92 protein-coding genes and 1 tRNA gene are annotated in these 107,196 nt (G+C 68.9%); 27 read left to right on the forward strand and 66 right to left on the reverse strand.

The genetic code is table 11. From position 1 onward, the window contains the following. Nucleotides 1-97: 97 nt before the first annotated feature. Nucleotides 98-784 carry an HAD family hydrolase gene (locus tag ACTIL2_RS01535; RefSeq protein WP_442335685.1) on the reverse strand — a complete coding sequence of 229 codons (687 nt, stop codon included), beginning with the start codon at nt 782-784 and terminating at the stop codon, nt 98-100. Between the two features lie 28 nt (nt 785-812). Here ACTIL2_RS01535 and ACTIL2_RS01540 point away from each other — a divergent pair, with 28 nt between their 5' ends. Continuing rightward, nucleotides 813-1,616 carry a thioesterase family protein gene (locus tag ACTIL2_RS01540; protein WP_442335686.1) on the forward strand — a complete coding sequence of 268 codons (804 nt, stop codon included), beginning with the start codon at nt 813-815 and terminating at the stop codon, nt 1,614-1,616. On the opposite strand, the gene ACTIL2_RS01545 is transcribed toward ACTIL2_RS01540, so the two are convergent. The 3 genes from ACTIL2_RS01545 to ACTIL2_RS01555 are packed head-to-tail and all read right to left on the reverse strand — an operon-like array spanning nt 1,613 to nt 4,179. Continuing rightward, nucleotides 1,613-2,011 (reverse strand): hypothetical protein, encoded by a 399-nt coding sequence (locus tag ACTIL2_RS01545; protein WP_442335687.1) that lies wholly within the window; start codon nt 2,009-2,011, stop codon nt 1,613-1,615. The genes ACTIL2_RS01540 and ACTIL2_RS01545 overlap by 4 nt on opposite strands. Continuing rightward, a complete protein-coding gene (mshC, locus tag ACTIL2_RS01550; protein WP_442335688.1) occupies nt 2,008-3,291 on the reverse strand; it encodes a cysteine--1-D-myo-inosityl 2-amino-2-deoxy-alpha-D-glucopyranoside ligase in 1,284 nt (427 codons plus the stop codon). Before mshC ends, ACTIL2_RS01545 begins: the two co-directional genes overlap by 4 nt. A gap of 60 nt (nt 3,292-3,351) precedes the next feature. Continuing rightward, nucleotides 3,352-4,179, reverse strand: a complete 828-nt coding sequence (locus tag ACTIL2_RS01555; protein ID WP_442335773.1) for an undecaprenyl-diphosphate phosphatase — start codon at nt 4,177-4,179, stop codon at nt 3,352-3,354. A 148-nt stretch (nt 4,180-4,327) separates the two neighbouring features. On the opposite strand from ACTIL2_RS01555, the gene ACTIL2_RS01560 reads away from it, so the two are divergent. Continuing rightward, complete coding sequence (locus ACTIL2_RS01560; RefSeq protein ID WP_442335689.1) at nt 4,328-5,464, forward strand: hypothetical protein; 1,137 nt, start codon at nt 4,328-4,330, stop codon at nt 5,462-5,464. 7 nt (nt 5,465-5,471) lie between these two features. Further along, nucleotides 5,472-6,584 carry a quinone-dependent dihydroorotate dehydrogenase gene (locus tag ACTIL2_RS01565; protein WP_442335690.1) on the forward strand — a complete coding sequence of 371 codons (1,113 nt, stop codon included), beginning with the start codon at nt 5,472-5,474 and terminating at the stop codon, nt 6,582-6,584. Nucleotides 6,585-6,610: 26 nt separating this feature from the next. Here the strand turns inward: ACTIL2_RS01565 and ACTIL2_RS01570 are convergent, their stop codons facing one another. After that, nucleotides 6,611-7,168 (reverse strand): YbhB/YbcL family Raf kinase inhibitor-like protein, encoded by a 558-nt coding sequence (locus ACTIL2_RS01570; RefSeq protein ID WP_442335691.1) that lies wholly within the window; start codon nt 7,166-7,168, stop codon nt 6,611-6,613. A gap of 217 nt (nt 7,169-7,385) precedes the next feature. Between ACTIL2_RS01570 and ACTIL2_RS01575 the strand changes: the two genes are divergently transcribed. The 3 genes from ACTIL2_RS01575 (at nt 7,386) to ACTIL2_RS01585 (ending at nt 8,899) form a co-directional block, all read left to right on the forward strand. Beyond that, a tRNA-Leu gene (locus tag ACTIL2_RS01575) sits at nt 7,386-7,471 on the forward strand. 54 nt (nt 7,472-7,525) lie between these two features. Beyond that, nucleotides 7,526-8,218 (forward strand): TVP38/TMEM64 family protein, encoded by a 693-nt coding sequence (locus ACTIL2_RS01580; RefSeq protein ID WP_442335692.1) that lies wholly within the window; start codon nt 7,526-7,528, stop codon nt 8,216-8,218. A gap of 24 nt (nt 8,219-8,242) precedes the next feature. Then, nucleotides 8,243-8,899 carry a DNA-binding protein gene (locus tag ACTIL2_RS01585; protein ID WP_442335693.1) on the forward strand — a complete coding sequence of 219 codons (657 nt, stop codon included), beginning with the start codon at nt 8,243-8,245 and terminating at the stop codon, nt 8,897-8,899. Here the strand turns inward: ACTIL2_RS01585 and ACTIL2_RS01590 are convergent. Genes ACTIL2_RS01590 through ACTIL2_RS01600 form a run of 3 tightly spaced genes read right to left on the reverse strand, consistent with a single transcriptional unit; the run spans nt 8,784 to nt 11,385 of the window. Further along, the gene (locus tag ACTIL2_RS01590) at nt 8,784-10,079 is read right to left on the reverse strand and encodes an SPFH domain-containing protein (RefSeq protein WP_442335694.1); all 1,296 of its coding nucleotides are present in this window, start codon (nt 10,077-10,079) and stop codon (nt 8,784-8,786) included. The genes ACTIL2_RS01585 and ACTIL2_RS01590 overlap by 116 nt on opposite strands. A 3-nt stretch (nt 10,080-10,082) precedes the next feature. Beyond that, nucleotides 10,083-10,520, reverse strand: a complete 438-nt coding sequence (locus ACTIL2_RS01595) for an NfeD family protein (protein ID WP_442335695.1) — start codon at nt 10,518-10,520, stop codon at nt 10,083-10,085. Between the two features lie 13 nt (nt 10,521-10,533). Next, on the reverse strand, nt 10,534-11,385 hold the full coding sequence (locus ACTIL2_RS01600; protein ID WP_442335696.1) for a DUF3097 domain-containing protein: 852 nt from the start codon (nt 11,383-11,385) through the stop codon (nt 10,534-10,536). 25 nt (nt 11,386-11,410) lie between these two features. Between ACTIL2_RS01600 and ACTIL2_RS01605 the strand changes: the two genes are divergently transcribed. Then, complete coding sequence (locus tag ACTIL2_RS01605) at nt 11,411-12,280, forward strand: hypothetical protein (RefSeq protein WP_442335697.1); 870 nt, start codon at nt 11,411-11,413, stop codon at nt 12,278-12,280. Nucleotides 12,281-12,284: 4 nt separating this feature from the next. Here ACTIL2_RS01605 and ACTIL2_RS01610 read toward each other — a convergent pair whose 3' ends face one another. Together ACTIL2_RS01610 and ACTIL2_RS01615 are read right to left on the reverse strand one after the other, a co-directional pair. After that, nucleotides 12,285-14,219 carry a DIP1281 family NlpC/P60 protein gene (locus ACTIL2_RS01610; protein ID WP_442335698.1) on the reverse strand — a complete coding sequence of 645 codons (1,935 nt, stop codon included), beginning with the start codon at nt 14,217-14,219 and terminating at the stop codon, nt 12,285-12,287. An 827-nt stretch (nt 14,220-15,046) separates the two neighbouring features. Then, on the reverse strand, nt 15,047-15,532 hold the full coding sequence (locus ACTIL2_RS01615; RefSeq protein ID WP_442335699.1) for an Rv1476 family membrane protein: 486 nt from the start codon (nt 15,530-15,532) through the stop codon (nt 15,047-15,049). A 349-nt stretch (nt 15,533-15,881) separates the two neighbouring features. Here ACTIL2_RS01615 and acnA point away from each other — a divergent pair, with 349 nt between their 5' ends. The 5 genes from acnA (at nt 15,882) to ACTIL2_RS01640 (ending at nt 21,879) form a co-directional block, all read left to right on the forward strand. Next, nucleotides 15,882-18,686 carry an aconitate hydratase AcnA gene (gene acnA / locus ACTIL2_RS01620; RefSeq protein ID WP_442335700.1) on the forward strand — a complete coding sequence of 935 codons (2,805 nt, stop codon included), beginning with the start codon at nt 15,882-15,884 and terminating at the stop codon, nt 18,684-18,686. A gap of 90 nt (nt 18,687-18,776) precedes the next feature. After that, entirely contained in the window at nt 18,777-19,349 is a 573-nt protein-coding gene (locus tag ACTIL2_RS01625) for a helix-turn-helix domain-containing protein (protein WP_442335701.1), read from the forward strand. A 95-nt stretch (nt 19,350-19,444) separates the two neighbouring features. Further along, nucleotides 19,445-19,711, forward strand: coding sequence for an ACT domain-containing protein (locus tag ACTIL2_RS01630; protein WP_442335702.1), 267 nt, complete (start codon nt 19,445-19,447; stop codon nt 19,709-19,711). Nucleotides 19,712-19,724: 13 nt separating this feature from the next. Next, nucleotides 19,725-21,095 (forward strand): PFL family protein, encoded by a 1,371-nt coding sequence (locus ACTIL2_RS01635; protein ID WP_442335703.1) that lies wholly within the window; start codon nt 19,725-19,727, stop codon nt 21,093-21,095. Between the two features lie 16 nt (nt 21,096-21,111). Beyond that, the gene (locus ACTIL2_RS01640) at nt 21,112-21,879 is read left to right on the forward strand and encodes a hypothetical protein (RefSeq protein WP_442335704.1); all 768 of its coding nucleotides are present in this window, start codon (nt 21,112-21,114) and stop codon (nt 21,877-21,879) included. On the opposite strand, the gene ACTIL2_RS01645 is transcribed toward ACTIL2_RS01640, so the two are convergent. Both ACTIL2_RS01645 and ACTIL2_RS01650 read right to left on the reverse strand, forming a co-directional pair. Then, nucleotides 21,839-23,140 carry an alpha-hydroxy-acid oxidizing protein gene (locus ACTIL2_RS01645; protein ID WP_442335705.1) on the reverse strand — a complete coding sequence of 434 codons (1,302 nt, stop codon included), beginning with the start codon at nt 23,138-23,140 and terminating at the stop codon, nt 21,839-21,841. The two genes, ACTIL2_RS01640 and ACTIL2_RS01645, sit on opposite strands and share 41 nt — an antisense overlap. Nucleotides 23,141-23,172: 32 nt before the next feature. Further along, nucleotides 23,173-24,801, reverse strand: coding sequence for an ABC-F family ATP-binding cassette domain-containing protein (locus ACTIL2_RS01650; RefSeq protein ID WP_442335706.1), 1,629 nt, complete (start codon nt 24,799-24,801; stop codon nt 23,173-23,175). A gap of 485 nt (nt 24,802-25,286) precedes the next feature. On the opposite strand from ACTIL2_RS01650, the gene ACTIL2_RS01655 reads away from it, so the two are divergent. Continuing rightward, entirely contained in the window at nt 25,287-26,411 is a 1,125-nt protein-coding gene (locus ACTIL2_RS01655) for a lycopene cyclase family protein (protein ID WP_442335707.1), read from the forward strand. On the opposite strand, the gene ACTIL2_RS01660 is transcribed toward ACTIL2_RS01655, so the two are convergent. Genes ACTIL2_RS01660 through ACTIL2_RS01690 form a run of 7 tightly spaced genes read right to left on the reverse strand, consistent with a single transcriptional unit; the run spans nt 26,401 to nt 32,836 of the window. Further along, nucleotides 26,401-26,847, reverse strand: coding sequence for a metal-sulfur cluster assembly factor (locus ACTIL2_RS01660; protein ID WP_442335708.1), 447 nt, complete (start codon nt 26,845-26,847; stop codon nt 26,401-26,403). The genes ACTIL2_RS01655 and ACTIL2_RS01660 overlap by 11 nt on opposite strands. 7 nt (nt 26,848-26,854) lie before the next feature. Beyond that, a complete protein-coding gene (sufU, locus tag ACTIL2_RS01665) occupies nt 26,855-27,331 on the reverse strand; it encodes a Fe-S cluster assembly sulfur transfer protein SufU (RefSeq protein WP_442335709.1) in 477 nt (158 codons plus the stop codon). Then, nucleotides 27,328-28,614 carry a cysteine desulfurase gene (locus ACTIL2_RS01670; protein ID WP_442335710.1) on the reverse strand — a complete coding sequence of 429 codons (1,287 nt, stop codon included), beginning with the start codon at nt 28,612-28,614 and terminating at the stop codon, nt 27,328-27,330. Before ACTIL2_RS01670 ends, sufU begins: the two co-directional genes overlap by 4 nt. A gap of 6 nt (nt 28,615-28,620) precedes the next feature. Further along, entirely contained in the window at nt 28,621-29,385 is a 765-nt protein-coding gene (gene sufC, locus ACTIL2_RS01675) for a Fe-S cluster assembly ATPase SufC (protein WP_442335711.1), read from the reverse strand. A 33-nt stretch (nt 29,386-29,418) separates the two neighbouring features. Continuing rightward, a complete protein-coding gene (gene sufD, locus ACTIL2_RS01680) occupies nt 29,419-30,648 on the reverse strand; it encodes a Fe-S cluster assembly protein SufD (protein ID WP_442335712.1) in 1,230 nt (409 codons plus the stop codon). A gap of 3 nt (nt 30,649-30,651) precedes the next feature. Next, a complete protein-coding gene (sufB, locus tag ACTIL2_RS01685) occupies nt 30,652-32,109 on the reverse strand; it encodes a Fe-S cluster assembly protein SufB (protein WP_442335713.1) in 1,458 nt (485 codons plus the stop codon). Between the two features lies 1 nt (nt 32,110). Next, entirely contained in the window at nt 32,111-32,836 is a 726-nt protein-coding gene (locus tag ACTIL2_RS01690) for a helix-turn-helix transcriptional regulator (protein ID WP_442335714.1), read from the reverse strand. A 217-nt stretch (nt 32,837-33,053) separates the two neighbouring features. Here ACTIL2_RS01690 and mptB point away from each other — a divergent pair, with 217 nt between their 5' ends. The 4 genes from mptB to ACTIL2_RS01710 all read left to right on the forward strand — a co-directional run bounded on the left by mptB (nt 33,054) and on the right by ACTIL2_RS01710 (nt 37,665). Continuing rightward, nucleotides 33,054-34,691 (forward strand): polyprenol phosphomannose-dependent alpha 1,6 mannosyltransferase MptB, encoded by a 1,638-nt coding sequence (gene mptB, locus ACTIL2_RS01695; RefSeq protein WP_442335715.1) that lies wholly within the window; start codon nt 33,054-33,056, stop codon nt 34,689-34,691. Nucleotides 34,692-34,693: 2 nt separating this feature from the next. Continuing rightward, on the forward strand, nt 34,694-35,638 hold the full coding sequence (locus ACTIL2_RS01700; RefSeq protein WP_442335716.1) for an ABC transporter ATP-binding protein: 945 nt from the start codon (nt 34,694-34,696) through the stop codon (nt 35,636-35,638). Continuing rightward, complete coding sequence (locus ACTIL2_RS01705) at nt 35,635-36,435, forward strand: ABC transporter permease (RefSeq protein ID WP_442335717.1); 801 nt, start codon at nt 35,635-35,637, stop codon at nt 36,433-36,435. The genes ACTIL2_RS01700 and ACTIL2_RS01705 overlap by 4 nt, the downstream gene beginning before the upstream one ends. A gap of 174 nt (nt 36,436-36,609) precedes the next feature. Beyond that, on the forward strand, nt 36,610-37,665 hold the full coding sequence (locus ACTIL2_RS01710; RefSeq protein WP_442335774.1) for a COX15/CtaA family protein: 1,056 nt from the start codon (nt 36,610-36,612) through the stop codon (nt 37,663-37,665). A gap of 288 nt (nt 37,666-37,953) precedes the next feature. On the opposite strand, the gene ACTIL2_RS01715 is transcribed toward ACTIL2_RS01710, so the two are convergent. Then, on the reverse strand, nt 37,954-38,880 hold the full coding sequence (locus tag ACTIL2_RS01715) for a heme o synthase (RefSeq protein ID WP_442335718.1): 927 nt from the start codon (nt 38,878-38,880) through the stop codon (nt 37,954-37,956). 280 nt (nt 38,881-39,160) lie between these two features. Here ACTIL2_RS01715 and tkt point away from each other — a divergent pair, with 280 nt between their 5' ends. From tkt to pgl, 5 genes are read left to right on the forward strand one after another with little or no spacing between them, the layout of a single operon-like run. Beyond that, nucleotides 39,161-41,242 (forward strand): transketolase, encoded by a 2,082-nt coding sequence (gene tkt / locus ACTIL2_RS01720; RefSeq protein WP_442335719.1) that lies wholly within the window; start codon nt 39,161-39,163, stop codon nt 41,240-41,242. Between the two features lie 47 nt (nt 41,243-41,289). Beyond that, the gene (gene tal, locus ACTIL2_RS01725; protein WP_442335720.1) at nt 41,290-42,384 is read left to right on the forward strand and encodes a transaldolase; all 1,095 of its coding nucleotides are present in this window, start codon (nt 41,290-41,292) and stop codon (nt 42,382-42,384) included. Beyond that, the gene (gene zwf / locus ACTIL2_RS01730) at nt 42,381-43,952 is read left to right on the forward strand and encodes a glucose-6-phosphate dehydrogenase (protein ID WP_442335721.1); all 1,572 of its coding nucleotides are present in this window, start codon (nt 42,381-42,383) and stop codon (nt 43,950-43,952) included. The genes tal and zwf overlap by 4 nt, the downstream gene beginning before the upstream one ends. Then, entirely contained in the window at nt 43,952-45,004 is a 1,053-nt protein-coding gene (locus ACTIL2_RS01735; RefSeq protein ID WP_442335722.1) for a glucose-6-phosphate dehydrogenase assembly protein OpcA, read from the forward strand. Before zwf ends, ACTIL2_RS01735 begins: the two co-directional genes overlap by 1 nt. Continuing rightward, a complete protein-coding gene (gene pgl, locus ACTIL2_RS01740; RefSeq protein ID WP_442335723.1) occupies nt 45,001-45,801 on the forward strand; it encodes a 6-phosphogluconolactonase in 801 nt (266 codons plus the stop codon). The genes ACTIL2_RS01735 and pgl overlap by 4 nt, the downstream gene beginning before the upstream one ends. A gap of 10 nt (nt 45,802-45,811) precedes the next feature. Here the strand turns inward: pgl and secG are convergent, their stop codons facing one another. From secG to rpe, 15 genes are all read right to left on the reverse strand, one after another. Beyond that, nucleotides 45,812-46,051, reverse strand: a complete 240-nt coding sequence (gene secG / locus ACTIL2_RS01745) for a preprotein translocase subunit SecG (RefSeq protein WP_442335724.1) — start codon at nt 46,049-46,051, stop codon at nt 45,812-45,814. Nucleotides 46,052-46,138: 87 nt separating this feature from the next. Next, on the reverse strand, nt 46,139-48,904 hold the full coding sequence (gene ppc, locus ACTIL2_RS01750) for a phosphoenolpyruvate carboxylase (RefSeq protein WP_442335775.1): 2,766 nt from the start codon (nt 48,902-48,904) through the stop codon (nt 46,139-46,141). A gap of 111 nt (nt 48,905-49,015) precedes the next feature. Next, nucleotides 49,016-49,798: a triose-phosphate isomerase gene (gene tpiA, locus ACTIL2_RS01755; protein WP_442335725.1), complete on the reverse strand. Its 783-nt coding sequence runs from the start codon at nt 49,796-49,798 to the stop codon at nt 49,016-49,018. A 25-nt stretch (nt 49,799-49,823) separates the two neighbouring features. Continuing rightward, nucleotides 49,824-51,035, reverse strand: coding sequence for a phosphoglycerate kinase (locus ACTIL2_RS01760; RefSeq protein WP_442335726.1), 1,212 nt, complete (start codon nt 51,033-51,035; stop codon nt 49,824-49,826). 114 nt (nt 51,036-51,149) lie between these two features. Further along, entirely contained in the window at nt 51,150-52,157 is a 1,008-nt protein-coding gene (gene gap / locus ACTIL2_RS01765; protein WP_442335727.1) for a type I glyceraldehyde-3-phosphate dehydrogenase, read from the reverse strand. A gap of 100 nt (nt 52,158-52,257) precedes the next feature. Further along, nucleotides 52,258-53,247 (reverse strand): DNA-binding protein WhiA, encoded by a 990-nt coding sequence (gene whiA, locus ACTIL2_RS01770; protein ID WP_442335728.1) that lies wholly within the window; start codon nt 53,245-53,247, stop codon nt 52,258-52,260. 44 nt (nt 53,248-53,291) lie between these two features. Further along, entirely contained in the window at nt 53,292-54,296 is a 1,005-nt protein-coding gene (locus ACTIL2_RS01775; RefSeq protein ID WP_442335729.1) for a gluconeogenesis factor YvcK family protein, read from the reverse strand. Then, nucleotides 54,293-55,213, reverse strand: a complete 921-nt coding sequence (gene rapZ / locus ACTIL2_RS01780) for an RNase adapter RapZ (protein WP_442335730.1) — start codon at nt 55,211-55,213, stop codon at nt 54,293-54,295. Before rapZ ends, ACTIL2_RS01775 begins: the two co-directional genes overlap by 4 nt. Before the next feature lie 9 nt (nt 55,214-55,222). Then, nucleotides 55,223-57,274, reverse strand: coding sequence for an excinuclease ABC subunit UvrC (gene uvrC / locus ACTIL2_RS01785; protein WP_442335731.1), 2,052 nt, complete (start codon nt 57,272-57,274; stop codon nt 55,223-55,225). A gap of 12 nt (nt 57,275-57,286) precedes the next feature. Next, nucleotides 57,287-57,802 carry a PH domain-containing protein gene (locus tag ACTIL2_RS01790; protein ID WP_442335732.1) on the reverse strand — a complete coding sequence of 172 codons (516 nt, stop codon included), beginning with the start codon at nt 57,800-57,802 and terminating at the stop codon, nt 57,287-57,289. Between the two features lie 48 nt (nt 57,803-57,850). Next, complete coding sequence (gene ribH / locus ACTIL2_RS01795; protein WP_442335733.1) at nt 57,851-58,333, reverse strand: 6,7-dimethyl-8-ribityllumazine synthase; 483 nt, start codon at nt 58,331-58,333, stop codon at nt 57,851-57,853. A gap of 19 nt (nt 58,334-58,352) precedes the next feature. Then, a complete protein-coding gene (locus ACTIL2_RS01800) occupies nt 58,353-59,606 on the reverse strand; it encodes a bifunctional 3,4-dihydroxy-2-butanone-4-phosphate synthase/GTP cyclohydrolase II (RefSeq protein ID WP_442335734.1) in 1,254 nt (417 codons plus the stop codon). Next, nucleotides 59,603-60,235: a riboflavin synthase gene (locus ACTIL2_RS01805; protein WP_442335735.1), complete on the reverse strand. Its 633-nt coding sequence runs from the start codon at nt 60,233-60,235 to the stop codon at nt 59,603-59,605. The genes ACTIL2_RS01800 and ACTIL2_RS01805 overlap by 4 nt, the downstream gene beginning before the upstream one ends. 88 nt (nt 60,236-60,323) lie before the next feature. Beyond that, nucleotides 60,324-61,346, reverse strand: coding sequence for a bifunctional diaminohydroxyphosphoribosylaminopyrimidine deaminase/5-amino-6-(5-phosphoribosylamino)uracil reductase RibD (gene ribD / locus ACTIL2_RS01810; protein WP_442335736.1), 1,023 nt, complete (start codon nt 61,344-61,346; stop codon nt 60,324-60,326). Next, nucleotides 61,346-62,017: a ribulose-phosphate 3-epimerase gene (gene rpe, locus ACTIL2_RS01815; RefSeq protein ID WP_442335737.1), complete on the reverse strand. Its 672-nt coding sequence runs from the start codon at nt 62,015-62,017 to the stop codon at nt 61,346-61,348. Before rpe ends, ribD begins: the two co-directional genes overlap by 1 nt. A 223-nt stretch (nt 62,018-62,240) precedes the next feature. On the opposite strand from rpe, the gene ACTIL2_RS01820 reads away from it, so the two are divergent. Continuing rightward, nucleotides 62,241-67,805: a glutamate synthase-related protein gene (locus ACTIL2_RS01820; protein ID WP_442335738.1), complete on the forward strand. Its 5,565-nt coding sequence runs from the start codon at nt 62,241-62,243 to the stop codon at nt 67,803-67,805. Beyond that, nucleotides 67,802-69,571 (forward strand): diflavin oxidoreductase, encoded by a 1,770-nt coding sequence (locus ACTIL2_RS01825; RefSeq protein ID WP_442335739.1) that lies wholly within the window; start codon nt 67,802-67,804, stop codon nt 69,569-69,571. Before ACTIL2_RS01820 ends, ACTIL2_RS01825 begins: the two co-directional genes overlap by 4 nt. A 76-nt stretch (nt 69,572-69,647) precedes the next feature. Here ACTIL2_RS01825 and ACTIL2_RS01830 read toward each other — a convergent pair whose 3' ends face one another. The 16 genes from ACTIL2_RS01830 to pyrR all read right to left on the reverse strand — a co-directional run bounded on the left by ACTIL2_RS01830 (nt 69,648) and on the right by pyrR (nt 88,901). Continuing rightward, nucleotides 69,648-70,934: an HNH endonuclease signature motif containing protein gene (locus ACTIL2_RS01830; RefSeq protein WP_442335740.1), complete on the reverse strand. Its 1,287-nt coding sequence runs from the start codon at nt 70,932-70,934 to the stop codon at nt 69,648-69,650. 192 nt (nt 70,935-71,126) lie between these two features. After that, on the reverse strand, nt 71,127-72,656 hold the full coding sequence (locus tag ACTIL2_RS01835; protein WP_442335741.1) for an RsmB/NOP family class I SAM-dependent RNA methyltransferase: 1,530 nt from the start codon (nt 72,654-72,656) through the stop codon (nt 71,127-71,129). After that, a complete protein-coding gene (gene fmt / locus ACTIL2_RS01840) occupies nt 72,656-73,636 on the reverse strand; it encodes a methionyl-tRNA formyltransferase (RefSeq protein ID WP_442335742.1) in 981 nt (326 codons plus the stop codon). The genes ACTIL2_RS01835 and fmt overlap by 1 nt, the downstream gene beginning before the upstream one ends. After that, nucleotides 73,633-74,136, reverse strand: a complete 504-nt coding sequence (def, locus tag ACTIL2_RS01845; protein WP_442335743.1) for a peptide deformylase — start codon at nt 74,134-74,136, stop codon at nt 73,633-73,635. Before def ends, fmt begins: the two co-directional genes overlap by 4 nt. Nucleotides 74,137-74,317: 181 nt before the next feature. After that, nucleotides 74,318-76,387 (reverse strand): primosomal protein N', encoded by a 2,070-nt coding sequence (locus ACTIL2_RS01850; RefSeq protein ID WP_442335744.1) that lies wholly within the window; start codon nt 76,385-76,387, stop codon nt 74,318-74,320. A gap of 13 nt (nt 76,388-76,400) precedes the next feature. Further along, complete coding sequence (metK, locus tag ACTIL2_RS01855; protein ID WP_442335745.1) at nt 76,401-77,651, reverse strand: methionine adenosyltransferase; 1,251 nt, start codon at nt 77,649-77,651, stop codon at nt 76,401-76,403. Nucleotides 77,652-77,738: 87 nt separating this feature from the next. Continuing rightward, nucleotides 77,739-78,986: a bifunctional phosphopantothenoylcysteine decarboxylase/phosphopantothenate--cysteine ligase CoaBC gene (coaBC, locus tag ACTIL2_RS01860; protein ID WP_442335746.1), complete on the reverse strand. Its 1,248-nt coding sequence runs from the start codon at nt 78,984-78,986 to the stop codon at nt 77,739-77,741. Nucleotides 78,987-79,130: 144 nt separating this feature from the next. Continuing rightward, complete coding sequence (rpoZ, locus tag ACTIL2_RS01865) at nt 79,131-79,403, reverse strand: DNA-directed RNA polymerase subunit omega (RefSeq protein ID WP_442335747.1); 273 nt, start codon at nt 79,401-79,403, stop codon at nt 79,131-79,133. A 25-nt stretch (nt 79,404-79,428) separates the two neighbouring features. Continuing rightward, the gene (gene gmk, locus ACTIL2_RS01870) at nt 79,429-80,007 is read right to left on the reverse strand and encodes a guanylate kinase (protein WP_442335748.1); all 579 of its coding nucleotides are present in this window, start codon (nt 80,005-80,007) and stop codon (nt 79,429-79,431) included. A gap of 5 nt (nt 80,008-80,012) precedes the next feature. Continuing rightward, nucleotides 80,013-80,333 carry an integration host factor MihF gene (mihF, locus tag ACTIL2_RS01875; RefSeq protein WP_442335749.1) on the reverse strand — a complete coding sequence of 107 codons (321 nt, stop codon included), beginning with the start codon at nt 80,331-80,333 and terminating at the stop codon, nt 80,013-80,015. A 293-nt stretch (nt 80,334-80,626) separates the two neighbouring features. Further along, a complete protein-coding gene (gene pyrF, locus ACTIL2_RS01880) occupies nt 80,627-81,463 on the reverse strand; it encodes an orotidine-5'-phosphate decarboxylase (RefSeq protein ID WP_442335750.1) in 837 nt (278 codons plus the stop codon). Then, a complete protein-coding gene (gene carB, locus ACTIL2_RS01885) occupies nt 81,453-84,800 on the reverse strand; it encodes a carbamoyl-phosphate synthase large subunit (RefSeq protein WP_442335751.1) in 3,348 nt (1,115 codons plus the stop codon). The genes pyrF and carB overlap by 11 nt, the downstream gene beginning before the upstream one ends. Further along, nucleotides 84,801-85,976, reverse strand: a complete 1,176-nt coding sequence (carA, locus tag ACTIL2_RS01890) for a glutamine-hydrolyzing carbamoyl-phosphate synthase small subunit (protein ID WP_442335752.1) — start codon at nt 85,974-85,976, stop codon at nt 84,801-84,803. It abuts the gene before it with no gap. Nucleotides 85,977-85,978: 2 nt separating this feature from the next. Continuing rightward, nucleotides 85,979-87,361, reverse strand: coding sequence for a dihydroorotase (locus ACTIL2_RS01895; RefSeq protein ID WP_442335753.1), 1,383 nt, complete (start codon nt 87,359-87,361; stop codon nt 85,979-85,981). Then, on the reverse strand, nt 87,358-88,335 hold the full coding sequence (locus ACTIL2_RS01900) for an aspartate carbamoyltransferase catalytic subunit (protein ID WP_442335754.1): 978 nt from the start codon (nt 88,333-88,335) through the stop codon (nt 87,358-87,360). Before ACTIL2_RS01900 ends, ACTIL2_RS01895 begins: the two co-directional genes overlap by 4 nt. Then, nucleotides 88,332-88,901 carry a bifunctional pyr operon transcriptional regulator/uracil phosphoribosyltransferase PyrR gene (gene pyrR, locus ACTIL2_RS01905; protein ID WP_442335755.1) on the reverse strand — a complete coding sequence of 190 codons (570 nt, stop codon included), beginning with the start codon at nt 88,899-88,901 and terminating at the stop codon, nt 88,332-88,334. Before pyrR ends, ACTIL2_RS01900 begins: the two co-directional genes overlap by 4 nt. A 135-nt stretch (nt 88,902-89,036) precedes the next feature. On the opposite strand from pyrR, the gene ACTIL2_RS01910 reads away from it, so the two are divergent. Continuing rightward, a complete protein-coding gene (locus ACTIL2_RS01910) occupies nt 89,037-90,389 on the forward strand; it encodes a CoA transferase (RefSeq protein ID WP_442335756.1) in 1,353 nt (450 codons plus the stop codon). Nucleotides 90,390-90,458: 69 nt separating this feature from the next. Here the strand turns inward: ACTIL2_RS01910 and nusB are convergent, their stop codons facing one another. The 15 genes from nusB to aspS form a co-directional block, all read right to left on the reverse strand. Then, nucleotides 90,459-91,052, reverse strand: a complete 594-nt coding sequence (gene nusB / locus ACTIL2_RS01915) for a transcription antitermination factor NusB (RefSeq protein ID WP_442335757.1) — start codon at nt 91,050-91,052, stop codon at nt 90,459-90,461. A gap of 4 nt (nt 91,053-91,056) precedes the next feature. Further along, nucleotides 91,057-91,620: an elongation factor P gene (efp, locus tag ACTIL2_RS01920; RefSeq protein ID WP_442335758.1), complete on the reverse strand. Its 564-nt coding sequence runs from the start codon at nt 91,618-91,620 to the stop codon at nt 91,057-91,059. A gap of 71 nt (nt 91,621-91,691) precedes the next feature. After that, a complete protein-coding gene (locus ACTIL2_RS01925) occupies nt 91,692-92,759 on the reverse strand; it encodes a M24 family metallopeptidase (RefSeq protein WP_442335759.1) in 1,068 nt (355 codons plus the stop codon). An 11-nt stretch (nt 92,760-92,770) separates the two neighbouring features. After that, nucleotides 92,771-93,199, reverse strand: coding sequence for a type II 3-dehydroquinate dehydratase (gene aroQ, locus ACTIL2_RS01930; RefSeq protein WP_442335760.1), 429 nt, complete (start codon nt 93,197-93,199; stop codon nt 92,771-92,773). 13 nt (nt 93,200-93,212) lie between these two features. Beyond that, the gene (gene aroB, locus ACTIL2_RS01935; protein ID WP_442335761.1) at nt 93,213-94,295 is read right to left on the reverse strand and encodes a 3-dehydroquinate synthase; all 1,083 of its coding nucleotides are present in this window, start codon (nt 94,293-94,295) and stop codon (nt 93,213-93,215) included. Beyond that, nucleotides 94,292-94,852: a shikimate kinase gene (locus tag ACTIL2_RS01940; protein ID WP_442335762.1), complete on the reverse strand. Its 561-nt coding sequence runs from the start codon at nt 94,850-94,852 to the stop codon at nt 94,292-94,294. Before ACTIL2_RS01940 ends, aroB begins: the two co-directional genes overlap by 4 nt. Beyond that, nucleotides 94,853-96,079, reverse strand: coding sequence for a chorismate synthase (aroC, locus tag ACTIL2_RS01945; protein ID WP_442335763.1), 1,227 nt, complete (start codon nt 96,077-96,079; stop codon nt 94,853-94,855). Between the two features lie 32 nt (nt 96,080-96,111). Further along, entirely contained in the window at nt 96,112-96,543 is a 432-nt protein-coding gene (locus ACTIL2_RS01950; protein ID WP_442335764.1) for a prepilin peptidase, read from the reverse strand. Between the two features lie 20 nt (nt 96,544-96,563). Next, complete coding sequence (locus ACTIL2_RS01955; protein WP_442335765.1) at nt 96,564-97,475, reverse strand: shikimate dehydrogenase; 912 nt, start codon at nt 97,473-97,475, stop codon at nt 96,564-96,566. Nucleotide 97,476: 1 nt separating this feature from the next. Further along, a complete protein-coding gene (gene mltG / locus ACTIL2_RS01960; protein WP_442335766.1) occupies nt 97,477-98,673 on the reverse strand; it encodes an endolytic transglycosylase MltG in 1,197 nt (398 codons plus the stop codon). Between the two features lie 69 nt (nt 98,674-98,742). Continuing rightward, on the reverse strand, nt 98,743-99,240 hold the full coding sequence (gene ruvX / locus ACTIL2_RS01965) for a Holliday junction resolvase RuvX (RefSeq protein ID WP_442335767.1): 498 nt from the start codon (nt 99,238-99,240) through the stop codon (nt 98,743-98,745). Further along, complete coding sequence (gene alaS, locus ACTIL2_RS01970) at nt 99,240-101,918, reverse strand: alanine--tRNA ligase (RefSeq protein WP_442335768.1); 2,679 nt, start codon at nt 101,916-101,918, stop codon at nt 99,240-99,242. Before alaS ends, ruvX begins: the two co-directional genes overlap by 1 nt. A gap of 57 nt (nt 101,919-101,975) precedes the next feature. Beyond that, nucleotides 101,976-103,349: a replication-associated recombination protein A gene (locus ACTIL2_RS01975; protein ID WP_442335769.1), complete on the reverse strand. Its 1,374-nt coding sequence runs from the start codon at nt 103,347-103,349 to the stop codon at nt 101,976-101,978. A gap of 7 nt (nt 103,350-103,356) precedes the next feature. Then, a complete protein-coding gene (locus tag ACTIL2_RS01980; protein ID WP_442335770.1) occupies nt 103,357-104,550 on the reverse strand; it encodes a phosphotransferase in 1,194 nt (397 codons plus the stop codon). Nucleotides 104,551-104,582: 32 nt separating this feature from the next. After that, on the reverse strand, nt 104,583-106,367 hold the full coding sequence (gene aspS, locus ACTIL2_RS01985) for an aspartate--tRNA ligase (protein WP_442335776.1): 1,785 nt from the start codon (nt 106,365-106,367) through the stop codon (nt 104,583-104,585). 161 nt (nt 106,368-106,528) lie between these two features. On the opposite strand from aspS, the gene ACTIL2_RS01990 reads away from it, so the two are divergent. Together ACTIL2_RS01990 and ACTIL2_RS01995 are read left to right on the forward strand one after the other, a co-directional pair. Beyond that, a complete protein-coding gene (locus tag ACTIL2_RS01990; protein WP_442335771.1) occupies nt 106,529-106,867 on the forward strand; it encodes a hypothetical protein in 339 nt (112 codons plus the stop codon). Between the two features lie 85 nt (nt 106,868-106,952). Beyond that, nucleotides 106,953-107,090, forward strand: coding sequence for a hypothetical protein (locus ACTIL2_RS01995; RefSeq protein ID WP_442335772.1), 138 nt, complete (start codon nt 106,953-106,955; stop codon nt 107,088-107,090). Nucleotides 107,091-107,196 lie beyond the last annotated feature (106 nt).

The raw sequence follows: 107,196 nt of genomic DNA on the forward strand, positions 1-107,196 counted from the left end.
CGCTGGGACAGTTCCTCAAACAGGGAGTCGAAGTTCTTCACGGCACTCATTCTGTCACATCGTGGATTCCGTGGGGTGACCTGGTGCACCTCCGCCGCTACCCCAGGACCGACCAGAAACCACGGAGGTCGTCCAGCCGGAGTCCCCCGAGGTCTGCCTGCCCGCCACGCAGCACCGACACCGGTACCGCCCCCTCGGGCACCACGGTGCCGCCGGCGGGCAGGCCCACCGTCCGGCACCCCGCGGCGACCGCCGCCGACATCCCGTTGGCCGAGTCCTCCAGGACCAGGCAGTCGTCCGGTTCCATGCCCAGGCGCTGCACCGCGGTCAGGTACGGTGTGGGATCAGGTTTGCCGACGATGACCTCGTCGCCGCACACCGAACTGACGAAGAACTCCTCCCCGATGGTCTCCAGTGCCTGGTCCGTCAGGGTGCGGAAGGTGTTGGTGACCACCATCATCGGCACCCCGGCGTCCTGCCCCTCACGCAGGAGTCCGGCGACGCCGGGGCGCAGGTCGAGGCCCTCGGCGAAGAGTGCGGACACCGTGGTGTACAGCCAGGTGATCCACTGTGCGACGTCCTCGTCGCTGACCTCCAGCCCTGCCCATCCCGCCACCAGCCGGACGGTCCCGTCCGCTGTGCCGCCGATGGTCCGCTCCCGGATCTCCGGGGTCAGGTCGCGTCCCATGGCCGTCGCCATCGCGTAGGTGGCCTCGCCCCACCGGTGTTCGGTGTCGACGAGCGTGCCGTCCATGTCCCAGAGAATTGCCTTCACCGGCTCCATGATGCCTGCAGCGATACACTCGCACACTATGACCCCCATCACAGACGCCTATTTCCTCCCCGGACCCGAGCACACCGACGACACCGGACAGCTCTGGTCGACGTTCACCGCGACCGGACACACCGAGAGCCCCTGGGGGCCGGGATTCCAGCACGGGTCTCCCCCGGCCGCCCTGGTCGCCCACGCCCTGGAGCGGGCGGTGCCGGACGGTGGCCGCCTGGTGCGCGTCACCACGGAACTGCTCGGGGCCGTCCCGATCGAGGACCTGACCGTGGCCGCCAGGGTCGTCCGGCCCGGCCGGCGGATATCCCTGTACGAGGTGGTGGTCACCGGCACGTCGGGGCGTGAGGTCGTGCGCGGCAGTGGGTGGTGGGTCCGTTCCGGTGACAGCGCGGCGATCGAGAACCCGGACGTCCCCAGTGCGTCCGTCATGGTGCCGCTCCGGGACGCCGGTTCGCGCTCCTTCTCCGAGATGTGGGGCGGCGGGTACATCGACTCCCTGGAGACGCGTGCCGCCGCAGGACAACTGTGGCTGCGCAGCACGGTGCCCGTGGTCGCCGGTGTTCCGGACACCCCCTGGACCCGGATCATGGGCGTCGCGGACGTCGCCAACGGGACCAACCCTGCCGTGGATCCGGGGGAATGGGGGTTCATGAACACCGACCTGACGGTGTACCTGCACCGGCTGCCCCGCGGTGAATGGACCGGGATCGTCGCCGAGGCCAACTACGGTCCCGACGGCATCGGGCTCACCGTCGGACGACTCCACGACCAGGACGGGCCGGTGGGGACGACCAACCAGGCCCTGATGCTGGAGCAGGTGGGGCGTTAGTCCTCCGTGATCCGGTCCAGGTCCTCGAGGACCTGGACGGCGTCGGCGCCGACCTCCTCGCACAGGACGGTGACCAGGGTGCGGAAGTCCTGGAACTCCTCGTCCTCGTACACGGCGCCGCCGTGCCGGTCACTCAGCGCCTCGAGGGCGTCGTGGGCGGCCATGACCTGCAGGACGACCTCCCCGGTCGGGTCGGCCCGCACCCCGGACACCAGCCGGTGCAGGATCTCGGAGGCCTCGTCGACGGCGCTGGCCGGGAACGGTGGCTCCCAGAACTCCCGGTCCTCCTCCCGCAGGTAGCTCCCGGTGGCCATCGCGGTCAGGTTGTCGGTGAACTCGTGCCGGGCGGCGTCGGTTTCCGCGGCGAAATCGCCGGAATCGCTCGGGTCGGTCACAGTGCCACCCCCAGCAGCGAAGCGCACAGCGTGCGCAGGACGGTGCCGGCGGACGCGGTGGGGTCCGTGGATCCGTCGGCTTCAGTGGGCCGTCCCGCGACCACGTCGCGGCACCAGTCGTCGATGAGACGCAGGACGCGCGGGGTGTCCAGATCATCGGCCAGAGCGGCCCTGACGGCGGCCACCACCGGGTCGGCTGATGACGCCGGCAGTGCACCGGCGGCTCCGGCGGCGTCCCGCCACCGGATCAGGCGCTCCTCACCGCGCGCCAGGACCTCACCGGACCAGTCGCGGTCGTCGCGGTAGTGGCTCTCGTAGAGCCCCAGCCGGATTGCCGCCGGATCGTGGCCGTCCGCCGTCAGCCGGGACACGAAGACCAGGTTGCCCAGCGACTTGCTCATCTTCGTCCCGTCCAGGCCGATCATGCCGGTGTGGACGTAGTGCCCGGCCATCCGGTCGCAGCCGTGGGCGGCCTCGGCGTGGGCGGCGGAGAACTCGTGGTGCGGGAACCGCAGGTCGCTGCCTCCGCCCTGGATCGCGAAGGACGCGCCCAGTCGGTTCGTGGCGATCGCCGAGCATTCCACGTGCCAGCCGGGGCGTCCCGCACCGAAGGGTGATTCCCAGGACGGTTCGCCGTCCCGGTGGGCGCGCCACACCAGCGCGTCCATCGGGTGCCGCTTGCCGGGACGGTCCGGATCGCCGCCACGCTCGGCGAAGAACTCCGCCATGGTGGCACCGTCGTAGCGGGACTCGTAACCGAACTGCTCGGTGAAGGTGTAGTCCACGTAGATGTCGGGGTGGGTGTCGTCGATGCGGTAGGCGGCGCCGACCTCGAGGAGCCGTTCCACCATCCCGATGACCTCGTCGATGGACTCGACGGCGCCGATGTAGTCGCGCGGGGGGATGACCGAGAGGGCCTCCATGTCGCCGCGGAACAGGTCGATCTGGCCGGAGCCCAGGTCACGCCAGTCCACTCCGTCGCGTTCGGCCCGCTCGAACAGCGGATCGTCGACGTCGGTGATGTTCTGGACGTAGTGCACGCCCAATCCGTTGTCGTGCAGCTGGCGCACCACCAGGTCGAAGGTGACGTAGGTGGCGGCGTGGCCGAGGTGGGTGGAGTCGTACGGGGTGATGCCGCAGACGTAGACCCCCACCTCCCCCGAACCGGTCAGGATGTCGGTGCGGACCGGGAGGACACGGTCGGCAGCGGTGTCGTGGAGGGAGAGGGGGACCCCGTCGCCGGGAAGGGCGGGGACCTCAGGGGTGGGCCATGAACGCATGATGCAAGATTCTAGCGTCCCGGCGCCGGACGCATGGCAGGCGGCCCGTCAGGACACCCGTCAGGCGTTGATGGTGCCGGTGGCCAGCAGGATCATCACGATCACACCGACCGGGATACGCCAGGCGGCGAACCAGGCGAAGGAGTGGTTGGCGACGAACTTCAGCAGCCACGCGATGGAGACGTAACCGAGGACGAAGGCGATGGCCGCGCCCACGAACAGTTGGCCGCCGCTCGCGGCCTGACCCGAGGCGGGGTCGAAGGCGTCCGGCAGGCTGAACAGGCCGGACGCCAGTACCGCCGGAATGGCCAGCAGGAAGGAGAACCGCGTGGCGACCTCTCGGTCCAGGTTCAGGAACAGGCCCGCGGAGACCGTCGCCCCCGAACGGGAGACACCCGGGATCAGGGACAGGCACTGCGCGAGACCCATGAGGATCGCGTCCTTCATCGTCAGCCTGTCGTAGTCGCGCTTGTGGGTGCCGACCTTCTCCGCCCAGATGAACACGAAGGAGAACAGGATCAGCACCGCCGCCGTGATCCACAGGTTGCGGAGGTTGTCGCGGATGATGTCCTGGAAGAAGAACCCCACGATTCCCACCGGGATCGTGCCGGCGATGACCATCCACCCCATGCGGTAGTCGAGGTTGTCCCGCTTGCTCCTGTCGAAAACCCCGGCGAACCACGCCGTGAGGATCATCCAGATGTCCTTGGCGAAGAACACCAGGACGGCGAGCTCGGTGCCCAACTGGATCACGGCGGTGAAGGACGCACCTGCGTCCTCTCCCCAGACCAGCTGGGAGACGATGCGCATGTGCCCGGAGGAGGAGACCGGGAGGAACTCGGTGAGTCCCTGGACGATGGAGAGGATGATCGTCTGCATCCAGCCCATGTCCGTCGTGGTTACGATGTCCGCCGAGTCTGCGGCGGCATTTACGGAGAGTCCCATGGATGCAGAGGGTACCTCCCCCGGGGGGACAATGCGCAGCGGTGGCCCTCGGCGTGTGGCCGGGGGCGCGCCGTGTAGTAGCGTGATGGCCGTGAGTAGCCTGCTGACAGCCGTAACGACAAGCCCGGGCGTCCGGAAGGTGGCCCTCGCCACTGTCGCCCTTCCGACGGTGGCGTTCCTGGCACTCGCCGGGTGCGCCGAGGACGTCTACTCCCCGGAGGACGGCGACGACGGCGAGGAGGTCGTGGGGGTGGCCGCGGAGCCGTCGGCGTCCCCCGGCGCCGGGGAGGCCACCGGAAACGTGGCCGGAGGAGAACAGGTGCTCGGCCTGGTGCGCGCGGGTCTGGGCAGCGGGGACGGGGACAGTGACGACTCCCCTGTCCCGGTCGCCGCCCTGGAGCAGGGTCGGCTGAGCATCGGCCCACTGGAGGACGTCGCCTCGGGGGACGCACGCAGCGTGGAGGTCGACGATGACTGCACCACCGTCACCGGCGCCGTCGACGGTGTGGTGCTCGGCTGCGGTGACACCGTGCGCGTCATGGACGCATCGGGTGGGGAGGTCAGGACCGTCGACGCCCCCGGTGAGGTGACCTCCGCCGCCATGTCGCCGGAGGGTGACATCGCGTTGACCGTGGCCGACTCGGACAAGGTCCACTGGTTCGACAGCGAGGGCAGCGAGCAGTCGTCCGAGAGCATGACCGCGACAGCCAGCGGGATGCACCTGGTCGGCAACACCCGCAACGCCGACGGGGACGGCGACCCGCAGTGGCGGGCCGCCCTGGTCGACGCCGAGCAGTCGAGCCTGACCGACATCGACATCACCGACCAGAGCCGTGTGGCCGCACTGCGGGCCGGACAGGGTGTGGGCACGGTGTCCGCGGGGATGGAACCGGACTCCGTGCTGGTCGCCTCCGACACCAGACAGGACCAGGCGCTGGTCTACACCGTCACCGACGTTATCCGGCACACCCAGGCGGTGCCCACGGGCCCCGGCCCATGGGCGGTGCTGTGGGATTCGTCACGCGAGGTGATGTGGGTGTCCACCACCGGGGACAACCGGCTCACCGGGTACGACCTGTCCTCCGGTACGCCCGAGGCCATCGGGGACGTTCCCACGGCCGCGGATGTCCGCCACGTCATCGACGACGGTTCAGGGGACCTCCTGCTGGTCACCGAGGACGGCTCCCGGGAACTGATCACCTCAGACGACCTGCCGAGAAAGGGCTAGAGAACCCATGACCGAGTCAGCCTTCCGTTCCCTGCGGGGCCGCGTGTACGACGCCTCCGTCAAGGTCATGTTCCGGCTGCGGCCGGAGCGCATCCACGGACTGATGTCCTCGGCCCTGGTGGCTGCGGCGGGTTCGGCGACCGCACGGTCGGCCCTCCGCCGGACTCTGGTGGTTGATGACCGGGTCCTCTCGCAGACGGTGGGGGGCCTGACGTTCCCCCGGCCACTGGGACTCGCTGCCGGTTTCGACAAGAACGCCACCGAGGTCGACATCTGGGGGCCCCTGGGGTTCGGCTACTCCGAGGTCGGGACGGTGACCGCCGTCCGCCAGCCCGGTAACCCCACCCCACGGTTGTTCCGGCTCCCCGCCGACAAGGCCCTGCTGAACCGGATGGGGTTCAACAACGACGGTGCGCAGGCCGCGGCGCAGCGGCTCGCCGACCGCACCGGGTCCGAGCCGGTGGGGGTGAACCTCGGCAAGACCAAGAGGACTGTGCCGGAGCGTGCGGCGGCGGACTACTTCGAGTCCGCGCGGGCGGTGGACGGGGTCGCCGACTACCTGGTGATCAACGTCTCCTCCCCCAACACACCCGGGCTCCGGGACCTGCAGGCGGTCGAGAGCCTGCGTCCGATCGTGGAGGCCGTCCGGTCGGCGAGCGACCGTCCGTTGTTCGTGAAGATCGCCCCGGACCTGTCGGACGCTGACGTTGACGCGGTCACGGACCTGGCCATCGGGCTGGGGCTGACCGGTCTCATCGCGACGAACACGACGGTCAGCCGGGCGGATCTCGAAACCCCGGCGGACGTGGTCCGCGACCTTGGGGCCGGAGGCGTATCAGGCGCCCCCGTGGCGGGGCGTTCCCTGGAGGTCCTGCGGCGGATCCGGGGCCGTGCCGGTGAGCAGCTGGTGCTCATCGGCGTCGGCGGGATCACCACCCCGCAGCAGGCGTGGGAGCGCATCGGTGCCGGTGCCACCCTGCTGCAGGGCTACACCGGTCTCATCTACGGCGGCCCGGACTGGATCCGGGACATCCACCTGGGGCTGGCGGCACAGGTGCGGCGCCACGGTCTGGACTCGCTGTCCGCGGCCGTGGGTGCGAAACTGCCCTGGCTGGGCTGATCGCTCCCCTCTCCCCGGTGTGCCGTCTAGTTCTCCGCCCACCCCCAGAGAAGTGCCCGGGCGGAGGCCCGGAAGTTGAGGTTGAACCCGAGGATGGTGGGGGTGGAGCGGTCGTCGATGTCCAGCATCTCCGGAACCGCGTGGACGGCGAAGATGTAACGGTGTGGACCGTGGCCCGCGGGTGGCTCGGCCCCGCGGTACCCGCGGCTCCCGGAGTCCCCGCGCAGGGCCACCGCGCCCTCCGGCAGCCCGGCGAGTTCCGCGTCCCCGATCCCGGCGTCGAGTGAGGTCACCGACGCCGGGATGTTGAACACCGCCCAGTGCCAGTAGCCGGACGTGGTCGGGGCGTCCGGGTCGTAGCAGGAGACGGTGAAGGACTCCGTGCCCTCCGGGGCGCCGGACCACGACAGCTGCGGGGAGGTGTCGGACCCTCCCAGCTGTGCCGCCGGGAGGCGGTCCCCGTCGGAGAAGTCCTCGCTGGTCAGACTGAAGGCGGGGAGATCCGTCAGCGGGGCGTACGGGTCGGGTCCGGGGAACCGGTCGTCGATGTACGTGGGCTGATGGAGGCGGTTGGATTCACTCATGGCACCAGTATGCCGAAGGCGTCGTGTCCCTGCAGAAACAAACTATGTATGTATATCGATAGCCTCCGGCTGCCGGACGGCGGTGCCGGGCGGTGCGGTGAAAAGGGTGCCCGTCCTGCGCATTTGTCTCAGTGGAACCGGCACGTTACAGTTACCGTCAGTGCAACGGACACCGGCCTGTTCAATGGGTCGAACCGTGTTCGTTTACCGCATCCATGTCCGGGTGGCGGAATGGCAGACGCGCTAGCTTGAGGTGCTAGTGTCCTATTAACGGACGTGGGGGTTCAAGTCCCCCTCCGGACACAATACGGAGACCCACTGACGGTGGGTCTCCTTTTCTATGTCAGGAGGCCACCGGTGGGCACCAGGTCCGGGCACGGGGCACGGTCGCTGGTCGCCTCACTGCTCTACCTGCTCGGGCTCGCTGCGTTGGTGGTCGCGATCATCGCTGCAGTGGTGGTGCTGCCCACCCCGGAGCTGGCGACGATCAGGGACAGCATCGAGGACGCCGGGGCGTGGGCACCCGTCGCGTATCTCGTGCTGATGGTCACCACCACCCTGCTCCCCTTCCCCCGCACCGTGTGGACGGTGGCCGCCGGAGTGATCTTCGGCCCGGTCCTGGGGTCGGTGCTGGCCCTGGCGGGCATGGCGCTGTCCGCACTGCTGTCGATGGTGCTGGTCCGCTGGATCGGTGGTCCGGCCGTGCGGCGGGCGGAGCGCAATCCCAGGGTCCGTGGGGTCCAGGAGCTTCTGGAGCAGCGTGGATGGGTGTGCGTGCTGGCCCTGCGCATGATCCCGGTCATTCCCTTCGCCCCGTTGAACTACGCGTGCGGGCTCAGCCGGGTTCCGTTCCTCCCCTGCCTCCTGGCCTCCGTCGCCGGCTCCGCCCCACTCACCGTGGTCGCCGTCCTCGCCGCCGACGCCGTGGTCTCCGATTCGGACCCCATCGTCCTGGTCATCGGCGTCGTGGTCGCGGGAGCAGGTCTCCTCCTTGTGGCGCGGGAGGCGGTCCACGTCCGCGCCATCCTCCGGGTCAAGCCCTCACCGTAGACGGAGGCGCGTATGCTGGATGGCATGTACGCCGTCCACGCCACTTACCGCGGAAACTCCCGACGACGGGCCGACTACGTCCGTCAGGTCGCCGACGCACTGGGGTCGGCCCCCGACGTCGTCGCCGTCCGGGTACTGGGGGCCGAGGACTTCACCGCCCTCGCCCGGGACGCGGACAGTGCCACCGGAGTCGTCCTGAACCTCATCCAGGCGGGGGACTTCGCCGTGGGCATCGGCGCCCTGGCCGGCGGCGTCGAGGACACCGGGACCAGCGCGGACACCGGGGAATCAGCGGTGGTCGAGCAGCTCATCGGCGCCGCGGGCCGGGCGGCCGAGGGCAACCGTCGGGCGGGCCAGGTCCAGGCCAGGGTGGAACTCCCGGGACCGGGCGGCGTCCAGTCGCCGGGACACGGGGCGGACGTCTCCGCGGACATCGCCGCCGCCTTCACCCTGGTGGCCCATGTGCTCAACCGGCGTACCGCCGAAGGGCGGGAAGCAACGGCGCTGATGCGGCAGGGCCACCTGCAGAGTGAGGCGGCGGAGATGGTGGGGATATCGAAGCAGGCTATGTCTCAGCGTCTGGCTGCTGCGGGTTGGCAGGCTGAGCAGGCGGGTTGGCAGCTGACTGTCCATATGCTGGCCAGGACGGAGTCTCTTCCTCCGACTCTGAACCATCGGTGACCTCCGCGGTCGCCGCCGATGACCCGGTGGCTGCCGACGAGTCCGTGGGGGTCTGGGGGGTCAGGGGCGCATCATCCGGCTGCTCGTCGACCGATTTGTTCGCCACGGCGTTGGCCTCGGCGACGGCTTTGGCGATCTCCGGGGCGGACTCGGTGCTGAACCAGTCCTCCGACGTGGTCTCGTTGGCGAGGTCACGGAAGGAGTCGTCGGCCGGGGTGGGCTCGTAACGGAACGTGCCGTCGTCGTCCTTGTTGGCGAAGGCCTTCGCGAACTGCTCCAGGGAATCGCCGAACTGCATCGGCAGCATCCACACCTTGTTCGCGTCGCCCTGCGCCATCTCCGGGAGCTTCTCGAGGTACTGGTAGGACAGCACCTCGGGGGTGACCTCGGAGGACTTGATCGCGGCAGTGACCTTCTGGATGGCCTTCGCCTGGCCCTGGGCCTCCAGGTAGGTGGCGGCCCGATCACCTTCGGCCCGCAGCATGCGGGCCTGCCGGTCGGCTTCGGCCGAGAGGATCTGGGCGTGCTTGTCACCCTCGGCGCCGAGGATACGGGCCTGCTTCTCACCTTCGGCGGTCTTGATGTCGGACTCCCGCTGGCCCTCGGCAGTGAGGATCATCGCCCGCTTCTCGCGGTCGGCCTTCATCTGCATCTCCATGGACTGCTGGATCGAGGGCGGCGGATCGATCGCCTTGAGCTCGACACGGCTTATCCGCAAACCCCACTTGCTCGTCGCCGCGTCCAACTCACCACGGAGACGGCGGTTGATCACGTCGCGGGAGGTCAGAGTCTCCTCCAGGGTCATACCGCCGACCACGTCACGCAGGGTGGCCACGGAGATCTGCTCCACGCCGATGATGTAGTCCATGACGCCGTAGATCGCCCGGGCGGCGTCGTTGACCTGGAAGGTCACCACGATGTCGATGGCCACGGTCAGGTTGTCCTTGGTGATGACCGCCTGGGGAGGGAAGGACACCACCTGTTCACGGGTGTCCACCCGGTCGCGGACCCGGTCGACGAACGGGATCATGATGGTCAATCCTCCCGACACCGTCCTGGTGTACCGGCCCAGCCGTTCGATCACGGCCGCCTCGCCCTGCGGGATCAGCGCCACCGCCTTGAAGAGGGCGACGGCGATCAGCACGAGGACGACTATGAGCAGAATACTCACTGCCTCCATGGGTCAGAGTCCTTTCCACACCACAGCGGTGGTGCCGTCGATGGAGACGACCTGCACACGGTCTCCTTCGTTGAATGATGTCCCGGGGTGCGCCGCCCGGGCGGACCAGATGTCCCCGTCGATGGAGACCTGTCCGGTGGCGTCGTCCGAGGAGACGGGCGAGATGACGTCTGCGCCGCGCCCCTCGAGCTCCTTGGGGGTGAACTCGCGGACCTCGCCCTGCACGATGAAACGGCGCCGCAGTACCGGACGAACCAGCAGCAGCGTGGCGACCGAGGACACACCGAACACGCCCACTTCGGCCCAGACCGGGATATCCGCGAGGGACACCCCGGCGGTGACGAGTGCGGCGCCACCGAGCATGAGCAGGGTGAAGTCCATGACGAGGAATTCACCCACCGCGAGAACAGCCGCGGCAATCAGCCAGATAATCGCACCCATGTGCGCAAGGGTATCAGTTGAGGCCAGGCTCCGTTACGAAGTCGACCAGCCGCTCAACCGCCCCGATCAGCGTGGAATCCAGGTCACGGAAGGTTTTCACCCGGGAGTAGACGTGACGCCATCCGTCCGTGGGGCTGCCCCAGCCGAGCCGCTGGCAGACCCCCGTCTTCCAGTCCTCCCCGTAGGGGACGGTGGGCCATTCACGGATCCCCACGGTGGCCGGCTTCACCGCCTCCCAGATGTCGATGTAGGGGTGCCCGGTGACCATGACGTGCGGACCGAGACCCTGTGTCAGACGGGTCTCCTTCGACCCCTCCACCAGGTGGTCCGCCAGCACCCCGACCCGTTTCCCCGGACCGGGGCGGAACTCGGCGAGCATGTCGGGGAGGTTGTCGAGGCCCTCGATGAACTCGACCACCACTCCCTCGACGCGCAGGTCGTGTCCCCAGACCTGTTCGACGATCGCCGCGTCGTGCAGTCCCTCCACCCAGATCCTGGAGGGGGCGGCGACCTTGGCGCGGACATCGGCGACGCGGCGGGAACCGGAGTTCGACCGCTGCTGCTGCGGCGATGCGGACGGGGCAACGTACCTGGTCAGTGTGACGGAACGTCCGTCAATGAGGAAACCCCCGGGACGGAGTTTGAAGAGCCGGTCGCGGCCGTGCCTGTCCTCGAGCCGCACGAAGTCGCCGTCGTAGGTGCGTTCGAACCCGGTGACCGACCCCACCCAGCCGTCGTCGGCGACCTCGACGACGGTGCCGGGTTCCGCAGGCACCTCCGGCGCCGCAGGACGTGCCGTCGCATTCCGTGCGCTGCGTCCCGAACCCCCGAGAATGTCCTTGCCGTACCTGTCGTTGAAGCCCATGGCCGTCAACTCTAGGCTAGGACGGATGACACCCCGAAACCCCGCCGACGCCGCCGGCACCACCGGTGCCGTCCGTGGAACCCCCCTGCGCGAACAGCTGTGGTCACCGGTCCAGAACACGACGGTATGGCTCGGGTGGTGGCTGCACGGGCTGATGTCCACCGACGACGTGATCGACGCCTTCCACGATGTCCAGGGCCCCGCGCACGGGCTGGTGGTCGATGAGCGGTCGGGTGACCCCTTCGGTGGCCGGTTCACCGGTCGTCACACCTCACTGGTCGACGTCCTGCACGCTGTCCGGGACATCACGCGGGACGCGCCGGTGGGCCTGGCCGAGCGGCCACTGGTGAGCCTGGTCCTGGCCGGCCCGGGTGATCCCCCGGCACTGCCCGCCGGCACCCGGGGCGCCGCGGCGGTGACGACGGCCGGCGCGGGAATCGCCGTGGCCGACGCAGACCCCGGGGTGTGCCACGTCCTGGTCCCCCACCTCGTGGACACCTCCCTGGTCCAGTGGGTGTGGTACCGGTGCGAAGGGCGTCCCCCCGCCGGTGTCTTCTACGGAACCGGCGACGCAGACACCCGGTTACGTGAGGCGACCGAGGACGCCGCGGGGATCATCGACAGTGCCCCGGGACGCAGCGTCCGGCACGCCGGGCCGCGTCTGGCGGTCGGGACCCTCGCGGACTACTTCGGGCTCCCCGGTCTACCGGTCGGGGTGTCCCCCAGGTCCGTGAAACTGATGGCCCGGGCGGACGTCGTCTCGTCGATCATCGAGGTGACGCGGGAGTCGGAGGTCGGGGCGGGGCTCGACCCGCAGCTCCTCCCCCTGTCCTCGGCGGTGCGTACCGCCAGAATCACCGCAGTCGATCACGCGATGCGTGAACTCCTGCGGTGAACGGTCACTCGATCATTCGGACGGCCATCGGCTCGATGCCGTCCCACCGGACCTCGGAGACCTTCACGACGTCGCCGGAGTTCGGGGCCTCGAGCATGGTGCCGTCGCCGAGGTAGAGGGCGACGTGCTGACTGCCGCCGGGACCCCAGAAGAGCATGTCTCCGCGCTCGGCGTCGCCGACCGGGACCTGGGTTCCGGAGGTGTACTGGTAGCCCGAGTACTTCTCCAGCTCGACACCGACCGCGGCGAAGGCGTAGACCATCAGGCCCGAGCAGTCGAACCCTTCCTTGGCGTAGTCGCCGTGGGTGTCGGCGACGCCGCCGTCCCGGACGCCCAGCGTCGGCCCGTCCGCGTTGCCGCCACCCCAGGCGTAGGTCACGCCGAGCTGCTCCATGCCTCGGTCGATGACCCGTTCAATCTGTTCCTCGCGGGAACCCGAGGAGTCCGGGGCCGCCGGGGAGCTGCCGCCGGGCGCCGAGGGCACCGAGCCGCCCTCGGAGGAGGGATCCGGCGCCTCCGGCGTATCCGGATTCTCCGCGGTCTCCTCCGGCAGGTTGCCGTAGGCCCCGGACGCCGACTCGCGGGCGGCGTTGACGGCTGCTTCGCCGGCACCGTCGGGGTTTCCCTCGATGTGTGAGTTGATGCCCGCGAACGCGGCCGCGCCGGCGGCGCCGACGAGACCGTCGATCGCGGCCTGGCGGCGCGCGTCGCCCTCGCTGCTTCCGTCGAAGCTGGACGGGACCTCGGAGAGCTCGGCGCTGCCGTCAGCGGACGGTTCCTCCGGGAGCGCTTCGTCGCCCTCCGGCTGAGCCTCGCCCTCCGGCTGAACCTCTCCCTCGGCGGCGGTTTCGCCTTCGACGGGAGCCTCGCCCTCGGTGGCGGCTTCGCTTTCGGCGGGAACCTCTGCCTCGGTGGTGGTTTCGCCTTCGGCGGGAACCTCTGCCTCGGTGGTGGCTTCGCCTTCGGCGGGACCCTCGGCAGTCTCCTGGGGGGCCTCCGAGAGATCCTGAGCCACGGGTGCCTCGGCCGGCGCCTCCTCAGTCGGTGCGTCGGTCTCCGGTGCTTCGGCTTCCGGGGTCTCGGGCCCGAGGTCCTCGGTCTTGAACTCGGCACGGTCGGCTGCGGCCTCTGCTGCCCGGCGCTTGTCGAACGAACTGGCACCCGCATTCGAGGACACGGTGTCGACCGCACGCTTGGCGGCGGCCAGCCGTGCTTCGGAGGTGGAGAGTTCGTCGCGGAGACCCTCGAGCTCGCCGGACTTCTCCGAGATGGCACTCTGGGCGTCCGTGTACGCCTGTTCCGCTGCAGTATGGGCATCCCGTGCGGCCGTGACGAGGCCGTCGGCCTCGTCCCTGGACTCGCGCAGCGAGGACTCCTCGTTGGCTGTCTGTGTGCGGATCAGGTCCAGACGGTCGATCTCGGACTGCTGCTTCTCGCTCGCCATCCTGATGTAGGTGGAACGGTCGAGGGTGTCGGCGGCGATGTCGTCGCCCGCCGCCAGGGCGATGGGCGCGGCGTCGCCGCCCTGGGTGTAGGCGGATCGGGCGATTTCGTCGAGTTCGCCCTGGGCGTCCTCGACGTCTGTCTGCGACGTATCCAGGCGGCCCCGCGCGTCGGTGACGCTGTCCTGGGCCTCCTGGGCCTCGCGCTGGCTCCTGTCGACGTCCACACGTGCCTTGTTGACGGACTCGCGGAGTCCGCCGAGTTCGTTCTCCATGGACGCGACGGCGCCTTCGGCGGAGGACACCTCGCCGATGAGGTCGGCGAGGAATGCCTCGGCGGTCTCGTCGGAGGAGTCCGGGGACGGGCGGTCAGGGTCGGCGACGGCGGTGGTGGCGTGGACGGCCAGTCCAGCGGCCACCGCAAAAGACAGCAGTGCCCGAGTGGACCGGACGGTCGACCTGCGGGTCGTCCCACGGGCTTTCAGTCGAAGTGCCACGGTTGGTCTCTCCTCGTGGATGGCGTACCGGGGTCATCTTGGTCAAGTCGTCAACCATGACCCTCCGGGGTACGGCTCCTGTTCACCACGCTTCCCCGCGTGGTGGTCCAGGGCCCGGACCCGGCGTCCGACGGGCCGGTTGTTCACCGCCGGAGTGTCACGGTCTGGTCTCGAACCGGGGATGTCATTGCGTCTGCGGTGCTGTCACTGCAGTCACTTTGATACCGGATCGTTACCAATTGACGACATGTGAACCGTAAGCCACTCACACCGCATGCGAAACCTGCATCTCTCTAATCACATAAGAAACACCAGGAACATCAGTCACGCTGTTTGCCTTGACCTGCAATTCTCCGCGCGCACACCCTAAGTGTGAGGTTCATCACACCTGGTGGCAGATCGGCGTGTCAGTTTGCACGTACCCGCCCGGCCGTACTCAAAGTTTTAACCTTGACTTGAGGTGAGGAAAGGTTCAAGGCTTGACGATTGCCGGACGGACAATTGGAAACGAGTGGTGCGTGCTGGCGCGTGTCAGCACGGACGCTCGTCGCCGTCGCGCGCTATCGGGGGCGGTCAAGGGCGGGAGCCATCACGTTTCGGACGAAACGCTGGCAGCGAAAAGCGGAATCCGTGACGGAACCCGCCCCCGCCCCTGGTCCCGTGTCCCTGGGGTGCCGTGGTCCGGGTGTCAGTCCCGGGTGAGCGGGCACGCTGGCGGCTGGGGTGAACCGTGGCAAGGCCGTGCCGTTGATACGGCGGCAGTTGTGCCGGGACAGTTGGCTCCGTGCTGGGCCCGTGAGAACGGGAATGTGCAGTCAGTACCGCCGTCAGCGGCGCCGGTGCGTCACCACGGCGAAGCCGGCGGCGACGACGACCGTGAGCAGAACCCCCACCAGGATCAGGACGTTGAGGATCCCGAAGTCCGGTTCCGCCGCGGACGAGCTGTCGAGGAAGGTGCTGATGTCCCCTGGGGCGGTCGACCCGTGGAGCTCGGTCTGGCTCGACTCGATCTGGTAGCGCGACAGGCTGTCGCTGACGACCTGGGTGTTGTGGGGCGCGCGGACGATCACTGTCTCGGCCCCGCTGTCGTCCTTCACGGTCTGCGCCAGGTTGCGCAGACCGGTGCCCTCGGCCGCGTCCCCGCCGAGGATGACGATGTTCAGTGTCTCGTCGGTCCCCGACCCCGTCCCCACCAGATCCCGGTAGTCGGCGACATCGTCCTGGCTCAGGCGCGAGCCGGCCTGCGACACCGACAGTCCGGAGGTGTCGATCTCGTTCAGTACGGCCCCGATATCGAGGTTCTCGAAATCCACACGCTCCCCGTTCCGGTGTCTCAACGGCCGCGTCCGCTGCCGTTTTGGTTATCTGACTGTATAGATTTCTACCATCCCCACCGTGCGAACGGGGGTGTTGACACGCCATCCGCAGCGTACCGGCCCCGGGTTCTCCTGCGGTTATGTAGCATTACGGTCGTACTGTTATAGTGTTGATGACGGAATCCGCGACGGCTGCTGCAACAATGGTGACAGCCCGCAACGGTGCCAATCTTTTCAGGTGCCGGGACCAGGTCCCGACGAGGCCCGAGGTCCACGTGGCGGGATGACGTCGGACGAACGTCACACAACTGACGATGATAACGAGAAGAGATTCAGGAGCACTGACGTGACTGAAAGCAATAACTCCTTCGGAGCCAAGGGGACTCTCGAGGTCGGTGACCGGTCCTACACGATGTACCGCCTCAGCGCAGTCCCGGGCATGGAGAAGCTGCCCTACTCGCTGAAGGTCCTGGGTGAGAACCTCCTCCGCAACGAGGACGGCGCCAACATCACCCCGGAGCACATCGAGGCCGTCGCCAACTGGGACCCCTCAGCTGACCCGAGCATCGAGATCCAGTTCACGCCCGCCCGCGTGGTCATGCAGGACTTCACGGGTGTGGCCTGTGTGGTCGACCTCGCCACCATCCGCGACGCTGTCGTGGCCATGGGCGGCGAGGCTGACGACGTCAACCCGCTGAACCCCGCCGAGCTGGTCATCGACCACTCGGTCATCATCGAGGCGTTCGGTGACGCCAGTGCCCTCGAGAAGAACGTCGAGATCGAGTACCAGCGCAACGAGGAGCGTTACAAGCTCCTGCGCTGGGCCACCGGCGCCTTCGACAACTTCCGCGTGGTTCCCCCCGGAACCGGCATTGTCCACCAGGTCAACATCGAGTACCTGGCGCGCTCCGTCTTCGACAAGGACGGCATCGCCTACCCCGACACCTGTGTCGGCACCGACTCCCACACCACGATGGAGAACGGCCTGGGCATCCTGGGCTGGGGCGTCGGCGGCATCGAGGCCGAGGCCGCGATGCTCGGCCAGCCGATCTCCATGCTGATCCCCCGCGTCGTCGGCTTCAAGCTCGGCGGTGAGATCCCGGTGGGCGTGACCGCCACCGACGTGGTGCTCACCATCACCGACATCCTGCGCCAGCACGGCGTGGTCGGCAAGTTCGTCGAGTTCTACGGCCAGGGTGTCGCCGAGCTCCCGCTCGCCAACCGCGCCACCATCGGCAACATGTCCCCCGAGTTCGGCTCCACCGCCGCGATGTTCCCCATCGACCAGGAGACCGTCAACTACCTGCGTCTGACCGGCCGCGACGAGGAGACCCTCGCGCGCGTCGAGTCCTACGCCAAGGAGCAGGGCATGTGGCTCGACGAGAACACCGTCGAGCCGGTGTACTCCGAGTACCTCGAGCTGGACCTGTCCACCGTGGTCCCCTCGATCGCGGGCCCGAAGCGTCCCCAGGACCGCATCGAGCTGTCCGACTCCAAGAACCAGTTCCGCAAGGACCTGCACAACTACGCCGACAGCAACTCCGGCAGCTCGCAGGCCCAGGACTTCGTCGCCGAGGGCGGCAACGTCGGGGGCCACACCGGCAACCCGGCCACCGCCGCGGACGCCAAGGGCAACCTGCCGTCGGCGGCCGCGGGCAACGACGGTCGCCCGTCCAACCCGATCGAGATCAACTACAAGGGCCAGGACATGGTCCTCGACCACGGCATGGTCGGCATCGCGTCGATCACCTCCTGCACCAACACCTCGAACCCCTCCGTCATGGTCGGCGCCGGCCTGCTGGCCCGCAAGGCTGCGGAGCTGGGTCTGCATTCCGCACCGTGGGTCAAGACCTCCATCGCCCCCGGCTCCCAGGTCGTCACCGGCTACTTCGAGAAGGCCGACCTGTGGAAGGACCTCGAGGCCATGGGCTTCTACCTCGTGGGTTACGGCTGCACCACCTGCATCGGTAACTCCGGTCCGCTGCCGGAGGAGATCTCCCAGGGCATCAACGACGCCGACCTGGCCGCCACCGCGGTCCTGTCCGGCAACCGTAACTTCGAGGGCCGCATCTCCCCCGACATCAAGATGAACTACCTGGCGTCCCCGATCCTGGTCATCGCCTACGCGATCGCCGGAACCATGGACTTCGACTTCGAGACCCAGCCGCTCGGCCAGGACAAGGACGGCAACGACGTCTTCCTCAAGGACGTCTGGCCCTCCACCGAGGAGATCCAGTCGGTCATCGACTCCTCCATCACCCGTGAGCTGTACTCCGACGACTACGCGGACGTCTTCAAGGGTGACGAGCGCTGGCAGTCCCTGCCCGTGCCCGAGGGCAAGACCTTCGACTGGGACGACAACTCGTCCTACATCCGCAAGGCCCCGTACTTCGACGGCATGGACACCGTTCCCGGCCCGGTGGGTGACGTCAGCGGCGCCCGCGTTCTGGCGCTGCTGGGGGACTCGGTCACCACCGACCACATCTCCCCCGCGTCCTCCATCAAGCCCGGCACCCCCGCCGCCCAGTACCTGGATTCCAAGGGCGTCGAGCGCAAGGACTACAACTCCCTGGGCGCCCGCCGCGGCAACCACGAGGTCATGGTCCGCGGAACGTTCGCGAACATCCGCCTGCAGAACCAGCTGCTCGACGGCGTGACCGGCGGCTACACCCGCGACTTCACCCAGGAGGGTGGACCGCAGTCCTTCATCTACGACGCCTCGGTCAACTACGAGAAGGAAGGTACCCCCCTCGTCGTGCTCGGCGGCAAGGAGTACGGCACCGGTTCCTCCCGTGACTGGGCGGCGAAGGGCACCCTGCTGCTCGGAGTGAAGGCCGTCATCGCGGAGAGCTTCGAGCGCATCCACCGTTCCAACCTGGTTGGCATGGGTGTTGTCCCGCTGCAGTACCCGGACGGCGAGTCCTGGCAGTCCCTGGGCCTCGACGGCACCGAGACCTTCGACCTGGCCGGCATCGAGGCGCTGAACGACGGCACCACCCCGGAGACGGTGCACGTCACCGCCACCAAGGAGGACGGTTCGGTCATCGAGTTCGACGCGGTCACCCGCATCGACACCCCCGGTGAGGCCGAGTACTACCGCAACGGCGGCATCCTGCCGTTCGTCCTGCGCAGCATGATGAAGAACTCCTAGTCGCGACAGCGACGTCCGGAGTTTTCCTCCCCCGCCCGCCCGCGGTCCCCGTTGGGCGGGCGGACCCGTACACGGAAAGGGGCAGTCGCCATGCCGAAGGTCAGTGAGACCGACCTTTCCGAGCGGCGGACCGACATCCTCCAGGGTGCCCGCGGGTGTTTCGTGACCCACGGCTACGACGGTGCCACCGTCTCCCGGCTGGAACGCGAGACCGGCAAGTCCAGGGGCGCGATCTTCCACCACTTCCGCAACAAGGAGACGCTCTTCCGGGAGGTCGCCCACCGTGACATGCTCCGGATGACCCAGCTCGCCGGTGAGCAGGGGATGATCGGTCTGATCCGGTACCTGCTGGAGGACCCCGAGCTGGCGGAGTGGTGGGGGCTGCGGGTGGAGATATCCCGCAGGATCCGTCACGACGCGCAGCTGCGCGAGACCTGGGATCTCGACCAGCAGACCCTCCGCAAGGCGGTCACCGCACGCCTGGAGGAACAGCGGGATTCCGGGCGCCTGCGCACCGACATCTCCACGGAGACCACGCTGCAACTGCTGGAGCTCGTCCTGGAGGGTGTGATGGCGCATCTGGCGTCCGACCGCGACGACGCCCTGCTCCCCGAGGCGCTCGATCTCGTCGAGCAGTCGCTGCGGCGTCCCGACGGGGCGTGACCCCGCCGCCCGGCACGACCGGCACCCACCGTCCCCTCCCGATGCGGAAGGGCCGGTGGGTGCCGGCGATTGTGCAGGACGATAGCATTGGGCACATGATCGCGATCATGACCGTCACCGGACGGGACCACACCGGAATCATCGCCGCGGTATCCACCGCGTGCGCTGACCTGGACATCAACATCCGCAATGTCTCCCAGACCATCATGGACGACTGGTTCACCATGATCCTGCACGTCGAACTGCCGGATGACCTGTCGGTGACCGACGTCAACGCCCGGATGGCGGACGTCGAGGAGCGGGAGAAGCTCGTCATCACCATCCAGTCGCAGGCGATCTTCGACGCCATGCACGAGATCTGAGGCGGGCTTCCACGTGACTGCTTTCCTCCCCTCGGCATCCATCCTCGAGACCATCGAGATGATCCAGCGCTACCGCCTGGACATCCGCACGGTCACCATGGGTATCAACCTGCTCCCCTGCGTCCGTGCCACCCCCGAGGCCACCTGCGCGGCCATCTACGACCTGGTGACCGCACGTGCGGAGCACCTCGTCCCGGTCTGCGCCGGTATCGAGGAGGAGCTGGGTATCCCGATCGTCAACAAGCGGATCTCGGTGACCCCGGTGTCGCTGGTGTCCTCCGCGGTCCCGGGCTGTGATCCGGTGGACATCGCACGCGCCCTGGACAGGGCCGCCTCGGCCGTCGGGGTGAACTTCATCGGCGGGTACTCCGCCCTGGTGGAGAAGGGCGGCAGCGAGGGGGACAAACGGCTGATCCGCTCGATCCCCGAGGCACTGAGCGAGACCGACGTGGTCTGCTCCTCGGTGAACATCGCGTCCTCACGTGCCGGGATCAACATGAACGCCGTCCGGGAGATGGGCCAGGTCGTCAAGGACTGTGCCGCGGCCACCGGCGACCGCGGCTCGATCGCCTGCGCGAAGCTGGTCGTCTTCGCCAACTCCGTCGGCGACAACCCGTTCATGGCGGGTGCGTTCCACGGTGTCGAGGAACCGGACTGTGTGATCAGCGTCGGTGTCTCCGGGCCCGGCGTGGTCGACCGTGCCGTCGCCGCACTGGGTGATGACGCATCACTCAACGAGATCGCCGAGGAGATAAAACGCGCCGCCTTCAAGGTCACACGCACCGGGCAGCTGGTCGGCACGATGGCCGCCGAGCGCCTGGGCGTCCCCTTCGGGATCGTCGACCTGTCGCTGGCGCCGACCGCCGAGATCGGTGACTCGGTCGCGGACATCCTGGAGCACATGGGCCTGGAGCAGGTCGGTGCGCACGGGACGACCGCCGCATTGGCACTGCTCAACGACGCGGTGAAGAAGGGTGGGATGATGGCGTGCTCGCGCGTCGGCGGGTTGTCCGGCTCCTTCATCCCGGTGTCCGAGGACGCGGGGATGATCGCCGCGGTCCGGGCGGGGAACCTGACCCTGGAGAAGCTCGAGGCGATGACGGCGATCTGCTCGGTCGGCCTGGACATGGTCGCCATCCCCGGCGATACCCCGGCCGCCTCCATCGCGGGGATGATCGCCGACGAGGCCGCGATCGGGGTGATGAACCACAAGACCACCGCGGTGCGGGTGATCCCCGCCGTCGGCTGCGGTGTCGGCGACGACGTGGACTTCGGGGGTCTGCTCGGGCACGCCCCGGTCATGCCGGTGAGCGCGGTCGGCAGCACCGGGTTCATCAGCCGCGGCGGTTACATCCCCGCCCCTGTCCACGGGTTCCGCAACTAGGGCCGGCGGGACGACCATGATCTTCACCCACGCGCGCAGCTCGCTGACCATCGACGACCCCGCCGGCCTGGTCGAGTCCGGCTACCGCGGGGGCCGCTTCGCCTCCCCGTGCGAGCTTCCGCGGGACGATGCGGACGTGACCGGCGCCCTGGAGGCCCACGGAACGGTCCCGGTGTCGGGCGTCCGGTGGCTCGGACTCGCCACCCCGCAGCTGGTGCTGGCGGGCGTTGCGGCGGTGCTCGTGGTCGGTGGACTGATCCTCACCGGAATCAGCGACACACCGGGCCTGGTCGCCGGGGTGGTCCTGACGGTCATCGGGGCGGCGATCGTGGCGCTCACGGTCACCTCCGCGCGGGGCCGGCGCAGACGGATGATCGCCCTCGCGGCCGCCTGGCGCAATGGCTGGCTGAGGTTCGCCCCGGCCGAGGTCGGCGCGGTGTGGATCGACAGGGTGGTCAAGCACGGGCGCAAGGACTCCCGCGGGGCGAACCAGGACAGCCGGTACTGGTACCGGGCCGAGGTCCGGGTCCACCCCACGGACGGGACGCCGGAGTTCACGTTCACGAGCCGCGCGTTCCAGGCTCTCTCGGACGATGACGGCGTGCCCCGCGACCTGCGGACCTCCCCGAACCCGGTGGACGCCTTCGAACCGGAGTACGCTAACGGATGGACCATCGTGCGCTACGTCGCCGGTGAGCAGGAGGACACGGCCACGGTGACCACCAACCTGTCGGAGGGCCAGATCAGGGCCGCTCTTGCAGCTGCAGGTCACGCAGCCCCCTGATGTCGGCGACCCCGGTCAGCGCCATGGTGAGCTCCAGTTCCCCCCGGATGTTGGAGATCACGTCCTCCACACCCCGCTGACCGTCCACGGCGAGACCGTACATGTGCGGACGCCCGATGAGCACGCCGTCCGCCCCGAGGGCGATCGCGACGGCGACGTCGCGTCCCGTCCGGACACCAGAGTCCAGCAGGACGGTGGCGTCGGGCCCGACCCGGTCGCGGATGGACACCAGGGCGTCCAGGGAGGCGATCGAGCCGTCGACCTGGCGGCCGCCGTGGTTGGAGACGACGATGGCGTCCGCCCCCACGGCGAAGGCCCTCTCCGCATCATCGGGGTGCAGGATGCCCTTGAGGACGACCGGCAGGCTGGTCCTGTCCTTCAGGGTGGCGAGCATGTCCCAGTCCAGTCCCGGGTTGGAGTAGATGTCGAGGAAGGTCTCGACCGCGGCCCGTGGCTCCGGGCTCACGAGGTTGCGCAGGGCTCGGCCGGGGTGGTTCCGGACGATCGAGAGCAGGGACGCGACCGCGGCCGGGGTGATGCGCACATCACCTGTGCCTCCGGCGGTGCCGCCGCTGATCCGTTCGCGGACGATGTCGAGGAAGCGTGGGTCGGAGGTGTACTGGGCGATCCCCTGCCCACGGGAGAACGGCAGTGACCCGAGGTTGAGGTCCTGCGGGCGCCAGCCCAGCACCGTGGTGTCCAGGGTGACGACCAGGGCCCCTGCCCCGCTGGCTTCGGCACGGGCGATCAGGCTGTCCACGAGCTGTTCATCGGTTGACCAGTACAACTGGAACCAGTGTCCAGCATTATCACTTGACTTTCGGACCTCGCCGGCGATGTCCTCGAGTGGTGAACTCCCCTGGTTGCTGATCACGTACGGGGTGCCGGTCCGGCCTGCGGCGCGGCCGATGAGAAGGTCACTGCCGGGGTGGACCAGGGCACCCGCGCCGACGGGGGCGAGAAGAAGCGGCGATGGGAGGTCCTGGCCGAACAGGGTTGTCGTCAGGTCGCGGTCCTTGATTCCGTGCGCCATGCGCGGAACGATCCGGTAGCGGTCGAAGGCCTCGCGGTTGTTGTCGGTGGTGCGCCCCTCCCCTGCGCCGCCGGCGATGTAGGCCCGGGCCTTGCGCGACATCGAGCGTTTCGCCGCCTTCTCGAGACCCGCGGCATCCGTCGGTACCCGGGGCCTGATGCCGGCCACCCCCGCCCGGTAGATGATGTTCTGCCGGGCGCGCCCGGCTCCGCTCGTCGGAGTATCCATACGGCAGAAGTGTATCGGGGTGCGCCGGCCGGTTACGCCAGTTCCACGATCTCCATGTACTCGTCGCCCCACATGTCCTCGTCGCCGTCGGGCAGGACGATGACCCGCTCCGGCTCCAGGGCTCTGACGGCGCCCGGGTCGTGCGTGACCAGGACGACGGCGCCGGTGTAGGTGCGCAGGGCGTTGAGCACCTGCTCGCGGGACTGCGGGTCGAGGTTGTTCGTCGGCTCGTCCAGCAGCAGCACATTCGCCCGCGAACTCACCAGCGTGGCCAGGGCCAGGCGGGTCTTCTCACCGCCGGACAGTGTGCCGGCCGGCTGGTCCAGCTGATCACCGGAGAACATGAAGGCACCGAGCAGGCCACGCAGGTCCTGCTCGCCTGCCTCGGGGCAGGCCTGGATCGCATTGGTCCACACCGACGCGTCCGGGTCGATGGTGTCGTGCTCCTGGGCGAAGTAGCCGATCTTCAGGCCGTACCCGGAGACGATGCCGCCCTCGCCGTCGGTGCGTTCGACCCCGGCCAACAGCTTCAGCAGCGTGGTCTTACCGGCGCCGTTGTAGCCCAGTACGACCACCCGGGAGCCCTTGTCGATGGCCAGGTCCACCCCGGCGAAGACCTCCAGTGACCCGTACATCTTGGTCAGGCCCGTGGCGTTGAGCGGCGTTTTGCCGCAGGCGGCCGGCTCGGGGAAGGAGATGTGGGCGTACTTGTCCTCCTGGCGCACCTCGTCGAGGTTGTCGACCATCCGGTCTGCGCGGGCCAGCATCTGCTTGGCTGCAGCGGCCTTGTTCGCTTTCGCACCGAACTTGGCGGCCTGCTCACGCAGCGCACCGGCCTTCTTCTCGGCGTTGGCCTTCTCGCGGCGGCGGCGGGCCTCGTCATTGGAACGGGCGTCGAGGTACTTCTTCCACGTCATGTTGTAGACGTCCGCCTCGCCGCGTACGGCGTCGAGGAACCAGACCTTGTTGACGACGTCGGCGAGCAGCTCGACATCGTGGGAGATCATGACCAGGCCGCCCTCGTGGCGCTGCAGGAAGCCGCGCAGCCAGTTGATCGAGTCGGCGTCCAGGTGGTTCGTCGGCTCGTCCAGGAGCAACGTCGTCGCGGAACGTCCGGAGCCGGCGGTGGCGGCGAACAGGATCTGCGCCAGTTCCACACGGCGTCGCTGGCCACCGGAGAGTGTCCTGAGTTGCTGGTCGAGGATGCGCTGCGGCAGGCCGAGTCCGTCACAGATGCGGGCGGCCTCGGAGTCCGCCTCGTAGCCGCCGAGGGCACTGTAGCGCTCCTCCAGGCGGCTGTACTTGATGATGGCGGCGTCCCGCTGGGCGTCGTTGCCGACCTCCATCAGTTCCTGCTGGCGGTCCATCGAGGAACGCAGCTGGTCGAGGCCACGGGCGGAGAGGACGCGGTCACGGGCGGTCTGCTCGATGTCCCCCTCCTTGGAGTCCTGGGGAAGGTAGCCGATCTCCCCCGCGGTGGTCACGCTGCCGCCGTAGGGCTCGCCCTCCCCGGCGAGGACCCGCATCGTGGTGGTCTTGCCCGCACCATTGCGGCCGACCAGTCCGATGCGGTCGCCGGGCTGGACGCGCAAGTGCTGGCCGGGGGCGTTGAGGAGGGTACGGGCCCCCACGCGCACCTCGAGATCCTGGGTAACAATCACAACGGATCACCTTAACACCGATGCCCCCGATCCCGGACACCGCGGTAGTGCAGCCGGGCCGAACAGTCGTGGGGGTGGGCGTCGCGCTCTCCTTCTCCCCCCGAGGGGAGAGAGCCGCGTCGGTCCTCAAGCGAGGTCCGGGGACGTCCCACCCGCCACTTCCGCCCGGCACCGGAGCGTGATTTCTCCCCCGACTCCGAGATGTGTCCGGTCGGCACTGCCTGCTGGACGAGTATGAATATATCCGCCCCGACCTCCCCGAGGAGGGTGTTTGTTGAACACTGGTCACCGCCGGGACGGTAGTGGGGGTGGTTTCGGCGGCAATGCTAACCATCACCGTGGCCCTGCACGCGGAAGACGGGCACGTCACCCCTGCGTAATGGGCAACAGTCAGTGGAGTCTGCCGCGATGGCTCCCGGGGGTAGACCGGGAACCCCGGTGGTGCCGGGTAGCGTAGGACGCGAACAGTCGACCGGAGGAGGACCATGCACATCGCGGTCGTCGGGCTCGGACCCGCGGGAGCCGTGCTGGCCCACCGGGCGGTCCGCAGGGGGTGGACCGTGGACGGCTACGATCCGGCGTGCGCCGATGACGGAGCCGAACTGCCGCACTGGCGCAGCACCTACGGCGTGCGGCTCGCGGACCTCCCCGGATGGGCCCGGGAGGCGATGAGCTTCACGGAGGTCTCCCCCGACCTCTCCGTGCACACCCCGCACCACCGGACGCTGGACAACTGGGATTACGCGATGATCGACCGTGACCGGACCAGGCACACCCTGGCCCGGGGCATCAGCCTGCACCGCACGAGGGTGGACGACCTGTCCCCCGTCCCCCTCGGCGCGGACGTCGTCGTGGACTGCCGCGGGGTGGTCGACCGGCCCGGGGTCATCAGGCAGGTGGCCTACGGTGTCGTCGTGCCCCGCGACGCCGCGGCGTCGGCGGGCGTCGGCGGGCCGGAGTTCATGGACTGGCGCCCGTCCCCGGACGCGGTCCCGGGGCCGCCGAGCTTCCTGTACGTCCAACCCGTCGACGGGGGTCTGCTGCTGGAGGAGACGGTGCTGGCGACGCGGGAACCGACCCGCGGGCTTCTCGGTGTGCTGGAGGCGCGTCTCCACGCCCGCTTCCCGCACACCGATCTGCGGTCGGTGGCGACCGACACCGAGACCGTCCATTTCCCGGTCGACCGGCGACGCCGCGGCTGGTACGCCGGGGTGTCGGACGGGGTGGCCGTTTTCGGGGCGACGGGCGGGCTCACCCACCCGGCCACCGGGTACTCGGTCGCGGCAGCTGCGGCGTCCGCCGACAGGATGCTCGACCTGCTGGAGCACGGGCCCCTCCCCCGTGCCGAGCGGCTCTCCGCCGCGGCGGCATTCCACCTGCGCCGGTTCGGCGCGGAATTGATCGTGCAGGCGGACCAGGGCGTCCTGGTCCGTTTCTTCGACGCCTTCTTCAGCCTCCCCCGGGGACTGCAGAGCGGCTACCTCGCCGGCCAGGGCGGGGGCAGGGTGGCGTTGACGATGGTGTCACTCGCGGTGTTCCCGTCCCGCGTCCTGCCCTTCCTGCGCAGCATCCCCGCCGCACTCCGGGCGATGCGGGGTGCTACACGCTGAAGCCGAGGTACCGGAGCTGCTCCCGGCCGTCCTCGTTGATCATGTGCGGTCCCCACGGCGGGGACCACACCCAGTTGATCCGCAGCGCCGAGATCTGCTCGATGCCGCCGACCACCGCACCGTGGGACTGGTCCTCCAGCATGTCGGTCAGCGGACAGGCCGGCGAGGTCAGCGTCATGTTGATCACGGCCTCGGTGCCGACGTCGGTGTGCTCGACCCAGACCTGGTAGACCAGGCCCAGGTCAACGACGTTGATGCCGAGCTCCGGGTCGATGACGTCGAGCAACGCCTCCTCGACCTGGTCGGAGAGCATCACGTCCTCCTGCGAGATCTCCTTGGGAGGCTCGGGGACGGCGTCCAGGGGGTTCGGATCCATCTCCGGGGCGGTCGGCTCGGCAGCGGCCGTGGGGTCGGTTGTCTCTGTCGTGTCGCTCATGGTTCTCTTACGTCCTCTCGGTCTGGTGGCTGTGGGCGCGTGCCAGGTCGGTCGCCTGCTCGGTGGCGGCCTCGAAGGCCTTCCACCCCAGCAGGGCGCATTTCACCCGGGCGGGGTACTTGGACACACCGGCGAAGGCGATGCCGTCGCCGATGATGTCCTCGTCCCCCTCGATCTTCCCGCGGGAGGTGACCATCTTCTCGAACTCCGCGAGCTTCGCCTTCGCGGAGTCCACGGGCTGGCCGACGATCTCCTCGGCCATCACCGAGGTCGCCGCCTGACTGATGGAGCAGCCTACCGCGTCATAGGACACGTCCTCGACGGTGGACCGGTCGTCACTGAGGTGGACCCGCAGGGTGACCTCGTCACCGCAGGACGTGTTCACGTGGTGGACCTCCGCCTCGAACGGGTCCCGCAGCCCCGCGTGCTGCGGGTGCTTGTAGTGGTCCAGGATCACTTCCTGGTACATCGACTCGAGCTTCACAGTGCCTGCCTCGCTTTGTCTGTCTCGTCCTCCGGGACGGTGCCGAAGAACTCCTGGGCGTGACGGATCCCGTCCACCAGGGCATCGATCTCGTCGGTGGTGTTGTACACGTAGAAACTGGCCCGCGCGGTGGCCTGGACACCGAGGCACCGGTGCACCGGCCATGCGCAGTGGTGCCCGACCCGGATGCACACACCCTGGTCGTCGAGCACCTGGCCGAGGTCGTGCGGGTGGATCCCGTCGACCACGAAGCTCACCGCGGAACCGCGATCCGTGGCCGCCGGGTCCGACGGACCGATGATGCGCAGGCCGTCGATACCGGCGAGCCGTTCCAGGGCGTAGGCGGTCATCTCGTGCTCGTGGGCGGCCACGTTGTCCATCCCGAGGGCGGACAGGTACTCCACGGCCGCACCGAGCCCGACGACCTGCGAGGTCATCTGGGTACCCGCCTCGAAACGCTGCGGTGGCTCGGTGAAGGTGGTCTTCTCCATCGTCACCAGCTCGATCATCGACCCACCGGTCAGGAACGGCGGCAGGACGTCCAGCAGGCGCGACTTCCCGTAGAGGATGCCGACCCCGTTCGGCCCGAGCATCTTGTGCCCGGAGAACGCGGCGAAGTCCACGTCCAGGGCGTGGAAGTCCACCGGCATGTGCGGGACGGACTGGCAGGCGTCCAGGACGAACAGGGCCCCGACCGCGTGGGCACGGCGCACGGCCTCGTCCACGTCGAGCTGGGCGCCCGTCACGTTCGACTGGTGGGTCAGTGCCACGACCTTCGTCTTCTCCGACAGTTCGAGGCTGTCGAGGTCGATCCGGCCGTCCGGCGTGGCCGTGTACCAGCGCAGGGTCGCCCCGGTACGCTGGGCCAGCTCCTGCCACGGCACGAGGTTCGCGTGGTGCTCGACCTCGGAGATCACGATCTCGTCGCCCTCGCCCACGGCGAAGTCCCCGCTGCGGGGGTCGCCCAGGATGAAGGCGACCTCGTTGAGTGCCTCGGTCGCGTTCTTGGTGAACGCGAGCTCCGCGTCATCGGCACCGACGAACCGTGCGATGGCGTCACGGGCGTCCTCGTAGGAGTCCGTGGCCTCTTCGGCGAGCTGGTAGGCGCCCCGGTGGACCGGGGCATTGTGCTCGGTGAGGAACGTCCGCTCGGCGTCGAGGACCTGCAGCGGCCGTTGCGAGGTCGCCCCGGAATCCAGGTACACGAGTGGACGACCGTCCCGCACTGTGCGTGACAGGATCGGGAAGTCCGCCCTGATGGCGGCGGTGTCCAGTGTGCTCATCGGTTATCAGGCCTTTGCGGTGAACTTCTCGTAGCCGTGCTCCTCCAGCTCCTGGGCGAGCTCGGGACCGCCGGACTCGACGATCCGTCCCTTGGCGAACACGTGCACGAAGTCGGGGGTGACGTAATTCAGGATGCGCTGGTAGTGGGTGATCATGATCAGGCCGCCGTCCTCGCGCTCCCTGTAGCGGTTGATGCCGTCGGAGACGACGCGCAGGGCGTCGACGTCCAGCCCGGAGTCGGTCTCGTCGAGGATGGCGAACTTCGGCTTGAGCAGACCCAGCTGCAGGATCTCGTGGCGCTTCTTCTCGCCACCGGAGAAGCCCTCGTTCACCGAACGCTCGGAGAACCCCGGGTCGATGTCCAGCTCGTCCATCGCGGTGCGGGCCTCCTTGACCCACTGGCGCAGCTTCGGGGCCTCGCCGCGCACGGCGGTGGCGGCGGAGCGCAGGAAGTTGGCCATGGACACGCCGGGGACCTCGACCGGGTACTGCATGGCGAGGAAGAGACCGGCGCGGGCACGCTCGGACACGTCCATGTCCAGCAGGTTCTCACCGTTGAGGAGGACCTCGCCCTCGGTGATCTCGTAGCGGGGGTGCCCGGCGATGGCGTAGGACAGGGTGGACTTGCCGGAGCCGTTCGGGCCCATGATGGCGTGGGTCTCACCGGAGTTCACGGTGAGGTTCACGCCGTGCAGGATCGGCTTGGGGTCGTCGTTCTCGTCCTGCGGGACGACCTGCGCGTGAATGTTCTTGATCTCGAGGGTGCTCATCTGTGTGTTCCTTCAATAAGTTCTATGGGTGGATCAGAGGACGGTGTTGACCAGTTCCTGTTCGACGACGTCCTCGAGGTTCTCGCGGACCGAGTCGACGGGCACCCGTCGGATCACGTCGGTGAAGAAACCGCGGATGATCAGGCGCCGTGCCTCGTCGTCGGGGATCCCGCGGGACTTCAGGTAGAACATGTGCTCGTCGTCGAAGCGTCCGACGGTGGCGGCGTGGCCGGCACCGACGATCTCGCCGGTCTGGATCTCCAGGTTCGGCACCGCGTCCGCACGGGCACCTTCGGTGAGCACCAGGTTCTTGTTGGTTTCGTAGGTGTCCGTGCCGGTGGCCTCCGGACGGATCAGCACGTCGCCGATCCACACGGTGCGCGCCTCGGCGGCGCGGCTGCTGCCCGGCTCGCCCTGGAGGGCTGTCTTGTACAGGACGTTGGAGCGGCAGTTCGGCTCACTGTGGTCGACCAGCAGGCGCTGCTCGAAGTACTGGCCGGCGTCCGCGAAGGACACGCCCAGCATCTCGGCGTCGCCGCCGGGGCCGGTGAACCGCACGTGCGGGACGGACCGGACAACGTCGCCACCGAAGTTCGCGACGGTGTGGCGGACCGTGGCGTCCCGGCCGACGAGGATGTGGGAGTTGGACAGGTGCACCGCGGTGCTCCCCCAGTCCTCCCAGACCACGGTCGTGAGTCGGGCGCCGTCACCGACGACGAACTCCAGGTTGTCGGAGTGCACTCCGTCGCCCTGGTAACGCAGCACGACGATCGCCTCGGCGTGCGGCTCCAGCTCGACCACCGTGGTGCCGAAGGTCGTGACCTCGTCACCCGAGCCGGTCACGGTGATGGTGACCGGCCCCTGCAGGGCGGTGTCCTTGGCCACGACGACGTAGTCGGCGACCGGGCTGTTGACCCAGGCCTCGGCCGCCGGGCGGTCGACGGGCAGTCCGGCACGTCCGGTGCGCTCGTCGTCCATGGCGAGTTCCGAGTAGCTCACGCCCTCCTGGTCACCGGTGTCGACCGTGACCTGGGCGCGGGCGGCCGGTGCGCCCTTGCCGGACGCCGTGTTCTCCAGTCCGCGCAGACGGCGCAACGGGGTGAAGCGCCAGTCCTCGTCCTTGCCGTGCGGGACCGGGAAAGCCTCCGGGTCCGTGGACTGGTAGCGGTCACCCTTCGTCGGCATGCTGTTGGCCGGGGTCGTGATGACGCCGTCGCTGCCGTCGAGGGGGTTGGTGACGGCGCTGGTTCCTGGTGCGGTCATGTTCTAGCCCACCGATCCTTCCATCTGCAGTTCAATCAGTCGGTTGAGCTCGAGGGCGTACTCCATCGGGAGCTCCTTGGCGATCGGCTCCACGAAGCCGCGGACGATCGTCGCCATCGCCTCGTCCTCCTCCAGGCCACGGCTCATCAGGTAGAAGAGCTGGTCCTCGGAGACCTGCGACACCGTCGCCTCGTGGCCGAGGGTCACGTGGTCGTTGCGGATGTCGTTGTAGGGGTACGTGTCCGACCGGGAGATCGAGTCGACGAGCAGGGCGTCGCACTCCACGTTCGCCTTGGAGTGGTGGGCGTCCTTGTTGATCTGGACGAGACCACGGTAGGCGGCGCGTCCGCCGGAGCGGGCGACCGACTTCGAGACGATGTTGCTGGAGGTGTACGGCGCCATGTGCACCATCTTGGCGCCGGTGTCCTGCACCTGGTTCTCGCCGGCGAAGGCCACGGACAGCACCTCGCCCTTGGCGTGCGGGCCGGTCATCCAGACCGCCGGGTACTTCATGGTCACCTTGGAGCCGATGTTGCCGTCGACCCACTCCATGGTCGCGCCCTCCTCGGCCTTGGTGCGCTTGGTGACCAGGTTGTAGACGTTGTTCGACCAGTTCTGGATGGTCGTGTAGCGGCAGCGGCCGCCCTTCTTCACGACGATCTCGACGACCGCGGAGTGCAGCGAATCCGACTTGTAGATCGGGGCGGTGCAGCCCTCGACGTAGTGGACGTAGGCGTCCTCGTCGACGATGATCAGGGTCCGCTCGAACTGGCCCATGTTCTCGGTGTTGATGCGGAAGTAGGCCTGCAGCGGGATGTCCACGTGGACACCCTTGGGCACGTAGATGAAGGATCCGCCGGACCACACCGCGGTGTTCAGCGCGGAGAACTTGTTGTCCCCGGCCGGGATCACCGTGCCGAAGTACTCCTTGAACAGCTCGGGGTACTCCTTGAGTGCGGTGTCGGTGTCCAGGAAGATGACACCCTGGCTCTCCAGGTCCTCGCGGATCTGGTGGTAGACGACCTCGGACTCGTACTGCGCGGCCACGCCGGCGACCAGGCGCTGCTTCTCCGCCTCGGGGATGCCCAGCCGGTCGTAGGTCTCCTTGATGTCGTCGGGGAGGTCCTCCCACGTCTGGGCCTGCTGCTCGGTCGACCGGACGAAGTACTTGATGTTGTCGAAGTCGATCTCACCGAGGTTCGCGCCCCAGGTGGGGATCGGCTTGCGGCCGAAGGTGTTCAGCGCCTTGAGGCGGCGCTCGAGCATCCATTCGGGCTCGTTCTTCTTCGCGGAGATGTCACGGACGACAGCCTCGGAGAGGCCGCGCTGCGCGGCCGCGCCAGCGGCGTCCGAATCGTGCCAGCCGTAGCCGTACGCTCCGATGGAGTCGATGATCTCGTCGTCGGTCCGGGGGCCCTGGGGGGCCTGTGTCAGGTCAGTGGCTTGTGCAGCTTGAGTCATGTCAGCTCTCCTTCGTGGATGAAGGGTGGATGGTGGTCAGCGGAATATGGGTCGTGCAGATCCCGTTGCCGTCGGCGATGGTCGCCAGGGGTTGGGTGTGGCGGCCGAGCAGTTCCGTGACCACCCGGTGCTCCGCCGCACACAGTTCGGGGAACTCGTGCGCGACGTCCTGGATCGGGCAATGGTGACGGCAGATCTGGATCCCGGTGGCGGCGTCGTTGACCGTCGCGGCGTAGCCACGGTCGGTCAGTGCCTCGGCGATGCGCTGCGCCCGGTCGACGACGGCACCCTCTGAGTCCGGTGCCGCGCCGGTTGCCGCGGTGTCGTCGCTTCCGGCGTCACCGGACGCGTCCGGCTCCCCGGCGAGTGACTCGAACAGGTCGTGCATCCGCTGGTCAGCGAAAGCGTCGACGGCGTCGTCACCACCGGAGTCCCGCAGCGCCCGCAACGCCAGCAGTGCCAGGGTGTCGTAATCATGGCCGAATCTGCCGCGCCCGGCGTCGGTCAGGCGGAACAGCCGGGCGGGACGCCCACGGCTCCTGCCGCCGGCCGCCGCGGTCCGTGGGGCTTCCACGGTCTCGGCGAATCCGTCGGCGACAATGTTGTCGAGGTGCCTCCGGACACCCGCGGCACTCAGGCCCAGGGCGTCACTGATGTCAGTGGCGCTGATCGGACCGTTGCGCAGGATCTGGGACAGCACTTCACGCCGGGTGTCCCGTTCGCTCATGACTGTCCACCTCCCTTGGGTCGACGTTGGTGTGGTTCGGTTCGTGGAGCCGCCGTACAACGGCTCATGATTAGACAACACGAGTGTGGCGTAAATAATTCCGGTTGTCTAATAAGGACAGGCTGACCTGTTGTTTCCTGCTGGACGACGGACGCTGATTTTCGCAACACCGGCCGCCCCGGACGGGGGCCGGACCCCCGCACAGTAGACTGCCGGTGTGACCCAGCAACCCCCCACCCGCCGACGAGGACGGGACCGGTTCCTCGGCCTGTTGCCCGACCTCGGTGTGGCCGGATCACGGAGTTCCCGTCTGCACACCGAGATCCCGGCCAGGCCACGGCCGCGATTCTCCGCGCGGGACCGGTTCCGGCTGAAGGTGGGCGTGCTGACCGGCATCGTCGGTTCCGTCCTCATCGGCATCGGGGGCCTCGGTGCCGGGGCCCTGCCCGTCGTGGGCAATGACCTGTGGTCGCTGCCCGGGGTGGGATTCCTCTCGAGGCTGCTGCACAGCACCACGGTGACCGTGTTCGTGGGAATCAGCCTGCTCGTCCTGGGGTGGCTGATGCTCTGGCGCTACTGCCTGCCGTCCCGGGACAACTCGGCCCCGGTGCTGCCGATGCGTACGCTGCAGCGGATCTTCGTCGCCTGGATCCTCCCCCTGATGTTCACCGCGCCCATGTTCACCCAGGACATCTACTCCTACCTGGCGCAGGGGTCCATTGCCGCCCAGGGGATCGACCCCTACTCCGCGGGGCCGGTGGACCTGCTGGGGGTCGACAACGACCTCGCCCGGTCCGTGCCCATCGAATGGTCCCACTCCCCGGCACCCTACGGACCGGTGGCTGTGGGGGGTGCCGCACTGGTCTCACTGGTCACCGGCGATGCGATCGGCCCCTCCATTGTCCTGCACCGGCTGCTCGCCGTCCTCTGCGTGGCGTTGGCGGCCTGGGCGATCGTCCAGCTCGCCCGGCGTTGCGGCGTCCGGACCCAGGCGGCACTCTGGCTGGGTATCCTCAACCCGCTCGTCCTGCTCCACCTCATCGCCGGGGTGCACAACGAGGCCATGATGATGGGGATGCTGCTCTGCGGGGTGGAACTGGGACTGCGCGCCGTGGACACGGGGACCACGGCCCCGGGCCGGCGGTGGCTCCTCGGCGCTGCCGGGGTCGTCCTGATCTCCTGCGCCGGGATGGTCAAGGTCTCCGCATTCCTCGCCCTCGGATTCGTGGGCGTGGCCTTCGCCCGTTACCTCGGTGGGCGGTTCCGCGACCTGGTTACCGCCGCGTTGGCCTACGCCGTCGGCATGCTCGCGGTGGTCGCCGCCGTGTCACTGGGCACGGGACTGGGTTTCGGCTGGATCCTCGTGCAGGGCGGGGCGGCGGAGATCATCAGCTGGATGTCGGTGAGCACCGACATCGGTCTGCTCACCGCAAGGACCGGGCAGTTCCTCGGACTGGGTGACCACACCGACGTGGCGCTCGGTACCGCGCGCGCACTCGGCCTGCTCATCGGCGGCTTCTGGGTGGTGCGGATGCTGTGGGCGTCCTTCCGCGGACGGATCCACCCCATCGGCGGTCTGGGCGTGGCGACCTTCTTCCTGGTGCTCTTCTTCCCCGTCGTGCACCCCTGGTACGTCCTGTGGGCGATCATGCCGCTGGCGGCGTGGGCCAACCAGACGGCCTTCCGGGTCGCCGTGGTGGCGTACTCCGTGATCCTGAGTTTCTTCATCCTCCCCCGCGGTCTCAACCTGCCGCCGGAGACGGTGACGGTCATCTACATCATGTCGGCGGTGTTCTCCATCGCCCTGATCGTGCTGGGCTGGCTGCTTTACCAACGCCGGACGCCCACCCGCTAAACTTGTCCACCGTGGCAAGGACAGACGATTCGCCCGCGCTCCGGCTCCGGGGCGTGGTCAAGAGGTACGGGACGACGGTCGCCGTCGACGACCTCGACCTCACGCTCGGCCGCGCCGAGGTACTCGCCCTGCTGGGGCCCAACGGTGCGGGGAAAACCACCACCGTCGAGATGTGCGAGGGGTTCCTGACGCCGGACGGGGGAACCATCGAGGTCCTGGGTGCCGACCCCGCCGTCGACACCGACGGCCTGCGGGGACGTATCGGGATCATGCTCCAGGGCGGCGGCGCCTATCCGGGCGTCCGGGTCGGCGAGATGCTGCGGCTCGCGGCGTCCTACTCCGCCGACCCCCTGGACCCCGGATGGCTGCTCGACACCGTGGGACTCAGCGGCCACGAGAAGTCCAACTACCGGCGCCTCTCCGGAGGTCAGCAGCAGCGACTGTCGCTGGCGCTCGCCCTGGTGGGACGTCCCGAACTGGTGTTCCTGGATGAGCCGACCGCCGGACTGGACGCCCAGTCCCGGCTCGCGGTGTGGGACCTGGTCAACGCCCTGCGGGCCGACGGGGTCTCGGTGGTGCTCACCACCCACATGATGGACGAGGCGGAGGCCCTCGCCGACCAGGTGGTGATCATCGACCACGGGAGGACCGTGGCGCAGGGCACGATCTCCGAGCTCACCAGCAGTGCGGACCCCCGGATCAGCGTGACCACCCACGGGGAGCTCGACCTGGACGTCCTGGCCCGCCTGCTCGCAGGCCACGGTGGCTCGGTGGCGGTGACACGCCCCAACCTGTTGTCCATCTCCGCCACGGTCACTCCCGGACTGGTCGCGGAGATCACCGCCGAGGCCGCACGCCAGGACGTCCTGATCACCTCACTCGACGTGGACCAGCGCAGCCTGGAGAGCGTGTTCCTCGACATCACCGGACGGGAGATCCGCTCATGAACCACCCCCGGCACCAGTCCACCCGCTTCGCCGCCGGCGAGTTCACCCCGAATCCGCGGCAGGCCCCGGCGGGACGCATGCTCCTGGCCCAGGCCAGGATCGAGACGCTGCTGTTCCTGCGCCATGGCGAGCAACAGCTGCTGTCGCTGATCATCCCGCTGGGACTGCTCATCGCCCTGAGCCTGCTCCCGATCGTCCCGTTGGACGACGCAGTGCAGCAGATCTACCCGATGACCCTGGGCATCGCCCTGATGAGTGCGGGGTTCACCGGACAGGCTATCGCGGTCGCCTTCGACCGTCGTTACGGTGCGCTGAAACGGATCGGAGCCTCCGGGGTGCCGCGGCGCGTCCTGATCGCGGGCAAGGCACTGGCCGTGGGGGCCGCGGTCCTCGTCCAGCTGGTGGTGCTGACCGTGGTCGGCCTGCTCCTCGGCTTCTCCCCCGACCTGTCCGGACTGCTGCCCGCCGTGCTGTTCGTGGTGGTGGGTGTCGCCACGTTCACGTCGCTGGGGCTGCTCCTCGGTGGCACGCTGAGCTCGGAACTCGTGCTGGCCCTGGGCAACACCATCTGGTTCCTGCTGATGGGAGCCGCGGTGCTCACCACGATGGATCCCGAGATCCCGGACGCGGTCCTCACCGCGCTGCAGGTGATCCCGTCCGTCGCACTGACCGAGGGACTGGTCGACGCCGCCGCAGGATCGTTCAACCCGGCCGCGTTCCTGGTCCTCGCCGTCTGGGGCGTGGCCGGCGGTGCCCTGGCGCTGCGGTTCTTCTCGTTCACCATGGACAGCGACTGATTACCGCCCTCTGACCTGCCCCCACCCCTGCCTGCTGCTGAATTGCGGTAGTTGCGGGCGCTGGCTTTAGACTGGGTACCCGTGAAGTCCCCGCAGAATCCCCAGGAAACCAGCACCGGCCCCGGCACGGACGCCGGTCACGCACCACGGGTGCGGGACACCACCCTCGTCCTGATGCGGGAACGCGTCGCGGGGATGGAGGGGTCCGTGAGTCGCACCTTCATCGCCTTCTACACCGCCGTCCTGCGGCTCTGCGGCAGGATGCCCGTGCCCACGGTGAAGCGGCAACGCCTGTTCGCGATCATCCTCATGGTCTGCCAGGGCGGTATCACGTTCACCGGTTCGCTGGTCCGTGTCACCGGATCCGGCCTGGGCTGCCCCACCTGGCCCCAGTGCCATCCCGGGTCCATGGTCCCGGAGTCCGGGTCGACGCCGTGGATCCACCAGGCGATCGAGTTCGGCAACCGGCTGCTCACCTTCGTTCTGATCGTGGCTGCCCTGTGGGCGTTCCTGGCGGTGCTGCGGGCAGCCCGGCGCAACACGATCCTCCACCTCGCCTTCCTCCAGGGCATCGGGATCATCGTGCAGGCCGTCCTCGGCGGCATCACGGTGCACCTGGACCTGGCCTGGTGGATCGTGATGATCCACTTCCTGCCGTCGATGCTGCTGGTGTTCTTCGCCGCCTTCATGGTGGTCAAGATCGGGGAGGACGATGATGCACCACGCCGGGCGACGATGCCGAAGGCGCTGCGCTGGGCAACCTGGGGTTCTGCCCTGGGGCTGGCTCTGACGCTGGTCACCGGCACGATGGCCACGAGCTCCGGTCCGCACGCCGGTGATGAGGCGGTCCAGGAGTCCGACCGGCTGCAGATCGACCTGTTCGAGATCGCGAACCTGCACGCCCACTCGATGTACCTTTACATGGGCATCACGATCGGCCTGCTGGCGGGTCTGTTCGCCGTGCGCGTGGACCGGAGGGTGCGGATGGGGGCCGTGGGCCTGATCATCGCGATCCTGGTTCAGGGGGCGATCGGCATCCTGCAGTACAACATCGGTGTCCCCCGCTGGACGGTGCCGCCGCATGTCTTCGGGTCCTCCGTGGTCACGGCGGCGACCGGACTGCTGTGGGCGATGCGTTTCCGGCGGGGCGGGGACGCCGCCGACCGCGACTTCGACGACGACGACGCGCTGGGCGTTGAGGGTGCGGAGCCGGTTCAGGCGGAACGGTAGCCACACGGGGTTCGGGACAGTGGGTCTGTCCTGCTCCGGCAGCCCGGTGAACACTTTGCTGACGGTCTCGTGGTCAGGGGCACCGACAGCGGGTACCCGCTGGTAGCGACGTACGATCTCTCCTACCACGGGGAACAGGCGGCACCGCGAACCCGGGCTGCGCCGTGAAGCCCACCGCTGCGGCCAGCGGCTCATCTTTCACACTGTGTCCACTTTCCGGACGGTGGCGACAGGCCTATGACCTGCAGTTCTCACGATGCGGAAATCACGTCGGGTGTGAAACTGCCCCTACAGCCCGAGCATCTCCCCGACGGTCTCCAGCCCGATCACCGCGTCCACGGACAGTCCGACGAACAGGATCGAGAGGTAGTTGTTGGACAGGAAGAAGAGGTTCATCGGCTTGACCTTCACACCCTTCTTCACCCCGTTGTGCAGCCCCTGGGCCCGGATGATGAACCAGGCACCGCTGAGGACCGCGATCACGGCGTAGACCCAGCCCGTGGCGGGCACAAGCAGCAGCGAGACGATGACCGTCGCCCACGTGTACCAGAGGATCTGCCTGGTGACCTCCAGCGGCGGCTTCACCACCGGCATCATGGGCACCCCTGCTGCCTCGTAGTCCTCGCGGTAGCGCATGCTGAGGGCCCAGGTGTGGGGCGGAGTCCAGAAGAAGATGATCAGGAAGAGGACCAGCGCCTGCGCCCAGGAAGCCCAGCCTGCGTTGAACGCCCCACCGGTGCTGTCGGTGACCGTGGCCCAGCCGACCATGACCGGCATGCAGCCGGCGGCACCGCCCCAGATCACGTTCTGCCACGTCCTGCGCTTCAGCCACTTGGTGTAGACGAAGATGTAGAAGCAGATGGTGAGCAGGATGAAGCCCGAGGCCAGCCACGAGTCGCACAGGAGACCGAGCCACAGGACGCTGCCGATCGTCAGCACCCAGGCGAAGACCGTCGCCTCCCGCTTGGTGACGGTGTTCTTCGCCAGGGGGCGGCGGTGGGTGCGGCGCATCTTCTGGTCGATGTCGAAGTCGGCGACCATGTTGAAGGCGTTCGCGGCCGCGGCGCCCATCCACCCGCCGACCAGGGTCAACAGGATCAGCCCGAGATCGACCTCACCCCGCTGCGCCTGGAGCATCGAGGGAATGGCGGCGACGAGCAGTAGCTCAATGACCCGTGGCTTGGTCAGCGCGATATACGCCTTAAGCTTGTCCACCGGTCAGTCCGCCTCCATGAAGAACCTACTGTCACCGCGCGCTCCCGGGACCGGGACACGCGGATCTGCCAATGTGACAGGCTACCCGAGCGGGACCCGTGACCGTAAACCGCGTACCCCGTCACAACAGCCCCTCCGGGCACCACCCGCACTGACGCGGTGGCCACCGGTGACACGGACGAGCGTCGGACACTACACTGGTCCGGGTTACACGGGCACCGCGGGCTCTGAGCCGCCGCCGTGTGCCGTGACCGACAACGATCAGGAAGGCAGCACAAGCGTGACTCTCCCCCAGGAATTCGAAGCCCGCACCGTCCGGAACTACCCGGACGACTGGACGGAGCTGGACACCCGTGCGGTGGACACCGCCCGGGTCCTGGCGGCCGACGCCGTCGAGAACATCGGTTCGGGCCACCCCGGCACCGCCATGTCCCTGGCCCCATTGGCCTACACGCTGTACCAGCGCGTGCTGCGGCACGACCCCGCGGACCCGTCCTGGCTCGGCCGCGACCGTTTCGTCCTGTCGGCCGGGCACAGCTCGTTGACCCAGTACATCGAGCTCTACCTCGGCGGCTTCGGCCTGGAGCTCGACGACCTCAGGGGTCTGCGCAGCTGGGGCTCGAAGACCCCGGGGCACCCGGAGGTCGGTCACACCGAGGGAGTGGAGATCACGACCGGTCCGCTGGGTCAGGGGCTGGCGTCCGCGGTCGGCATGGCCATGGCGCAGCGTCGGGAGCGCGGGCTGTTCGACCCCCAGGCCCCCGCCGGCGAGTCCCCCTTCGACCACCGGATCTACGTCATCACGTCCGACGGTGACATCCAGGAGGGCGTGACGGCCGAGGCGTCCTCCCTGGCGGGAACCCAGCAGCTGGGCAACCTGATCGTCTTCTGGGACGACAACAACATCTCGATCGAGGACAACACGGACATCGCCTTCACCGAGGACGTGTCCGCGCGCTACGCCGCCTACGGCTGGCAGACGCTGGAGGCCAACGCGGAGGACGTCACCGGCATCCTCGACGCCATCGGCGAGGCGGAGCAGGACACCGCGCGACCGAGCTTCATCCGGATCAAGTCCGTGATCGGCTTCCCCTCGCCGGGCAAGATGAACACCGGCGGCATCCACGGCGCCGCTCTCGGCGGCGACGAGGTCGCCGCCGTCAAGGAGGCCCTCGGTTTCGACCCGCAGGAGCACTTCGCCGTCCCCGACGAGGTCATCGCCCATTCCCGGGCACTCGCAGGGCGCGGGGCCGAGGCCCACGCGCGCTGGCAGGAGTCCTTCGACGCCTGGGCCGCCGCGAACCCCGGGGCAAAGGCGCTGCTCGACCGGGCGTCGGCCCGGGAGCTGCCGGAGGGCTTCGACGAGGGGCTCCCGTCCTGGGACGCCGGCGAGGCACTCGCCACCCGCAAGGCGTCCGAGGCGACACTCCAGGTCCTCGGTGCGTCGCTCCCCGAGCTGTGGGGCGGCTCGGCCGACCTGGCCGGCTCCACGAACACCATCATCAAGGACTCCCCGTCCTTCGGACCGGAGTCCATCTCCACCGGCGCCTGGTCGGCGGAGCCCTACGGCCGCAACCTGCACTTCGGCATCCGTGAGCACGCCATGGGCGCGATCCTCAACGGCATCTCACTGCACGGGCCGACCCGCCCCTACGGCGCGACGTTCCTGCAGTTCTCCGACTACATGAGGGGTGCCGTCCGTCTCGGCTCACTGATGAGCACCGACGTCTACTACGTGTGGACCCACGACTCCATCGGTCTGGGTGAGGACGGTCCGACGCACCAGCCGGTCGAGCACCTCGCCGCACTGCGGGCGATCCCGAACCTGTCGGTGATCCGCCCGGCCGACGCGAACGAGACGGCCCAGGCGTGGGCTGCGGCGCTGAAGGCCCCGTCCGCCCCCAAGGCACTGGTGCTGACCCGCCAGGGTGTGCCGGTGCTCGAGGGCTCCGGTGAGAAGGCCGCCGGGGGCGTGGCCCGCGGTGCCTACGTGCTCGCCGAATCCTCCACGGAGGTCCCGCAGGTGATCCTGATGGGCTCCGGCTCCGAGGTGCAGCTGGCCGTCGAGGCCGCCGCCGCCCTCGAAACCGAGGGTGTCGGCACCCGCGTGGTGTCCGTGCCCTGCATGGAGTGGTTCGAGCAGCAGGACGCCGACTACCGCGAATCCGTCCTCCCCACGGCCGTCACGGCCCGGGTCTCCGTCGAGGCCGGCATCGCGATGCCGTGGAAGGGGTATACAGGAACCACGGGACGCAACGTCTCCCTGGAGCACTTCGGTGCCTCCGCCGACTACAAGACCCTGTACCGGGAATTCGGCATCACCGCCGATGCCGTGGCCGACGCCGCCCGGGAACTCCTCTGACCCTCCCGACCACACCGTTACACGCAGAAAGCTGGTTGAACACCGTCGTGAACCACGTCTCAGAACTCGCCGCCACCGGTACCTCCGTCTGGCTCGACGACCTTTCCCGCGACCGCCTCACCACAGGCAACCTGGCCGACCTCATCAGTGGGTCAGGCGTGGTCGGCGTCACCACCAACCCCGCGATCTTCGGTAAGGCCATGACCGCCGGCACCGCCTACGATGCCCAGATCGCCGAGCTCAAGGCCGCGGGCACCGCCGTCGACAATGCCGTGTTCGCCATGGCCGTGGACGATGTCCGCGACGCCTGCGACGCCTTCGCCGACACCTACGCCGCCTCCGACGGCATCGACGGGCGCGTCTCGATCGAGGTCGACCCCCGTCTCGCCGAGAACCGGGAGGCCACCGTCGCCCAGGCCAGGCAGCTCCGGGCCGACGTGGACCGGGCCAACGTGATGATCAAGATCCCGGCGACGGAGGCCTGCCTGCCGGCCATCACCGAGGTCCTCGCGGCCGGCATCAGCGTGAACGTCACCCTGATCTTCAGCGTCGAGCGTTACCGCCAGGTGATCGCCGCCTTCATCGAGGGCATCTCGCAGGCCGCCGGCAACGGCCACGATGTCTCCACCATCCACTCGGTGGCGAGTTTCTTCGTCTCCCGCGTGGACTCCGAGATCGACAAGCGGCTCGACGCCATCGGCACCACCGCTGCCCTGGCGGCCCAGGGCAAGGCCGGCGTCGCCAACGCACGCCTGGCCTACGAGGCCTTCGGCACCGACCTGCTGGGTGACGCGCGCTGGCAGGACCTCGCAGCGAAGGGTGCCCACGTCCAGCGTCCCCTGTGGGCGTCGACCTCGGTGAAGAACCCCGACTACCCCGACACCCTCTACGTGACCGGGCTCGCCGGACCGCACACCGTCAACACGATGCCGCAGGACACCCTGGACGCCACGCTCGACCACGCCGAGATCGGCGGCGACACCCTGTCGGGCACCGGCGACGACGCCCGGGAGGTTTTCACCGCCCTGTCGGACCTGGGCGTGGACCTGCCGGACGTCTTCAGGGTCCTGGAGCGCGAGGGCGTGGAGAAGTTCGTGGGCTCCTGGCAGGACCTGCTCGACGCCATCGGGGAGCGCCTGTGAGCCCTGACAGGACGAGGGAAACCAGCGGCACCACGACAGCCGCCGACGCCGACTGGGAGAACCCGCTGCGGGACGCGGCCGACCGCCGGGTCCCCCGGATCGCCGGCCCGTCCGGACTCGTGATCTTCGGTGTCACGGGCGACCTCGCCCGGCGCAAGCTCCTCCCGGCCGTGTACGACCTGGCCAACCGTGGTCTCCTCCCGCCCGGCTTCAGTCTGATCGGCTACGGGCGCCGTGACTGGACCAAGGAGGAGTTCGCGGAGCAGGTCCTCGACTCGGTCCGCGAGCGTGCCCGGACCCCGTGGCGCCAGGCGGTGTGGGACCAACTGGCCGCCGGGATCCAGTTCGTGAAGGGTGACTTCGTCACCGACTCCGCGTTCGACGACCTGGCCGCCATGACCCGCAGGATGGACGAGGAGCGCGGCACCGCCGGCAACTGGGCCTACTACCTCTCCGTGCCACCCGACTACTTCTCCGCGGTCTGCAACCAGCTGGAACGCTCCGGACTCGCCGACAGCACCAAGGGCTGGAAGCGCGTGGTCATCGAGAAGCCCTTCGGCCATGACGAGGAGTCGGCCCATGAGCTCAACCGCATCGTCAACGCGGTGTTCCCCGAGTCCTCGGTCTTCCGCATCGACCACTACCTGGGCAAGGAGACCGTCCAGAACATCCTGGTCCTGCGTTTCGCGAACCAGATGTTCGAGCCGCTGTTCAACTCCCGCTACATCGACCACGTCCAGATCACCATGGCCGAGGACATCGGGCTGGGCGGCCGCGCCGGCTACTACGACGGCATCGGTGCGGCCCGCGACGTGATGCAGAACCATCTGCTCCAGCTGCTCGCCCTGGTGGCCATGGAGGAGCCGGTCACCTTCTCCCCCGACGAACTCAAGTCGGAGAAGCTCAAGGTGCTCAAGGCGACCCGGCCGGTGGGGCCTTTCGCGCAGACCACCGCCCGCGGCCAGTACACCGCGGGCTGGCAGGGTTCGGAGTACGTTCCGGGGTTGCGGGACGAGGACGGCTTCGACCCGTCGTCCACCACCGAGACCTACGCCGCGGCGACCTTCGAGATCAACTCCCGGCGCTGGGCCGGCGTCCCGTTCCACCTGCGGACGGGCAAGCGGCTGGGGCGCCGGGTCACCGAGATCGCCATGGTGTTCAAGGATGCCCCCCACCAGTCCTTCAGCCAGGACCAGACCGAGGCGCAGGACTCCAATGTCCTGGTCGTCAGGGTGCAGCCCGACGAGGGCGTGCTGCTCCGCTTCGGCTCGAAGGTCCCCGGGTCGGCCATGGACGTCCGCGACGTCAACATGGACTTCTCCTACTCGGAGGCGTTCACCGAGCAGTCCCCGGAAGCCTACGAGCGGCTGATCCTGGACGCGCTGCTCGATGAGGCGAGCCTGTTCCCCACCAATGAGGAGGTCGAGGAATCCTGGCGGATCCTCGACCCCGTCCTCGGCTACTGGGCGCAGTCCGGGCGGCCCGAGGACTACGAATCCGGTACCTGGGGGCCGTTCGGCGCCGACCGGATGCTCTCCCGCCACGGCCGGAAATGGAGGCGACCCTGATGTCCGTGAAGACCTTCACCGAGGGCGGCGACCACTCCGTGGTCCTCGACCTGGGCACCACGACCACCCGGAACCTCGTCCGGCAGCTGCACCGGATGCGCGAGGAACGTGGCGAGATCGCCACGGGCCGCGTCCTGACCCTGATCGTCTCCGTGCGGTCCGAGGAGGACCTCGACACCGTGGTGGAGGCCACCGTCGCGGCATCGCGCGAGCATCCGGCGAGGGTGATCTTCGTCGTCCACGACCGCACGTCCGGGGACGTCAGCATGGATGCGGCGATCCACCTGGGCGGCGATGCCGGCGCGTCCGAGATGATCCTCATGCGGCTGCACGGGGACCTCGCCGAGCACGGCGACAACGCGGTGACACCGTTGCTGCTGCCCGACACGCCCGTCGTGGTCTGGTGGCCGTTCACCTCCCCCCGCAACCCCGCGGCAGACCCCCTGGGCGCGCTGGCGACCCGGCGGATCACCGACAGTCTCGCCGACGCCGCCGCGGGTCGCGGTGCCGAGGCGATCTTCCGGCGCCGGATCGGCTACTCGAAGGGCGACTCCGACCTGGTCTGGAGCCGCATCACCCCCTGGCGTGGCCTGTTGTCCAGTGCACTGGACCAGCGTGCAGGGGACACCGTCCAGTCCGCGGAGGTCTCCGGCCCCGCCGACGACCCCGCCGTGGACATCGCGGCCGGCTGGCTCGCCGACCGGCTGAACGTCCCGGTGACCCGCCTGGCCGACGGCTCCCCCGCCGTCCCCCTGGACGACGAGGGTGAACCGATGGCACCCATCAGCCGCACCGTGATCACCTGCACCGGCGGGAATGTGTCGCTCGAGGTCATCGACCACCGATCCGCACTGGTCAGCACCGGCGTCGGTACGGACACCGTGGTGAATCTGGCACGCCGCCAGGTCGGTGACTGCCTCGCCGAGGAACTGCGCCACCTGGAACCGGACCGTGCCTTCGGGCACGCGCTGCACGGGCTGCCCAGGGTCAGGACCCCACGTGACGGCATGAGCGCCCCGTTCCCCTTCTCCGCGCAGGAGAGTGGACGGTGAGCGGGCGCAGCGTGACCGTCACCCCCTGGGCCGACCAGGACGGCCTGGCCACCGGTGTGGCCCGGGACATCGTCGACGCCATCTCGGAGGTCCAGCGCACCGGCGGGGTCACCGACGACGGTTTCGCACGGGTCGTGCTGACCGGCGGCGGTGCAGGGGGCGCGGTGCTGCGTGAGCTCGCTGTCCTGGACCACGCCGCCAGGGAGACCGAGGACTCCTTCCCCGTCACCTCGGTGAACTGGAACAGGGTGCACGTCTTCTTCGGGGACGAGCGTTTCGTCCCGGTCGGTACCACCGGCGCCACCGCCCGCAATGACGGTCTGGCGGACACCGCGCTCCTCGACCACGTCGGGATACCGGGGGCCCACGTGCACCGTGTCGGCGTCCCCGCCACCGGCGAACCGGCGGACGGCCCCGTCCTCGACGCCGCCGCAGCGGACTACGCGCAGGTCCTGGCCGACCACGCCCCGGACGGGTTCGACCTCCACCTGCTGGGAATGGGACCGGAGGGGCACATCAACTCGCTCTTCCCCCACAGCCCCGGTCTCACCGCAGCCCCGGGAACGACGGTGGTCGCCGTGCGTGACTGCCCCAAGCCCCCGCCGGAGCGGGTCTCCCTGACCCTGGAGGCGGTGAACTCCTCCGCCCGCGTATGGCTGCTGGTCTGCGGTGCGGGCAAGAAGGAAGCCGCCGACCATGTGGTCAGCGGCGACGATCCTGCCCAGTGGCCGGCGGCCGGGGTCGCGGGCACGTCCGAGACGGTCCTGCACGTCGACGCGGCGGCCGACCCCCGGTAGCCCCCCGGGCTCAGGCCACGTTGTAGTGGACCACCAGGTTGAGCCCGATGATCGCGGCGATCCAGATCACGGCGGTGGTGACGGTCAACCGGTCCAGGTTCTTCTCCACCACGGTGGAACCGGACAGGCTGGACTGCATGCCGCCGCCGAAGAGGCTCGACAGGCCGCCGCCCTTGCCCTTGTGGAGGAGGACGGAGAGCCCCATGATGAGGCTGGTGACCACCAGAACGATCTGGAGGGTGAGAACCATGCGATTTAAGCCTTTACGTCGAATCGGGGTCGTGGACGATAACCACACCATCATAGCCCACAGGTGCGGACGACGACACCGGCGACACTACCCGGAGTTGCGCAGCCCGGTCGCCAGCCCGTTCATCGTGAGCCGGATGCCGTCGAGAACGTCCTCCGACCGGTCACCCTCACGGTACTTGCGCAGCAGTTCGAGCTGCAGCAGGTTCAACGGCAGCAGGTACGGGAAACGGTTGCGGACCGACTCGGCCAACGACGGGTTGTCGGAGACCAGGCTCTCCTGCCCGGTGATGCGGAGGTAGATGTCCAGGGTCAGGCGGAACTCCTCGGCGATCATCCCGTAGATCCGCTCGGCGTCCTCCCTGTCGGGGACCAGCCCGGAGTACAGGTGGGCGACGGAGAGGTCGGCCTTCGCCATCACCTGCGCCATATTCGACAGCACGGAGCGGAAGAACGGCCAGTCCCGGTGGAGCTTCTGCAGGTAGGCGAGGCGGTCCCCGTCGCCGTCCCCGTCCGTCTGCCCGATCCATTCGCGCAGGGCACTGCCGACGCCGAACCAGCCCGGCAGCATGATCCGCGACTGCGACCATGACAGCACCCACGGGATCGCGCGGAGGTCGGAGATGCTGCTGGTCTGCTTGCGTGAGCTCGGCCGGGAGCCGATGTTCAGGTTCCCGATCTCCTCCAGCGGTGTCGACGAGGTAAAGTAGCCGATGAAACCCCCGTCCTCGTGCATCAGTCGGGCGTAGGCGACCCGGGACAGCTCCGCCAGCTCCCGCATCGTGCGGTAGGCGTCCTGGGGATCGTCGATCCGGTCGACCGGGAGCAGACTGGCCTCCAGCGTCGCCGAGACCAGGGTCTCCAGGCTGCGGCGCGCCACCGACGGCACCCCGTACTTGGCGGAGATGATCTCGCCCTGCTCGGTGATGCGGACACTGCCCTGCACCGCACCCTCCGGCTGGGCCAGGATCGCCTCGTGGCTGGGGCCACCGCCGCGGCCGACCGTCCCGCCACGTCCGTGGAACAGGCGCAGTCCCACCCCGGCGTCCTCCGCGGCGGCGACCAGCGCGAGCTCGGCGTCGTAGAGACCCCAGTTCGCGGCGAAGTACCCACCGTCCTTGTTGGAGTCGGAGTACCCCAGCATGATCTCCTGGACGTTACCGCGCTGGGTGACGTAGTCGCGGTAGAAGTCGTGGCCCCACAGCTCGGCCATCACGCCCGCCCCGTTGGCGAGGTCGTCGATCGTCTCGAACAGCGGTATGACGTCCACCGTCCCGGTGAGCTTCTGGTCCACCACGTCGATCAGGCCGACCTCCTTCAGGAGGATCATCGGTTCGAGGATGTCCGAGACCGAGGACGCCATGGAGATGATGCAGTGCGGCACCGCGTCCGCGCCGTACCGGGTCACGGCGTCGGCGGCCGAGCGGAAGATCCCGAGCTCACGTTCGGTCACCTCACTCCAGCGGGCCCGCCGGTCGGTCAACGGCCGCGGCGAGTGGAGCTCGCGGGTCAGCAGCTCGACCCGCTGCCCCTCGTCGAGGGCACTGTAGGCACCGGTGACGCCCGCCCGTGCGAAGAGCTCGCCGAGGATCTCCTCGAAGCTCTCGGAGTTCTGCCGCAGGTCGAGGCTGCTCAGGTGGAAGCCGAAGGTGCGTGCTGCGGTGATCACGTCGCCGAGGCGGTGGTCGGCGATCAGGTCGTCGGCACTGGACCTCAGCGAGGCGTCGATGGTCTCGAGGTCGTCGATCAGCTCGGAGGCATCGCCGTAGGGCTCGTGCGGGGATGCGGGCACGGGGTCCGGGGCGACGTCCCCGGTGAGGCGGGTGGCCGCGGTCGCGGCCACCCGCCCGCGGATTCCGTGCACGGCACGGCGGTAGGGTTCGTCGATCCGGGACGGCACGTTGTTGTGCCCCGCATCGGCGAGTTCGGCGAGTTCACCGGTGACCGGGGTGAGGCGGCTGGAGAGGCTCAGCTCGTGCTCCAGATGGTGAAGCTGGTCCAGGTACCAGGTGAACACGGTCTGGGCGGCACGCGATGTCGCGTACGTGACCGTCTTTCCGGTCACGTAGGGGTTGCCGTCGTGGTCGCCGCCGATCCAGCTGCCGGGGCGGACCACCGGCGTGCCGGGGAGGTCAGCGCCGTAGCGGTCGCGCAGTTCAACGGTGACCCGGCGGTTGATCACCGGGATCTCCTGGAGCAGGCTGATGGTGAAGTAGCGCAGGCCCACGTTGATCTCGTCCTCGATGCGGGGACGCACCGAGCGGATCAGGGCGGTCTGCCACAGCATGGACACCCGGCGCCGGATGCTGCTGTCGATCCCGGCGAGACGGTCGTCGCTGCGGGCCGTGCGGCCGGCGTTCAGGATACGGCCACGTTTACGCATCAGGCGGGTGATGTCCCACTGGACGTCGAAGACGGTCCGGCGGCGGGTTTCGGTGGGGTGTGCGGTCAGGACGGGGGCCACCTGGGCCTTCGAGAGGGCCTCCGAGACCTCCTCGGCGGTGACGGATCCCTCGGACAGGGCCGACCACGTGGCCTCGAGCGTGGCTGCGGGGGCGGGTTCCCCCTCGTCGGCGCGCCATTCCCGGATGCGCTCCTCGTGGAGGTCCTCGGCGAGGTTGGCCAGCAGGCCGAAGTGGGAGAACGCCCGGATCACCGGCAGCGCGGTCTCGGCGGGCACGTCACCCAGCTTCTGCGCCAGTTCGTCGACGTCGCCGTCCCCGTGCCGGATGCTGAACGCGGCCTTCCTGGTGCTCTCCACCAGGTTGAATACCTCGTCGCCCTCCTGCTCACGGACGACGTCGCCGAGGATGGCGCCGAGGTAGCGCAGTTCCTGGCGGAGCCCCGGTACGATCTCGGGGTCGTCCATGTCCGGCGGGACCGCGGGGATCGCGGTTCCCGGGACGTTGTGGCGAGCAGTGCTGGGCGTCTCGTTCAGCGGAGCTGTCATGGCACCATTGTGCCCTCAGCCGGCCGCCTTTGCAGCGGCAGCGCACAGACGTGCGAAGTCCTCGCCGTCCAGGCTCGCCCCGCCGACCAGGCCGCCGTCCACGTCGGGCTGGCCGACGATCTCGGCGACGGAGTCGGTCTTGACCGAGCCCCCGTAGAGGATCCGGACGGCATCGGCGGTCCCGGCGTCCGCGAGCTCGGCGAGCAGTCCGCGGATGGCGGCGCAGACTTCCTGGGCGTCCCCGGCGGAGGCGACCTTGCCGGTGCCGATGGCCCAGACGGGCTCGTAGGCGATGACGACATTGGCCAGGTCGGCGGCACTGAGGCCGTTCAGGGACTCGCGGGTCTGGGAGACGACGTAGTCGACGTGCCCACCGGCCTCACGAACCTCGAGTGGCTCACCGACGCACACGATCGGCGACACACCGGAGCCGAGGGCGGCCTTCGCCTTGGCGGCGACGGTGGCGTTGTCCTCGGCGTGGTACTGGCGGCGCTCGGAGTGTCCGATGACGGCCCACGTGCAGCCGAGCTTGGCGAGCATGTCGGCGGAGACCTCACCGGTGTAGGCGCCGGAGGCGTGCGCGGAGACATCCTGCGCGCCGTAGGTCAGCGGGATCTTCTCGCCGTCGATGACGGTCTGCACGCTGCGGATGTCGGTGAACGGTGGGATGAAGGCGACGTCCACGTGCTCGTAGTAGTCCTTCGGCAGTGCGAACGTGAACTTCTGGACGACCTGGATGGCCTCCAGGTGGTTCAGGTTCATCTTCCAGTTGCCGGCGATCAAGGGGGTGCGGGTCATGGGGTTACGCTCCTGGTTGTCGGTGTCAGTTCTCGAGGACCTGGATGCCGGGCAGTTCCTTGCCCTCGAGGAACTCGAGGGAGGCGCCGCCGCCGGTGGAGATGTGGCTGAAGCCGTCCTCGTCCAGGCCGAGCGTGCGCACGGCCGCGGCGGAGTCCCCGCCCCCGACCACGGAGAATGCGCCGGCGGACGTCGCGGAGATGATGGACTCCGCCACTCCCCTGGTCCCCCCGGCGAAGGCCGGGAACTCGAAGACGCCCATCGGGCCGTTCCAGAACACGGTCTTCGCCGCGGCGAGGGCCCCGGCGAAGGACGCGACAGCGTCCGGTCCGATGTCCAGGCCCATCTGGTCGTCCGGGATCGCGTCCGCGGCGACGGTGGTCGCGGGGGCGTCGGCGGCGAAGGCGGGTGCCACGACCACGTCGGACGGCAGTGCGATCACGTCGCCGAACCGTTCGAGCAGGTCGCGGCAGGTGTCGATCATGTCCTCCTGCAGCAGCGAGCTGCCGACGGAGTGGCCCCGGGCGGCGAGGAAGGTGAAGCACATGCCGCCACCGATGATCAGCCTGTCGACCTTCGGGGCCAGCGCCTCGATCACCCCGAGCTTGTCGGAGACCTTCGAGCCGCCGAGCACCACGACGTAGGGCTTGGCGGGGTCCTCGGAGACCTTCTTCAGGACCTCGAGTTCGGATTGGACGAGGCCGCCGGCGTAGTGCGGCAGCAGGGACGCGACGTCGTACACCGAGGCCTGGCGCCGGTGGACCACGCCGAATCCGTCGGAGACGAAGGCTCCGTCGTCACCGGTGAGGGCGGCGAGCTCCGCGGCGAAAGCGGCCCGCTCGGCATCGTCCTTCGAGGTCTCACGGGAATCGTAGCGGACGTTCTCCACCAGCAGGATGTCGCCGTCGTTGAGGCCGTTGGCGCGCTCGTGCGCGTCCTCCCCGGTGACGTCGGCGGCCAGCGGGACCCACTGGTCGAGCCGCTCGGCGAGGGCCTCGGCGACCGGTGCCAGGGAGAACTCCGGATCGGCCTGACCCTTGGGACGGCCGAGGTGGGCGGTGACGATGACGCGGGCGCCGGCGTCAATCAGGCGGCGCAGGGTGGGGACCGAGGCGTCGATGCGGCCCGGGTCGGTGATGTCGCCCCCGTTGAGCGGGACGTTCAGGTCGGCGCGGACGAGGACGTGCCGGCCTTCGACCCCGTCGGCGATGAGGTCGTCAATGGTCTTGACGGACATGGGTTCACTCCTGTGGTTCATGGAAGCTGTACGACGGCGGGCCGGCGTATGCCGACCCGCCGTGGGGTGTGTGGCCGGGTACGGGGGACCCGGCCGGACGAAGCGTGCGGAGGTCTAGATACGCTCGCCGACGTAGGCGGTCAGGTCGACCAGGCGACGGGAGTAGCCCCACTCGTTGTCGTACCAGGACACGACCTTGACCTGGTTGCCGATCACCTTGGTCAGACCCGAGTCGAAGATCGAGGAGTGGGAGTCACCGACGATGTCGGTGGAGACCAGCGGCTCGTCGTCGGAGTAGGACAGGATTCCCTTGAGCTCGCCCTCGGCGTGCTTCTTCAGCGCGGCGTTGACGGACTCCACGGTCACCTCGGAGTTGGCCTCGAAGGTCAGGTCGGTGACCGAACCGGTGGGCACGGGGACGCGCAGGGCGTAGCCGTCGAGCTTGCCCTTGAGCTGCGGCAGCACCAGGGACACGGCCTTCGCCGCACCGGTGGAGGTCGGGACGATGTTGAGGGCTGCGGCGCGGGCACGGCGCAGGTCCTTGTGCGGGGCGTCGTGCAGGCGCTGGTCGCCGGTGTAGGCGTGGATGGTGGTCATCAGGCCGCGGGCGATGCCGAACTCCTCGTCGAGCACCTTCGCCAGCGGCGCCAGGCAGTTGGTGGTGCAGGACGCGTTGGAGATGATGTTGTGGCTCGCCGGGTCGTAGTCGGTGTGGTTGACACCGACGACGAAGGTGGCGTCCTCGTTCTTCGCCGGGGCGGAGATGATGACCTTCTTGGCACCGGCGTCCAGGTGTGCCTTCGCGGCGGTGGCGTCGGTGAAGAACCCGGTGGACTCGATGACGATGTCCACGTCCAGCTCGCCCCACTTCAGGTTCTGCGGGTCCCGCTCGGCGGAGACGACCAGACGCTTGCCGTCGACGGTGATGGACTCGTCGTCGTAGGACACCTCGGCGTCGAGACGGCCCAGGATGGAGTCGTACTTCAGCAGGTTGGCGAGGGTCTTGTTGTCGGTGAGATCGTTGAAGGCGACGACCTCCAGATCCGCTCCGCTCTCGCGGAGAGCGCGGAAGAAGTTGCGGCCGATGCGGCCGAATCCGTTGATTCCTACACGTACCGTCACTGTGGGGCTCCTGTCTGGAAAGGCTGGTGAGTTGTCGGTTCCCAGGGTACAGGCCGCGAAGGTGCGGGGTGCGGGGATCAACCCGCAGTCGGGGGTGGGGCTATTCGTCGTCGAGGTCGAAGATCTCGTCGGTCACGGCGGCGTGGGTGTCGGGGAGCCCGAGTTCGGCGGCCCGGCGGTCCGCCATGGTCAGCAGACGCCGGATGCGCCCGGCGACGGCGTCCTTTGTCATCGGCGGGTCCGCGAGCTGTCCGAGCTCCTCCAGTGACGCCTGGCGGTGCTGGACGCGCAGCGTCCCGGCCTGCACCAGGTGGTCGGGGATGTCGTCGGCGAGGATCTCGAGGGCACGGGCGACGCGGGCGGCGGCGACGACGGCCGCGCGGGCCGAACGGCGCAGGTTGGCGTCGTCGAAGTTGGCGAGCCGGTTGGCGGTCGCACGGACCTCGCGGCGCATCCGCTGCTCCTCCCACACCAGGCGTGTGCGCTGGGCCCCCATCCTGGTAAGCAGGTCACCGATGGTCTCACCGTCCCGGATGATCACCCGCATCACTCCGCGCGTCTCCTTGGTCTTGGCGGTGACACCGATGCGACGGGCCGCGCCGACCAGCGCCAGGGCCGCCTCGTTGCCCGGCGTGGTGACCTCCAGCGCACAGGAGCGGCCGGGCTCGGTCAGTGAACCGTGCGCCAGGAAGGCGCCACGCCAGGCGGCCACGCACTGGTCCACGGTCCCCCCGATGATGAACGGGGGAAGCCCGCGCACCGGACGGCCCGCACGGTCGATCAGGCCCGTGCGGCGGGCGAGGTCCGTACCGCCCTCCGCCCAGCGCAGGACGTAACGTGCGCCGCTGTTCAGGTTCCCCGCACCCACGACCTGCAGTTCCGCTGTCAGGTCGAAGAGTTCATCGACCGCCTGGGACACCCGGCGTGCGGTCACCCCGCTGTCGACCTCCGCCTCGACGACGATGCGCCCGGCAACCAGGTGCAGCCCGGCGCTGTAGCGCAGCAGGCCCGCCAGTTCGGCGGTCATGACATCGGGCCGGGTCACCGTGACCCGGGCCAGTTCGTCCTTCACCTCAGACGTCAGTGCCACTGTGCGTGGTGCCCCTTTCTACGGATTGGATGCGGACTCCAAGATCATACCGCCCCGGGCTCGCCGGGCGTACCGTCCGGCCACGAGGACACCTCGCGCAGGACCGAGGACAGCTTCGCCGCGGAGTGGCGGTCGGTCCACCGTCCCCGGTCATCGTCCTCGCGGACGTCCCGGTAGATCACCGTGGCGCCCAGCCGTGCGGCGGCGCGTTCGAGGTGGCGCCGCTCGTTGCTCGGCAGCGAGATGGACGTGTCGACGACGACGATGTCCATCGTCAGTGACGGACAGTGCTGCAGCAGCATGTGGATGTGACGCTCCATCGAGAACCCGCTGGTCTCACCGGGTTCGGCGACCAGGTTCATGATCACCACCCGGGTTGCGGCGGTGTCGGCGAGCGCCTCGACGATCCCCGGCATCAGCAGGTGCGGGATCACCGAGGAGAACCACGATCCGGGGCCCAGGGTGACCAGGTCGGCGTCGAGGATGGCCTGGACCGCCTCGGGAGACGCCTCGGGGTTCGGCGGGATCAACCGCACCCGGCGGACCTGGCCGAGGGTCGAGGCGACCGCGACCTGCCCGCGCACGGCGTTGACCTCGCGCGGGTCGTCGCCGAGTCCCTGGACCTCGGCCTCCAGGTCCAGTGCCTCCGGTGACATCGGCAGCACACGTCCGCTGATCCCCAGCAGTTCGCCGAGCTCGTCGAGCGCTTCGATGCTCGACCCCATGACCTCCGTCAGACCCGTGAGGACGAGATTGCCCACGGCGTGGCCGGCGAGCGCGCCGTGCCCGGAGAAACGGTGCTGCAGCGTCTCCTCCCACAGGTGGCCCCGCGGGGTGTCGCGCACCAGGGCAGCCAGGGCCATGCGAAGGTCCCCGGGCGGCAGCGACCCGAGCTCCCGGCGCATCCGCCCCGAGCTCCCCCCGTCGTCGGCAACCGTGACCACGGCGGTGACGTAGTCTGCCGCCGCGCGCGCGGAGCGCAGAGTGGCGAACAGGCCATGGCCGCCTCCCAGGGAGGTGATCCTGTCCAGTGGCTGGTACCCGCTCACGCCATCCCCTTCGTGTCGAGGTGGTCCGCGTGCGCGGGCACCAGGTCGCGGTGGACGGTTCGCACGTCGAGGTCGGGGGTGCCGCGCAACCGCTCGGCGACCGCCTCCACCATCGCCGGGCTGCGGTGCTGGCCGCCGGTGCACCCCACCGCCAGAGTGATGAAGTGCTTGCCCTCCCTGCGGTACCCGGGAAGGGCGGTGGTCACGATCCGGTCGATCGCGTCCAGGTACTCCGTGGCCTCCGGCCGCGACAGGACGAAGTCGGCGACGGCCCGGTCCAGGCCGCTGAAGTCCCTGAGCTCCGGATCCCAGTAGGGGTTGGGCAGGAAGCGGGCGTCCAGCAGGATGTCCACGTCCTTCGGGGTGCCGTTCTTGAAGCCGAAGGACTGCACGGTGATGTGCTCACGGCGGTCGCTGAGCGCGGCGAAGTACTCCTCCAGGGCCCGGCGCAGGTCGTGGACGCTGGTGCCGGTGGTGTCAAGGACGATGTCGGCCCGCTGCCGTATCCCGCCGAGCATCTCGCGTTCGCGGTCGATGCCCGCCTGCAGCGTCTCGTCCCCCTGCAGCGGGTGGATCCGGCGGACCTGTCCGTAACGCCTGATCAGGGTGCGGTCGTCCGCGTCGAGGTAGAGCACCACGGGACGGCGTCCCGTGTCGTGCAGGGTGGACAGCACCTCCGTCAGGGAGCCGACGAAGTCGCGGGAGCGTACGTCGGTGACCACCGCCAGGCGCTCCACCGGGGAGTCGGACTCGAAACTGAGCTCGACCATGCGCATGATCAGTTCGGGGGGCAGGTTGTCGGCGACGTACCAGCCCATCTCCTCGAGGACCGTCGCCGCCTCCTTGCGGCCCGCCCCCGACATCCCGGTGATGAGGACGAGGGAGGCCTCCTGCTGCTGATCCGATCGCGTGTCCATGCCACGATCCTAGCCGGAACCGTTGTTCCCCGGCCCCGACAGTGCCTCCATGACCGACTCCGCCAGTGAGCGTCCGAAGCCGGGCAGTTCAGTGATGCCGTCCACCCCGGCCTCGCGGACCCTGGCCACCGACCCGAAGGCCTTCACCAGCTGCGAGCGGCGCTTGGGCCCCAGCCCCCGGACCTCGTCGAGGGCGGACCTGGTCATCCGGCGTCCGCGGCTCGCCCGGTGGAAGGTGATGGCGAAGCGGTGGGCCTCGTCACGGATCTGCTGGATCAGGTACAGGGCCTGGGAGTTGCGGGGCAGGATCACCGGGTAGTCGTCACCCGGGATCCAGAGCTCCTCGAGGCGCTTCGCCACCCCGACCAGGGTCACGTCGGTGACCCCGAGCTCGTCGAGGACCTGCTGTGCCGCGTTGACCTGGGGCTTCCCGCCGTCGACGATGAACAACTGCGGTGGGTAGGCGAACTTCCTGGACCCGGCCTCGACCTTCTCCGCGGTCGCCTCGCCCTCGAGGAGGTCCCCGCCGTCGTCACCCTCGGGGACGGCGAGACGGTCCTGGCCGTGGCGTTTGAAGCGGCGGCGGACGACCTCGGCGATCGATGCCACGTCGTCGGAGTGCCCGTCGCCGGCCGCCTCACGGATCCGGTAGCGCCGGTAGTCCGACTTGCGCGGCAGGCCGTCCTCGAAGACCACCAGGCTGGCGACGACGTCGGTGCCCTGGATGTGGGAGATGTCGGTGCATTCGATGCGCAGTGGCGAGTCCTCCATCCACAACGCCTCCTGCAGGTCGTTCAGCGCCGCGGACCGGGTGGTCAGGTCGCCCGCCCGGGCGACCTTGTGCTGCTTCAGCGCCTGGTCGGCGTTGGTTGTCGCGGTCTCCATCAGCGCACGCTTGTCGCCGCGCTGCGGCACCCGGACGGTCACCTTCCCGCCGCGCAGGCTCTCGAGCCACCCGGTGAGCTGGGCGTGGTCACCGGGCAGCACGGGGACCAGGATCTCCCGTGGCACGGGTTCCAGGGTGGTCGTGGCGTCCCCCGGTGCACGGGAGTTGCCGCCGACCGCCGATTCTGTGGCGTCCGCCAGTGACGCGGTGTCGCCGTAGAACTGGGTGAGGAAGTCCTCCAGCAGGATGGCGGTGTCGGCACTGTCGCCGTCACCGGCACTGTCCTCGCTCGAGGCCTTCTTCTCGACGACCCACCCGCGCTGGCCGCGGATGCGTCCACCACGGACGTGGAAGATCTGGACCGCTGCCTCGAGTTCGTCGCTGGCCACGGCGATGAGGTCGGCGTCGGTGGAGTCGGAGAACACCACCGCCTGTTTCTCCATCGCCTTCTCCATCGCCCCGATCTGGTCGCGGAGCGAGGCGGCCCGCTCGAAGTCCAGGTTCTCCGAGGCGTCCTGCATCTCCCCGCGCACCTCCCGGAGGACCCGGTCGGTGTTGCCGCCGGCGAGGAAGGAGCAGAAACTGTCCACCAGTTCCATGTGCTCCGACGGCGAGACACGTCCGACGCACGGCGCCGAACAGCGGTCGATGTAGCCCAGCAGGCAGGGACGCCCCAGCTGCTCGTGCCTGCGGTAGACGCCGGTGGAGCACGAGCGCACGGGGAAGACGCGCGTCAGGGACTCCAGGGTCTCCCGGATCGCCCAGGCCTTGGGGTACGGGCCGAAGTAGCGGACCCCCCTCTTCCGCGGCCCGCGGTACAGGAACACCCGCGGGAACTGCTCCTTCACGCTCACCGCGAGCATGGGGTAGGTTTTGTCGTCCCGGTACATCACGTTGAACCGGGGGGCGAACTTCTTGATCCAGGTGTACTCGAGGTTCAGCGCCTCGATCTCGCTGCCGACCACCGTCCACTGGACGTGGTCGGCGGTGTGGACCATGGTCCGGATCCGTGGCTCGAGGTGCGCCGGGTCCTGGAAGTAGTTCGACAGCCGGCTGCGCAGGTTCTTCGCCTTGCCCACGTAGAGCACGCGGTCGTCGGCGTCCCGGAAGGTGTAGACGCCGGGGCTGGTGGGGATTGCACCGGTAGCGGGGCGGTAGGACGCGGGATCAGCCATGGTGGGGCCTGCCTACTCGTCGGGCATGTAGCGGTCCTCGAGCACGCGGAAGTCCTCCACCTTCGTGGCGATGGTGGACTTGTCTGCGACCTGGAAGGCCATCATGGGGACGAACTCGAAGTCCGGGAGTTCCAGCCGCGCCCAGCGTGCCTTGCGGGGGAAGGACAGCCCGTGGATGATGTTCCAGCGGTAGAACTGGGCGCCGAGGACATTGCGGACCTCAACACCCTCCTCGTTGACCCGGACCCGTGGACGCAGCAGGGAGAGGACCGCGAGCGCGAAGATTGCGCCGAGTCCGATGAACGCCCACTGGTCGACGGTGCTGACCGTCGCGCCCGTGTCCCCCACCCCGGACACGAAGGCCATGAAGACGTGCACCGCCATGACCACCACGGCTCCGATGCAGGCCCAGGTCGTCAGGAACGGGGATTTCACGGTCAACCGCCACTCGGCCGCACGGGGGTCGGACGGGGCGTCCGCACCTGATGCTGCGGCGGGTGCGCTGGTCACCGGTTCAGAACTGCTCACAGCACACCAGACTACCCCGCGTACCCGGTGACGATAAAAATGGTGGTGTCAGCTGCGCGCGCGGATGTCCCTGAGGACCAGCAGGCTGTGCAGCGCCGCCCGTGCGGCGTCCGCGCCCTTGTCCTCGACCGACCCCGGCGCACCGGAGCGGTCAACGGCCTGTGCGTGGTCCTCCACGGTGAGCACGCCGTTGCCCACGGGCTTCCCGGAGTCGAGGGACACCCGGGTCAGCCCGTAGGTCACGGCGTCGCAGACGTAGTCGAAGTGGGCGGTCGCCCCACGGATCACGCAGCCGTTCGCGACGACCGCGTCGAAGCTCCTTGCCGCCTCGGCGGCGACAACGGGCAATTCCACCGCCCCGGCGACCCGCCACTGCCCCACCAGGACGCCGACCGAGGTCAGTGCGTCGACGGCGTGCTCGTGCAGCAGGTCGGTGATCTCCGGGTTCCAGGACGCGGTGATCACGGCGATGCGCAGGCCCTCGCCGGCCCCGGGGCCGATCGTGAGGTCGGCCAATCCCTCGGCTGGCATGGTGGTCCTCCTGTGGGGTCTAGGTGGTCAGGGAGTCGAGCTGGTGCCCCATGCGGTCACGCTTGGTCCGCAGGTAGGCCTCGTTCTCCGGGTTGGACGGCAGTTCGACGGGGACGCGGCGGGTCACCGGTATCCCGTGGCGCTCCAGGTCGAGGCGCTTCTCGGGGTTGTTCGACAGCAGTGCCACGGAACTGACGCCCAGGTCACGGAGGATCTGCGCGGCCGCACTGTACTCGCGGGAGTCGACGGGCAGCCCCTGGGCGGTGTTCGCGTCGACGGTGTCGAGGCCCTCGTCCTGCAGGTTGTAGGCGCGCAGCTTCGGCACCAGGCCGATCCCCCGGCCCTCCTGGCCCCGGAGGTAGACCAGGACGCCCCGTCCGGCGTCGTTGATGAGGTCCAGGGAGGTGGAGAGCTGTTCACCGCAGTCGCAGCGCAGGGAGCCGAAGATGTCGCCGGTGAGGCATTCGGAGTGCACCCGGACCAGGACGTCCTCCCCGCCGTCGGCGGCGACGTCCCCGGCGACCAGCGCGACGTGCTCGACCCCGTCGACGATGCCGCTGTAGCCCACGGCGTGGAAGTCGCCGTGGGTGGTCGGCAGCCGGGATTCGACGCTGCGGGTCACGACCGGGGTGTGGACGCGCCGCCACTCGGCGAGCTGTTCGATGGAGATCAGGGAGAGCCCGTGCTCGTCGCAGAAGCGGCGCAGTTCCGGCAGACGTGCCATACCGGTCGGGTCGTCCTCGGAGACGACCTCGCACAACACGCCCGCCGGACGCAGTCCCGCCGCGCGGGCCAGGTCCACCGAGGCTTCGGTGTGGCCGCCGCGCTGCAGGACCCCGTTCCTCCTCGCCCGCAGGGGGACGACGTGGCCCGGACGGTGGAAGGAGTCGCGGGTCGACGCCGGGTCGGCGAGCAGTCGCAGGGTGTGGGCGCGGTCGTGGGCGCTGATGCCGGTGGTGATGCCCTCGGCGGCGTCGACGGTGACGGTGTAGGCGGTCCCGCGGACGTCTTCGTTGCGGGCGACCATCGGGGGCAGGCCGAGGCGGTCGGCCTCCCCGTCGGGAAGGGCCGCGCAGATGTAACCGGAGGAGTGCTTCACGGTGAAGGCGACGATCTCCGGGGTGGCCTTCTCGGCGGCGAAGATGATGTCGCCCTCGTTCTCCCGGTCCTCGTCGTCGACCACGACGACGGGCTTTCCGGCGGCGATGTCGGTGATGGCGTCCTCGACCGGGTCCAGCAGCGACGTCCGGCGGTAGGTGTCCTCGGCGGTCACCGGGCCTCCTCCTGGTTGATGGTGGTGCTGTCCGCGGCGGTGAGCCGCTCGACGTACTTCGCGAGCACGTCGCACTCGATGTTGACGTGTGCACCGGGCTCCAGGTCGCCGAGCATGGTCTCCGAGAGGGTGGTGGGGATCAGCGACACCTCGAACCAGGCGTCCTGCGGTGGGCCCACCTCGGACACGGTCAGGGAGGTGCCGTTGACCGCCACGCTGCCCTTCTTCGCAACGTAGCGTGCCAGCGCCGGGTCGTCCAGCGTGAAGCGGAGGATCTCCCAGTCGCTCCCCGGGGTACGCGAGGTGACGGTGGCGGTGCCGTCGACGTGGCCCTGGACGATGTGGCCGCCCAACCGCCCGCCGGCCGGGGTCGCGCGTTCCAGGTTCACGCGGCTGCCCTCGCCGGTCTCCCCGAGCGCCGTGTAGTCCAGGGACACCTTCATCACGTCGGCCCAGAAGCCGGCGCCGTCGAACCCGGTGACGGTGAGGCAGATCCCGTTGACGGCGATGGATGCGCCGTGGACGGCATCGGTGACCACGTCCGTGCAGGTCACTCTGATGCGTGCGGCGTCCGCGGTGCGCTCGACGGCACCGATGGTGCCGACCTCCTCAACGATTCCGGTGAACATGGGTGTTGAGTCTAGGCGACAGTGCCCCGCGGGAGGGCTTTCGGGTGGCATTGATGAAAATATCACTGTCCGGGACGGGGACCCGGGCTCAACCCGGGTCACGCACGGCGACCGTGAGAACGTCGCCGCCGAGGAGCTCCACCGACCGCATGGTGAGGCGTTGGATGCCGTCCATGGTTGTCCCGGTCTGCGGTGACGGCGACACCGTCGGGAGCCCGGCCCCCAGCAGGGCGGGAGCGGTGTAACTGTGCACCGCGTCCACCAGCCCGGCGGCGACGAACGAGGCGGCGAGCCGCGGCCCACCCTCGACGAGGACGTCGACGATCCCCCGGTTCCACAGTTCAGCGAGAACCGAATCCAGGTCGTGGGTCCGCAGGTGCAGTGCCGGGAGGATGGCGGCGTCCTCCGGAAGAGCCGCGTCACCCACCACCACACGCAGCGGCTGGTGACCGTGGAGCGACCCGTCCGGCCGCCGCGCCGTCAACCGCGGATCGTCGACCGCCACGGTGCCGGTGCCGACGATGATGGCGTCCCGCCGCGCCCGGTCGGCGTGGACATGTGCGCGGGCGTCAGCGCCGGTGATCCACTGACTCGTGCCGTCGGTGGCGGCGGCGAAACCGTCCATCGTGGCCGCGTACTTGAGGGTGACGTGCGGACGCCCGAGCCGCTGCGCGGCGAGCCACGGTTCCACGCTGAACGGCGGGACACCGGTGCGCTCCGCCCCGGCCCCCAGCAGTGGGCCGGTGACCTCCACTCCCCTGGCCCGCAGGTGGGCAGCCCCGCCCCCCGCCTTCTCCCCCGGGTCGGCGAAGACGAACACGACGCGGGCGATGCCGGCGGCCAGCAGGGCCGTGGTGCACGGGCCGGTGCGTCCGGTGTGGTTGCACGGTTCCAGGGTGACCACCGCGGTGCCGCCCCGCGCCCGCTCCCCCGCCTGATCCAGGGCATTGACCTCGGCGTGCGGGCCGCCGACCGGACTTGTGCCCCCGGTGCCGACGACCGTGCCGGACGCATCGAGGACCACCGCGCCCACCGGCGGGTTCGTGCCGGTCGTCCCCTTCACCGCGTGACCGGCGGCATCGGCGGCCCGTACCGCGTCCTCGAGGTTCATCACCGCACTGCCCCCGAGGCGAGGGTCCGCAGTTCGTCGATCCTGGCCTCCGGCCCGTCCGCCCCGAACACGCTGGATCCGGCGACGTAGACGTCGACGCCGGCGGCGGCGCTGTCCCCGATCGTGTCCGGGCCGATCCCGCCGTCGATCTCGACGAGGGTGTCGAGCCCGTCCGCGTCGATGCGCGAGCGGAGGGCACGGACCTTGTCGAGCACCTCCGGCATGAAGGACTGTCCGCCGAACCCGGGTTCCACGCTCATCACCAGGACCACGTCGAAATCCGCCAGGTGGTCCAGCAGCGGCTCCACCGGGGTGCCCGGCTTGATGCTGACCCCTGCCCGGGTTCCGGCGTCCCGCAGTACCCCGGCGAGCGCGACGGCCGCGTCCACGTCCGCGACCGCCTCCAGGTGGAAGGTGACGTTGCCGAAGGCCGCGTAATCCGGCGCCCAACGGGCAGGGTCCTCGATCATCAGGTGGACGTCGAGGAACTTGTCGGAGATGCCCCGGACAGCGTCCGCCACCGGGAGGCCGAAACTGAGGTTGGGGACGAAATGCCCGTCCATCACGTCGATGTGCAGCCAGTCGGCCCCGGGCACCTCCGCGACACTTGTCGTGAGGTCCGCGAAGTCGGCGGCGAGTATGGATGGTGCAATGAGGGGCTGTCGGGTCATGGACCCCATCGTATCGCGGCGGCCGCTCCCGCCCGTGATGTTACGGGTATGTTTCCCCGGTATTTCGGGCCTGTGTAGTCGGGGTATCCGGTTCGCACCGGGTCGGACGATAAGTTAGTCTTGCCTGATCGCAACCCTGCCACACCTGACCCCGCCGTCACGGGCCGCCACAAGCGGCGACGGGCCGGGGACGGGGACGATATCCCGAGGATTCTTCACGCACATGAGTTCGACCTACGGCCTGTACGACCCGGCCGCGGAGCACAGCGCCTGCGGTGTCGGCTTCCTCACCCGCAAGGACAGCGTCCCGACGCACGACGTCCTCGTCAGGGGCCACAACGCGCTCTGCGCCATCCCCCACCGCGGCGGAATGTCCTCCGAGGGCGTCGGCGACGGCGCCGGGGTCAACATCGACCTGTCAGCGGAGTTCTTCCGTTCCGTCACCGGGCTCCCCCTGGAGGAACGCCTGTTCGGCGTCGCCAACTTCTTCCTGCCCGAGGACGCCACCCACGGGCAGCAGGCCCGTGACCTGATCACCGCGGGCCTGGAGGCCGAGGGCCTCACCGTCGTCCACCTGCGCGAGGTCCCGGTCGACAACAGCGTGCTGCGTCCGGTCGCCGTGGACTACCAGCTGCCCATCGTGCAGTGGATCTTCACCGTCGACGGCATGACCCCCGTCGAGGCGGACCGTGCGGCGAACAATGCCCTGCTGCGCATCGAGGGCGACGCCTACCCGGACCCCGACCTGCGTGGCCTCTACCCCCTCTCCCTGTCCACCAGGACGCAGGTGCTCAAGGGACGGCTCAACGCCGACGAGGTGATCCCCTACTTCCGGGACCTCGTCGACCCGGCGCACAGCGTGCGCACCCTCTACTTCCACACCCGGTTCTCCACCAACACCGAGCCCCACCCGACCATGGCGCAGCCGTTCCGGCTGATGGCCCACAACGGTGAGCTCAACACCGACCGAAAGAACCGGATCAACGACGACGCCTTCGCCGCGGCACGGCACCGGACGATCATCCGCCCTCCCGGCCAGAGCGACTCCAGCCGGCTCGACCAGACCCTGCAGAGCCGGGTCTTCGACGACGGACTCGGCATCGTCGAGGCCGTGGTCACGCTGATGCCCCCGGCGTGGGAGAACGACAGCACCCTGTCGGCACCCGTCCGGGACATGCTCGAGTACTTCTCCCTCTACGAGGAGAAGAACGACGGACCGGCCGCACTGATCTTCAACGACGGCGACGTGGTCGGCGCCCGCCTGGACCGCCTCGGCCTGCGCCCGCTGCGCACCGTGGAGACCGGCGACTACCTGATGGTCTCCTCCGAGGCCGGGCAGCTCGGGGCACCGCACCACGAGGTGATCCGGCGGGGGCGTATCGAGGCCGGCGGCATGCTGTCGCTCGACCACCGCACCGGGCGCATCCGCGGCACCCGCGAGACACTCGAGGACCTCGCCACGGGACGCGACTACGCGCGCCTGCTCGGCGACGCCCGCACCCACATCGAGGACATCCCGGTGACCGGGCTCGACCGGGGAACCTCCACGCTGGGGTACCAGGGTGACCTGACCCTGCCGGGTCGCTACGTGTCCTACTCACTGAACCAGGAGAGCTTCCGGTTCATGATGGACCCGATGCTCGCCCAGGGTGCCGAGCGGATCTCCGCGATGGGCTACGGCAACGCCATCAACGCGCTCAGCGACCAGGAGGGCGGGCTGGCGAAGTACTTCTCCCAGCGGTTCGCCCAGGTCACGAACCCCCCGCTGGACAGCATCCGCGAGGCCGACGGGATGACCTTCCGCGTCGCCCTCGGTGCCAAACCCGACGGGCAGGACACCGGGGACCCGCGCGAGCCCACCCACCAGATCGTGGTGGACTCCCCCATCCTCAGCCACCTCGACATGCTGCGGATCCGGGAGCAGACGGCCGTCCCCGTGAAATACGCGGACCTGCTCTACACCCCCGCCGACGGGGAGGGCGAGAACGCCGCGGCCGTCGTCGACGCCCTCGACCGGCTCTGTGACGCCGTCGCCCGGTTCGCCGACGAGAGGGGCGGCATCGTCGTCCTCACCGACCGCGGCGTGGACTCGGGGCACGCGCCCGTCCCATTGCTGCTGGCCATCGCCGCGGTGAATCAGCGTCTCATCCAGGACGGTCTGCGCATGCGCGTCTCGGTGATCGCCGACTCCGGGCAGCTCCCCAGCTCCCACCACATCGCCTCGGCGCTCGGCTTCGGAGCCGCCGCGGTCTACAGCATCAGTGCCCGGCTGCGCGCCGAGGAGAAGTACCCCAGCCCCGCCGGACCGGCCGGCGAGGAGACCGACACCGACCGCGCGTTCAACAAGTTCCGCAAGGCCGCCCTGAAACAGCTCGGCAAGACCATGGGCCGCGTCGGACTGTGCACGGTGGAGAGCTACATCGGCGGCGAGTTCTTCGAGCCGAACTACCTCGACACCCGCGACCCGCAGCTCGCACGCTGCTTCCCCCATATGGACGCCCCCGTCGGCGGCGTCGGTTTCACCCGCATCGCCCAGGCCTCCTCCGACTGGCACCGGCGGGCGCTGAGCGTGAGCGAATCCGGTGACATTCCCCTGCTCGGCCTGTTCAAGGAACGGTCCGAGGGTGCGGGGCACTCCTTCGGCACCACCGCCGTGCGTGGGTTCACCGGCCTGACCGACGAGAGGATCACCGTCGACACCGGCAGTGCAGGCGACGGCACCGGTGACTCCCCGGTGCCGGGGGACGCCCTCCGCCTGCTGACCCTCGGCCAGCTCGAGGACTCCTACGGGCTGTCGGACGAGGCCTACCAGAACGCCGGTTTCGGTCCGGTGCCCGATGACCGTATCGACGACTTCCGGATCACCCCGGGCTACCGCGACTTCGTGTCCACCACCCGCGCCGAACGGCACCGCCGTCCCTCCGCCCTGCGTGATGTGCTCACACTCCCGGCGGATGTCACGGGCATGCGCACCGCCGGGGACTTCGCCCGCGAGCTGGAACGGTTCTCGCTGTCCGGGAACACCACACTGTGCATCCGCGGTCTGCGGGTGACCGTGTCCGACGGTGGGACCACCATCCGTCTGCTGTGCGACAGCACCACCGACACCGCCGATGACCTGGCCCGGCACGGGGAGTTCGCCGTCTGGCTGCGGTCGGTCATGGGCCGGGACATCCAGGACCTGAGGATCACCCCGACGTCGGTGATCCTGCGGGCCACCGGGCGGGCCGCCGTACTGTTCGCACTGGTCACCGAGGCGCCCCCCGCGCTCCCCCTGGACCGGGTCCAGCCCGCCCACGAGATCACCCGCACGCTGGCCTCCGGTGCGATGAGCCACGGCGCGCTGGTCGCCTCCGCACACGAGGCCGTGGCCCACGGCACGAACATGGTCGGCGGCATGTCGAACTGCGGGGAGGGCGGTGAACACTTCTCCCGCGCCGGCACCATCCGCGGCTCACGCATCAAGCAGTTCGCGTCCGGACGCTTCGGCATCTGGGCCGGCTACCTCGCCGACCCGCAGCTGCAGGAACTGGAGATCAAAATCGGCCAGGGCGCCAAGCCCGGCGAGGGTGGCCAGCTGCCCGCCCCGAAAGTCACCGTGGACATTGCCGCCGCCCGTGGCGGGACCCCGGGGATCGAGCTGGTCTCTCCCCCGCCCCACCACGACACCTACTCCATCGAGGACCTCGCCCAGCTGATCCACGACTGCAAGGCCGCCCGGGTCCGCGTGATCGTGAAGCTGGTGTCCTCCGAGGGCATCGGCACGATCGCCGTGGGCGTGGCCAAGGCCGGTGCGGACGTCATCAACGTCGCCGGCAACACCGGCGGAACCGGTGCGGCGGCGGTCACCAGCCTGAAGTACGCGGGACGCTCCGCGGAGATCGGGGTGGCCGAGGTCCACCAGGCACTGCTGGCCAACGGGTTGCGCGAGAAGGTCGTGCTGCGGTGCTCCGGTGCCCACCAGACCGGGCGCGACGTGCTGGTCTCCGCCCTGCTCGGCGGCGACTCCTTCGAGTTCGGCACGACCGCCCTGATGATGCTGCGCTGCGTGATGGCGAAGAACTGCAACATCAAGTGCCCTGCGGGGCTGACCACCAACGCGGAGGCCTTCAACGGTGACCCGCGCGCCCTGGCACAGTACCTGCTGAACATCGCCCACGATGTCCGCGAACTGCTCGCCCGGTTGGGCCTGACGTCACTGCGCGAGGCCCGCGGACGCAGCGACCTGCTGCACCTGCTGGAACACCCCGCCAGTGTCGGCGACCTGGACATGCGCGACATGCTCGCGATCGTCGAGGAGAAGACCGTGGCTGATCCGGTGTACCTGGAGAAGAACTACGACGTCGACGACGACCTGCTCACCAGCGTCCGGTCCGCCCTCGTCGACGGCGGACAGGCCAGCGTGGAGATCGGTGCAGACGACCCGGTGGAACTGTTCAACTGGAACAAGTCCGTCGGGGGCCAGCTCTCCATCGACATCGAACGGATGCTCAACCACGGGCTGGCCGCCGGCACCGCCGACGCGATGCCGTCCACCCGCCGTGATGACCGTGGACGTGCCTTCCTCGACTCCGACGCCGTGACCGTGCACACCCGCGGCTCCGCCGGGCAGTCCTACGGGGTCTTCTGCAACGACGGCGTCACCCTCACCCACTCCGGCACCGCCAATGACGGGGTCGGCAAGAGCCAGACCGGGGGCACGGTCATCGTGCGCACCCCCGGCGGCGGCTCCCCCGACGCAGGCGAAAACGTCCTGATCGGAAACTTCGCCCTGTTCGGGGCAACCGGAGGGCGCCTGTTCGTCGAGGGTGAGGCCGGTGACCGTTTCGCCGTGCGCAACTCCGGCGCCACCGCCGTGGTAGAGGGCTTCGGCGAGTTCGGTGCCGAGTACATGACCAACGGCACGGTCCTCAACCTCGGCGCCTTCGGCAAGGGCCTCGGCAACGGCATGAGCGGTGGCTTCCTGTACCAGTACGATCCGGAGTCCCGGATCGCCGGCGCGAACAACCCGGTCAGCACCGATTCACTGGTGACCTTCCCCCTCACGGACGCCGAGCCGTTCCATGAGAAGGCCGTGCGGATGCTGCTCGACTGGCACATCGACGCCACCGGGTCACCGCTGGCCATCCGGCTGCGCGCGGACTGGGACACCACCCGGGAGTCCATTGTGTGCTGCATGCCCCGGGCACTGCTGCTGTACCAGGACGCCGACGAGATCCTCGCTGCCGCGTCCCGCCGCGACCTGCTGGACGAACTCGCCACCGCGGTGGCGTCCTCCCGGCTGCGCGACTTCAAGCTGGACTACCGCGACCAGCGCGTGCTACTCGACGGGCGCGCACCTTCGCGGAACGGCGCACCGGACATGTTCTCTCTGCTGGCGTCCTACACCATCCTGACCGCCGCCCGGGAGATCGCGCGTGAGCGGGTGACCGGTGCGGTCGGCGCCGACGACCCCCGCATCGAGGAGACCGTGCGCAACCTGATTCTCACCGAGGACTTCTTCGTGATGCAGAAGGTGGTCCGCTATCTGCGCGACGCACTGGACGCCTTCGCCGACGGGGAACTCGCCGCCCTGATCGCCGCGAAACGTCTCGACGACTACAAGGAGTCCCTGTCACGGCGCAACGTCCGCGGCATCGACGCCCCGGCGACCTACGGATGGATCATGTTCCAGTCCGCCAAGAACGCCGGGCTGATCGACCACGAGGCCTTCGACAGGGCGATCGCCACGGCCTCCCTCGACGACCTCGTCGCCGACTGGCGGGAGACGAAAGGTGTGAACGCATGACCACGATCCCCACCGAAGCCCCGTTCTCCGTCGAGCAGAAGTTGTGGCTGGACGGCTTCTTCGCCGGGATGGACCTGGCCAAGGACCGGTTCCAGGCGCCTGCCGCCACACTGACCGTGGAGGTGCTCTACGGCAGCCAGACCGGGAACTCCTCATTCCTCGCCGACCAGCTGGCCGGGGGTCTGCGCGGCGCCGGACTGGGCGCGAACGTCGCCGAGCTGGACGGGGCCGGGACCGATTCCCTGGCGTCTGCCAGCCACGTCGTGATCATCACCTCGACCTACGGTGAGGGCGAGATGCCCGACAACGCCGAACTGTTCTGGGAGGCCCTGGCCGCCGAGGACATGCCGCGCCTGGAGGAGCTCAGCTACGCCGTGCTGGCCCTGGGCGACTCCGGCTACGACGACTTCTGCCAGGCGGGCAAGGACATCGACATCCGTCTGGAACAGCTCGGCGCCACACGCCTGGTGGCACGCGTCGACTGCGACGTGGACTTCGAGGAACCCGCGGAATCGTGGACGGCGGAGGTCACTGCGGCCCTGGCCGCGCTCGCCCCGGCCGGTGCAGCGGGTGCGGCGTCCCCCGTGCCCGCCTCCTCTCCGCCGGCACGCTCCGCCTGGAACCGCCGCAACCCCTACCCCTCACGACTCACCGTGAACCGCCTTCTGTCGGGTGAGGACAGCGCCAAGGAGATCCGGCACTTCGAGTTCGACCTGGGCGACTCGGGCATCACCTACGCCGCTGGGGATGCCCTGGCGGTCATGCCGGTCAATGACGCGTCACTGGTCGACGGGATCCTCGCGCGTCTGCGACTCGATGCCGACGAGGACGTGGACGGCACGCCCCTTGGTGAGCGACTGCTGCGTGAGTGGGAGATCCGCACCCCGTCGAAGGAACTCATCACCGTTCTCACGGAGGCGGACCCGGACAGTGTGCTGGCTGATGTGGTGCGGCGCGACGACCGGGACGCACTGGACTCCTTCCTGTGGGGACGCGACATCCTGGACCTGCTGGAGGAGTCGCCGGAGGTGACTTTCGCGTCGGACACCCTTGCCGAGGTCATGCGCCCGTTGCAGGCGCGCCAGTACTCGATCTCCTCGAGCCCGTTGGAGAGCCCGGACAGCATCCACCTGACCATCGCGGCAGTGCGCCACAACGGCGCCGGTGTGGACGCCGGTGACCGCGAGCACGGCGGTGTGTGCTCCACCTTCCTCTCGGACCGTCTGGAGTGCGGCGAGCTGGCGGACGACGTTGACTCCGGCGAAACCGTGGGCATCTACCTGCAGCCCAATGCGGCGTTCAGCGTGCCGGAGGATCCGGGGACACCGGTGATCATGGTCGGGCCGGGGACGGGCATCGCGCCATTCCGCGGGTTCCTCCACGAGCGTTCGGAGTCGGGTGCGGCCGGTGCCAACTGGCTGTTCTTCGGTGACCAGCACCGGTCCTCGGACTTCATCTACTCCGATGAGCTGACCGTGATGCAGGACAAAGGGGTACTCACCAAGCTGTCGCTGGCATTCTCCCGCGACCAGGCGGAGAAGGTCTACGTGCAGACGAAGATGCGCGAGGAGGCCGGGGAACTGTTCCGCTGGCTGGAGGACGGCGCCTACTTCTACGTGTGCGGCGACGCGTCGCGTATGGCGAAGGACGTGGAGGACGCGTTGCTGGACGTCATCGCCGGGCAGAGTGGCGTGTCACCGGAGGCGGCGCAGGACTACCTGACGGCGATGAAGAAGGAGAAGCGCTACGTCCGCGATGTGTACTGAGTCTCCGACCCGCTGTGCCGAAGTCGCGACTCAGGGGGACACCGGCACTGGCTCGCGCGTGTAAGTGGGGAGCAGGTTATCCCCCGGGCCCGGGATCAGGCTGGGGTGCGGGAGTGGGTGGGGTGAATCCGGCGAGTTCGGCGACGTCGCAGTCACTCATTCCCTTGAACCTGGCCAGCGGCCCGTCGGCGTGGGTGGTGTGGGTGTCGCCGTCGGGGCCCGTCCAGTGGATGGTGAATCCGCCGTCGTCGGTGTAGCAGCTCCAGGTCCCGTCGGTTTTGCCCGCGTGGTGGGCCCGGCACAGTTTCTGCCCGTTGGTCACCGCCGTCGGCCCATCGCTGTCCGGGTCGGTGTGCGCGGAGTTGACGATGTGGTCGTTGTCGCACTGCACCGCCGGGACGGTGCACGACGGGAACCGGCAGTGCCCGTCACGGCCGTCGAGGTAGAGCTTCTGGGTGAAGGTGAACGGGTACCCGGCCGATGCCGGGATCCTGGTGGGATCGGTGGCGACCTCCTTGACGGTATCGGCCACCGATTCCAGGCGGTCAGCGGTGGTGGTATCCACCCACCCGCAACTGGGCAGGTAGCCTGCCCCGATCCCGTGGATGCCATCGAGGCTCGCGCGGTACAGGTTGACCCGCACGGTCATTGTTTCCGGTGCATCCCCGAGAAGTTCGAGAAGGACCTGTGCCTTGAGCTGGGAAGGTGTCGGCAATCCGGGAAACTCGGCGGCGGTATCCTCGTCCAGCAGATCCCGGTCACGTCGTAGTCCGGCAAGTCGCTGGCGAACTTTAGTGTCCAGCGCATCGGCGATTGCTGCGCTGGTGGTTTCCGATCCGGTGGTCAGGATGTACTGCAGGCCCTTGCGGTACAGCGTCGAGGACTCCGCCTCGGCAGCAGCGGTCTCCTCGGCGAGATCGGGGGCCAGGTCGATCAGTGCTGCATCGACGCGGTCGCGCAGGGCGGGCAGGGGAACCGGGGAGGAGGAGGCCGCCAGCCAGTCGGTGAGCGCGTCTGCGACGGCGGCGTCGAGATCGGCGCGGACCTGCTCGACAGCCTTTGCGGGCACCGTCGTCAACTGGCGGTTGATGCGGCTCCAGATGACCTCGAGGTGATCGGCGGTGACGGTGCCGGCCTCTGCGACGGCAGCGAACAGGTCAGGCATGCGCAGGGAGACGTCTGCGGCGTGTGCGAACCTGATCGCGTCCGAACGGGTGCGCGAACGTAGGGCGAGAGCGGTGGACACCCTGGATCGTTCGGGCAGGGTGGCGAGGTAGGAGATGATGACGACTTCGCCGTTGTTGAGCAGTGCCTGGACGTCGGTGATGGTGTGGTGCGGCGGTTCGGTGCTGGTGGTGGTCATGTCCCCGGTGTCCCCCTGTGTCGTGTTCGTTGACGAAAGTGTATACGACGGTGTGGACACATGCAACCATATGTTCGATAAACATGGTGCACGCCAGGGGGAGCCGGGCGCACGAGGACATGGCGGGTCAGGGCCGCACAGTCCTGCATGGTGGGGATGGTGGCCGAGGCACATCCCCCACACGGACGGGACCTACCGGCGCAGTACGGCGAAGAACATCGCGTCCGTCCCGTGGCGGTGGGGCCAGAGCTGCACGAAGGGCGCGGAGTCCAGTGCCGAACCGTCCGACGCGTCAGCGAACTCCGGGAACAGGGCCGTGGCGTCCTCTATCTCCGCGCCGGTCTCCTCCGCGATCGAGCGGACGACCTCCACCGTCTCCGCCGGGTGCGGCGAACAGGTCGAGTAGACGACCACGCCACCGGGTGCGGTGACCTTGAGGGCGGACCGCAGCAGGTCACGCTGCAGGGAGACCAGCTCGGGAACATCGTCGGGCGACTTGCGCCACCGGGCCTCAGGACGACGGCGCAGGGCACCGAGCCCGGTGCACGGGGCGTCGACCAGCACCCGGTCGAATCCCGGGCGCTCCCCGGCGGGCACGTCCAGGCCCGTGATTGCCGCAGGGTCACGCCCGTCTCCGACATGCACGGTCACCGGCAGTCCGCTGGTCGCCTTCCGTACCAGGTCGGCGCGGTGCTCTGCAGGTTCCACGGCATCGACCCGTGCCTGGTCGCCCAGCCCCCAGGAGGCGATGAACGCCGTCTTGCCGCCGGGGCCGGAGCACAGGTCCAGCCACCGGCCACGGTCGTCCGCCACCGGGGCGCGCAGCAGCGCGAGGGCGATCAACTGTGACCCCTCGTCCTGTACGGAGGCGAGTCCGTCGCGCACCGGCTCGAGCTTCCCCGGGTCGCCCTCGGACAGGTGGACGGCGTACGGGGACCAACGGCCCTCCTCGCCGCCGGTGACCAGGGCAAGCTCCTCGCCGGAGATCTGTCCCGGACGCGCTGCCAGGTGCACGAGCGGACGGGAGTCATCGGCGGCGAGTGCGTCCCCGAGGTCGGCTGCCGGGGCGTCCGCTGTCCCACCCAATGCCGTGTTGAACACCTCGGCGATCCACCGCGGATGAGAGGTCTCCATGGCGAGACGCTCGATGTCGTCGGTGATCCCCGCGGTCACGGTCCGGAGCCACTGCTCCGGCGATGTCCGGGTGATCCGGCGCAGCACACCGTTGGCGAAGCCGGTCGCCTTGCCCTCACCGTTGGCCTTGACCAGCTCCACACTGGTGTTCACCGCGGCGTGGTCGTCGACCCGGGTGCGCAGCAGCTGGTAGGCGCCGAGACGCAGGGCGTCCAGCACCGTCTCGTCGGTGCGGGCGACCGGGCGTCCGGCGGCCTCGGCGATCACCGCGTCCAGGAACCCCTGGGCGCGCAGTGTGCCGTAGGTCAGTTCGGTGGCGAACGCCGCGTCCCGGCCGGTGATCTTCGCCGCACGCAGGGCGGCGGGCAGGGCCAGGTTCGCGTAGGCGCCTCCGGAGGACACCTGCCGCAGGACGCCCAGGGCGGCGTCACGCACCTTGTCGCCGGACCCCTGGGTATCGCGGGCCTCGTCGTGCTCCTGCCGATGCGTTTCGCTGCGCCGCCGGTAACCGGACTTGCCGCCCTGTGTCCCCGACTTCTTCTGCCCCGGCTGGTCACCGGAGGTCGATCGTGACCGGAAGCCACCCATCAGGATTCTCCTTCCGTGGATTCGAGTACGGGCGTGTGCCCGTCGAAGAGGTCACTGTGCCCGCGGGCCCAGTCTGCCGCCGCCATCATCTTCCTGCCCGGTGGCTGGATCCTGGTGATCTCCAGAGGAGCGTCGCCGGTACCGACCAGGACGGCGTCCCGCGTGGCGGTGAGCTCACCCGGCGCCAGGTCAGCGGCGGAGTCGGCGAAGGTCAGCAGCCCCAGTTTGTACCGCTCCCCGTCCAGCACCGTCCACGGTCCGGGGGCCGGGGTGTGGGCACGGGTGGTGCGCTGGACATCCACCGCGGGACGCCGCCAGTCGACGCGGGCGTCGGCCGGGGTGATCTTCGCGGCGTAGGTCATGCCGTCCTCGGGCTGCGGCTCCGGGACGACGTCACCGGAGGCGAGCCCGTCCAGGGTGTCCGACAAGAGGACGCGTCCTGCGCAGGTCAGCCGGGTCAGCAGGTCATCGGCGGTGTCGGTTGCGGAGATCGTCTCGGTGACCTCGCCCGTGACCGGTCCCGCGTCGAGCTCGGGCACGATGCGGAACGTCGTCGCCCCTGTCGTCCCGTCCCCCGCGGCAATGGCGGCCTGCACCGGTGCCGCGCCACGCCACCGGGGAAGCAGCGAGAAGTGCAGGTTGATCCAGCCGTGACGGAAGATGTCGAGCACGTCCGCGGGCAGGATCTGGCCGTAGGCCACGACCGCGACGGCGTCCACCCCGTCGGTGGCGTACCCCTGCAGCACACGGCGGACCTCGTCGGCGTTGTCGGCCGAGGCCTTCAGTGAGGGCCATTTGTGCACGGGTACCCCGTGGGCGTCGGCCACGTCGGCGACCCGGGACGGGTGCAGCGTCCTGCCCCGGCCGCGTTTGGCGTCCGGCTGGGTGAGCACGCCGACGACCTCGTGCCCGGAGGCCTCCAGAAGGTACTGCAGGGTCAGGGCAGCGGGCTCGGGCGTTCCGGCGAAGAGGATCCTCATCGGTTGAACCACCCACTTCCCCTGATCTCCGCCATGACGGCACGGCGGTCCGTGGACTCCATGCGCTGGAAGAACATCGTTCCGTCGAGGTGGTCGGTCTCGTGCTGGACGCACCGCGCGAGCAGCCCGCTGACCTCCCGGTCGACCGGCTCGCCGTCCACGGTGACCCCGGTGACGTGGACTGCTTCCGCCCTGGTCACCGGCCCGCCGGTCTCCGGTACCGAGAGGCATCCCTCACGTCCGGTCTGGGTCTCCTCCCCGATCGTCTCCCACACGGGGTTGATGATGTGGCCACGGTCGCCCTCGCAGTCGAAGACGAAGACGCGGCGTGTCACCCCGACCTGGTTCGCTGCCAGGCCCACGCCCCCGGCGTCGTCCATGGTCTCCAGCATGTCGTCGATGAGGGTGCGGAGGGTGGCGTCGGCGGTGGGGTCGTCCACCGGGTCGGCGACGGTCCGCAGGACGGGATCTCCGAACAGTCGGATATCGAGAACGGTCATGGAGTCCAAGTCTACTCACGTGGTACGGGGGCAAGCCCAGGCAGTAGGGTCGACGCCACGGACCCCCTCACTATCCTGATCCTCGCTGTCGTGTTCCTCGCGCTCCACGCCTACATCACGTACGTGGCGGTGCTGTACGGAGTCCGTAACGGGATGCGGGTTCACGGTTGCGAGGGCGGGGCTATCCGACCCGCACCGGGTCGACGACGACACGCAACGGGTCACTCTGGCGCCGCGTGGCACGCAGGGACAGCGCCGCCCGCAGGCTCGCGCCGAGGGTCTCGGCACCTGCGCCATCGTCGGTGCCACCCGACGCCGGCACCCGGATGATCAGCCGCCGCGCCTCACCGGCCTCCGGTTCGCCCAATCCCGCCGGGCGCCGGATCCCCGGTGGCAGTTCCACCGGCCCCAGCAGTTCCACGGGGCCGATCGACTCCGGTGGTGTCCAGGCGTCCTGCAGCTGGTCCAGCGAGGTGGACGTACCGTCCACGGCAACCATGACGACCGCCGGGGGGAAGCCCGCCTCCCGCCGGTTCCCGAGCTCGGTGGCGGCTGCACCCTCCGGGTCCCACCGGATCAGTTCCTGGGCGGTCGGGTCGGCGGTCGGTGACACCAGCACCACTTCACCACCGTCCTCGCGTGGCCGCACCAGGGCGGCCGCCTCCATCCACTGCCGCAGCGACTGCTCCGTCGCACGCAGGTCCGCGCGACCGAGGGGCAGCCAGGCATCCATGAGCACGGCCGCGCTGTACAGGCCGCCGTCCACCACCGGCTCGGCCCCGGGCGTGGCGACCACGAGTCGTGGGGCGTCCGGAAGACTGTCCTTGACCTGGCCACCCCCGGACACGGTCACGCCGACCCCGGGAAAGGCCCGGCCCAGCTCCTCGGCGGTGCGTTCCTGACCGACAACCGACATGCGCAGGGCGTGACCGCCGCAGGAGGTGCAGGTGAAGTGCCCCTCCAGGGCCCCGCACCACCGGCACCGGGGCGCGGCGGCATCATCCTTCGAGCCACCGCCACTGCCACCGGGTATCTCGAGCGGGCCGTTGCACCGGCGGCACCGTGCCGGTGTGCGGCAGGAACTGCACGCCACGGCGGGTGCATAACCGCGCCTGGGGACCTGCACCAGCGCCGGATGCCCGGCGTCCAGGGCCTTACGGATGGCCTTGTAGCCTGCCGACGGCATCCGGGCGTGGTTCTGGTGGGCGTCGTGGATGTCGTCGAGGGCGTGGATCCAGGGCAGGCGTGCACGCAGGACGTCGGGCTCCGCGCGCAACGTGGGTGTGAAGCCCTCCTCCACCCACTGCTGCACTTCGGCGGTCCGGTGCACGCCCCCGACGATGAGTCCGCAGCCCTCCAGCTCAGAGCGCATGCGGACGACCTCCCGGGCATGCAGGTAGGGAGCGCGCGGATCCACGAGGGAGTCCTCCCCGTCACCGACGAGGACGGCGAGGCGGAGATCCTTCACCGGCGCACTGGCCGCCGACCTGGTACCGACGACGACACGCCCCTGTCCCTGGAGGACGGCCAGGTGCCGACGGTACCGTGCCGCAGCGCCCACTTTCGCGGTGAGTTCGGTGATCTGGGCGGCGGACAGGAACCGGCGCAGCGCGGTGGTCAGGCGGTCGACATCGCGCTGGTCGGGGGCGACGATGAGGACACCGCCACCGGACCAGGCCACCGTCGCAGCCAGTTCAGCCAGCCGTGCCGGCCAGTCCTCCCCCGTCGTCCAGAGCCAGGAGGCGCGGGCGGCCCGTCCGTCCAGCACGGCGGTGAGGAAGCTGTCGGCGTGGCGGTAACCGGCCCACCCCTGCGCAGCTGCGTCGCAGGGCGCGGCAACAAGGTCGTCACGGGAGACGAGGGAACCGTAGAGTTCCTCCCAGGACGCTCCCCCGCCGAACAGTCCCGATTTCTCCGCGGTTGCGTGGCGGGAGGGGACGATCGCGCGGATCACGTCGGAGCGGGTGCCGGCGTAGTGGTCGGCGAGGCGGTTGACCAGGTCCCAGAGGTGCGGCGGGACGATCCGCACGGGACTGACCACCCTGTTCAGCGGAGCCAGCTCACCGACGTGGTCGGTTGTACGTCGGCGTTCGACCAGGAGGGCGTCCACCAGGCGCCCGGCGAAGCGGACGCGGACCTTCACCCCCGGCTGTGCCTCGGCATCACACTTCTCCGGGACGGCGTAGTCGAACAGCCGGTCAAGGTGCGGAATCCCCAGCAGCGGGAGGACCCTGGCAACGGGGTTGGTCACGGTGAAGCGCCGGCTAGTTCACGACGGCGGCGCCAGCCACGCGGTCGGCCGCAGCGCGCAGTGCATCCGCCCGGTCGACCGCCTCCCAGGGAAGGTCGATGTCGGTCCGGCCGAAGTGGCCGTAGGCGGATGTCTGCGCGTAGATCGGGCGCTTCAGGTCCAGTTCCCGGATGATCGCGTTGGGGCGCAGGTCGAAGACCTCGTTGACGGCCTGCTGGATCTGCTCGTCGGTGTGTCCGCCGACGGCAGTCCCGAAGGTCTCGACGTAGAGACCGACCGGCTGTGCCTTGCCGATGGCATAGGCGATCTGCACCTCGGCACGGTGCGCCAGTCCGGCGGCGACGATGTTCTTCGCCACCCAGCGCATCGCGTACGCGGCGGAGCGGTCGACCTTGCTCGGGTCCTTGCCGGAGAATGCGCCACCACCGTGGCGGGCCATACCGCCGTAGGTGTCGACGATGATCTTGCGCCCGGTGAGTCCGGCGTCCCCCATCGGACCGCCGAGGATGAAGGAGCCCGACGGGTTGATGAGCACCGTCAGTTCACCGGTGGCGAAACGTTCCAGACCGGCGTCCCGGATGACCCAGTCGATGACGTGCTCGCGGAGCTGGGCGGTGAGCTCCTCCTGCGTGATCTCCTCGTCGTGCTGGGTGGAGATGACCACGGTGTCCAGGTGGGAGGGCTGTCCGTCAGCGTCGTAGGCGAAGGTGACCTGTGTTTTCCCGTCGGGGCGCAGATGGTCCACAATGCCGTCCTTGCGGACCTGGGTCAGCCGACGGGACAGCCGGTGCGCCGTGGAGATCGGCAGGGGCATGAGTTCGGCCGTTTCGTCGGTGGCGTAACCGAACATGAGTCCCTGGTCGCCGGCGCCACCCTGGTCGTCGGCGTCGCGGGTGGAGCCCTCGTCCTCGTGGCGGTACTCGTGGGACGTGGTCACCCCGTCGTTGATCTCCTGGGACTGCGCGCCGATGGCGACGTTCACGCCGCAGGTGGAACCGTCGAAACCGACCTCGGAGGAGGTGAAGCCGATGCTGCGGATCGTGTCGCGGACCAGTTCCGGGATCTCCACGTAGGCGTCGGTGTGGACCTCGCCTGCGACGTGGACCTGACCGGTGGTCACGAGGGTCTCCACTGCGACGTGTGAATTCGGGTCCTTGCGCAGGAGCGCGTCGAGGATGGTGTCGGAGATCGCATCGCAGATCTTGTCGGGGTGCCCCTCGGTCACCGATTCACTGGTGAAGAGGCGGGAATTCGAACTGGTCACTGTCAGTCGGCTTTCTGTGGTTGGCGGTTGTCTCTTGCCCAGACTCCACCATAGTAGACCAAGCAGTCTGGATGGTGGAGCGGTCGGTCACGGCAGGAGGGACTCAACCGCGTCGAGGATGTGGGATGCGACGACCAACTTACTGGCTGCGGGTACCTCGGTGACGTCCTCGGCCCCCGGACGGTCCCCCGGCACCAGGATCCAGCCGGAACTGTCCTCCTGCCCGAAGACCACACCCTCACCCACTGCATTGCACATCAGCAGGTCACAGCCCTTTCGCTCCAGCTTCGCCCGGGCGTGGTCCAGGGGCGTGTGGGTGGCGTCCCCGGTCTCCGCGGCGAAGCCGCCGATCAGCAGGTCCCCGGGGAGCTCACCGGAGCGTCGCCGCTGCACCAGCCCGCGGAGGATGTCCGGGTTCTCGGCGAGCCGCAGGGTGGACAGCTCGTCCTCGCCGCCCTTCTTCAGCTTGGCGTCCGCCCGGGACGCGGGACGGTAGTCCGCCACCGCGGCGGCCATGACGACCACGTCCATCCCGGGCGCGAGTTCGGCGACCGCCGACTCGAGCTCCCGTGCACTGCTGATCCGGGTGACCCGGGCCCCCGACGGGACGGGGAGGTCGTCGGTGTGTCCTGCGACCAGCTCCACCTGGGCGCCGCGCTGGACGGCGATGTCCGCCAGGGCGTACCCCTGGCGTCCGGAGGACGCGTTGCCCAGGAAGCGGACGGGGTCGAGGGACTCGTGCGTCCCCCCGGCGGTGACCAGGATCCGCCGGCCGGCCAGCGACTGCCGGAACATCCCGGAGCGGCCGTGGGCGGCAAGGGCGAGGGCCCCGATGTGCTCAGGCTCGGGCAGCCGGCCTGCCCCGCTGTCCACACCGGTCAACCGGCCGTGGGCCGGTTCCAGCACCACAGTGCCGCGGCGGCGCAGTGTCGCCACATTGTCCCGGGTGGCCGGATTCCGCCACATCTCGGTGTGCATCGCCGGAGCCAGAACCACCGGACAGGTCGCCACCAGCGCGCTGGCCGTCAACAGGTCGTCGGCCCGGCCATGGGCCAGCCGCGCCATGAGGTCCGCGGTGGCCGGGGCGATGACCATCAGGTCAGCCTCCTGGCCGAGACGCACGTGCCGGACCTCGTCCACCCCGTCGAAGACGGTCGTGGACACGGGGTTGCCCGACAGGGCCTCGAATGTCGCCGCACCGACGAAGCGCAGGGCTGATTCGGTGGGGACGACGTGCACGTCATGTCCGGCCTCGGTGAAGTAGCGGACCAGTGCGCACGCCTTGTAGGCGGCGATCCCCCCGCCGACACCGACGAGAATCTTCAAGTCATTCACAGTGAACCACCCTAGCCCACACCGTCCCCGGCGATGGCCGGGACCACCTCCCCGGACACGGGACAGCGCTTGCCCGGGCACGCTTCAGATGGTGAAGCGTGCCCGGGCAAGCGCTGACTGCCGGACGCCGGCGGGATACCGGAACTAGCCTTCGGTGTGCTCCAGGAGGTCACCCTCGATCTCGCGCAGGGCGATGGAGAGCGGCTTCTCCTGTGCTTCCGGGGTGACGAGCGGGCCAACGAACTCGAAGACCCCGTCACCGACCGTCTGGAAGTAGTTGTTGATCTGCCGGGCACGCTTGGCGGCGAAGATCGCCAGGGCGTACTTCGAGGACACCTTCGTCAGCAGCTCGTCGATCGGCGGGTTGGTGATGCCGATGGGCTGGTCGAAGACGGTTGAGTTGTCGTTGCTTTCCACTTGCACACCTTTGTTTCTGGTTTTGCTACTCTGCACTGCCGGTCAGCAGTCCGCCGATCTCGGCGACGGCCGAGTCCACGTTGTCGTTGACCACGACCCGGTCGAACTCCTCCTTCGAGGAGAGCTCCTCCCGGGCCGTTTCGAGACGGCGGCCAATGACGTCGTCGCTCTCGGTGCCGCGGCCGGTGAGCCGGTCGACCAGTTCCTCCCATGACGGGGGAGCCAGGAAGACCGTCAACGCCTCGGGCATCATGCGCTTGATGTTGCGGGCACCCGCGAGGTCGACCTCGACCAGGACAGGACGACCGTCCTCGAGAGCACGGCTGACCGGCAACCGCGGGGTTCCCGAGAGCTGCAGACCACCGTGGATTTCCGCCCACTCCAGCATGAGGCCGGAGTCGACCTCCTCCCGGAACCGGTCAATGGGGACGTAGTGGTAGTCACGACCGTCAACCTCGCCGGGACGGGGGTCCCGGGTTGTCCACGAGACACTGAAGAACAGGTCCGGGACGCTCGACCGGAGACCGGCGACAACGGTGGACTTGCCGACCGCAGACGGCCCGGCCAGAACGACGAGGCGGGGAGCCGGCGTGTCTGGGGCCAAGACTCCTACGCCTCGAAGCCGAAGCGATCCAGGAGTGCGCGGCGCTGACGGTCGCCGAGGCCACGCAGGCGGCGGGTCGGGGCGATCTCCAGCTCGGTCATGATCTCCTGCGCCTTGACCTTGCCGACCTTGGGCATGGCCTCGAGGAGGGCGGACACCTTCATCTTGCCGATGATCGGGTCCTCATCTGCGTCGGCGAGGACCTGCTTGAGGTCGGTGCCGCCACGCTTGAGCTTCTCCTTGAGCTCGGCGCGGGCCTTGCGGGCCTCGGCGGCCTTCTTCAGGGCTTCTGCACGCTGCTCCGGGGTCAACTGGGGAAGGGCCACGGGTTCCTCCGTCTAATTCTGTGGTTTGATGTCGCTTGCTTATGGATCTTGCTGGGTACTGCAGGGTGTTTCATTCAGCGGGACCGAGCGTCCTGCTGAAGCCCCGACGCATACTAGCGATGCGCCGTGCCGGATAGCAACAACTCCGAGTGGGAGCCTACGCGTTCACCGGCTGCCGATCGACCAACGACACCCCGGGGGTGAGCCCGGGAGAAGCGTTGCAGGTCGCGACCATGAAACAACGCGCCAAGTGTAGCACTCCGGAGAACAGAAGATGAATAAACCCCTGGATACTACTCCGGAGCCACCTGCGGGAACCCGACGCTAGCACTGCCCACCGCCGCGCGCAGCGCCCCAATATCCGGGCCCGCTGCGAGGATCGACCGCGACATATTGGGGCTGGCCCACATTTCCGCAGGTCCGGCGATCTGCCGCACGTCATCTGCCGCGCCGCCCTGGGCGCCGACGCCCGGCATCAGGACGACACCGCCGACTCCGGCGAGGGACGGCGGATCCTCCACCGTCGCCCCGACCACCACACCGATGTTGCCGCCGCCGGGGTGCGTGCTGTTGAGCTTCCCGGCCCAGTCAACGACCGTCTGCGCCACCGTCACCCCGTCCGGGCCGGTGAGTCCCTGGAACTGAGGCCCCTCGGGATTCGAGGTCGCGGCCAGCACGACCACTCCCCGACCCGTGGACTCGCCGACCTCCACGGCCGGACGCAGCGAGTCCAGGCCGAGGTACGGCGACACCGTGACGGCGTCCGCGCACAGCGGCGAATCACCGGACAGCCAGGCCCGGGCGTAGCCGGCCATGGTGCTGCCGATGTCACCGCGCTTGGCGTCGGCGATGACCAGGGTACCGGCGGCGCGCAGGGCGGCCAGGGCGTCCTCCAGCACGGCCATGCCGGCCGAGCCGAAGGCCTCGTAGAAGGCGACCTGGGGCTTGACGATGCAGGCGGTGTCGGCGAAGGCCTCCACACAGGTCCGGGAGAACCTCCGCAGCCCGTCCACGTCGACCGGGAGTCCCCAGGACTCCAGGATGCCGGCGTGCGGGTCCATGCCCACACAGAGGCGTCCCAGGGCCGAGGAGCGTTCCAGGTAGCGTTCGCCGAAGGTGCTAGTGGTCATGCTCGACGTCCTGGATCGCCCGCACCACGGTGGTGGACCCCTTCAGAGCCTCGATGGCCTGCACGGCGGCGACCGCACCCTGCACGGTGGTCACGCAGGACACACCCTGCCGGACGGCCGCGGCACGGATGTCGTAGCCGTCACCGCGGGCAGCGGCGGTGGACGCCGGGGTGTTGAGGATGAAGTCGATCTCACCGTCGTTGATCAGGTCCACGATGGAACGGTGCTCGGCCGACGCGGTGCCGTTCTCGATCTGCGTCTGCTTGGAGACTGTCACGCACTGCAGGCCGTTGCGCCGCAGCATCGCCGCTGTGCCCTCGGTGGCGACGAGCTCGAAGCCCAGTGACGCCAGCCGCTGGATCGGCAGGATCATCGTCCGCTTGTCCCGGTTGGCGACGGAGACGAACACCCGTCCGTTGGTCGGCAGGGAGCCGGTGGCGGCCTCCTGGGACTTGGCGAAGGCGGTGCCGAAGTCGGAGTCGAGACCCATGACCTCACCGGTGGACTTCATCTCGGGGCTGAGCAGGCTGTCGAGCATCTCGCCCTCGGGGCTGCGGAAGCGGTTGAAGGGCATGACCGCCTCCTTCACCGCGATCGGGTGCCCCAGAGGCAGTGAGCCGCCGTCACGGTCGCCGGGGATGATCCCCTCGGAGATCAGTTCACGGATCGGCGTCCCCGTCATGATCCGTGACGCGGCCTTGGCCAGCGGCACGCCGGTGGACTTGGACACGAACGGGACCGTCCGTGAGGCGCGCGGGTTGGCCTCGATGACGTAGAGGATGTCGTCCTTCAGGGCGAACTGGACGTTCATCAGGCCCTTGACACCGATTCCGTGCGCCAGCGCCTCGGTGGAGCGCCGGACGTTGTCGATGTCCGACTCCCCCAGCGTCATCGGCGGCAGGGCGCAGGCGGAGTCACCGGAGTGGATGCCGGCCTCCTCGATGTGCTCCATCACGCCGGCGAGGTAGACCTCGTCGCCGTCGCACAGGGCGTCGACGTCGATCTCAATGGCGTTGTCCAGGAACCGGTCGACCAGCACCGGGTGGTCCGAGGTGATCTCGGTCGCCCGGTCGATGTAGTCCTCCAGGGAGGGCTCGTCGTAGACGATCTCCATGCCGCGGCCACCCAGCACGTAGGACGGGCGGACCAGCACCGGGTAGCCGATGCGGGACGCGACGCCGCGGGCCTCGGCGAAGGTGGTGGCGGTGCCGAAGGCGGGGGCCGGGAGCTCGGCCTTGGCCAGGACCTCACCGAACTCGCCACGGTCCTCGGCCAGGTTGATGGCCTCCGAGGACGTGCCGATGACCGGCACACCGGCGTCGGTGAGACGCTGTGCCAGGCCCAGGGGGGTCTGTCCACCGAGCTGGACGATCACGCCGGCGACCTCGCCGGACTGGGTCTCGGCGTGGTAGACCTCCATGACGTCCTCGAAGGTCAGCGGCTCGAAGTAGAGGCGGTCGGCGGTGTCGTAGTCGGTGGAGACGGTCTCCGGGTTGCAGTTGACCATCACGGTCTCGTAGCCCACCCGCGACAGTTCCAGGGCGGCGTGGACGCAGGAGTAGTCGAACTCGATGCCCTGGCCGATGCGGTTCGGGCCGGAACCGAGGATGATGACCTTCTGGCGCTCACGCTGCTCAGCGACCTCGGACTCCGCCTCGGGGTCCATCTCGTAGGTTGAGTAGTGGTACGGGGTCTGTGCCTCGAACTCGGCGGCACAGGTGTCCACGGTCTTGAACACCGGGCGGATCCCCAGCGACCAACGCAGTGAACGGACACCGTCCTCACCGGCCAGCTCGGGACGCAGTGCGGCGATCTGGGCGTCCGACAGTCCCAGGTACTTCGCCTCGCGCAGCAGGTCCTCGCTGAGGACCGGGGCGTCCTCCAGCTCGGCCCGGAAATCAACCAGCGCCTTCAGTTCGTGCAGGAACCAGGGATCCACGCCCACCGAGGCACGGTGCACCTGGTCAACCGTGGCGCCGAGGCGCAGGGCCAGCTCCATGTCGTACATGCGGCCCTCGGTGGGCCGACCCAGGTCGTCGAGGACGGCGTTGAGGTCGCGGGCGCGGTCGCCGGCGAAGTACTCGTCGCTGGTGGTCCAGAAGCCGGCGGGCCTGGTCTCCAGGGAGCGCAGCACCTTGTTCAGGGCCGAGATGTAGTTGCGGCCCACGGCCATGGCCTCGCCGACGGCCTTCATGGTGGTGGTCAGGGTGTCGTCGGCGCCGGGGAACTTCTCGAAGGCGAACCGGGGGGCCTTGACGATCACGTAGTCCAGGGTCGGCTCGAAGGCGGCCGGGGTGACCCGTGTGATGTCATTGCGGATCTCGTTGAGTGAGTAGCCGATGGCCAGCAGCGCGGCGATCTTGGCGATCGGGAAACCTGTCGCCTTCGAGGCCAGGGCCGAGGAGCGGGAGACGCGCGGGTTCATCTCGATGGTGATGAGCCGGCCGTCCTCCGGGTTGATCGCGAACTGGATGTTGCAGCCGCCGGTGTCCACGCCCACGGCGCGCAGGATGTCGATCCCTTGGTCACGCATGATCTGGAACTCGCGGTCGGTCAGCGTCATCGACGGGGCGACGGTCATGGAGTCACCGGTGTGGACGCCCAGGGCGTCGACGTTCTCGATGGAGCAGATGACCACGGCGTTGTCGTCGCCGTCGCGCATGAGCTCGAGCTCGAACTCCTTCCAGCCGAGGATGGACTCCTCGATCAGGACATTGGCCTCCGGGGAGGCGGCGAGGCCCCCACCGGCGATGCGGTCGAGGTCCTCGTAGGTGAAGGCCAGGCCGGAGCCCAGGCCACCCATGGTGAAGGAGGGGCGGACGACGACCGGCAGGCCGAGTTCGGCGACGGCGTCGTGGACCTCGTCCATGTCGTGGCAAACCGCGGACCGGGCGGACTCGCCGCCGATGGAGGCCACAATGTCCTTGAATTTCTGGCGGTCCTCACCGCGCTCGATGGCGTCGATGTCGGCGCCGATGAGCTCCACGCCGTACGTGTCGAGGATGCCGAGGCGGTCGAGCTGGATCGCGGCGTTCAGGGCGGTCTGCCCACCCAGGGTCGCCAGCACGGCGTCGACCGGGTGTCCGGCCTCCTTCTCCGCGGCGAAGATCTTCTCGATGTACTCGGGCTGGATCGGCTCGATGTAGGTGTGGTCGGCGAACTCCGGGTCGGTCATGATCGTGGCCGGGTTGGAGTTGATCAGCGAGACCCGCAGACCCTCGGCCTTGAGGGCACGGCACGCCTGGGTGCCGGAGTAGTCGAACTCGCAGGCCTGGCCGATGACGATCGGGCCGGAGCCGATGACGAGGACGTGGTTGATGTCGGTGCGCTTCGGCATTTAGTTGTTCCCTTCCATCAGCTCGATGAACTGGTCGAACAGTGGGTTGGCGTCGTGGGGGCCGGCGGCGGCCTCGGGGTGGTACTGGACGGAGAAGGCGAGGCCGCTGTCGAGGGCGACGCCTTCGACACAGTCGTCGTTGAGGCAGGTGTGGGTGACCTGGGCGGTGCCGAAGTCGGTGTCGAAGGGCTCACCGGGACGTCCTCGCAGGGCGAAGCCGTGGTTCTGCGAGGTGATGTCGATTTTGCCGGTCAGGTGGTTGATCACGGGTACGTTGATGCCGCGGTGCCCGAACTTGAGCTTGTAGGTGTCCATGCCCAGTGCCCTGCCCAGGATCTGGTTGCCGAAGCAGATGCCGAACAGCGGCACCCCCCGCTCCAGCACGCTGCGGACCTGCTCGACCATGACGTCGGCGGTGGCAGGGTCGCCGGGACCGTTGGAGATGAACACGCCGTCGGCGCCGTACTGCTCCAGCAGTGGCTCGACCGGGCTGTTCGCCGGGACGACGACGGTGCGGACCCCGCGGGACGCGAGGTTGCGCGGGGTGTTGGACTTGATGCCCATGTCGTAGGCGATGACGGTGAAGCGGGCGTCACCGTCGGGCTCGATCACGTACACGTCATCGGTGGAGACCTCCACGGCCAGGTCGGCCCCGGCCATCGAGGGCTGGTCGTTGACCTCGGCGACCAGCTCCTCCACCGGACGCGCGGCGTCCCCACCGCTGAAGACACCGGCCTTGACCGAACCCTTGTCGCGCAGGTGGCGGACGATCGCGCGGGTGTCGACGCCCTGGATGCCGATGATGCCCTGCTTCTCCATCTCCTCGCCCAGCGGACGTTCGGCCCGCCAGTTGGAGACGGTGCGGGACAGGTCGCGGATGACCAGGCCGGCGACCCAGATGCGGTCGCCGTGGGACTCGCCGTCCTCGTCGTTCCAGCCGGTGTTGCCGATCTGCGGGGCTGTCGCCACCACGATCTGCCGGTGGTAGGAGGGGTCGGTCATCGTCTCCTGGTAGCCGGTCATGGCGGTGGTGAAGACGGCCTCGCCGAGGGTGGTGCCCCGGGCGCCGAACGCGCGTCCGCGGAACACCCGTCCATCGGCGAGCACCAGCAGCGCGGGGGTGCGGGAGGAACTCACAGCAGTACTCTTTTCTTCTTCTCTTGTTGGATCAGTCATTCTTACGCGTCCACCACGTCGCCGTCTCGGCAGGTGACCCTGCCGCGCAGCAGCGTGGTCGTCACCTTCACCGGGAGGTCCATGCCCTCGTAGGGGGTGTTGCCCGACTTGGACGCCAGCTCGTCTCCGCGGGCTGTCCAGGTGCGGCCGGTGTCGACGACGCAGAGGTTCGCCGGCTCCCCCACCTCGACCGGCCGGCCCTGGCCGGGCAGCTTCAGGATCTCGGCGGGCCGCTCGGACATCACCTTCGCCACGAAGCGCCAGTCCTGTGCGTCCTGCCCCTCGGGGACGTTGGTGACGAAGAGCTGGGCGATCAGCGCCAGGGAGGTCTCCAGCCCCAGCATGCCGGGGCGCGCCTGGTCGAACTCGCAGCACTTCTCCTCGGAGCCGTGCGGGGCGTGGTCGGTGGCCACGCAGTCGACCGTGCCGTCGATCAGTGCCCGGCGCAGCGCCAGGGTGTCGCGGGTCTCGCGCAGCGGCGGGTTGACCCGGAAGTGCCCGTCGTAGGTCTCCAGCTTCTCGTCGGTGAGCACCAGGTGGTGGGGGGTCACCTCGGCGGACAGCGGGATGCCGTGCTCCTTGGCCCAGGCAAGCAGTTCCACGGTCCCTTCGGTGGAGGCGTGGCAGATGTGCAGTCGTCCGCCGTAATCGCGGGCCAGCAGGGCGTCGCGGATGACGATGGACTCCTCGGCGACCCGTGGCCACCCGTTCAGGCCCAGGCGCGCGGCGGTCTCGCCCTCGTGGGCGACCGCGCCCTCGGTGAGCCGGGGCTCCTCGCAGTGCTGCGCGAGCAGGACGTCCATACCTCCGGCGTACTCGACGGCGCGGCGCATCAGACGGGGGTCGTCGACGCATTTCCCGTCGTCGGAGAACATCCGGACCTTCGCCCCGGAATCGGCCATCATGCCGAACTCGGTGAGTTCCGTCCCCGTCAGTCCGCGGCTGATGGAGCCGACCGGGTGCACATCGCAGAGGTTGGTCTGCTGGCCCTTCATCCACACCATCTCGGCGATGGCGGGCGTGTCGGTGACCGGGTCGGTGTTGGCCATGGTGAACACGGCGGTGAAACCGCCCCGGGCGGCGGCGGCGGAACCGGTGGCGATGGTCTCGGTGTCCTCACGTCCCGGTTCACGCATGTGGACGTGCATGTCGACGAGCCCGGGCAGCAGCACCTGGCCATCGAGGTCGAGGACCTCGTCGCAGGTCAGGCTCCCGGAGGCCGCGATCTCCGCGATCGCACCGTCCCGGACCAGCACGTCGGACGGCTCTCCCTCGCCGTAGACGAGCACACCGCGCAGCAGGGTCTCCCCCTCGGCGGGCGCGTGCAGCGTGCCGGTGGCCGGGTAGTCGTTCACGTTCTTCTCCTGTGTCTCGTTGTTGCTCATTCGGTGCCCCCGTCATGCCCGGCGTCGGTGCCGACCAGCAGCGTGAACAGTGCCGCCATACGCACGTGCACACCGGCGGTGACCTGGTCCAGGACCACGGCCTGCGGGGCGTCGGCCACCGCGTCGCTGATCTCCATGCCGCGCAGCATCGGACCGGGGTGCAGGACGACGACGTCGTCGTCCAACCGGTTGAGGCGCGCCTCGGACAGGCCGTAGCGCGTCGCGTACTCGCGGTGGGACGGGAAGAACCCGCCGTTCATCCGTTCGGCCTGGACGCGCAGCATCATCACGGCATCCGCCCCGGCGATCGCGGCGTCCATGTCCGTGCTGGTGCGCACCGTGCCGGTCGCGCCGTGGGGATTGACCCAGTGCCCGATGCCCAGCGGCAGCAGGGTGGGTGGGGCAACGAAGGTGACGTCCACACCCAGCGCCGTGAGCAGCAGTGCATTGGATCGGGCGACGCGGGAGTGCAGGATGTCCCCGACGATGACGACGTGGCTCCCGGACAGGTCGCCCAGCTTGTTGCGCAGGGTGACAGCGTCCAGCAGTGCCTGGGTGGGGTGCTCGTGGGAGCCGTCGCCGGCGTTGAGGACGCTGATGCCGTCGGTCCCCTGCCCCACCCAGTCGGCGACCTGGCGTGCGGCGCCCGAGGACGGGTGGCGCATGATGATCGCATCGGCGCCGACCGCCCGCAGTGTCAGTGCCGTGTCCCGGAGGGACTCCCCCTTTTTCACGCTCGACGAAGACGCGGAGATGTTGATCACGTCCGCACTCATCCATTTGCCGGCGGTCTCGAAACTGGACCGGGTGCGGGTCGAGTTCTCGTAGAACAGGGTGAAGACGGTGCGCCCGCGCAGGGTCGGCAGCTTCTTGACCTCGCGGTCCCGCAGGGACTCGGCGAAGCGGTCCGCCTCGTCCAGCAGGCCGGTGATCTCACCGGCCGTCAGGTCGGCGATGCTCAGCAGGTGCTTCATTCGTCGGCTCCTTCCGGCGACCCACCGGACCGGAACAGCCGGACCTCGTCGGCACCGTCGATCTCCGCGAGTGTCACCTGGACGTCCTCGCTGGTGGAGGTGGGGATGTTCTTGCCCACGTAGTCCGCGCGGATCGGCAGTTCGCGGTGCCCGCGGTCGACGAGGACGGCCAGCTGCACGATGTGGGCCCGGCCCACGTCCCGCAGGGCGTCGAGCGCGGCCCGGATGGTGCGTCCGGAGAACAGCACGTCGTCGACGAGGACGACGGTGGCACCGTCTATCCCCCCGCGCGGGATGCTCGTGGACTTCAGCGCGCGGTGCGGCGTCGACGTCAGGTCGTCACGGTAGAGGGTGGCGTCCAGCGCGCCGTGGAAGACCTCCACGCCACTGAACTCGTGGATGCGCGTGGCGAGACGCGCCGCCAGCGGCACTCCCCCCGACGGGATCCCCAACAGGACGACCCGGCCGGAGCCCGGTGCGTCCAACGCCGTCTTCTCGATGATCTGGTGCGCGATGCGTGCGACAGTACGACCGACATCGTCGGCGTCCATGATCGCAGTGCTCATCGTGACCTCCTTCCCCGCCTCACCGGACGGATCGTTAAAGGTGGCCGGACCGGCCTGCACGACCGGTTCCTTGTCCGCGATTGATCATAGCACGCGGAAAGGACTCGCCCTTCAGCTCCCACGTATACTGCGGGGATGGATACGCTCCCCTATCCGTGGACGCAAACACTGGGTCAGGTTCTTTCCAGTGACCCCGAAGGGTCAACCCGTGTCGTCGGGCCCCGTCACTGGTGGAACGGTGCACTCGATGTCGAGAGTCTGGCTCTGGCGTCTACGCGGGTTGCGGGGGCTGCGCTGGGTGAGCTCACGGGGCGTGATTTCGTTGTGGACGCACATCGGGTTGCATCGTCCTTCGGTTCGCTGAAAAACCTCCGCGTCAATGGCCGGAGTCCCGAGGACTTCGCACCAGCGTCGAGGTTCTACGCAACTGCGGACGGATGGATCAGACTCCATGCCAATTACCCACACCATCGCTCGGCCCTGCAGAAATGCCTGGGGGCCCGGACCATCGACGAGATCGGGCAGGTTCTACTCAGTGGCGAAGCCAGCGACTGGGAAGCACGCATTGTTGATGGCGGTGGCGTCGCATCGGCTGTGAGGACACGGCAGGAGTGGGAGGAAAGTGCGATGGGACGTGCAGCGGCTTCTGGCCCCTGGATCGACTTCTCCACCACCTCGGGCAAAGGAACCCGTTGGAAGTCGACGGGTGATTCAGCTCGGATGCCCCTCCACGGTCTGCGTGTTCTCGACCTCACCCGGGTTATCGCGGGACCGAGTGCAACCCGGGTTCTCGGTACGTTGGGTGCCGATGTGCTCCGTGTCGACCCGCCCCAGTACCCGGAGCTCCCCGACCAGTTCATCGACACGGGATTCGACAAACGAAGCTGTCTCCTCGATCTCAAGGAGCGTGTCGACCGGAGTTTGTTCGACGACCTCCTACGCGACTGCCATCTCGTCGTACTCGGCTACCGTCCCGGTGCTCTGGACTCGATGGCACTTGAACCAGAGCAGCTCTGCGATGAACTGCCCCACCTGAAAGTCGTTGCCCTCAATGCATGGGGAAGCGGTGGCCCCTGGGAGGATCACCGCGGTTTCGACAGCATTGTCCAGGCTTCGAGTGGAATCTCCGAGATGTACCGGGACGCACAAGGGCATCCCGGCGCACTCCCAGTTCAGGCGCTCGACCATGCCACCGGCATGGGGGCCATCGCGGCGGCGGCAGTCCTCCTATTCCGTGACGACTACTCCGTGGCTCGTCTTTCACTGGCGCGGACGGCCCACGAACTCATGACGTTTCCCCGCTGCGACGCCACGCACCAGTGCGATCCACGTCCAATGAAGCCGGTGACACGCTCGATGGCCTGTTCCCCCCACGGGAACCTTGAGTACGCGGCACCGGTGCTCACCATGACCGACCACGGAACGGAGTTTTCGATGCCACCGGTGAACTACGGGCATTCTCCGGCACAGTGGAAAGACCCGGTATGAGTGAGACCCCGGACGGTGGAGTATGTCCCCCGTCCACCGTCTGGTGTCTGTGCAGGCACCAGCCCGCTCCTACTGCTCCGGGGGCTCCCCATGCTCGCCGTCACCGTCACTGACGATGCCGTCGATCAGGGCGTCGGCACGTTCTTCATCGGCCTTCGCCGCTGCCGCCGCGGCATCGGCGGCAGCCGCCTCCGCAGCTTCGTCAGCCAGGCGCTTGTCCCGGGCGATGCCGTCGAGCACGGCGTTGACGTAGGAGGGGGCCTTGTCGTGGGAGTACTCCCCGGCGAGCTGGATCCCCTCCTTGAGTGCGACCTTCGCCGGGACGTCCCCGTTGTAGAGGACCTCCCAGGTGGCGACGCGCAGCACGGCGCGGTCGACGGCCGGGAGCCGCTCCAGACGCCAGGTGCTGCTCAGGTGTCCGGAGATGCTCCCGTCGATCTCGTCGAGGGCGGTCGCGACCCCGGCGACGATCTGCCCGGTGTACTCCGGGACCTGCTTGACCTGGTTCGACTCGTCCCTGGCGAGTTCCACGCGCTCCTCGACGATCCCCACCGGGTCCGCGTCGCGGAACTCGGCCTCGAAGAGGATGTCGACGGCGCGACGGCGCGCCTTGTAGCGCGATCCGTGACGACGGTACGACCCGTCGGATTCCTTGTCCGCCATGACGTCAGTTGTTGACGCGCGAGAGGTACTCGCCGCTGCGGGTGTCGACCTTGACCACGTTGCCGGTCTCCAGGAACAGCGGGACCTGGATCTCCGCGCCGGTCTCCAGCGTGGCGGGCTTGCTGCCGCCCGTGGAGCGGTCGCCCTGCAGGCCCGGGTCGGTGTGCTCGACGGCCAGGTCCACGGACACCGGCAGATCGGCGAAGAGGATCTCGCCGTCGTGGAAGGACACCTGCACGCGCATGTTCTCCAGCAGGAAACGGCCGGCGTCGCCGAACTTCTCCGCGGGAACCTCGAACTGCTCGAAGTCCTTGTCGTCCATGACCACGAAGCTCTCGCCGTCGTTGTACAGGTAGGTCATGTCGCGGCGGTCAACCGTGGCGGTCTCGACCTTGACCCCGGCGTTGAAGGTCTTGTCGATGGTCTTCCCCGAGACAACGTCCTTGAGTTTCGTCCGGACGAAGGCGGGGCCCTTGCCCGGCTTCACGTGCTGGAACTCGGTGATCTGCTGAAGCTTGTTGTCGATCTTCAGCACAAGGCCGTTCTTGAAATCCGCGGTGGTCGCCACGTGTCTACTCCCTGGAAAAACTTCGTCGAAACTCGGTAAGGTGAACAGCCGGTCAGTGTACCAGCCCGGGCCTACACGACCTGCAATTCGGTCGTCGACGGGTTGACCGTCTCCGCTCCGTCGGCGGTGACGATGTAGGTGTTCTCGATCCGCAGGCCCGTCCTGCCCGGGAGGTACACGCCCGGCTCGATGGTCAGCGTCATCCCCTCGGCCAGGTCCCTGTCCTCCGGTGTGCGCGAGGCGGCGTACGGGGCCTCGTGCACGTCGAGTCCCACACCGTGGCCGGTGGAGTGGACGAAGTTCTCGCCGTACCCCGCCTCCGCGATGATGTCGCGGCAGACCTTGTCCACCGCGAACAGGCCGGCCCCGGGACGCACCGCGTCCGCACCCGCGCTGAAGGACCGGTGGACCAGCCCGTAGAGCTCGGAGGACAACGCGTCCGGCTCGCCCACGCACACCGTACGGGTCTGGTCGGAGGCGTAGCCGTCGAGCCACACGCCGAAGTCCATGGTGACCAGTCCGGGGACGATGACATCGCGGGACACCCCGGCATGCGGCTTGGCGCCGTTGACGCCGGACGCCAGGATCGTGTCGAAGCTCAGTCCGTCCGCCCCGGCGGCGCGCAGCCGGTGCTCGAGGTCGGCGGCCGCCTCGATCTCGGTGATGCCCTCGCGGACGCCCCCGGCCGCGATGAACTCGGTGAAGACGGTGTCCGCCAGGGAACCCGCAGCGCGCAGGGCGTCGAGCTCCGCCGCGTCCTTGACCAGGCGGGCATCCTCCACCGCGCGCTCCAGGATCGGCGGATCACCCAGTTCACGGGCCTGGCCGACCGCCAGACCGGGTTCGATGGCGAAGCCTGAGCCCCCGGCGACTCCCCTGAGTTCGCCGAAGAGGTCACGGGTGATGCGGATGTCGAGGCCGTCGGTCTCCTGGCGGACCTGTGTGTCGTAGCGACCGTCGGTGACGATCGTGGCGCTGCCGTCGGACGACAGCAGCACGGCGGCGTTGGATCCGCTGAACCCGGTGAGGTAACGGATGTTCTTCAGGTCGCTCACGAGCAGGTTTTCGTGACCGGCATCCTTGACGGCGGCGGCGACCTTCTCGCGGCGGAGGGTGGTGAGGGAATTCGCGTTGGTCATGACGTCCCAGGTTACGCCGCGAGGTACTCCAGCGCCGCGTGGTACCCGGACACCCCGAGACCCGCGATCACGCCGCGGGCGATCGGTGAGAGGTAGCTGTGGTGGCGGAAGTCCTCACGGGCGTGGACGTTGGAGATGTGCACCTCCACGAAGCCCGCCCCCTCCGAGATCTCCACCAGGGCATCGCGCAGCGCGACCGAGGTGTGGGTGAACCCGCCCGGGTTGATGATCACCGCGTCGCCGGCATCCGCGGCCTCGTGGACCCGGTCGATGAGGGCCCCCTCGTGGTTGGACTGGAGGAAGTCGATGTCCACGCCGAGTCGGCCGGCATGCTCCCCCAGCGCCGTCTCGATGTCCGCCAGTGTCGTGGAGCCGTAGATCTCCGGCTGCCGTCGCCCCAGACGGTCGAGGTTGGGTCCGTTGAGGACGAGGACGCGCATGGGATCTCCTTGGTTAGTTCAGTGTCTTCCGGTACGCCGTCAGGAGATCGTCCTGCGACGGGTTGACCAGTCGTTGCGGAGTGTAAACGCCGGTGGACCCGGTGTCGCCGACAACGACAATACGGATGTTACCGTCCCTGTTCTTCTTGTCACGCCCCATGACCTCGAGCAGGTCCTCGAGCGACGCACCGTCATAGAAGGTCGGCAGACCGACGGTGCCGAGGATCCGGCGGTGCTGCAGCACACCGTCCGCACTGAGCAGACCGGCGGCATGGGCGAGTTCGGCCTCGTAGACCATGCCCACCGCGACGGCGTTGCCGTGGCGCCACCGGTACTTCTCGTGCTGTTCCACGGCGTGGCCGTAGGTGTGCCCGTAGTTGAGGATCTCCCGCAGCGATGACTCGCGGAGATCCTGGCCCACCACATCGGCCTTCACCCGGATTGCCCGCTCAATGAGCTCCGGCAGTGATCCCTGCGGTTCGGTGGCGGCGGCGGGATCCATCTCGTAGATCCTCAGAATCTCCGGATCCCGGATGAAACCGGCCTTGATGATCTCGGCACTTCCGGCCACGATCTCGTCCCTCGGCAGGGTCTCCAGAACGTCCAGGTCGACCAGGACCCTGGCCGGCTCGTGGAATGCACCGACGAGGTTCTTCCCGGCCGGGGTGTTGATGCCGGTCTTCCCGCCGACCGCGGCGTCGACCATGGCCAGCAGCGTGGTGGGGTACTGCACGACCTGCACCCCGCGCATCCAGGTCGCGGCGATGAACCCCGCGAGGTCGGTGGTCGCCCCTCCCCCGACGCCGACGACCATGTCCTGGCGGGACAGCCCGGCGGACGCGCAGATGTCCCAGCACCCGGCGGCGCCGTCGACGGTTTTCGCCGACTCGGCGTCGGGGGTCTCGTGCAGGACCGGTTCGACCCCGGCGGCGCGCAGACCGTCGGCGACCCGTGCCGCGAGCTCCGCCAGAGGTGGCTGGTGCAGGATCACGGCGCGGCGTGCACCGGGGACGGCGTCCGCCACCAGCCCGGTGAGGTCGCGTCCGATGACGACGTCGTAGGGGTGGTCGGTGGCGACACGGACAATGGCGTTCACGACAGGTCCTCCAGGGGTTCGGTGTGCAGTCCGAGCAGGGCCAGGATCTCGGCGACGGTGTAGCGCGGAGCACGGCCGTCACTGTCGACGGTGTAGGTGGCGACCCCGGTGTAGAGGGCCTCGCGTTCGGCCAGGAGCTCCCTGTAGCGGCTCTCCGCATCCGATCCGGGGGTGGCCGCCAGAACGGGACGTGTGCCGGAGCCTGAGGTCCGGCGCACCCCCTCCTCGACCGAGACCCGCAGGTAGATGACGGTGTGTGCGGCGAGACGCTGACGGGTCAACGCCGAGAGCACCGCCCCGCCGCCCAGGGAAACCACCCCGTCGGACTCCAGTGCGGCCGCGACGGCGTCCTCCTCACGGCGTCGGAACTCCGGCTCACCGACCGCCGAGAACACCTCACCGCAGGACATTCCGGCGTCCTGCTCCAGCAGGACGTCCGAGTCGACCATCCCGCAACGCAGTGCCCCGGCGAGCTCGTGCCCGACGGTGGTCTTGCCCGCACCCGGGGGGCCGACGAGGACGACCCCGGCGGTCTGCACCGGGTGTCCGTCCGCCATCTAGTCGTCACCCCAGGACAGCCGGGAGTTCACGTCCGAGACGTAGGACTGGTAGTTCCGCCGCGTCTCGGCGACGCTGTCCCCGCCGAACTTCTCCAGCACGGCGCGGGCCAGGACCAGCGCCACCATGGACTCGGCGACGACGCCGGCCGCCGGGACGGCGCAGACGTCGGAGCGCTGGTGGATGCCGGTGGCCGCCTGGCCGTCGTCCATGTCCACGGTGGCCAGCGCACGCGGCACCGTGGAGATCGGCTTCATCGCCGCACGTACGCGCAGCTGTTCACCGTTGGTCATACCCCCCTCGACGCCCCCGGCACGGTTGGTGCGCCGGACCACCCCGGAACCGTTGTCCACCCGGTCGATCTCGTCGTGCGCCTCTGAGCCGCGGCGCCGGGCCTCCTCGAAACCGTCTCCGATCTCGACGCCCTTGATCGCCTGGATGCTCATCAGCCCCTGGGCCAGCTGCCCGTCCAGCCGGCCGTCCCACGTGGCGTGGGTGCCGAGGCCGATCGGCAGACCGGAGACCACGACCTCGACGACGCCACCGAGGGTGTCGCCGGACTTCCGGGCGGCCTCGATCTCGGCGATCATGGATTTCTCGTGGTCGTCACCGTGGACGGTGAACGCGCGGACCGGGGATGTGTCGACGGCGTCGAGGTCCGCGGCGCCCGGCGGGGGTCCGGTGTAGGTGTCGGACGGCCCGATGGCGAGCACGTGGCTGACGACCTCGGCACCGGTGACCTCGCGCAGCAGGGTCCGGGCGAAGGTTCCGGCGGCGACCCGGGCGGCGGTCTCCCGGGCACTGGACCGCTCCAGCACAGGACGTGCCTCGTCGTGCCCGTACTTCACCATGCCGGAGAAATCGGCGTGGCCCGGGCGCGGGCGGGTGAGCCGCGCGCCGCGACCGGAGGCCATTTCCCTGGCGACGTCCTCATCCGTGGTGTCCAGCGGGTCGGCGGACATGATGGTGGTCCACTTCGGCCACTCGGTGTTGCCGATCATCACGGCGACCGGCGAGCCGAGGGTCAGCCCATGACGGACGCCACCGAGGAAGGTGACCTCGTCCGCCTCGAACTTCATGCGTGCGCCGCGGCCGTAGCCGAGACGTCGTCGAGCGAGTTGGCGGGACACCTCGGCGCGGGTGACGGGCACACCTGCGGGAATGTCCTCGACAACGGAAACAAGGGCCTGGCCGTGTGATTCCCCGGCAGTCGTCCATCGAAGCATGGCCCTATTCTTCCATGTCCCGCGGCCCAGGGTCACCACCCCCCGGCGTTTATGAGATGTATCACCGCCACCGTGCCGGTCGCCAGGAGCATTCCGGGGCCGTGCGGCACACCCCCACCCCTCCCAGTAACCCCGGCGATCACCAGTGTGACCAGGGAGGCACCACCCACGGCGAGGAGCAGTCCGGCCACCCCACCTGTCCCGAGCGCGACCGCTCCCAGCGACAGGGCCAGTTTCGCGTCACCCCCGCCGACCCTCATCCGCGCCGACACCAGCCCAGGCAGGACGCAGACCAGGAACCACCCGAGGCCACCCAGCACCGCCCATCCATGACCGGTGACGATCGCGGCCGCCCAGACCACCGGCACCGCGGGAAGGGTCAGGATGTCCGGCAGCCGGCGGTGCCGAAAGTCCCACACCGCCAGGGCGAGCGCCCACACGAGGACCACCGCACCGCCGAGCACCCCCCCTGCTCCCCGGTCCCCTAGTCCAGTCCGCGGTGTTCCCGCAGCAACCGGTACATTCCGTCGACGGACGGGGACTCCCCGGTGAACAGGCGGAACTGCTCCACACCTTGACCGGCGAGCATCAGCAGCCCGTCCGCGACAGGACGGCCGCTCCGTCCCGCCTCGGCCAGCAGGTCGGTGGGGTACGGGTCGTAGATCACGTCGACCACGCGCGGGGCGCGCGCCAGCGCGGTGGCGACCCCCGACGCCGCCGTCACTCCGGACGCCGGGACGGTGGAGACCAGGACATCGGACGCGGCGCAGACCCCGCCGATGCCGTCGTCATCGAGCCGGCGCCAGTCGAAGTCCATCCCGTAGGACTCCACGAGCGTCTGCAGGTTCAGCGCCCGCTCCGACCGTGCCAGGACAGTCACCGTGGTGAAACCCGCCCGCGCCAGGGCGGCCACCGCGGGTCGGGATGTCCCACCGTTGCCGACCACCACGGCCCGCGTCCCCTCCGCCCCGACCGCGTCGAGACACGCCGACACGCCGTCGACGTCCGTGTTCTCCGCCAACCAGCGCCCAGTGGGCACCCCCTGGTCGTCGCGCAGCGGAATCAGGGTGTTGGCGGTGCCGATCAGTGCGGCCTGCCCGGTGACCTCGTCGGCGAGGTCGTGCGCCGCCGACTTGCCGGGCATCGTCACCGAGAACCCGGCCACGTTGGGCGGCGACGTCCTCAGCAGACGGCGGACCTCGGCGGGCTCGCCGGCGTCCACCCGCACGTACTCCAGATCGTCCAGTCCCAGTGCCGCCGCACTCCCCAGGTGGATCACCGGGGACAGCGAGTGCGCCACCGGACGTCCGAGCACCGCGCAGACGGTGGAGCTGCGGGAGCCCGCGAACCCGAGGAACTGTTCCACCGAATAGACGGTGTCCGTAATTTCAGTCATCTCAGGCACCCGGCTCGCGTCCACTGTCCAGGACACCGTTGCGCCGGGACTCCTCGATCGCGTCCTCGTGGGCGGAGAAGTCGCGGTTGAAGACGGTGCGCCCGTCCATGTCCACGGTCACGAAGTACAGCCAGTCCCCTTCGGCGGGGTGCTCGACGGCCTGCAGCGCACCGACGCCGGGCGAGGCGATCGGCGTCTCCGGCAGCCCGTTCTTCGCGTAGGTGTTCCAGGGTGTCTGCCGGCCACGGTCCTCATCGGTGGTGGCGACCTCCTGGGCGGCGACGTCGTAGTTGACGGTGGAGTCGAACTCCAGGCGCTGGTCCTCGGCGAGACGGTTGAGGATGACCCGTGCGACCTTGTCGAAGTCACCCTCCGGGGCCTCACGCTCGATCAGCGACGCCGCGGTGATCATCTCGTACGGCGACAGGTCCACCGCGCCGGACGCCTCGACCAGGCCGGTGCCCTCGTAGATCTCCGCCGACTGCTCCACCAGGGAGCGGACGATCTCCGGCGCCGACGACGTCGGGTTGAACAGGTGGACACCGGGGGCGATCAGCCCCTCGAGGCGGCGCGGGTCGTCCGCACGGGCGTCCACCGCGTCGACGGCCCAGTCCGGCACGCCGAGCTCGGCGGCCGGGGTGGAGACGACCGCCTCGCGGAGGTCGTCGACGCTGACGCAGTCCTCCAGCCCGTCGGTCAACCCCTCCCGGCAGGAGTTGTCGGCGATCGAGGTGAAGATGCCGGGGTTGGCCTCCCCGCCGACCACGGTCACGTCCTCCATGGTGAGTCCGGTGGGGATGTCGATGACACCGAGGCGGCGTTCGTCGTCCGTCAGCGCGGTCATCGCGGAGTCCGCCGACATCTCCTCCTGGAGTGCGTAGTAGCCGGCCTCCAGACCGCGGGACGTCCCGTTGCGCTCGGCGTCGTCGGCGGCCGACAGTATTGCCGACCGCGATCCGACGACATCGTCATCCAGGAGCTGGGGAACGAGACCGGAGACGGTGTCGCCCTCCTCGACGCGGATGAGCACGGCGTTGCCGTTGCCCTCGCCCTCGTAGTCGCGGGTGCCCACGACCTCACGCTGGTAGTAGACGTAGGCGACGACGAAGACCAGCAGCAGGACCAGGCCGAGGCTGATCGCGATGGACCATTGCCGACGGCGGCGGTACCTGGGTTCGGTACTGGATGATCGAGGCAAGACTCACTCCCACGGTTCTCGTATAACGTCTTCGCGTCATTGTTGCACGACACGAATGATTCTCAGGTGTTAAACACCCGGTTCTCCGGCAACTGAATTGCGTCTGGCGTCCAGCCATCCCTGCAGAATATGGACCGCCGCGGCCTGGTCGATACGGGACCGGCCCTTCTTCGCGCTGACGCCGGAGGCGTGCATGGCGGTGGTGGCGGCGACGGTCGACATCCGCTCGTCCACCAGCCGTACCGGGATCCCGTCGAGGCGTTTAGCCAGTTCACGGGCATAGTTCTCGGCGCGGGCCGTGCTGGCGGTGCGCCGGGAGCGCATGCTCACCGGCAAACCGACGATGACCTCGACAATGCCGTTCTCCCGGATGAGGTCGAGGATCCGCGAGATCTCGGCCCCGGGGCGTTCCCCGGTCCCCTTCTCCGCATCGACGGTTTCCAGGGGTGTGGCGAGGATCCCGTCCGGATCGGACAGCGACACGCCGATACGGACGGTACCGACGTCGATCCCGAGACGGCGGCCCCTGCCGGGGTCGTCCCCGCCGGGGCGGTCAGCGGTGGGCATCAGTTGCCCCCCGTCGCCGATTCCACGTACTCCCGGACCGCGGCAATGGCGGCGTCCGCCCCGCTCGCGTCGGAACCCGAGCCCTGCGCCATGGACGGCTTGCCGCCGCCGCGTCCGCCGATCAGCGGGGCGATCGTCCTGACAATGTCGCCGGCGGAGACACCACGGTCCACCGCGGCATCGTTCGCGGCGGCGATGAACGGGACCTTTCCGGTCTGCGGGTCCGCCGAGGCGAAGACGACGACCGCCGGGTCGGTGCCGAAACGTCCCTTCGCGTCATTGGCTATGGTGCGCAGGTCACCCGCGGCGATCCCGTCGGGGATGCGGGCGGCGGTGACGCGGATCCCGTGGACGTCCACGGAGTGCATCACGTAGTCACCGACCTTCGCGGTGAGCTCGGCGGTGCGGAACTGGTCGATCCGCTTCTCCGCGGCCTGCAGCCGGGAGGAGATCTGGTCGAAACGCTCCGGGATCTCCTCGGTGGGGATGCGCATGCGGGAAGCCACGGCGTCGGCGACCCGGTGCTGGTCGGCGAGGTACCGGAAGGAGTCCATGCCGGTGTAGGCCTCGATGCGGCGTGTCCCCGAGCCCACGGAGGACTCGCCCAGCACGGTCACCGGACCGACCTGCGAGGAGTGTCCGACGTGGATGCCACCGCACAGCTCCATGGAGAACGGACCGCCGATCTCCACGACGCGCACCTGGTCACCGTAGTTCTCGCCGAACAGGGCCATCGCGCCCATCTCCCTGGCCTCGGTGAGGCTGGTCTCGATGGTGTTGACCTGGTAGTCGGTGTCCACGGCCTCGTTGGCGATGTCCTGGATCCGGGACAGCTGGTCGTCCGTGAGGTGCTCGGCGTAGGTGAAGTCGAAACGCAGGTACCCCGGACGGTTCAGCGAGCCGGCCTGGACCGCGGTGGGCCCGAGCACCTGGCGCAGGGCGGCGTGGATCAGATGGGTGCCGGAGTGCGCCTGGCGTGCCTGGTGGCGCCAGGTGTGGTCGACGTGCGCGGCCACAGTGTCACCCACCGCCAGCTCACCACCGGTGACAGTCACCCGGTGCAGCCAGACCTTGCGGCCGGTCTTCTGGACATCGTCGACGGTGGCGAGGCCGCCGGGGCCGGTCAGGGTGCCGCGGTCGGCCATCTGGCCGCCCGCCTCGGCGTAGAACGGCGTCTGGTCGAGGATGACCTCGGCCTTCGTCCCCTCCGCGACACGGTCGACCAAGTTCCCTTCGACCACGATCCCGAGGACACGGCCCTCGGCGTCGGTGGTGTCGTAGCCCAGGAAAGCAGTCGCGTGGTTGTCGACGAACGGCCGGTAGACCGACACATCGGCATGGACCTGCTTCTTGGCGCGGTTGTCCGCCTTGGCACGAGCCCTCTGCTCGGCCATGCGGTCGTCGAAACCGGCCTTGTCCACGGTCAGACCGGCCTCCGCGGCCATCTCCACTGTCAGGTCGATCGGGAAGCCATGGGTGTCGTGCAGGGTGAAGGCCTCCCCACCCGGCAGTTCGGTCCCGCCCGCGGCCCGGACCTTCGCCGCGGCGTTCTCGAACAGGTGCGTGCCGGACTCCAGCGTCTTCAGGAAGGCGGTCTCCTCGCCGACGGAGACCGCACGGATACGCTCCCAGTTCCGGGCGATCTCCGGGTAGGACGGGGTCATGGTCTCGCGCACGGTCTCCATGAAGCGCTCCATGGTGGTGCCGGCCGCGCCCAGCAGGCGGGCCGAACGGATCACGCGGCGCAGCAGGCGGCGAAGGATGTAGCCACGCCCCTCGTTGCCGGGGGTGACACCGTCGAGGATGAGCATCAGGGCGGTCCGGCAGTGGTCGGCGATGACCCGGAAGCGGACGTCGGACTCCCCGTCCGCACCGTAGGTGGCGCCGGTCAGCTCCTCCGCCACCCGGATCACCGGGGCCAGCAGGTCGGTCTCGTAGACGTTGTCCACGCCCTGCAGAATGCAGGCGACGCGCTCGATGCCCATACCGGTGTCGATGTTCTTCTGCGGCAGCTCCCCGACGGGCTCGTGCCCCTCCTTCGGGCTGAGCTCGCCGCGGATGTCCTGCATGAACACCAGGTTCCAGATCTCGATGAAGCGGTTCTCGTCCGCCGCCGGACCGCCGTCGATCCCGTACTCCGGGCCACGGTCGTAGAAGATCTCCGAGCACGGTCCGCCGGGCCCGGGCACACCCATGTCCCAGTAGTTGTCCTCGCCATCGCGGCGCTGGATCCGCTCGGCGGGCACCCCGATGTCGTTGTGCCAGATGTCGGCGGCCTCGTCGTCGGTGAGGTACACCGTCGGCCACAGCCTGTCCTCCGGGATCCCGAAGCCGCCCTCGGCGACCGGGTTGGTCAGCAGTGACCAGGCGAAGCGGATGACCTCGCGCTTGAAGTAGTCCCCGAAGGAGAAGTTGCCCGCCATCTGGAAGAAGGTGTTGTGGCGGGTGGTGATGCCCACCTCCTCGATGTCGAGGGTGCGCACGCACTTCTGGATGGACGTCGCCCGCGAGTACGGCGGGGTCTGCTCGCCGAGGAAGTAGGGTTTGAAGGGCACCATGCCGGCATTGACGAACAACAGGTTCGGATCATCGAGGATCAGCGAGGCGCTGGGCACCTCGGTGTGACCTTGCTTCACGAAGTGGTTGATGAATCGCTCGCGGATCTCATGCGTCTGCACTGTGCTGGGACCTTCTTGTTGCTCGTGCTCTTGATACGGGACTTAACCGGCAACAGTCTACCCGTCGCCGCGCACAATCCCACGGAGGGTCTCCACCCGGGACCGCAGGGCGTGCTCCCGGCCGTGGTCGGTGGGCTCGTAGTAGGACGCCCCGGCGAGGTCACCGGGCAGGTAGTCCTGGCGCAGGACGCCGCGCGGGTCATCGTGCGGGTACCGGTAGCCGACGGCGTTGCCGAGCGCCTCCGCACCGGAGTAGTGGCCGTCACGCAGGTGCGCCGGAACCACCGATCCCCTGCCCTCGCGGACGTCGGCCAGTGCGGCGTCGATGCCCGTGATGACCGCGTTCGACTTCGCCGCGGTGGCCAGGTGCACCGTCGCCTGCGCCAGTGGGATCCGGCCCTCGGGCATGCCGATGAACTCCACGGCCTGGTGCGCGGCGACAGCCGCCTGCAGGGCGGTGGGGTCGGCCAGGCCGATGTCCTCGGACGCGTGGACGACCAGACGCCGCGAGATGAAGCGGGGGTCCTCCCCCGCATCGATCATCCGTGCCAGGTAGTGCAGTGCGGCGTCCGGGTCGGAACCGCGGATCGACTTGATGAAGGCGCTGGTGATGTCGTAGTGCTGGTCGCCGTCCCTGTCGTAGCGGGCGATGGCGCGGTCGGTGGAGCGCCGGACGTCCTCCTCGGTGAGGGTCTCCCCCTCACCGATGCTCTCTGCGGCCGCCTCCAGGTAGGTCAGCGCACGCCGGGCATCGCCTGCCGCCAGGGCGGTGAGCAGGGAGCCCGCCCCGTCCGACAGCGAGATCGTGCCGCCGTAGCCGCGACGGTCGGTGACCGCCCTGTGCAGCAGCGTGGAGATGTCACTCTCCTCCAGGGGCTTGAGCTGGACCAGAAGTGAGCGTGACAGCAGCGGGGCGACCACCGAGAAACTCGGGTTCTCCGTCGTCGCGGCCACGAGCAGGACGGTGCGGTTCTCCACGGCGCCGAGGAGTGCGTCCTGCTGCGTCTTGGAGAAACGGTGCACCTCGTCGATGAACAGCACGGTCGACTCGCCGTGGGTGAGCCGGCGGCGGGCGTCGCTGATGACCGCACGGACCTCCTTGACACCGGAGTTCAGCGCGGAGAGTGCCTCGAAACGGCGTCCCGACGCCCCGGCGACCAGCGAGGCGACGGTGGTCTTGCCGGTCCCGGGGGGTCCGTAGAGGATCACCGAGGTGTCGCCGCTCCCGTCGACCAGGCGGCGCAGCGGGGAGCCCTCGCCGAGGACGTGCTGCTGGCCGACGACCTCATCGAGGCCGCGGGGCCGCATCCTGACCGCCAGCGGCGCGTGGGCACCGGGATGGAAGTACGACTCGGCGGAACGCGACGGGGGTGCCGGGGCACCGTCATCGTCGTTCCCGCCGGGGACGTCGAACAGGCCGTCGTCGCTCATCGGGGGCTCACCGTGTCTGCGGGTGCGCGCCGAGCCTGGACAGGGTCGACAGCAGGTCGACGGCGAAGTCACCGACGTCGGTGAACCGTTCATCGGACTCGTGGTGCTGGGTGGCGAAACGGCGGACCGACTCCACCGTCGTCGCCAGATCCGCCAGGTGCTCGCGCGGCATCCGGTCGAGGCGGCGGGCGCCCTCGGCGGCCGACCCCGCCCCCTCGATCACCGCGAGCGTGCCGTGGTAGAGCAGTGACAGGCTCATCAGGGACCAGCCCACGAGCGACGCCATCAACGCCTTCTCCAGCCTGCCCTCCTCACGCACGGCCGGCCAGACCGCGATCACCTCCGAACTCCACGCCTCGACGAACTCGCGCAGTTCGGCGTCCTCCATCAGCGGTGTGGTGGTGTCGTGCGGGAACCCGGCGATCACGCACGCCACGTCCGAGACGATGTCCCGGAACCCGGCCCACTCGTAGTCGAGGAACTCCACGGAGTCGGCGAGCATGATGTTGTCGGGGGTCAGGTCGAACGGGGTGAACGCCTGCAGCCGCGAACGGTGCTGGCGCTGCCCGGCCTCCTCGGCGAACTCCTCCACCGTGGGGTGGACCGCCACCCCGCTGCGACGGAGCAGCTCGAGGCCCTGATCGACCAGTACCGCGACATCCACGTCGCGTTCCCCGGTCTGCGCGGCCGGGAGGTTGTGCCGCGAGTACAGACGCCGGTTGAGTGTGTCGAAGGCCTCCTGCCCGTCCGCGGTGGCGACGTGCATGCGACCCAGCGCACGGCCCAGCTTGCGCAGGGCGGCGGCACGCTCGAACTCACCGTCCACGGTGAGGATGTCGGCGTAGTTGCGGCCGTCCCCGGCATCGGAGAGGACCATCAGGCGTCCCTCGATATCGTGGGCGAGGAGCTGCGGTCCCGGCCGGTTCTCCTCGGCGAGGGTGTTCGTGTACTGGTAGGCGACGACCTCACGGACGAGGGCCGCGGTCGCCTCGTCCTCCCCGCCCTCCAGCGGAGGCAGCTGCTTGATGACCACGCTGCGCTCCTGGAGGAACGGGTTGGGGGTGACCCGGACCCGGACCACCAGTGACTCGCCGCTGCCCCCGAGGTCCTCGGGGTGGGTGAGCTCCGGGGTGCCGCCGAAACGGCTCGCCAGCAGGTGCGTTGCACTCTCCAGGGCGGAATCGATACTCAGCACGTCCATCTCCTCACTGTGTCCGGTCCCGTGTCCGGGTGTCAGACGTTCTTCTTCGGCTTGGCGTCGATCCCGGACTCCTTGCGCTGCTGCGCGGTGATCTCGCCCGGGGCGTCGGTGAGCGGGTCGACGCCGCCGCCCGACTTCGGGAAGGCGATGACGTCGCGGATGGAGTCGTAGCCGCCCAGCAGGGACACGATGCGGTCCCAGCCGAAGGCGATGCCGCCATGCGGCGGGGCCCCGAAGGCGAAGGCGTCCAGCAGGAAGCCGAACTTCTCGCGGGCCTCCTCCTCGGTGATGCCCATGACCGCGAAGACACGCTCCTGGATGTCGCGGCGGTGGATACGGATGGAACCGCCGCCGATCTCGTTGCCGTTGCAGACGATGTCGTAGGCGTAGGCGGTGGCCTCGCCCGGGTTCTCGTCGAAGCTGTCCGCCCACTCCGGCTTCGGGGAGGTGAACGCGTGGTGCACGGCAGTCCACGCGGAGTGCCCGAGTGCGACGTCGCCGGACGCCGTGGCGTCCGCGGCGGGCTCGAACATCGGGGCGTCGACGACCCAGGTGAAGGCCCAGTCCCCGTCCTTGATCAGGCCGAGACGGTCGGCGATCTCACCGCGGGCGGCACCGAGCAGTGCACGGGACGACTTGACCTCGCCGGCGGCGAAGAAGATGCAGTCGCCGGGCTTGGCCCCGACGTGCTCCGCGATGCCGGCGCGCTCGTCGTCGGTGATGTTCTTGGCAACGGGGCCGGACAGGGTGCCGTCCTCCCCCACGAGGATGTAGGCGAGTCCCTTGGCGCCACGCTGCTTCGCCCACTCCTGCCAGGCGTCGAGGGTGCGGCGGGGCTGGGACGCGCCGCCGTCCATGACGACCGCACCGACGTACTCCTGGGTGAACACGCGGAAGGTCGTGTCCCTGAAGAACTCCTTGCACTCGGTGATCTCGATGCCGAAACGCAGGTCGGGCTTGTCCGAACCGTACTTCTCCATCGCCTCGGCGTAGGTGATCCGCGGGATGGGGGCGGTGATCTCGTAGCCGATCTGTCGCCAGACGGCGGCCAGGACCTCCTCGGCCAGGGCGATGACGTCCTCCTGGTCGACGAAGCTCATCTCGACGTCCAGCTGGGTGAACTCCGGCTGACGGTCCGCGCGGAAGTCCTCGTCGCGGTAGCAGCGGGCGATCTGGAAGTAGCGCTCCATGCCGGCGACCATGAGCAGCTGCTTGAACAGCTGCGGCGACTGCGGGAGAGCGTAGAAGCTGCCAGGACGCAGACGTGCGGGGACCAGGAAGTCACGTGCACCCTCGGGGGTGGAACGGGTGAGCGTGGGGGTCTCGATCTCGGTGAACTCGTTGTTGACCAGGACGTTGCGCGCGGCATTGTTGACCTGGGACCGCAGGCGCAGCGCCCGTGCCTGGTTGTCGCGGCGGAGGTCGAGGTACCGGTACTTCAGACGGGTTTCCTCGCCGACCTCGCCACCGGACGATGCGTCGTCGATCTGGAACGGCAGGGCGGCCGACTCGTTGAGGATCTCCAGGGCGGAGACGTTGAGTTCGATGGCGCCGGAGTCCAGGTTCGGGTTCTCCGACCCTTCCGGACGTGCCTCGACAACGCCGGTGACCTTCAGGCAGTACTCGCTGCGCAGGGCGTGGGCGCGCTCGGCGACCTCATTCTCACGGAACACGACCTGGGCCAGACCGGAACGGTCGCGGAGGTCGATGAAGATGACTCCACCGTGGTCGCGCCGACGGGAGACCCAGCCGGTGAGGGTGACCTCCTCGCCGATGTGGTCAGGGCGAAGATCACCACAGAGATGGGTGCGCAGCACGTCGCGTTGTCCTTTCGGTTTGTTCAGTGTCATTCCGCGTCACAGGGTGGTTCCCCCGTTGACGCGAACATCAGCGGCCCAGTCTACTACCCCTGCGCCGGGCACGGAACAGAGGTGGCAGACTGGAGGACGACAGCACACCCGTTGAAAGGACCGTCGCCATGACCGAGAGTTCATCCCAGCAGTCGTCACCGAACAGCGAGCCGGACCGGGGCACCCACCCGGACTCGGACGGGATCAAGGACCAGGTCACTGTCGAGGACACCATCGTGACCCCCCTGGACAGCCGTGATCCCTACCGGTTCTTCTGGCTGACCTGCCAGATCATCCTCTGGGTGTCGGCGGTTGCGGGCGTTGCCGCGATCATCACGGGGTTGTTCGTCGGATCGGACAACTCGTGGATGAGTGGACTGGCGTTCCTGGTCATCGCCATGTTGTCCATCCTCGGCATTCTGCTGTCCCGGATCGGGGGCGATCTGAAGGCGGCGAATGTGACCTAGTTCCGCTAGTCACATCAGCCCCAATTACCCCACTAGTCACACGTAGAACAAGACGTGGATGCCATGACCTGCTATTCTGGCCACCATGGACATCAACGCACTCATCTCACTGGCCCAAGACGTTCTCACCCAGGGAGACTGGGCGGTCTACAACAACTGGGGCACCATCGACCAGGTCGTGACACCGCTCATCCCTGACGCACTGCTCAATTACCACCCCTGAGCAGGAAAATTAGCGCTTCACCCACAGTAATCGACCCGGAGGACCGTCATGGTTCCCCGGGTCGATCCGTTTACTGTGCCCGGGAACGCGGATTCAACTGCTGGGC

This window comes from Corynebacterium sp. (genome assembly GCF_052107835.1).
Lineage (GTDB): Bacteria > Actinomycetota > Actinomycetes > Mycobacteriales > Mycobacteriaceae > Corynebacterium.

What these genes read in the sequence shown, in the direction of transcription:
- ACTIL2_RS01690 (WP_442335714.1), bottom strand. Translation starts at nt 32,836, where the DNA reads ATGAGCGAACGGGACACCCGGCGTGAAGTGCTGTCCCAGATCCTGCGC.
- ACTIL2_RS01805 (WP_442335735.1), bottom strand. Translation starts at nt 60,235, where the DNA reads ATGTTCACCGGAATCGTTGAGGAGGTCGGCACCATCGGTGCCGTCGAG.
- sufD (WP_442335712.1), bottom strand. Translation starts at nt 30,648, where the DNA reads ATGACCGCACCAGGAACCAGCGCCGTCACCAACCCCCTCGACGGCAGC.
- tpiA (WP_442335725.1), bottom strand. Translation starts at nt 49,798, where the DNA reads ATGACCCGCACCCCCTTGATCGCCGGCAACTGGAAGATGAACCTGAAC.
- ACTIL2_RS01825 (WP_442335739.1), top strand. Translation starts at nt 67,802, where the DNA reads ATGACCACGATCCCCACCGAAGCCCCGTTCTCCGTCGAGCAGAAGTTG.
- uvrC (WP_442335731.1), bottom strand. Translation starts at nt 57,274, where the DNA reads ATGGCTGATCCCGCGTCCTACCGCCCCGCTACCGGTGCAATCCCCACC.
- ACTIL2_RS01590 (WP_442335694.1), bottom strand. Translation starts at nt 10,079, where the DNA reads ATGGAGGCAGTGAGTATTCTGCTCATAGTCGTCCTCGTGCTGATCGCC.
- fmt (WP_442335742.1), bottom strand. Translation starts at nt 73,636, where the DNA reads ATGAGGATCCTCTTCGCCGGAACGCCCGAGCCCGCTGCCCTGACCCTG.
- ACTIL2_RS01705 (WP_442335717.1), top strand. Translation starts at nt 35,635, where the DNA reads ATGAACCACCCCCGGCACCAGTCCACCCGCTTCGCCGCCGGCGAGTTC.
- ruvX (WP_442335767.1), bottom strand. Translation starts at nt 99,240, where the DNA reads ATGCCCACCGCTGACCGCCCCGGCGGGGACGACCCCGGCAGGGGCCGC.
- ACTIL2_RS01585 (WP_442335693.1), top strand. Translation starts at nt 8,243, where the DNA reads ATGTACGCCGTCCACGCCACTTACCGCGGAAACTCCCGACGACGGGCC.
- ACTIL2_RS01595 (WP_442335695.1), bottom strand. Translation starts at nt 10,520, where the DNA reads ATGGGTGCGATTATCTGGCTGATTGCCGCGGCTGTTCTCGCGGTGGGT.
- ACTIL2_RS01760 (WP_442335726.1), bottom strand. Translation starts at nt 51,035, where the DNA reads ATGTCCGTCAAGACCATTGACGACCTCATCGCCGACGGGGTCGAAGGC.
- sufC (WP_442335711.1), bottom strand. Translation starts at nt 29,385, where the DNA reads ATGAGCACCCTCGAGATCAAGAACATTCACGCGCAGGTCGTCCCGCAG.
- ACTIL2_RS01820 (WP_442335738.1), top strand. Translation starts at nt 62,241, where the DNA reads ATGAGTTCGACCTACGGCCTGTACGACCCGGCCGCGGAGCACAGCGCC.
- ACTIL2_RS01835 (WP_442335741.1), bottom strand. Translation starts at nt 72,656, where the DNA reads ATGGGTGGCTTCCGGTCACGATCGACCTCCGGTGACCAGCCGGGGCAG.
- ACTIL2_RS01670 (WP_442335710.1), bottom strand. Translation starts at nt 28,614, where the DNA reads ATGAGCACACTGGACACCGCCGCCATCAGGGCGGACTTCCCGATCCTG.
- ACTIL2_RS01995 (WP_442335772.1), top strand. Translation starts at nt 106,953, where the DNA reads ATGGACATCAACGCACTCATCTCACTGGCCCAAGACGTTCTCACCCAG.
- sufB (WP_442335713.1), bottom strand. Translation starts at nt 32,109, where the DNA reads ATGACTCAAGCTGCACAAGCCACTGACCTGACACAGGCCCCCCAGGGC.
- ACTIL2_RS01735 (WP_442335722.1), top strand. Translation starts at nt 43,952, where the DNA reads ATGTCCGTGAAGACCTTCACCGAGGGCGGCGACCACTCCGTGGTCCTC.
- ACTIL2_RS01925 (WP_442335759.1), bottom strand. Translation starts at nt 92,759, where the DNA reads ATGACCAACGCGAATTCCCTCACCACCCTCCGCCGCGAGAAGGTCGCC.
- ACTIL2_RS01640 (WP_442335704.1), top strand. Translation starts at nt 21,112, where the DNA reads ATGATCTTCACCCACGCGCGCAGCTCGCTGACCATCGACGACCCCGCC.
- pyrF (WP_442335750.1), bottom strand. Translation starts at nt 81,463, where the DNA reads ATGACCACTAGCACCTTCGGCGAACGCTACCTGGAACGCTCCTCGGCC.
- ACTIL2_RS01555 (WP_442335773.1), bottom strand. Translation starts at nt 4,179, where the DNA reads ATGGGCTGGATGCAGACGATCATCCTCTCCATCGTCCAGGGACTCACC.
- aroQ (WP_442335760.1), bottom strand. Translation starts at nt 93,199, where the DNA reads ATGCGCGTCCTCGTCCTCAACGGACCCAACCTCGACCGTCTGGGGCGA.
- pyrR (WP_442335755.1), bottom strand. Translation starts at nt 88,901, where the DNA reads ATGAGCACTGCGATCATGGACGCCGACGATGTCGGTCGTACTGTCGCA.
- ACTIL2_RS01910 (WP_442335756.1), top strand. Translation starts at nt 89,037, where the DNA reads ATGGATACGCTCCCCTATCCGTGGACGCAAACACTGGGTCAGGTTCTT.
- ACTIL2_RS01710 (WP_442335774.1), top strand. Translation starts at nt 36,610, where the DNA reads ATGCGGGAACGCGTCGCGGGGATGGAGGGGTCCGTGAGTCGCACCTTC.
- ACTIL2_RS01980 (WP_442335770.1), bottom strand. Translation starts at nt 104,550, where the DNA reads ATGGACGTGCTGAGTATCGATTCCGCCCTGGAGAGTGCAACGCACCTG.
- ACTIL2_RS01940 (WP_442335762.1), bottom strand. Translation starts at nt 94,852, where the DNA reads ATGGCGGACGGACACCCGGTGCAGACCGCCGGGGTCGTCCTCGTCGGC.
- mshC (WP_442335688.1), bottom strand. Translation starts at nt 3,291, where the DNA reads ATGCGTTCATGGCCCACCCCTGAGGTCCCCGCCCTTCCCGGCGACGGG.
- ACTIL2_RS01535 (WP_442335685.1), bottom strand. Translation starts at nt 784, where the DNA reads ATGGAGCCGGTGAAGGCAATTCTCTGGGACATGGACGGCACGCTCGTC.
- ACTIL2_RS01645 (WP_442335705.1), bottom strand. Translation starts at nt 23,140, where the DNA reads ATGGATACTCCGACGAGCGGAGCCGGGCGCGCCCGGCAGAACATCATC.
- ACTIL2_RS01625 (WP_442335701.1), top strand. Translation starts at nt 18,777, where the DNA reads ATGCCGAAGGTCAGTGAGACCGACCTTTCCGAGCGGCGGACCGACATC.
- ACTIL2_RS01655 (WP_442335707.1), top strand. Translation starts at nt 25,287, where the DNA reads ATGCACATCGCGGTCGTCGGGCTCGGACCCGCGGGAGCCGTGCTGGCC.
- ACTIL2_RS01570 (WP_442335691.1), bottom strand. Translation starts at nt 7,168, where the DNA reads ATGAGTGAATCCAACCGCCTCCATCAGCCCACGTACATCGACGACCGG.
- ACTIL2_RS01900 (WP_442335754.1), bottom strand. Translation starts at nt 88,335, where the DNA reads ATGAAGCACCTGCTGAGCATCGCCGACCTGACGGCCGGTGAGATCACC.
- ACTIL2_RS01605 (WP_442335697.1), top strand. Translation starts at nt 11,411, where the DNA reads ATGACACCCCGAAACCCCGCCGACGCCGCCGGCACCACCGGTGCCGTC.
- def (WP_442335743.1), bottom strand. Translation starts at nt 74,136, where the DNA reads ATGACCGTTCTCGATATCCGACTGTTCGGAGATCCCGTCCTGCGGACC.
- ACTIL2_RS01540 (WP_442335686.1), top strand. Translation starts at nt 813, where the DNA reads ATGACCCCCATCACAGACGCCTATTTCCTCCCCGGACCCGAGCACACC.
- ACTIL2_RS01990 (WP_442335771.1), top strand. Translation starts at nt 106,529, where the DNA reads ATGACCGAGAGTTCATCCCAGCAGTCGTCACCGAACAGCGAGCCGGAC.
- ACTIL2_RS01565 (WP_442335690.1), top strand. Translation starts at nt 5,472, where the DNA reads ATGACCGAGTCAGCCTTCCGTTCCCTGCGGGGCCGCGTGTACGACGCC.
- carA (WP_442335752.1), bottom strand. Translation starts at nt 85,976, where the DNA reads ATGACTGATCCAACAAGAGAAGAAGAAAAGAGTACTGCTGTGAGTTCC.
- ACTIL2_RS01895 (WP_442335753.1), bottom strand. Translation starts at nt 87,361, where the DNA reads ATGAGCAACAACGAGACACAGGAGAAGAACGTGAACGACTACCCGGCC.
- ACTIL2_RS01955 (WP_442335765.1), bottom strand. Translation starts at nt 97,475, where the DNA reads ATGACTGAAATTACGGACACCGTCTATTCGGTGGAACAGTTCCTCGGG.
- rapZ (WP_442335730.1), bottom strand. Translation starts at nt 55,213, where the DNA reads ATGGACACGCGATCGGATCAGCAGCAGGAGGCCTCCCTCGTCCTCATC.
- secG (WP_442335724.1), bottom strand. Translation starts at nt 46,051, where the DNA reads ATGGTTCTCACCCTCCAGATCGTTCTGGTGGTCACCAGCCTCATCATG.
- ACTIL2_RS01630 (WP_442335702.1), top strand. Translation starts at nt 19,445, where the DNA reads ATGATCGCGATCATGACCGTCACCGGACGGGACCACACCGGAATCATC.
- ACTIL2_RS01600 (WP_442335696.1), bottom strand. Translation starts at nt 11,385, where the DNA reads ATGGGCTTCAACGACAGGTACGGCAAGGACATTCTCGGGGGTTCGGGA.
- ribD (WP_442335736.1), bottom strand. Translation starts at nt 61,346, where the DNA reads ATGAACCTCGAGGACGCGGTACGGGCCGCCGATGCCGCCGGTCACGCG.
- nusB (WP_442335757.1), bottom strand. Translation starts at nt 91,052, where the DNA reads ATGGCGGACAAGGAATCCGACGGGTCGTACCGTCGTCACGGATCGCGC.
- aroC (WP_442335763.1), bottom strand. Translation starts at nt 96,079, where the DNA reads ATGCTTCGATGGACGACTGCCGGGGAATCACACGGCCAGGCCCTTGTT.
- carB (WP_442335751.1), bottom strand. Translation starts at nt 84,800, where the DNA reads ATGCCGAAGCGCACCGACATCAACCACGTCCTCGTCATCGGCTCCGGC.
- ribH (WP_442335733.1), bottom strand. Translation starts at nt 58,333, where the DNA reads ATGCCAGCCGAGGGATTGGCCGACCTCACGATCGGCCCCGGGGCCGGC.
- ACTIL2_RS01975 (WP_442335769.1), bottom strand. Translation starts at nt 103,349, where the DNA reads ATGAGCGACGACGGCCTGTTCGACGTCCCCGGCGGGAACGACGATGAC.
- ACTIL2_RS01830 (WP_442335740.1), bottom strand. Translation starts at nt 70,934, where the DNA reads ATGACCACCACCAGCACCGAACCGCCGCACCACACCATCACCGACGTC.
- rpe (WP_442335737.1), bottom strand. Translation starts at nt 62,017, where the DNA reads ATGACCCGACAGCCCCTCATTGCACCATCCATACTCGCCGCCGACTTC.
- ACTIL2_RS01660 (WP_442335708.1), bottom strand. Translation starts at nt 26,847, where the DNA reads ATGAGCGACACGACAGAGACAACCGACCCCACGGCCGCTGCCGAGCCG.